This window comes from Mycolicibacterium parafortuitum (assembly GCF_002086815.1).
GTDB lineage: Bacteria > Actinomycetota > Actinomycetes > Mycobacteriales > Mycobacteriaceae > Mycobacterium > Mycobacterium parafortuitum.
Map to the genome: position 1 here is coordinate 1 of NZ_MVID01000002.1, position 114,290 is coordinate 114,290.

Consider the following 114,290-nt stretch of genomic DNA (forward strand, 5'->3'; position numbering starts at 1 on the left):
GCCCCCGAGGCCCCCGCCCCCGCGCCCGAAGCGGTGCCCTTCGACGCACTGTCCGCGCCTGCTCCGGTCGAGCCGGTGTCCGTGCCGGTGCCGGTCGAAGGTCGCCAGAGCGCGGTGATCGCCGCGGCCAACTGGGACGTCGCCCCCGCACCCGCCCCGGGTGAACCGCAGATGTGGTCGCTGGGGTTGGATGCGGCTCCGCTGCAGCCGGCGCCGGTTGCGCCGCCGCTGCCCCCGGTCGCCCCGGAACCGGTGCCTGCCCCGGCCCCGGCTGCGGTCGCCGCGCCTGCGGCCGATCCGCTGGCGGCTCCGGCTCCGGCCGAGGTGCCTCACCTGGCCAGCCCGGACAACCTGCCTCCCGGTACCGCACCGCTGCCGCAGGGACCCAAGCAGGGCCCGAACGTCACGTATCTGAAGGAGATCTGGCACGCGATCCAGACCCAGGAGATCTCGGGTTCGGATGCGCTGCTGGCCCTGACCCAGCGTCCGCTGACCGCAAACGACACCCGGACGCCGATCCCGGTCGGCGCGATGCCTCCGGCCGGCGCACCGGTGCCTGACGCGGCTGTCCCCGGTGCTCCTGCACCGCTGGCCGCGCCGCCCGCTCCGGCGGACGCCGCTGCTGCGCCGCTGCCGGCTCCGGGTGCCCCGGCCCCCGCCCCGGTGTTGCCTCCGGCCTGAGCCGGCCGCTGACCGCTACGCGCTGCCTGACCGCTGCGCTCCGCTACGCGCTGCCTGACCGCTGCGCTCCGCTACGCGCTGTTCACCCATTCGTCGGTGCCGTCGGCGAAGAACTGGTGCTTCCAGACCGGTAGCCGCTCCTTGACGCGGTCGACCAGGCGGGCGCAGGTCTCGAACGCCGCCCCGCGGTGATCCGCCGCGACGGCGGCGACCAGCGCGGCGTCTCCGATGTGCAGGATTCCGACGCGGTGGCTGACCGCGATGGCGCGCACCCCGTGGCTCTCGGCCGCGATCTCGGCGGCGACGTCGGCCAGCGTCTGCTCGGCGCTCGGATGGGCCGAGTACTCCAGCCGCGTCACACCGCGGCCGCCGTCGTGGTCACGCACCACACCCGCGAACGTGACCACCGCGCCCGCGGACTCGTGGGCGACCAGCGTCTCGTGTTCCGCGGTGTCGATCGGAGTCTCGGTCAGCGCGGCGCGCAGGACGGCGGTCATCGCGGGTGATCCTTGCCTTGCAGTTGGTCCAGCGCGTGGTCGAGCACGTCGGCCAGCACGCCGAGGCCGTCTTTGACGCCGCCGACCGAGCCGGGCAGGTTGACGATCAGTGTGCGCCCGGCGACGCCGCAGACGCCGCGGGACAGCACCGAGGTCGGCACGTGGGGCAGCCCGGACCGCCGGATCGCGTCGGCCAGGCCGGGGATCTGGTAGTCGAGGAGCTCCGCGGTGTACTGCGGGGTGGAGTCGGTCGGTGAGATGCCGGTGCCGCCGGAGGTCAGGATGACGTCGGGGCGCCCGGCGAGGGCGGTGCGCAGCGCCTGCGCGACGGGTTCGCCGTCGGCGACCACGACCGCCGCCGGGGTGCCGATGCCGCGGGCGTTGAGCCAGTCGACCAGGATCGGGCCGCAGCGGTCCTCGTAGACGCCCCCGGAGGCCCGGGTAGAGGCGATGACGACGACGCCGTAGCGCGTTGTCACCGGGTCCACGTCCCGGTCTTGCCGCCTTCCTTGTGCACCACCTGGATCCCGTCGATGCGGGCTGCCCGGTCCACCGCCTTGATCATGTCGTAGACCGTCAGCGCCGCGACGCTGACCGCGGTCAGGGCCTCCATCTCGACGCCGGTGCGGTCGGTGGTGCGCACCGTGGCGGTGATGCCGACGGCTCCGGGCGTGTCGTGGCCGCCGACGGTGAAATCGATGTCGACGCCGGTGATCGCCAGCGGATGACACAGCGGCACGAGATCGCTGGTGCGCTTGGCGGCCAGGATGCCCGCCACCCGTGCGGTCGCCAGCGCGTCACCCTTGGGCAGCCCGTTGGCAGAGATCATCGCGACGACGTCGGGCGTGGTGTGCACCGTGCCCTCGGCGACGGCGACACGCTTGGTCACGGCCTTGGCCGAGACGTCGACCATGTGGGCGGCGCCGGTCTCGTCGAGATGCGAGAGGCGGTCGGACACCGCTACTTGTTGACGACGGTGACAGCTTGGATGAAGGGGAGCTCTTCCGCCGGCAACGGGAATGTCACCTCACCGAACGGCGACAGAGCGCCGGTGCGGTCGGTGGCAAGCTCGCTGACCGCGTGGTCATCGGGATCGGTCGTCGGCCAGCCCGGATCGACGTAACGGTTCTTCTTGTCATCAGCCACGCTGACATTGTGGCAGGCCGATCGCCGACTGGCGACGTCGGGCGGCTCCTTTACGCTGGTCAGCGATGAGTGTTAAGAGTCCGGGCGTGCCCCTGGCCGCCTGGTTGGCCGAATCCGACGACGAACAGCTGATCACGCTGTTGCGTCTGCGGCCCGACCTCACCCAACCGCCGCCGGGCAGCATCGCGGCGTTGGCGGCCCGCGCGGCCGCCCGCCAGTCGGTCAAAGCGGCCACCGACGACCTGGACTTCCTGCATCTGGCGGTGCTCGACGCGCTGCTCACACTGCATGCCGACACCGGCACCGTGACGTTCACCGACCTGACCGCCCTGCTGGGCGAACGGGCCGACGGCGCCGACCTGCGGGCCGCGGTCGAGGACCTGTGCGTGCGGGCGCTGGTGTGGGGCGACCTGACCGGCGACGGTGCGCTGCGGGTCGCCGCCGAGGTGGCGTCGAGCCTGCCCTGGTACCCGGGCCAGGTCACCGTCGAGAGCACGTCGCTGTCGGCGGCCGAGATCACCGAAGCCCTCGCGTCGCTCGACGACCCCGCGCGCGACCTGCTGGACAAGCTGGTGGACGGCTCGCCGATCGGCCGCACCCGCGACGCGATGCCCGGTACCCCGCCGGACCGGCCGGTGCCGAGGCTGCTGGCCGCCGGGCTGCTGCGCCGCCTCGACGACGACACCGTGATCCTGCCGCGCGTGGTCGGCCAGGTGCTGCGCGGCGAGACCCCGGGCCCGGTCAGCCTGTCCCGTCCGGACCCGACGGTGACGAGGACCAAGGCCGCCGACGTCGACGCCGTCGCCGCAGGAGCGGCACTGGACTTCCTCCGCGAGACCGAGGTGGTTCTCGAAACCCTCAGTGAGGCACCGGTTCCCGAACTGCGCAGTGGCGGCCTGGGGATCCGTGAGGTCAAACGGCTGACCAAGGTCACCGGTATCGACGAACGCCGGCTGGGCCTGATCCTGGAGGTCGCGGCGGGGGCGGGTCTGATCGCACCCGGCATCCCGGAGCCGGATCCGAACGACACCGCCGCGTCGGCGTGGGCGCCGACGGTGGCCGCCGACCGGTTCATCGAGTCGACGCCTGCCGCCAAATGGCATCAGATGGCGACGGCATGGCTGGAACTGCCGGGCCGGCCGAGCTTGATCGGCAGCCGTGGCGCTGACGGAAAACCCTTTGCCGCACTGTCGGATTCGCTGTTCTCAACCGCCGCACCGCTGGACCGCCGGCTGTTACTGGAGACGCTGGCCGAGCTTGCCTCCGGCGCGGGTGTGGACGCCGACTCCGCGTCGCAGGCGATGATCTGGAAGCGCCCCCGATGGGCGGCCAGGCTGCAGCGCGAGCCCGTCGCCGATCTGCTCACCGAGGCGCACGCCGTCGGCGCGGTCGGGCGCGGCGCGCTCTGCACCCCGCTGCGGCGTCTGCTCGCCGGCGGTGACGACGACGTCGTGATCGCGGCGATGGACAAGGTGCTGCCCGCCCCGATCGACCACTTCCTGCTGCAGGCGGATCTGACGGTCATCGTTCCGGGCCCGTTGCAGCGTGACCTGGCCGAACAGTTGGCCGCCGTCGCAACCGTGGAATCCGCGGGCGCGGCGATGGTCTATCGCATCGACGAGTCGTCGGTGCGGCGCGCGCTGGACACCGGCAAGACCGCGGGCGGGCTACACGCACTGTTCGAACGGCATTCGAAAACGCCTGTCCCGCAGGCCCTGACGTATCTGATCGACGATGTCGCGCGCCGGCACGGGCAGTTGCGCGTGGGTATGGCGTCGTCGTTCGTGCGCTGCGAGGACGCCGCGCTGCTGGCCCAGGCCGTCGCCGCGCCCGCCACCGAGCAGGTGGAGTTGCGGCTGCTGGCCCCGACGGTCGCGGTGTCGCAGGCACCGATCTCGGAGGTGCTCAACGCGTTACGGGTCGCGGGCTTCGCCCCGGCCGCCGAGGACACCACCGGCGCCATCGTCGATCTGCGCAGCCGCGGCGCACGGGTGCCCGCACCGGGCCGTCGCCGCGGCTACCGGCACTCCACGGCGCCGACCGACCAGACCCTCGCCGCGATCGTCGCCGTGCTGCGCAAGGTCGCGTCGGCGCCGCCGACGGGTCTGCGGCTGGATCCCGCCGTCGCGATCTCGGAGCTGCAACAGGCCGCGCATCTGCAGGAGTCCGTCGTGATCGGCTATGTCGATCCCGCCGGGGTGGCGACCCAGCGGGTGGTGTCCCCGATCAACGTGCGTGGCGGGCAGCTGACCGCCTACGACCCGGCGTCGGGGCGGGTGCGGGAGTTCGCGATCCACCGCGTCACGTCGGTGGTGTCGGCGAACGCCAGCTGAGTCCGGCTACCGGAAGACGGTCACCGGCACCACCCCGGGCAGGGTGTTGCTGACACCGGAGTCGTCGGTGACGAACACCGACAGCACCCGGGTGACGCCGAGCACGTCGAGCAGCCCGCCGCCGTACTGGGTGGCCCGGAAGGTGACGGACTCCAGTGCCTGCTTGTACTGCGCGATGGTCGCCGTCCCGGTGAGGGTCAGCTCGCCGGTCGCGGTGTTGTACGACGCGGCGATCGGCACGCCGGAGATCGGTGTGTAGCCGAGGGTGTCGCCGGCGGTGAAGCGCTCGGCGATCCTGACCGACGCGCCGGTCAGCGTGGTCGAGTCGGTATCGGCGATGGTGGCCAGCGTGATCGGCTTGACCGTCGCTCCGACCTTCGGGAATGACAGGTCGGGCAGTCCGACGGTGACGACCGTCGGCCGGTCCGGGTTCTTGACCAGGGCCGCCGCGGCACCGGGCACGAGTGCGCTGAGCCCGGAATCGTCGATCACGTTGATGGTGACCGTCCGCGGCACACCCGCCCCGCCGGTGGCGGCGAACCGCACTGCTTCCAGCGCGGCCTCGTACTGGGCGACGGTCGCCGCACCCGACAGCGTGAGGGTGTCGGTGCCGTTCCAGATCGCGGTGATGGTTCCGCCGGGCGGGGTGGTGTAGCTCAGTGTGTCCCCGGCCTGGCGACCGGCGCCGAGCGCGACGGTGGCGCCGGCCAGCACCGGCGAGTCCAGATCCTCGATGGTCACCACCGGGGCGAGCACCACCGCGGGCTTGCCGATGGTGTGGGTGGGCGGCACGGCGGTGACCACGATCGTCGGCGGCAGCGGCACAAGCGAACTCGCGAACACGATGCCCGGGGCGGGGCTGGTGTCGCCGTCGGCTTCGGTGACGTCGATGGTCACGGTGCGGGGCAGCCCCATCTGGGTGGCGCTGAACGTGATGTTCTGCAGAACCTGCTGGTACTGCTCGACGGTCGCCTCCCCCGACAACGTCAGGGTCCAGTCGTTGGTCGCCACCACTCCGACCGGGTTTCCCGGCACCGCGGTGTATCCGAGCTTGTCACCGGCCACCCGGTTCAGCCCGATGGCGACCACCGCGCCGGTCAGCTTGCCGTCGTCGGCGTTCGCGATGGCGACCGAGGTCAGCAGCTTCACCGGCGGCTTGCCCAAGGTGTGGACGGGCAGCCCGACCGGAGTGACGAGAAGCGGCAGCTCGACTCCGAGGCCCGGCAGCACCGTCATCGCGACCGGGGTGGGAAGCAGGCTGTCGACGCCGTCGGCGTCGGTCAAGGTGATCTCGACCGTGCGGGCCACCAGTCCCAGCGAGGTGGCACTGAAAGTGATGGCCTTCAAAGCGGTTTCGTAGTCCTGCAGGGAGTGCGCACCTGTCAGTTCGATGGTGCGGTCGTCGATCTGGTTCACGCCCACGCTGATCCCCGCAGGCGCCACATACCCGAGCTTGTCGCCGGCGACCGCGGTCAGCGGGGTCATCTTGACCAGAACCCGCTGCAGCGACGCCGAGTCCAGGTCGGTGATCTCGGCGACCGACAGCAGTTTGACCGGCGCGCCACCCAGGAAGTACGGCAACCCGCCGGCGGCCAGCAGGGTCGGCGGGGCGGCCAGCGGCAGCCCGAGCACGGTCACCAGGGCCAGCGCGGGCACCAGGTTCGGCACCCCGTGTTCGTCGGTGATGGTGAACTCGACGGTCCGCGCGACCAACCCCAGATCGGTGGTGCTGAACGTGACCGCCTGCAGCGCGGCCTGGTAATCCGCCTGGCTGGCAAGGCCGCTCAGTTTCAACGTGTAGTCGTTGACCTGCTCGACGCCGATCTGGATCCCGTCGGGGGCGACGTAACCCAGCTTGTCGCCGGGTTGCCTGCCGAGGCCGATGGTGACCGTCGCCTCGTTCATCCGCGGCGAGTCGAGGTCGACGATGGTCGCCAGGGTCAGCAGGTTCACCGGGTCTCCGCCGAGCACGTAGGGCAGCAGCCGTCCGACGACGGCCAGTGTGGGTGGTGCCTGCACAATCGGTTCGGCGTCGAATTCGACGGTGACGGTGCGGTTGTCGGGTTGCGCGAGGCGGAAGAACCGCGCCACCGAGTGCAGCAGCTTCTGGATGCTGCCGAGCACGCCGGTCAGGTGTTCGGAGTCGTCGCGCACGACGATGTCGAACTTCACCGGCATGGGGTCGCCGAGGACCGGCAGTGTCGGGGTGAACAGGAACGTGTTGGTGGCGGGTACGCGGACCACCAGCCCGTTGGCCGGTTGCACGATGTCGAAGGTCAGCGGGTCGCCGTTGGGGTCTTCGACGTCGAGGGTGATCAGCACCTGGCCGGTGATGATCTGCTCGGTTTCCACCGGCTTGAGCAGCACCGGGGTCTTGTTGAAGAACGTGTGCGTGATCAGGCGTCGCACCCACGCCAGCACCGCGTCACCGACCGGGGACGGCGCGGGAAGCGCGGGATCCACCAACGGTGCAACGACATTCGACACCACGGCGTTGAGCACCGGCACGGTCGCGGTGGCCTGCGTCGCCGCGGCGTCCTCGGTGGCGGCCGTTGCCGGCTCCGATACCGCGGCCGGGGCGCTTCGCACCGGCGCGGCGGGCTTCTGTGGCGCGCCGCCGATCGGGGCGGACGGGGTTTCCTCGTCGCCGACCGGCACCTCAGGTTCGTCGGCGGTCTCGACCTCGGTGAGCACCTCGGGGTCCGCCGCGGCCTCGGCCTCGTCGTCTTCGGCGGCCGAGAAGCGGGCCGACCTGTCGGATGCGTCGTCGTCGCCGGCGGTATCGGCTGTTTCATCGGAGTCGTCGGCGTCGCGGGCGGCGTCCTTGGTGGAACCGCCGGTCGACGCCGAGGACCTGGTGGAGGCGGGCTTGGCGGGGCCGGCGTCAGCGGTCGATGTCGCCGACGAGGTCGACCCGGATGACGTCGCTCCGGATGAAGAGGAGTCGCCGTCGGAGTCGGCGTACGCGGTGGCCGAGTTCGCGACGGCGATCCCGATTCCGAGCGCCACCGCCAGCGCACCGACGCGGCCGACGTAGAGGGCGTACCGGGCCTGCGCCGGCTGCGGGACGGGACGGGACGCGCGCATCGATCGACCTCCGCTCTGTGCACAGTGTCCGGGGTCGGCCCGTCGGGCCGGTGGGTTCTCCCTCAGCGAAGGACACTAAGAGCAAAATAGTGACCCTCATCACAGATGCGCAAGGGCGGAAAGCGGCGCCGGCGGCGTTGCAATCTGACGAGGACTTCTGAACAGCGGCGATGCCGGCCCAGCGAATTAGAGCCTCCGACAATATGTCGGGCCTGACTGCCCGCGATCGGACCGCCGACGGTGTTCCCGCAATCTCGACGTCCTCAGCCCGGATCGCGGGCGCGGCGACCATGTCGGCCGACCCGGAATAATGGACAAACGTGACTTCATCCAGGCATCACCGCGGGAGCGCGCGTGACTGACGGCCCGCTCATCGTGCAATCCGACAAGACCGTGCTGCTCGAGGTCGACCACGAGCAGGCGGGGGCGGCGCGTGCCGCGATCGCCCCGTTCGCCGAGTTGGAGCGCGCGCCCGAGCACGTCCACACCTACCGCATCACCCCGCTCGCGCTGTGGAACGCGCGGGCAGCCGGACACGATGCCGAGCAGGTCGTCGACGCGTTGGTGTCGTTCTCCCGGTACGCCGTGCCGCAGCCGTTGCTCGTCGACATCGTCGACACGATGGCCCGCTACGGCCGGCTGCAGTTGGTCAAGCATCCCGCGCACGGTCTGACCCTGGTCAGCTTCGACCGCGCGGTGCTCGAAGAGGTGCTGCGGAACAAGAAGATCGCCCCGATGCTGGGCGCGCGGCTCGACGACGACACGGTGATCGTGCACAACAGCGAACGCGGCCGGGTCAAGCAGATGCTGCTCAAGATCGGTTGGCCTGCTGAGGATCTCGCGGGCTACGTCGACGGTGAAGCGCACCCGATCGACCTGCAGCAGGATGGGTGGGAGCTGCGCGATTACCAGCAGATGGCCGCCGACTCGTTCTGGGACGGCGGCTCAGGCGTCGTGGTGCTGCCGTGCGGTGCGGGCAAGACGCTCGTCGGCGCGGCGGCGATGGCCAAGGCCGGCGCGACGACGCTGATCCTGGTCACGAACACCGTCGCGGGGCGGCAGTGGAAGCGCGAGCTGATCGCGCGCACGTCGCTGACCGAAGAAGAGATCGGCGAGTACTCCGGTGAGCGCAAGGAGATTCGGCCCGTCACGATCGCGACGTATCAGGTGATCACCCGGCGCACCAAGGGTGAGTACAAGCACCTCGAGCTGTTCGACAGCCGCGACTGGGGCCTGATCATCTATGACGAGGTGCACCTGCTTCCCGCACCGGTGTTCCGGATGACCGCCGACCTGCAGTCGCGGCGCCGTCTCGGCCTGACCGCGACGCTGATCCGCGAGGACGGCCGTGAAGGCGATGTGTTCTCGCTGATCGGGCCGAAGCGGTATGACGCCCCGTGGAAGGACATCGAGGCCCAGGGCTGGATCGCGCCGGCGGAGTGCATCGAGGTGCGGGTCACGATGACCGACAACGAACGGATGCTCTACGCGACGGCCGAGCCGGAGGAGCGGTACAAGCTGTGCGCGACGGCGCACACCAAGATCGCCGTGGTGAAGTCGATCCTGGATCGGCACCCGAACGAGCCGACGCTGGTGATCGGCGCCTACCTCGACCAGCTCGACGAGCTCGGGGCCGAACTCGGCGCGCCGGTGATCCAGGGCTCGACCAAGACCGCCGAACGCGAGGAGCTGTTCGACGGTTTCCGGCGCGGCGAGATACGCACCCTGGTGGTCTCCAAGGTCGCGAACTTCTCCATCGACCTCCCGGAAGCCAGTGTCGCGGTGCAGGTTTCAGGGACCTTCGGATCACGCCAGGAGGAGGCCCAGCGCCTGGGCCGGCTGCTGCGGCCCAAGGCCGACGGCGGTGGCGCGGTGTTCTACTCGGTGGTGTCGCGTGACAGCCTCGACGCCGAGTACGCGGCGCACCGGCAGCGCTTCCTCGCCGAGCAGGGCTACGGCTATGTCATCAAGGATGCCGACGACCTGCTCGGGCCGGCGATCTGATCTGGTTGCTGGTTCTTCACCAGCCTGCCGATCCGGGCCGCGGCGGCAGTCCGGGAGCGACATCGCGGCGGAGGCGGAGGCCTCGACGCCCGCGGCGAGAAGTTTGGTTTGCTGGACGCACGCCACGCTTCAAGCGCGCGTCCAGCACGCAGAAGCTTAAACCAATATCGTGACCACGATAGCGAAATGTGACGAAGATCCTTCCCACCGAAAAAGTAAGGCTAACTTCACAGCCCGTCGCGCCGCAGCTTCCACCCTGTTCAGAGCGATATTTGCGGCTACAATCAGCAAATTTTCGCCTGCATCAATTCAGTTGCGGAGGGTGGCCCCGCCCGTTCCAGTCACCGGAAACCTGAGCCCGGGAGGCGCTCCCGAGCGCCGCGGAGGCCGTCGCGGGCCCGGCGTGTCGGCGCGCGCAAATCGCTATCTGGAGGTTGCCACGACCCCGCCGACGGCGGCTTCCGTCGGGCACAACCGGCGGACGGCACATGCCGTCCGGCAGCAGCGGGTCCGGCGTCGGCCTGACGTCAGAGTCAGTATTTGCCTTCTGTGACGCGGCGCATCACGACAGGGCCGGGATGACCTCGCGCTCGAACAGTTCGATGCCGGATCTGTCGTAGGCGGCTTCGGGGAAATAGCAGATCACGTACTCGCAGCCCAGACCCTGCAATCGCTGCAGCGTCTCGACCAGTTGCTCCGGGGTGCCGCTGCCGGCCTGCGGGGTGCTCATCGAATCGAGCATCGCGTCCGCGGCCGCGTCGCCGGTGAGCGAACTGATCCGCGAGCGCACGCGGGCCAGCCGATCCTTGACGTCGGACTCGGAGCTTCCGACCACGGCGTTGATGTTGGCCGAGCGCACGATCGCGTCGAAATCGGTGCCGACGTCCTTACAGTGCCCGGCCAGCACGTCCGACTTGTGCTTGAAACCTTCGGGATCGGAGGTGAAGTTGGTGTACTGCGCGTATTTGGCGGCGATCTTCAGGGTGACTTTCTCACCGCCACCGGCGATCCAGAGCGGGATCCCGTCCTCCTGCAGCGGCCGCGGCTCCACGATCGCTCCACTGACCTGGTAGTGCTTACCGTCGAACGACACCGTGCCGTCGCGCCAGGCGTCCCGCATGATCTGGACGCCTTCGTCGAGGCGGCCCAGCCGAACCCCCGCCGACGGGAACCCGTAGCCGTAGGCCCGCCACTCGTGTTCGTACCAGCCACCGCCGATACCCATCTGGATCCGCCCGCCCGAGATGATGTCGGCAGTCGCGGCCACCTTGGCGAGATAGGCCGGGTTGCGGTAGCTCATCGCGGTGCACATCTGCCCCAGCTTGATCCGCGAGGTCGTCGCGGCGTAGGCGGACATCAACGACCAGGCTTCGTGGGTGGCCTCGGCGGTCGGCACCGGCACGGTGTGGAAGTGGTCGTAGACCCACAGAGAATCCCATGCGTCGCCGGAGTCGACATAGCCTGCGAGTTCGCTCATCACTCGCCACTGGTCACGCGGTTCGATTCCGACGAGGTCGAGACGCCAGCCTTGCGGGATGAACAATCCGAAGCGCATGCCCCCGACTCTATGTCGCCGTTCGCATCTGCGAAACGTCGCCGAACGTGTCGCCCGCCGTGAGTAGCGTGCGATATATGCCACTTTCCAAAGAAGAACGCCGACAGTTCCTCGCCGAACCGCATATCGCAGCGCTGTCCGTCGCCAACGGTCCCGATCGTGGACCGTTGACCGTCCCGATCTGGTACCAGTACACGCCGGGCGGTGAGCTGTGGTTCTCCACCGGCGCCGGCTCACGTAAGCATCAGCTGATCGAGGCCGCCGGCTTCGTCTCGCTGATGGTCGAGCGGCTCGAGCCCTCCGTGCGCTACGTCGCGGTGGACGGGCCGGTACTGCGTATCGAGCCCGGCACCGACGACCAACTCGTCGAGATGACCAAGCGCTACCTGCCGCCCGACAAGGTCGAGGGCTACCTGGAATTCGCCCGCCGCGAGCACGGGGATAGCGTGGCCGTGTTCGTCGAGCCCAAGCACTGGTTGTCCTCGGACCTCGGATCGCTGTAGGGCTTCATCCGCCGGGGTAGAGCGCCGCGACGGCGGGCAGGCTGACCTTCAACGCCGGATTGCGCGGCAGCTCGTCGACGGCGGCGAACGCCACCGGGACGGTGTAGACGGGCAGTTCCTGCCGCACAAGGTCTTTGAGCTCCTCATCGGGCGGGGTGTCGCGTCCCGGCTCGACCTCGATCGCGGCGAACGGTACCTGACCCAGGCGGGCGTCGGGCACACCGACCACGCATGCGTCGCGGACCGCGGGGTGCGATATCAGCACGCGCCGGACCTCCTCGGGCTGCACCTTGAACCCGCCCCGGTTGATCGCGCCGTCGGCGCGCCCGTGCAGGGTGACGAACCCGTCGGTGTCGATGCTGGCGATGTCGGTGGTCCGGATCCAGTCCGGACCGATCGGCGCGACCCGTGCCTCCAGCAGTCCCGGCTGCCCGGCGGGCAGTTCGGCGCCGGTATCCGCGTCGACGATCCGCAGGGCGGTGTCGGGAAGGGCGCGTCCGACGCTGTTGCGCTTGCTGTGGCCGAACTCGGCGATCATGTCGTCGGTCCACGCGCACAGCGATCCGGCGAACTCGGTTGCGCCGTAAGCTAATCGGATCGGGACCCCGTACTTCGCCTCGAACTCGTCGCGGGTCTCGGGGTCGAGTGGGCCCGATGCGCTGATCAGGAACTCCAGCGATGCGAGGTCCTCCTTCGGCACATCGGCGTCGAGCAGCATCCGGATCACGGCGGGCTGCACACCGGCGCGCGCCACCCGGTGCCGTCGGACCGCGTCCACCCAGCCCTCGACGGAGAACCGCTCCAGCATCGCGATCCGGCGACCGTTGTAGATACCGGCGATCAGCTGGCACACCCCGATGCCGCCGAACTGCCAGTACGCGAACTCCGGCGGCGCGCCCTCGGAAGCCCTCTCCCCCGCCGTCACGCTGAACACCGTGCGGCTGAGCACATGGGTCGGGATCGACTGCCGCTTCGGCGGCCCGGTAGTGCCGCTGGTCAGGATCTTCAGCGCGATGCCGGGTTCGGCGGGGGCATGGCGCCGGGAGGTGTCGCGGCGTTCCAGACGTCCGACGGCCGACACGATCGGGGCGTGCAGCGAGATCGCCAGGCCCGCACTGCCGATGCGCTGTGCGGCGTGCACCACCGGTTCGGCCCAGTCCTCGGCGTCGGCCACCACCGCGGCCAGGTTGAGCTTCTCGACGTCACCGGCGACCGCCTCGGCGGACTGAAACGAGTAGATCATCGCGACGGTCCGACCGGCAGCCAGAAAACCGGCGATGGCCGCCGCGTGTGGGAGTCGGTTGCGCACGATCAGGCCGACGGGGGCGTCGTCGGGAACGCCCGCCGCACGCAGGCCCGAGGTGATCGCGGTGCCGTACGCCGCCACCTCGTGGCCGGAGTACCAGCGTCCGTCGAACTCGATGCACGGCCGGTCCCCGTAGCCGTCCAGCGCTGCCGCGATGCTTTCGGTAAGCCCTTCGGTCACTCATTCATTCTGCGGTATCGCCTCCGTACGACGTCACGAACCGGTGAACGCGCTGCGATAGTCGCTGGGGGTGGTGTGGATCTGACGGACGAAGTGGTGCCGGTAGGTCACCGCGGACTCGAACCCGACCCGGTCGGCGATCTGCTCGATCGACAGGTCCGAGGACTCCAGTAGTTCCAGGCTGGCCTGCACGCGCTGGCCGATCAGCCATTTGATCGGTGTCGTGCCGGTGGCTTTCGCGAACTGACGCAGATAGCTGCGCCGCGACAGCGCGGACCGCTCGGCGAGCTCGTCGAGGGTGATCGGCTGATCGAGATGTTCGAGGGCCCAGGCCATTCCGGCGGCGATGCGCCCGTCGGTCGCCGGCTCGGGCACCGGCGTCTCGATGTACTGGGCCTGTCCCCCGGCTCGGTGCGGGGAGATCACCAGCCGTCGCGCGACGTCGTTGGCGACCCGCACGCCGTGGTCGCAGCGCACGATGTGCAGGCACAGATCCAGGCCTGCCGCGCAGCCCGCGCTGGTGAGCACGCGGCCGTTGTCGACGTAGAGCGGCGCCGGATCGATCTCGATGCCGGGGTAGGTCTGCCGCAGCTGTTCGGCGTAGATCCAGTGCGTGGTCGCCTTGCGGCCGTCGAGCACGCCGGCCGCGGCGAGCGCGAACGCTCCCGAGCAGATCGACACCAGACGCGCCCCGCGTGCGTCGGCGGTCTTGATCGCATCGACGAGCTCGGCCGACACAGGGTCGTCGACGTCGCGCACGCTCGGGATCACCAGGGTGTCGGCGTCGGCGAGGTCGGACAGGCCGTACGCGGTGCGCACCGTCGCGCCGCCGAGCAACCGCAGTTCGTCGGCTTCGGCGCACAGCTTCACCGAGTACCACGGCCGTTTCAGGCCCGCCGAGAATCTCGCGGACAGCTCGGTCATCCCGAAGATCTCGGCCGCCAGGCCGGACTCGAATCCGGACATCCCGTCGTAGGCGAGGATCGCCACGGTGTGCATGTCACTATCTTAACGAATATCGGCACTAGGGCCACTGTCGGCGACGGCGTCTTCCGCGCATGCTGGATCGCATGTTGTACAGAAAGCCCTCGTCCCGGGCCCGTCTCTGGACGAAGCTGTTGTCCCACAGCATGTTCGGCCCTATCGTGCGGATCGCCGCCGGCATCCACACCGGAAACGGCCTCGCCCACGGGATTCCCGCATCACCAGACTCCCCGTCGCGCCGAACGCACGCATTTTGAGCGAATCCGGCCGGCGGTTTCCGCGCAGAAACCGTGCACCCGGCGCACCTGGACAACGCAAAAGCCCCCGCGACACCAGGTCGCGGGGGCTTTCGCGTGGAGAAACTACGACGTCAGCGACGCCGGGGGGTTGAACCGGTCGCCGTAGCGCTCGGCCAGCTGCTTGGCCCGTGCGACGAACGCGTCCTTGCCGATACCGAGTTCACCCTCGTAGCCGACGATGAACTGCGCGGAACCGCCGGTGTAAGGCGGGTAGCCGATGCCCATGATCGAGCCGATGTTCGCATCGGCGGTCGAGGTCAGCACGCCCTCGTCGAGGCACTTCTGGGTCTCCAGCGCCTCGGCGAACAGCATGCGGTCGATCATGTCCTGCAGCGGGATATCGACCGCGCCGGAGCCGAAGGTGTCGGCCAGGCCCGGCCACAGACCCACGCGCTTGCCGTCGACGTACTCGTAGAAGCCCGCGCCCTTGAGCCGCGACGGACGACCGATCTCGATCATCTTGTTCACGACGGCCTCGGCCGGATGCGGCTCGTAGGCCGCACCGCTGGCCTCGGCGGCCTTGCGGGTCTCGGTCGCGATCTTCTGCATCAGCTCCAGGTTGAGCTCGTCGGAGAGCTGCAGCGGCGCTGCCGGGTAGCCGGCCTGCGCACCCGCCTGCTCGATGCTGGCCGCGGGCACACCCTCACCCAGCATCGCGAGCGCCTCGTTGACGAAGGTGCCGATGACGCGGCTGGTGAAGAAGCCGCGGCTGTCGTTGACCACGATCGGGGTCTTACCGATGGCCAGCGTGTAGTCGAACACCCGGGCCAGCGCCTCGTCGGAGGTCTTCTCGCCCTTGATGATCTCCACCAGCGGCATCTTGTCGACCGGGCTGAAGAAGTGGATGCCGATGAAGTCCTCCTGGCGCTTCACCCCGGTCGCGAGACCGGTGATCGGCAGCGTGGAGGTGTTGGAGCCCAGCAGCGCGTTCGGCTCGACGATGTCCTCGATCTCCTGGAACACCTTGTGCTTGAGTTCCTGGTTCTCGAAGACGGCCTCGATCACGAAGTCGACGCCCTTGAGGTCGGCGGCGTCCGCGGTCGGAGTGATCTTGGCGAGCAGCGCGTCGGAGCGCTCCTTGGTGGTGCGTCCGCGCTCGAGCGCCTTGGCCTCGATCTTCTCCGAGTACGCCTTGCCCTTGTCGGCTGCTTCCTGCGAAACATCCTTGAGCACGACGTCGTAACCGGCCTTGGCCGACACGTAGGCGATACCGGCGCCCATCATGCCTGCGCCGAGCACGCCGATCTTCTTGATCTCCTGCTTGGCGATGCCGTCGGGCCGGGATGCGCCGCCGTTGATCGCCTGCAGATCCAGGAAGAACGCCTGGATCATGTTCTTGGCGACCTGGCCGGTGACCAGGCTGACGAAGTAGCGGCTCTCGATGCGGGTCGCGGTGTCGAAGTCCACCAGCGCACCTTCGACCACGGCGTCGAGGATGGCGCGCGGTGCCGGCATCGGCGCACCCTTGAGCTGCTTCTTCAGCAGCGCGGGGAACGACGGCAGGATCGCGGCCAGCGCCGGGCTGGTCGGGGTACCGCCGGGCATCTTGTAGCCCTTGGCGTCCCACGGCTGGGTGTGCGCCTCCGGGTTGGCCTTGATCCAGGCTTTCGCGGCGGGGATCAATTCCTCGACGCTGCCGACCAATTCGTCGACCAGACCGATCTCCTTGGCCTTACCCGGCTTGAACCGGGTGCCCTGGGACAGGATCTCCATGAACGCCTTCTGGATGCCGAACATGCGTACGGTGCGCGCGACACCGCCGCCACCGGGCAGCAGGCCCAGGGTCACCTCGGGCAGCCCGATCACCACGCCGCGCACATCGGCGACGATGCGGTGATGGGTGGCCAGCGCGATCTCCAGGCCGCCACCGAGGGCGGCACCGTTGATGGCCGAAACAACCGGAACGCCAAGGGTTTCCAGCTTGCGCAGGTCGGCCTTGATGGCCTCGACCTCGGCGAACATCTCGGCGGCGTCCTCGGGACCCACCTTGATCATGCCCTTGAGGTCACCGCCTGCGAAGAAGGTCTTCTTCGCGCTGGCGATCACCACACCGGTGATCGAATCCTTTTCCGCAGCAAGCTTTTCCACCGCGTTGTGCATCGACTCGCGGTAGTGCTCGTTCATCACGTTGGCCGAACCCGTGGGGTCGTCCAGCGTCAGGGTGACGATGCCGTCGGCATCCTTGTCCCACTTGATCGTGTTCTCTGCCATGTCTTTCAGGCTCCTCAGACTCGCTCGATGATGGTCGCAACACCCATGCCGCCGCCCACGCACAGCGTGATCAGCGCACGGCGAGCGCCGCGGCGCTCGAGCTCGTCGACCATGGTTCCGGTGATCATGGCGCCGGTGGCGCCCAGCGGGTGGCCCATCGCGATGGCGCCACCGTTGACGTTGAGCTTCTCGTCCGGGATGCCCAGGTCCTTCTGGAACTTCAGCACCACCGACGCGAACGCCTCGTTGAGCTCGAACAGGTCGATGTCGTCGACGGTCAGGCCGGCACGGTCGAGCACCTTCTTGGTGGCCGGGGTCGGGCCGGTCAGCATGATGACCGGGTCGGCGCCGGAGGTGGCGGTCGCGACGATGCGCGCCCGCGGGGTCAGGTTTTGCGCGGCCCCCGCCTTCTCGGAGCCGATCAGCACCAGCGCGGCGCCGTCGACGATGCCCGAGCTGTTGCCGCCGGTGTGGACGTGGTTGATCTTCTCCACGAAGTGGTACTTCTGCAGCGCCACGTCGTCGAAGCCGCCCATCGCGCCGACGCCCTCGAACGCGGACTTCAGCTTGCCCAGGCTTTCCACCGTGGTGCCGGGGCGGATGTGCTCGTCATGGTCGAGAACGACCAGGCCGTTCTGATCCTTGACCGGGACGACGGACTTGGCGAAGTAGCCGCCCGACCACGCTGCGGCCGCGCGCTCCTGCGAGCGCGCCGCGTAGGCGTCGACGTCCTCGCGGGAGAAGCCCTCGATGGTGGCGATCAGGTCGGCGCCGATGCCCTGCGGGACGAAGCCGATGCGGTAGTTGGTCTCCGGGTCGGCCGCCCAGGCGCCGCCGTCGGATCCCATCGGCACGCGGCTCATGGATTCGACGCCGCCGGCCAGCACCAGGTCGTCCCAGCCGGAGCGGACCTTCTGCGCGGCCATGTTCACGGCCTCCAGGCCGGAGGCGCAGAAGCGGTTGAGCTGGACGCCGCCGGTGGTTTCGGGGAGCTTCGCGACCAGGCCCGCGGTGCGGGCGATGTCGCCACCCTGGTCACCGACCGGCGAGACGACGCCGAGGATCAGGTCGCTGATCAGGTTCTCGTCCAGGTCGGGGAAGCGGGTGCGGAGCTCGTCGATCAGGCCGACGACCAGGTTGACCGGCTTGATCTCGTTGAGCGCGCCGCCGCGCTGCTTGCCGCGTGGGGTGCGGATGGCTTCATAGATGAAGGCTTCTTCGGACATGTGTTCTCCAGGTCCTGTTCAGGGGTTTCGCGGACAGTCATCCGCGGGGAGGCTGCTCCTCTGTGCGCGATGCTAGCAGCCTCGCCCAACCGCTTGGTTGGGCCACCTGGAGGGGAGCATTTTCGCTCAGCAGACGCAAACTCGCACGGTTCCGGCGGGAACCGTGCGAGTTTGTGTCTGGTCGCGGGAGCCGAGGGTCAGTCCGAGGCGCCCTCCGTGTCATCGAAGAACGACCACTCGCCGTCGTGCTCGACTTCCATGCGCCAGCCGAGCTCGGAGTTGTCGGCCTTCTGGTCGACGAACCAGGCGTGCGCGTCCTCCGCGCTCTCGATGTCCTTCGTGTCGACGACCTCGCCCTTGGGATTCAGAACACGGTATGTAGCCATGCCCGACGTTCTTCCCGCGCTCCGGCGCGTTCACACCTACGCCGAGCGGGCCGTCACCAATTCGTCAAGCGTCGGGTAGTCGATATAGCCGACCGGCCCCGGCGCGTAGAACGTCGTCGGATCGGGTTCGTTGAGCGCGGCACCGGACTTCAGCCGCTCGATCAGATCCGGGTTGGCCAGAAACGCCCTGCCGACGGCCGCCGCACTGATCACGCCCCAGTCGGCGAGGCTTTCCAGCAGGGCGAAGTCGGCGCCCGACGGGCGGCGCGTGTTGAGCACCAGCGAGCCCTGCCACTGCGTGCGCAGCGGCGCGAACGCGGGATGCGACGGATCGAGCACCATGTGCAGGTAGGCGATGCCGAGGGAGTCGATGCGGCACAGCAGCGCCTCATAGGTGCTGACCGGGTCGTCCTCGTGCATGTCGCCTGCCTGATTGGCCGGCGAGATGCGCAGGCCGACGCGGTCGGGGCCGATCTCGGCGGCGACCGCCTCGACGACCTCGGCAGTCAGCCGGGCCCGATTGCGCGGCGACCCGCCGTAGCCGTCGGTGCGCTGATTGACGACATCGGACAGGAACTCGTGCAATAGATAGCCGTTGGCCGAGTGGATCTCGACACCGTCCATCCCGGCGTCGACGGCGCGGCGCGCCGCGGTGCGGAACTGGCCGACGATCTCGGCGATCTCACCGGTCGTCAGCGCGCGCGGCACCGGCAGCGGCTTCTTGCCGGTGGGTGTGTGCGCCTGCACCTCCGCGGCGACCGGGGACGGGCCGACGTTCTCGAAGCCGCTGATCTCCGGGTGCGCCATCCGCCCGACATGCCAGAGCTGGACGAACATCTTGCCGCCGGCCCGGTGCACGGCCGACGCGATCTCGGACCACTTGTCCTGCTGGCGGTCGGTGTAGAGGCCGGGGGTGTTGAGATACGCGCCATTGGCCTGCTCGCACACCGCGGTGGCCTCGCTGATGATCAGACCCGCGCCGGCGCGCTGCGAGTAGTACTCGGCGGCCAGCGACGACGGCGTGCCGTCGGCATCGGCGCGCGACCGGGTCAACGGCGCCATGAAGATTCGGTTGTCGAGTTCGACGCCGCCGACGGTGACGGGCGTGAGCAGCGCGGACTGTTCGCCGAGGGAGAAGGTCATGCTGTACTGAGCGCACACCGCGCCGCAATCATTCCCGTCACTCGCCGACGATCGCGGTCACCCGGATCTCGACGCGCATTTTCGGGGCGCCGAGCGCGGCCACGCCGGTCTGCGTCCAGATCGGCGCGCGGTCGGGCATCCACTTGCGCAATTGCCGGGCCATCGCCTGGGTGGGCTCGTCGCCGATCCAGTCCGGCGCGCTCGGCACGTGGTAGGAGTTCACGTGGACCACGTCGGCCCAACTCGCGCCCGCGGTGGCCAACGTGCGCTGCACGTTCTCGAAGGTCCGCTCGATCTCGTCCTCGAGGGACTCCGGGAAGTTGATCTCGTCGTCCCAGCCGCCCTGGCCGGAGATTTCGACGCGGTTCCCGATCCGCACGGCCTGGCTGTACGGCAGTGCGTCGCGCAGCGCCTCACCGAAGCCCGGGGTGACGAAGAACGAGACGCCGGACTCACTTTTTACTTCATGCATGAAGTGAACGTACCACCGCTGACTTCACATGTGAAGTGATGCTGCTCCGATAAAGTGCAGAGATGGCGCGTTCGCAGGAGACCCGATGGCTGACGCCGGAAGAGAAAGAAGCGTGGACGGGGCTGGTCTCGCTGATGATGCTGCTACCGGGCAAGCTGGAATCGCCGTTGCGCCAGGTTGATCTGACGCTGTTCGAGTACCTGGTGCTGAGTCACATCTCCGAGGCGCCGGAGCGCCGTATCCGGATGAGCGAGTTGGCCTTTCTGGCCAACGGCTCACTGTCGCGGCTCTCCAATGTCGTCAAGCGGTTCGAGCAGAGGGGCTGGGTCGTCCGCTCCCCCGATGCGACCGACGGCCGCTACACCCTGGCCATGCTCACCGACCGCGGTTACGCGCTGGTCGTCGAGGCCGCACCCATCCACATGCGCTCTGTGCGCGAGTTCGTCCTCGACCCGCTCACCACCACCGACAAGCAGGCCCTGGCCCGCATCGCGGCCAAACTGCGGGTACGCCCGCAGGACGTCACCTGAGCCGGCGATCCCGGCCGCACCTCAGACGGCCACCGGCTCCCGGCCGCCCAGCGTCGACAGCACATCCGCCGACAGCAGCCCGAGCGCGACCGCCTGCGACGCGCACGCGGCACGGTTGGGTGCACCGAGTTTCGCCGACGCACTCTCCAGGTGGTGCCCGGCGGTACGCACGCTGATGAACAACTGCGCCGCGATCTGCGCGTTGGTCAGACCGCACACCGCAAGCGTCAGCGCGTCGAGTTCGCGCGGGGTGATCCCCATCGGCAGCGGCGTCCGGCTCGCCAGCAGCACGGCCCGCAGGCTGTCGCCGCGGTACCGCGACGAGGTCGCGATCCGCCGCACGTACAGCCAGGACACACCGTCGTGGTAGCGCAGCACCTCCGGTCGCACGACAGGGCCGGCCGCGCGGAACGCGGCCGCTATCTCGTTGACCGCCAACGGATCCAGCGGTTCGCAGAACGTGTCGCCGAGGCGTAGCAGGTGGGCGCGACCGAAGTCGTCGACCGCCCATGACTGCGCATCCGGGGCCACCAACTCGGAGACCATCCGAGGCCGTACCGAGAAGTCCAGGTGCTCGGCCATCTGGACGCGCAGCGCGTTGATCTCGGCGACGTCGTCGTCACGGGGATAGCGCGGGTCGTCGCAGTTGACGTGGATCGTGCCGACATAGGTGCCGTCCGTGGTGACCAGGCGCGCCGACAGGCCTTCGTCGAACCCGGCGGGCCGGAACACGTTGTTGACCGAGTAACCGTTGCGGTAGTCGGGGAAATCGCGCCACCGCAGTGGGCCGAGACCGTGCACCCTCATCGCGTCGAACAGCGGGTCGTTGTCGACGAACCACGAGTTGAAGTGTTCCATCACCTGGTCGGGATACGCACGGTTGGCGACGCCGACGTGGCAGCGCTGGATCGGGTCCCACAGGCAGATCGCCGAGGCCGACGAATCGGCCCGCGCCGCCAGCATGTCCAGCAGATCGTGGGCGCGGGTCTCGATGCTGGCCGTACTGCCCAGCACATCACCATAGTTCCCGGCCATCGCCCGTCCTCCGCCATCACCCCTCGTTCGTGGGGTCATCATCGGCACAACATGTTTCGAGGATGTTTCTTCAGTGAGGCCTCACGGAAAACGGTCCGGCGAAATGGGAGATTCCTCCCATAGCCGTCGCGGCGGCCGGTTCATACGCTGAGCGCCACCACGGATACGTCGCACGATGCGGTGCGGCCCTCACGCGACATCTCACCCGATATCTCCCTAAGGCGGCTGACATGAAACGATTGCGTCCCACCCTTGCGTTGCTGGCGGCGACGGCGGTACTCGCCTCGGCATGCGGCAGCCGCGCCGGCGACGAGGGTGCTGCCGCGGCCCAGGAAAGCTGCGTCGACACCTCGGGCGACACCATCAAGGTCGGCGCCATCAACTCGCTCTCCGGCGGGCTGGCGGTCAGCGAATCGGTGATCCGCGATGCGATCACGCTGGCCGTGGAGCAGGTCAACGCGTCTGGCGGAGTCCTCGGCAAGCAGTTGCGGCTGATCGGCGAGGACGGCGCCTCGGAACCGACGATCTTCGCCGAGAAGGCACAGAAGCTGGTCCATTCCGACTGTGTCGCCGCGGTTTTCGGCGGTTACACCTCGGCCAGCCGCAAGGCCATGCTGCCGGTGTTCGAGGATGCCAACGCGCTGCTGTACTACGGCCAGCAGTACGAAGGCCTGGAGAGCTCGCCGAACATCTTCTACACCGGCGCCACCACCAACCAGCAGATCATCCCGGCGCTCGACTACCTCAAGGAGCAGGGGGTGAAGTCGCTGTATCTGGTCGGCAGCGATTACGTCTTCCCGCGCACCTCGAACGCGATCGTGAAGGCCTACGCTCAGGCCAACGGCATCGAGATCCGGGGTGAGGACTACACCCCGCTGGGGAGCACCGACTTCTCCACGATCGTCAACAAGATCCGCACCGCCGACGCCGATGCGGTGTTCAACGTCGTGGTCGGTGATTCGCTCAACGCGTTCTTCCGGGAGTACCGCAGTGCCGGCCTGACCGCGGAGAAGATGCCGGTGATGTCGATGTGCGTCGGCGAGGAAGAGGTGCGCAGCATCGGTGCGCCGACACTGATCGACCAGCTGTCGTCGTGGAACTACTACCAGACGCTCGACACGCCGGCGAACAACACCTTCGTCGCGGACTTCAAGGCCCGCTTCGGCGCCGACCGGGTGACCTCGGATCCGATGGAATCGGCCTACGCCGCGGTGATGTTGTGGAAAGCCATGGTGGAGAAGGCCAATTCGTTCGCGGTGCCCGACATCCAGGCCGCGGCCGACGGGGTCACCGTCGACGTTCCGGAAGGCACCATCACCGTCGACGGCGAGAACCACCACGTCACCAAGACCGCACGGATCGGCCGCGTCGCCGAGGACGGCCTGATCTACCAGGTATGGGCCTCCCCGGCACCGATCGAGCCAGACCCGTACCTGAAGGGCTACCCCTGGGCCGCCGGGATCACGGGCTGACGCAATGCATCTGACACCCAAGGACGAGGACCGGCTGCTGCTCTTCCTGGCCGCCGAGCTGGCCCGCAAGCACCGCGCCGCCGGGCTGCGACTCAGCTACGCCGAGGCCAGGGCCCTGATCGCCGACGAGGTCGTCGAAGCGGCCAGGGCGGGTGCCACCGTCGCCGAGGCCGCCGCGCACGGCGCCACGGTACTGACCGACGACGACGTGATGGCCGGGGTGCCGACACTGTTGGGGTCGGTGCAGGTGGAGGCGTTCTTCGCCGACGGGCAGAAGCTGGTCACGGTGCACGACGCGATCGGGCCCGGCACGAATCCGGCCGCGGAACCACCCACCGAACCCGCCGTCGTGCCCGGCGAGATCCTGCCCGCCGACGGCGAGCTGGAGCTCAACGCGGGCCGGGCCACGACGACGGTCACCGTCGACAACACCGGGGACCGGCCCATCCAGGTCGGCTCCCACTTCCACTTCTTCGAGGTGAACCGCGCGCTGCGGTTCGACCGGGCCGCGGCCTTCGGCATGCGTCTGGACATCCCGTCCGGCACCGCCGTGCGTTTCGAACCCGGTGAACAACAGGAGGTTTCGTTGACCAGCTACGGTGGTGAGCGCACCGTCGTCGGGCAGAACGACCTGACGAATGCGGCGGCGTCCTCGGCGCCGGGCGACGAGCTGATGGCGCGCATGCGTGGCCTCGGTTTCCTCGATGCGCCCGGGCGGTCCTGAGATGGCGCACCGGATCTCGCGGCGGCACTACGCCGAGTTGTACGGACCCACCACCGGCGACCGGGTCCGGCTCGCCGACACCGAACTACTGGCCAAGGTCGAGCACGACGCCACGGTCTACGGTGACGAGTCGGTGTTCGGCGGAGGCAAGACCATGCGCGAAGGCATGGGTGTGCACGGCGACATCACCAACGGCGCGGGCGCACTGGACTTCGTGATCACCAATGTGCTGATCATCGACGCGGTGCTGGGAATCCGCAAGGCCGACATCGGGATCCGCAACGGACGCATCGCCGGCATCGGCAAGTCGGGCAACCCGCGCACCATGGACGGCGTCGATCCGGAGCTGGTGATCGGCGCCGGCACCGACATCCGCTCCGGCGAGGGCATGATCGCGACCGCGGGGGCGATCGACGTGCACGTGCACTTCGACAGCGCCGGGCTGGTCGAGGAGGCCATCTCCAGCGGGATCACCACGATGATCGGCGGCGGACTCGGACCCGTCACGGTCGGCATCACCTCGTCCGGCCCCACCAATCTGGCCCGGATGCTGCGCGCCGCCGAGGGTTTCCCGATGAACTTCGGGTTCATCGCCAACGGCAGCGCGTCGAGCACCGCACCGCTGATCGAACAGGGACTGGCCGGGGCCATCGGGTACAAGATCCACGAGGACTGGGGCGCCACCCCGGCGGCGATCCGGGCGTCGCTCGACGCCGGCGACGAACTCGGCCTGCAGGTGCAGATCCATACCGACACCCTCAACGAGTCCGGCTTCTTCGAGGACACGATGGCCGCGATCGGCGGGCGGCCCATCCACACCTATCACGCGGAGGGCGCTGGCGGCGGGCACGCCCCCGACATCATGCGCGTCGTCGGCGAACCGTATTGCCTTCCGTCGTCGACCAATCCGACCAACCCGTACACGCTGAACACCTTCGACGAGCATCTCGACATGGTGATGGTGTGCCATCACCTCAACCCGCGGATCCCCGAGGACGTCGCGTTCGCCGAGTCGAGGATCCGGCGCGAGACGATCGCGGCCGAGGATGTGCTGCACGACCTCGGCGCGATCTCGGCGATGGGCTCGGACTCTCAGGGCATGGGCCGTATCGGCGAGACCATCGCGCGGACATGGCAACTCGCCTCCCACATGCGCGCCACCCGGGGCGCGCTGCCCGGCGACGAGGGTACCGGCGCCGACAACGCCCGCATCCTGCGCTACGTCGCGAAGCTGACCATCAACCCCGCGCGGCTGTTCGGCATCGACCACGAGGTCGGGTCGCTGGAACCGGGCAAGCTCGCCGACATCGTGCTGTGGGAACCGAAGTTCTTCGGTATCCGGCCCGAGGTCGTGTTCAAGGGCGGCTTTCCGGCCTGGTCGGTGATGGGTGAGGCGAACGCATCGCTGATGACGTGCGAGCCGCTGCGGTACCGGCCGCAGTGGGCGGCGTTCGGCCGCACCCCGGCCGACGTGTCGGTCAACTTCGTCGCCGGCGCCGCGATCGACGCCGGCCTGGGTCAGACGCTGGGTCTGGACACCCGCCTGGTGGCCTGCCGTGGCGCCAGGACGCTGACGAAAGCCGATCTGCTGCACAACGACTACCTGCCCGAGATCACCATCGAACCGGACACCTACCGGGTCACCGTCGACGGTCAGCCGTGCGTGAGCACCCCGATGCCCCAGGTCCCGCTCGGCCGCCGGTACACGCTCAAATAGCGAGGAGGACACCATGGCAGACCCCGTGCGCATCGGCATCGGTGGGCCGGTCGGTTCCGGTAAGACGCGACTGGTCGAGACGCTGGTGCCGCGACTGTCCGCCGCCGGGTTCAGCGTCGGCGTCATCACCAACGATCTGGTGACCGACGAGGACGCCCAGCGGGTCCGGCGCAGCGGGGTCATCGACCCCGCGCGGGTGCTCGCGGTGGAGACCGGCGCGTGCCCGCACACCGCGATCCGGGAGGACCCGTCGGCCAACCTGGCCGCCGCCGACCGGCTGAGCCGTCAGTTCCCCGATCTCGACGTCATTCTCATCGAGTCCGGCGGGGACAACCTGGCCGCGACGTTCACCTCGGATCTGGTGGACTTCTGGGTCTTCGTGATCGACACCGCCGCGGGCGATGACATCCCACGCAAGAAGGGCATCGGCCTGTTGCAGGCAGACCTGTTGGTGGTCAACAAGATCGACCTGGCCCCGCTGGTCGGTGCCGACCTCGACGGGATGCGTCGCGACTGCGCGGTCGCGCGGCCGGCGAAGCCGACGGTGTTCACCGACCTGCGGTCCGGGCACGGCCTCGACGAGTTGACCGAGCGTGTTGTCGACGGCGCGATGCTCGGTGCGGGCGTGCCGTGACAGCACCGGCGATCGCCCCCGGTGAGCTCGGCGTCGAGGTGGTCGCCGACGCGACCGGGCGCACCAGGACCACGTCGCTGCGTCAGCGCTATCCGCAGCGCGTCACGATGCCGTTGCACTGCGACCCGCTTTACCCCGGCGCCGCGACGCTGTGCGTGCAGAGCCCCAGCGGCGGCGCGTTCTCCGACGACGCGCTGCACACCGTCGTGCGCTGCCACCCGGGCAGCCACCTGTGCCTGACCACGCAGGCCGCGACGCAGGTGTTCGCCGGTGACGGTGCGGGTGCCCGGCACCGGGCCGATTTCACCGTGCATGCGGGCGCGGTGCTGGAGTACTTCCCGGGAACCGTGATCCCGCACGCGGATTCGACGTACACCCAGACGATCGGCATCGACGTCGAGCCCGGCGGGGTCTACCTCGGCTGGGAGGCCGTCGCGGCGGGGCGCGTCGCGCACGGCGAACGGTTCGGGTACCGCAGCTACGACAGCGCGTTCGTGGCCCGGGTGGGCGGCTGTGCCGTCGCACGGGACCGCCAGGTGATCCGGCCCGGCTCCGACGATCTGTGCCTGGTCGACGGCGACTATCTGGCCACGTTCTTGGCGGTGGCGCCGGGCCGCGACGCCGAGGCGGTGCTGGCGCGGGTGCGACACGTACTCGACACCGCCGACGGATGCGACGGCGGCGCAGGCGAACTGCCCGCCGCAGCAGGGGTGTTCGCGCGACTTATTGCCGGGCGCGCCCCGGATCTACACCGTGCCCGGCAACGGCTATTCGACGCGGCCCGGGCCGAACTGCTGAAGGTGGGTGAACAGTGAACGCGCACAGCGTACTCGGCGAGATCTCCGAGCCCAGATTCACCGGGCATACCCGACACCATGTCGACATCGGCTGGGGTGACGCCACCAAGCACCGGCAGGTCGTGACCGCCGACACCGGTCTGGTCGTTCACATCACCCTGCCGCGCGGCACGTTTCTGCGCGACGGCGCGGTGATCGCCGCCGACGACACCGCGGTGGTGGTCGTCCGCCGCCCCGCCGAGGATGCGATCACGGTCCGCTTCGCCGACAACGACGGGGCCGCGGGGGCGCGCAGGATGCTGCTGCTCGGCTATCTGCTCGGCAACCAGCACGCCCCGATCGACGTCGAATCCGGTTCCGTGGCGGCGCCGCTGTTCACCAGCGCCCACGCGGCGAAGGAACTCCTCGACGAACTCGGCGTCCTCGGTGACGTCACACAGCAGCCGCTGGCGCGCAACGGCTGGTCGCGGACCTCCTCGGACAGCCATGCCGGCCACCATCACTGACCCCGACGCCACCGGCCCCGACGTCGCACTCGCACTATGGATGCAGTTGCACGACAGCGCTTTCCCGTCGGGACGCATGGTGCACAGTCAGGGCCTCGAACAGTGGCTCGCCGACCGCCCCGGCGCGAACGCCGACGACATCGGCGCCGCGGTGCTCGCCTACGTCACCAACAGTTACGCGCCGCTGGACGCCACGGTGTGCGCGGCGGCCTGGCGGGCCGGCGCCGACCGCGCTGCGGTGCCCGACGCGCTGGCCGACCTCGACGCGCTGCTCGCGTCCTACAAGCTGTTCGGCAACGCCCGGGTCGCGTCGGAATCGGCGGGCCGCCAGCTGGCCACCGCGGCACGGCAGGCCGGCCTGGACCGGGGTTGCGCGTACCTGGACCGGGTCATCGACGGGAATGCGCCGGGTCACGGCGCGGTGGTGGAAGGGGCCCTGCAGGCGCGCCTCGGGGTGCCCGTGCACATCGCGGTACTCGGCTCGATGCGCTCGGTGATGGCGTCGATGCTCAGCGCCGCGATCCGGCTCGGGCGGCTCGGCCCGCTGCACAGCCAGCGGATCCAGACCGGCGCCGCCCCGGCGCTGGTGGCGCTCGCGCGTGCGGCGGTCGTCCGCCCGCTCGACGACCTGTCCAGCGCAGCCCCGGCGCTGGAGATCGGCGGTATGCGGCACGAGACGCGCACTGCCAGGCTGTTCACCACCTGACCGTCGCCCGCCGGGTGCCGGGCGGTCCCACGTAGGCTCGAAACCGTGACGGTGCAACGCCTGCAGCCCTACGCGGTGACGATCTTCGCCGAGATGTCGGCGCTGGCCACCCGGGTCGGCGCGGTCAACCTGGGGCAGGGCTTTCCTGACGAGGACGGTCCCCCGGCGATGCTGAAGGCCGCCGAGAACGCGATCGCCGACGGCGTCAACCAGTACCCACCCGGGCTCGGGGACGCATCGCTGCGCGAGGCCATCGCAGCCCAGCGCAGGCGCCGCTACGGCAGCGAGTACAACCCCGACACCGAGGTGCTGGTCACCGTCGGCGCCACCGAGGCGATCGCCGCATCGATCCTCGGGCTCGTCGAACCCGGCTCCGAGGTGTTGTTGATCGAGCCGTTCTACGACTCGTACTCCCCCGTCATCGCGATGGCCGGGTGCCACCGCCGGGCGGTGCCGCTGCGCCAGGACGGCAGGCACTTCGCGATCGACATCGACGCGCTGCGCGCCGCGGTGACGCCGAGGACACGGGCGCTGATCGTCAACACCCCGCACAACCCGACCGGCATGATCGCCTCCGACGAGGAATTGCGCGGGATCGCCGAGCTCGCGGTGGCCGCCGACCTGCTGGTCATCACCGACGAGGTCTACGAGCATCTGGTCTTTGACGGCAGGCGCCACCGCCCGCTGGCCGACTATCCCGGTATGGCCGAGCGCACGGTCACGATCAGCAGCGCGGGCAAGATGTTCAACGTCACCGGCTGGAAGATCGGGTGGGCCTGTGGGCCAAGCGATCTCATCGCCGGTGTGCGCGCGGCCAAGCAGTACCTGAGCTATGTCGGCGGTGCGCCGTTCCAGCCCGCGGTCGCCCACGCGCTCAACACCGAGGACGCCTGGGTCGATGCGCTGTGCGAGTCGTTCCAGGCCCGCCGCGACCGGCTCGCGTCGGCGTTGACCGACATCGGATTCGACGTATTCGACAGCTTCGGCACCTACTTCCTCACCGTCGACCCGCGCCCGCTCGGTTACCACGACAGCACGACGTTCTGCGCCGAGCTGCCCGAGAAGGTCGGGGTGGCCGCCATCCCGATGTCGGCGTTCTGCGATCCGGCCGCAGCACACGCCGACGAGTGGAAACACTTGGTGCGCTTCGCGTTCTGCAAGCGTGAGCAGACCCTCGACGAGGCGATCCGCCGGCTGCGCGGGTTACAGCGTGCCGGCTGACTCCCACAGCCGCTCGTCCGGCCGGGTCCGCTCGATCGCGCTGAGCACGATGTCGGTGGCGCCTGCGTCGCGGTAGCGCTGCACGACGCGGCGAACCGCGTCCGGGTTGCCGATGGCCGTCAGGTCGGTCAGGTCGGTGATGCCCTCGCGCGCGATCACCTTCTGATACGACGGGATGGTCGCGTAGAACGCGAGTTGCTCGGCGGCCGCGGTGCGCGCCGCCTCGACGTCGTCGGTGACCTGGGCGGGCACGAACGCGATGATCCGCGGCGCGGGCCGGCCGGCGTCGGCGGCCGCTTCGGTGATGGTCGGCACGATGAACTCTTCGAGGGTCCGGGGCCCCGCGAGATATGGGAGCGTGCCGTCGGCGAGTTCACCGGCCACCCGCAGCGCCTTGGGGCCCATCGCCGCGACGTAGACGGGCACCGGGGTGCCGCCGGCCAGTCGCACCGGCCAGTTCGGTGCGGCGGTGTAGTGCTCGCCGTGGAAATCGACCGCGCCCGTGTCGAACACCGACCGCAGGACGGTCAGGTGTTCGCGCAACCGGTCGACGGTGCCCGGCCAGGACTGGCCGTAGGACACCCGTTCGGGTTCGTGGGCACCCAAACCCAGTCCGAGGCTGAAGTTCCCGTGCGTGGCGGCTTGGACGGTCTGCGCCTGCGAGGCCACGGTCAGCGGGTGTCGCGGGTTGAACGGCACCACCGCCGTGCCGACCCCGAGCCCGGGCACCGCGGCGCCGATCAAGCCGGCCAGCGTGATGGCGTCGTGGTCGAACTGCTGGGCCACCCACACGTGTGGCACTCCGAGGTCGTGGGCGCGGCGCGCCTGGGAGACGTAGTCGTCGACGGCGTTGTCCGCATCGGCATTGGCGAACAGCATGATTCCAGCGGTCATATGCGCAGCAACTTGACCGTCGCGGCGGGGTATTCCCGCTCGGGCACATCAACTCGGCGTGCGCGAAACCCTCACACCCACGCCGCGAGGACGCGCTCGCGCAGATTCTGCAGCGCGACGTCGAGGACCATCTGTCTGGCCCGGCGCACCAGGAAGGTCGGATACGGCGCCGCCAGGTCGAGGATGAGGTCGAACCGCACCTTTGTCCGCTGTTCGCCGACGGGTGTCAGGTTGTACTCGCCGTGCTGTCCGCGCTGTCGCGAGGTCTGCTCGGCGTCCCACACCACCCAGTCGTCACCCCAGTGGTACTCCAGCATCTCCTTGTCGGCGATGCCCATGATCTTCACCGTCGTCCTGACGTGGTGGGGTCTGCCGTCGGGATGCCGGTCGATCACTTCTGCGCCCTTGTGCAGCGACGACCACGCGGCCACCGACTCCACGTCCGCCAAGGCGTCCATGATCGCCTCCGGCGGGGCTTCGATCACGATTTCACTGGACGCCCGAACCGCCATACCGGCAAATCGTAGTCAGCGCCGCGGTCCCGCGCAGCGTATTCGGCAGCAAACTTTCGGCCACCGGGCGCGGGCAAGCGGCTCACCCCTTGAGGACTTTGTGGACCTGCTTCTTGAGGCCTTCGGTCGCCGTTTCGACGCCGCCCTTCATCGTGCGCTTGAGGATGAACCCGGGCAGCGGCACGGACAGGTCGATCGCGATGTCGAACCGCACGCGCGTCTTGTCGCCGTCGGGGGTCAGCGTGTAGCCGGCGTCCTGGGCCTTCAGCTGCGACGCCGACACCAGCGTCCAGGTGACTTCGTTGTCGCCCCAGGTGTATTCGATGACCTGCTCGTCGGTCAGGCCGGCGGCCTTGACCGTCATCTTCACCTGCTTGGGCCGGCCGTTGTCGAAGCGCTCGAGCACCTCGGCCTTCTGGTATTGCGGCGACCAGGTCGGGGTCGCTTCGACGTCGGCGATGACGTCGAGGATCTGCTCGGGTGTTGCATCGATCACGACCTCGCGGGAATCCTTGGTTGCCATGGCAGGAGACCCTAGACCACGGCGATCTGCGTTCGGATCGAGATCAGCGGACTGAGGTCGTAGGGTTGCTCAGATGAGTGACGCCGCGGACGGCTTCGTCGATCCGGAGGTCCCACCGAGCGGGACGGGCTGCGCCGAGTGCGAGGCCGCGCACGGCTGGTGGGTGCACCTGCGACGGTGCGCGGCGTGCGGCCACATCGGCTGTTGCGACGACTCGCTGGAAAAGCACGCGTCGGCGCATTGGCGCGCCAGCGGGCACCCGATCATCAGGTCCTTCGAGCCGGGCGAGGACTGGTTCTGGAACTACGCCACCGGCCAGTACTACGAGGGTCCCGAACTCGCGCCACCGCAGAGTCGGCCCACCGGCGAGACGGCGCCCGGGCCGCGGGGCCGGGTGCCCGTCGACTGGATGGCGCAACTGCGCCGGCGTGGGTGAATGAACCCGCGCTCACCCGGGTAATCGTGCGCCGTGACCAAAGACAAGCCAGAGACGACCAAGACCGACACCGCCCCGGCGAACACCGACGACGACGTGGTCACCGACCCGTCGAAGGGTGACGACGACGGCAACGACTGGTCCGACGAGGGCGGCGCGACCCCGAGCGGCCCCGCGACGAAGTGACGACGCGTCAGCCCCGGTCGGCCAGCACCTGCTGCGCCGCGTTGTAGCCGGGGATGAACGTGATTCCCGGCCCGCCGTGGCAGCCGGCACTGGCCAGGTACAGCCCGTCGACCGGGATCGGTTGATCGACATAGCCTTTCGGGCCAGGACGGTTGCGGCCCATCTGTTCGGGGTGGATCAGGCCGTGGCAGTAGTCCCCGCCGGGTGCGTTGAACATCGTGCCCATGTGCTTCGGCGTGAACGTGGTGTGCCGCAGGATCAGCTTCTCGAAATCCGGTGCCAGCCGGGTGATCTTGTCGATCACCCGCTGCCCCATCTCGGCCTTCATCTGCCCGTATCCCGCCTGCTCCTCTGACAGCGGGAACCACAGCGAGAACGCCGACACCGCGTGCTTACCGGGCGGAGCCAGGCTCGGGTCGTTGGCCGACGGGATCTGCAGGGCGATGGCCGGATCGGCGGGCACCACTCCCCTGGCCGACTCCTCCCACTGCCGTTGCAGTTCCTCAGGAGTGGTGAAAATGCCGATCGCGGACTGATACTCGGGGTCGTTGAGGACCTCGTACGGTGCGGCGAACGTCGGCGGACCGTCGAGTGCGAAATGCATCTGCAGATAGCTGCCGCGATGGTCGATGCGGGAGAACCGTTCCCGCAGTTCGGCCGGGATCGCGCCGCCGTCGACAAGAGAGTTGACGGTCAGATCGGGGGCGAGATTCGACACGACGACCGGGGCGGTCAGCATCGACCCGTCCTCCAGGCGCACCCCGGTGACCCTGCCGTCCTCGACCAGGATCTCGGTGACCTTGCTGCGTAACCGGAGTTCGCCGCCCGCGCCGGTGAACAGTTGCAGCAGGTGCTCGGTGACCGCGCCCATGCCGCCACGGAACTTCTTGATCAGCGTCGCGTTCTCGTCGGGTACCGCAAGCCCGAACGCCAGCGCGGCGGCGCTGCCGGGGGTCTCCGGTCCACGGTAGGTGGTGTTGACCGCCAGGAACGCCAGCATCCCGCGCAGCGCTCCGTGCTTCTCCCGGTCGGGCAGGTGGCGGTCGAGCACGTCGGACACCGAACCGAACAAGATGTCGCTGATCGCCTGACGCTCGAATTCGTTGGTGGCGCAGGCGAACATCTCGTCGAGCGTCTTCGGCGGCTGGGCCGCGTCGAAGCGACCCAGTGCGCGGGTCGGCGCCTGACACCACGCCATCAGACCGGCCATGCCGTTGACCGCTTCGGCGCCGTGCACCTCGTTGAGGTGGGTCAGCAGTTTCATCGGGTCGGTGTAGTAGATCAGCGGGTCGTCGCCGACACCCCGCAGCTGCACCGACATCACGTCGAGGTCGACGGTGGGCAGGTCCCCGAGCCCGAGCGCGTCGCTGACCGCCGCCGACGTCGGCACCTGCACAGAGCCGGCGATCTCGAACCGGAAACCGTCGAACAGCTCGACCGTCGAGGCCATCCCGCCGGCGTAGAGCTTGAAATCCAGGCACAGGGTGCGCAGCCCCGCCTGCTGCAGCAGCGCCGCCGCCGTCAGCCCGTTGTGGCCCGCCCCGACGACGATCGCATCGAAGTCCGTCATCGGCTGAGGCTGACACGCCCGCGATGTTTTGTCAATAATGACAAAACATCGCGGGCGAAATTGCATTCCGGCAGAAGATGTCCGAGTGGAGGGCTGCGTACCTGCAGTCTCGGCGAATTAGCGCGGGTCCTCGATCCCGGTGCGCAGCAGCTCCAGCGCGTGCCGGCACAACCGGTCCAGTTCCGGCAGGGAGCGATCCTCGCCGAGCATCCAGACCTCCATCGCGCCGAACACCGCCGCGGCGATGCAGCGCGCCGTAACGGTCACGCGCATGCGTTCGTCGGTGCCGCGCGACGCGTTGTTGCTCTTGGTCATGTGCTCCTCGATCGCCTCGGCGAATTCGGCTTCCACCTGGCGGATGTGGCGCACGATGCGGCCGTCGTCGAGTTCCTGGGAGCGCATCGACGCGATGTTGGTGACGGCCCAGTCGTCGTAGGGTGCGGCCATGATCGCCGCCTGGACCGACTCGACGATCGGGTCCTCGGGTGAGCACACCGCCAGGGCCGCCCTGAACCAGTGCAGGCCGGCGTCGTAATCGGCGAACAGCAGGTCATGCTTGGACGCGAAATGCCGGTAGAACGTGCGCAGCGACACCCCGGCGTCGGAAGCGATCTGCTCGGCGGTGGTGTCCTCGACCCCCTGCGCGAGGAACCGCACGACGGCGGCCTGCCGCAGCGCTTCCCGTGTGCGCTCACTGCGCGCCGTCTGAGCGGGCCGGACCATGAGCGTAAATTACCCGACCGCACCGATGCGTTGCGCCGCCGCCGCCGAGTCTGTTGACTACAGGTCAGCACACGACGCCGGGGGAACGCTGATGAAGGTGCATCACCTCAACTGCGGCACCATGCGGCCGCTCGGGGTGCCCGACCCGCTGGTCTGCCATGTGCTGCTGATCGAGACGGACGGCGGGCTGGTGCTCGTCGACAGTGGTTTCGGCACCAACGACTGCGCCCGGCCCGACGGGCTGGGCCGCATCCGGCGCCGGCTCATCAGACCTGCCTTCGATCCGGCCGAGACGCTGGTGTCGCAGCTGCCGCTGCTGGGATTCCGCAGTTCCGATGTGCGCCACATCATCGTCACCCACTTCGATGCCGACCACATCGGTGGGCTCGCGGACTTCCCCCACGCCACCGTCCATGTGACGGCGAGGGAAGCGTTCTCGGCCATGCGATCTCGTTCCATCCAGAGCCGGATCCGGTTCCAGCCGTCACAGTGGGCGCACGACCCGAAACTCGTCGAGCACGAGGCCGAAGGCGAGTCGTGGCGCGGATTCGCTGCGGCGAAACAACTTTCCGAGATCGGCCCTGGCTTCGCGCTGGTGCCGCTGCCCGGCCACACCGACGGCCACACCTGCGTGGCCGTCGACGCCGGAGACCGGTGGCTGCTGCACGCCGGCGATGCGTTCTTCCATCTCAGCGAGGTCGGTGACGGACCGCCGATGCCGAAGTCGTTGGCGGCCTTCGAGATGGCCGTCGCGGCGGACCGTAAGAAGGTGCGGGACAACCACGCCCGGCTCACCGAGCTGTACCAGCGCCGGGAACCGGACCTGATGATCCTGTGCAGCCACGACCCGACGCTGTATCAGCGTGCGAAGGCCGCCGGATAACCGTTGCGTGGCAATGTGCCGGTTCAGTGCGGACTCAGCAGCGCGATGGACGCATCGACGGCTTCTTCGGTGACGTCGCTCATCGTGCCGCCTTCCTCGACGGTGATCGCGGTCAGTTCACGCAGGCCACCGAGCAGCATGATGATGCGCTGCCGCGACACCGGGCCCACCCCGGCGGCGCGGAACTCGTCGGTGGCGCCCAGCGTGCCGACCATGTCGATGAAGCTCTCCAGCGACTCGCGCTGCAGCCCTCGGGCGACCGCGCCGAGCGACGGGACGTCGCGAATCCAGCTGAGCATCAGCGCCGGACGGGCCTCTGCCGACGAGATCCACGTCTCGATGGCCTGGCGGACCTGCTTCTGCCATGGCGCGCTCGGGTCGACGGCCTCGGAGATCTGCCGGACCTGGTCGGCATTGGCGTCGGTCAGCAGCGCGACGAAGCACGACTCCCTGCTGTCGAAGTGCTCGTAGAAAGTGCGCCGGGAGGTTCGCGCCCGCCGGACGATGTCGGCGACGGTGCTCTTGGCGTAACCGTGCTCGGCGATGGAGGCCTCCAGCGCGTCGAGCAGCCGCCCGCGGAAATCGGTGGGCTCACGGGACATGGTCGGCTCAGCGGCAGTAGTTGCGGGTCGCGAAGTCGATGCCCTGCACGTAGAGCGGGTCCAGACGGCGCTCCTTCACCACGGTCGCTTTGGCGCGGTCGAGTTCGGCCGGGCAGGCCGGCGAATGCAGCTTGGCCCACTCGTCGGCCATCCGGGTGACCATCTCGCGGTTCAGCGCATCGATGACCCCGCGGGAGGACGCCAGGTCCGGCGCCTCCGCCGGGGCGGCGGCCGGGTCGAACGTCCACTGCGCGAGCCGGCTGTACTCGATCGCGACGGTCGCGTCGATCTGGTCCCGGAACGCCGTCGTGACGTAGTTCGGATCCAGGTTCAGCGATACCGCCTCGGCCGAGACCGCGTCGAGGACCTGCTGCTCCCGGACCGGGTCCTGGATCGGGCCACCGGTGTGGAACTTGTTCGCCGCGATCGGGTCGGCCACCTGCAGGCGGCGCGCTGCGGCGTCGACGAGATCCACCAGGGTGGTGTCGGGTTGTGCGGCGGCCGCGGGCGCGAGCAATGCCGCAAGGGCGGACAGTGCGGCTGCGGAGGCGAGGAGACGAATCATCGGGTACATCATGTCACCGATGTGATGGTGGCCAGGGCCGGGATCGAACCGGCGACCTTCCGCTTTTCAGGCGGACGCTCGTACCAACTGAGCTACCTGGCCGGACGGCACCGATCACTTGCATGGCAAGTGCCTCGCCGTAATGGCGACCCTGACGGGACTCGAACCCGCGACCTCCGCCGTGACAGGGCGGCGCGCTAACCAACTGCGCCACAGGGCCTTACTGTGTTGCTGCTCCCACCGTAGTGGTCGTAGCGAGTACCCCCAACGGGATTCGAACCCGTGCTACCGCCGTGAAAGGGCGGCGTCCTAGGCCACTAGACGATGGGGGCCTATTCCGAATTCCTCCGGGGCACTCACAACGCTCTGTCCGTTGGGAGCTTCGATAGCTTAGGGTACGGACACCCAAATCCTCAAACTGGCTGTGTACCGTATCCTTTTGGCGTCACAGAGACGCCTAGCCCCTATAGCTCAGTCGGTAGAGCTACGGACTTTTAATCCGCAGGTCCCAGGTTCGAGCCCTGGTGGGGGCACCACGTCCGTCAGACGGCGGCATCGGCGCGAAGACGGACACAAACCGCGCGCTCGGCGGCGACGAGCGTGCGGGAAATTACGGGCTGGGAGGCGCGTCGGTGTGCAGACGCGCACGCTCGCGGCGCCGAGGCGCCAGAGCGACTAGCGGTAGTAGACCTCGTCGCCATCGGGGTAGCCCCCACCGGTGGTCGTAACGTGCACATGGTCGTAGTGGCCGTAGCCGCCGGCGCGGGCTCCGCCGGGCGTGTAGTACACACCCCGCCAGATCGCGTCCTGGATGCCGAAGCGCTTCGCGTTGCCCAGCACGTAGGCCACGATCTGGTTGCCGAGCGCGATGCCGGCCTGCGACGACGGGTTCGGGATCATCACGTCCAGCGCGAGACCGTTGGGATGCCAGCGCAGGTAGTCCGAACGCACCCCGCCGATGTTGTTGATCTCCGGGAACTCCGCGCTGATGCTGCGGGCGGTCAGGATCGTACGGACCTGCAGGCCGCGCTCGGGGGCCACTCCGGCGGGCAGTGTCGGGTCCACCACACGCCAGCGCGACGCGGAGACCAGCGATGCCGATGCGATCTCCGCGCTGCCGGGATCGGTCAGTAGCGCGGGCTGCGCGCCGGTGGCCGGTGCCGCGACGACCTCGACACAGCACGGCACGGCCTGCTCCTCCACGACGGGCGCGGGTGCCGGGGCGGCGACGGGTTCTTCGTCGACGATGGTCGCGACCGGACCGGCGTCGCCCTTGACGGCCAGGAACACCGCCGCGGGCGCGAGTGCCGATACCAGATAGACCGACGGATTTCGCCGCTGCTTCGGTAAAGAGTGCCGACCCACGTCCAGCAAGATAACGAAAAATTCCGCAAAATACACTATCCAAGATCAAATCTGAATACGGCGCGCTGATCGTTACCCGACCGCGACCCACCGGTTAGCAACCGTATATGCGCAGGTCAGAATGGCAATTCCGCTACGCGACGACCACTAATGCCGCGAGTGCGAAAAGAATCAGGACCGCGGTCGCGGCAAGCACTCCCCCGGCGCGTCCCGGCCGTCGAGTCGGCGCGTCCAGGCTGGCGAGCATCTGCTCGGCGGTGGCGAACCGGAACCGTGGATCACGGGCCATCGCGCGTTCGATCGTCATCGCCAGCGCCGGGTCCACGTCGGGTCGGAGTGACGACAGCGGAGCGAGCTGCGCCGCGGCGATCGCGTCGGCGAGCGCGGTCAGATTCTCCTGCGGGTACGCACGCCGGCCCGTGAGCGCCTCGTAGGCCACCACGCCGAGCGCGTACAGGTCGTCGCTGGGGGTGGCGGGCCTTCCGGCGATCCGGTCCGACGGCAGGTAGGCCATCGTGCCGAAGACCCGGTTCGTCAGTGTCTGCGGCGTGTCGGGGCTCTTCGCGACCCCGAAGTCGGCGATCTTCACCCCGCCGAATTCGGTGAACAGGATGTTGGCCGGTTTGATGTCGCGGTGCAGCACGCCACTGCGGTGCGCGGCGCCCAGCGCGGACAGCACGTCACGCATGATCGCGCGGACCTGCTCGGCCGGCAGCGGACCGTGGTGGGCCAGCACATCGGCCAGATTCTGACCGGGCAGCCGCTCCAGCACGATGTAGTGACGCCCCTCGTGCACACCGGAGTCGTGGACCGCGACGACGTGCGGGTGGTTCAGCGCTGCCGCGGCACGCGCCTCGGTGGTGAACCGGCGCCGGGTATCGGGCTGGGTGCATACCGACGGATACAACAGCTTGACCGCGACGGGGCGCCCCAATCGCTTGTCCCACGCCTCGCGCACCTCAGCCATCCCGCCGCGGCCGAGGACGCGCCCCAACTCGTAGCGACCGCCAAGGATCTCCGGCGCCTGCATGCCTTCCAAGCTAGCCCGAAAGCCGTGATCACAAACGTGACGCGCGGGCCCGCGGGCATCGACCGTGTCCCGAGGTGACTCGGTTGGCGAGCGGAAACCGCACACCTGTGATCAGATATCTGCGAAATGTGATCACAAACTGTCCAGAAGTGATCACATTAACGATCCCTGCATCCCGGAAGGTTGCGCGCATGACCGAAACTCCCACGAGGCCGGCAGCTTCACCCGTCGACGACAGGTCCGCCCGGCATGTCGTCGCAGGCGCCGGCGTGGGCACATTCGTCGAATACTTCGGTGACGCGGTCTACGCGTTCATGGCGGTCACCCTGTCGGCGGTCTTCTTCCCGACCGACAACCCGTCGCTGGCGATCCTGCAGACGTTCGCGATCTTCGGGGTGTCCTTCCTGATGTATCCGCTGGGCGGTACGTTCTGGGGCCACTACGGCGACAGGCTCGGCCGCAAGAAGGTACTTGCCATCACGATCCTCGGCATGGGCGGCATCACGTCGCTGATCGGTCTGCTGCCGACCTACGAGACGATCGGATGGACCGCCGCGCTGCTGCTGTTGGTCGCCCGTCTGTTGCAGGGGTTCTGCGCTTCGGGCGAGTACTCCGGCGCCGCGGTGTTCATCGGCGAGTTCGCGCCGCCGCACAAGCGGGCCCGCTACATCAGCGTCGTGCCGATCGGGGCGGCGTCCGGCTTCCTGGTCGCGTCGCTGCTCATCACCGCGATGTTCTCGGTGATCGGCGAGGCGGCGATGCAGGAGTGGGGCTGGCGCGTGCCGTTCCTGATCGCCGGACCGCTGTGCCTGATCGGCTGGTACATCCGTTCCAAGCTCGACGAGTCGCCCGCGTTCCTGGCCCTGCAGTCCCAGGACAAGTTGGCCGAATCCCCGGTGGCACAGGTCTTCCGGCACCACTGGCGTGCCGTCGTGCGGATGCTGTGCATCATGGCCGTCAACGCGGGCGGGTACTACCTGGTGCTGTCGTACATGGTGACCTACTTCCAGGAGGAGGTCGCGCTGTCGGCGACGCAGTCGAACCTGATCGCCACCATCGCGCTGGTGCTGTACCTGCCGCTGTTGTTCGGCGCGGCCGCGCTGTCCGACCGGATCGGCCGCAAGCCTGTCCTGATCGCGAATGCGGTGCTGTTCATCCTCATCAGCTATCCGGCGTTCCTGCTGCTGGGCGCTGCCGGATTCGGTGCGGCGCTCGCGGTCCAGTTGCTGTTCGTCGCGATGTTCAGCCTCAACGACGGCACCTTCGCCACCGCGTTCGTCGAGGGCGTGCCCACCGAAGTCCGGTTCAGCGGCTTCGCGATCCCGTTCACGCTCGGAATCGGGTTGTTCGCGGGCGGAACACCTTTCCTGGCGACATGGCTGATCGAGCGCACCGGCAGCGCCGCCGCACCGAGCTTCGTCCTGATCGCCGTCTGTGTGGTCGCGTTGTTCGGTCTGGTCACGATGCGCGAGACCGCACCGGCTAAGGCGCCGGCCGAATCGTCGGCGCACGCATAGGGCCGCTGTGGATCTGACCGAATACGCGTCCCTCGACGCCACCGCGCTGACCGATCTCGTCGCCGGCGGAGCAGTCACCGCCGCCGAGCTCACCGATTTGGCGCGCCGGGCCTGCCGTCAGGTCGACGACGAGATCAATGCGGTCGCCGAGCTGTACGACGACCCGCGGATCCCGCGCCGGATCGACGCGGCGGCGCCCTTCGCCGGGGTCCCGTTCCTGATGAAGGATTTCGGTGCCCACGAGATCGGCCGGCACCAGTGGATGGGAAGCCGCGTCGTCGACGACGGCGTCGCCGCGGACGAGGCGCCGCTGGCCAGGCGCTTCCGCGAATCCGGCCTGATCTCGGTAGGACGCTCGGCCACATGCGAATTCGCGGTGACGGCGACGACCGAGTCGGCCCGGTACGGTCCGACCCGCAACCCGTGGGACCCGCGCCGCAGCGCCGGCGGGTCCAGCGGAGGCGCGGCCGCGGCCGTGGCCGCCGGTGTCGTGCCGATGGCGCACGGCACCGACAGCGGAGGGTCGATCCGGATCCCTGCCGCCTGCTGCGGAGTCGTCGGGCTGAAACCGACGCGGGGTGCCATGCCCGCCGACCCCGCGGCGTCCTCCCCCGGCGACTTCAACACCGAGTTCGTCGTCACGCGCACGGTCCGCGATGCGGCGCGGGCGTTCTCCGCGTTCCGGCCGTCGTCCTGTGGTGTCCTCCGCCCCTTTGAAGGCCGCCGCAGGATCGCGGTCGCGACCCGTGCGTCCTGGCTGCCGGCCGTCGATCCGGCGGTCGGTGCGGCGACGCTGCGCACGGCGAAGCGCTGTGAACAGTTGGGCCACAATGTCGACGCGGCGGCACCGGAACTCGACTGGGTGTCGCTGTTCGAGGCGATGAAGGACCTGTGGGCGGCCGGGACGCTGGACACCGTAAGTGCCTGGTGCGACGTCTCCGCGCCGATCCGGCCCGCCGGCATCGAGGGTCTGACGTGGGAGCTCGTGACCCGCGCCAAGCGCCTCACCGGCGCCGACATCTGCTCTGCGTTGTCGGCGATCGACAGCGCCACAAAGGCTTTCACCGCGTTCTTCACCGACTACGACATGCTGTTGACACCGACCCTGCCGTCGCCGCCCCCTGCGCTCGGCGGATTCCACCCCGACATGGATCTGGAGTCCTATTACGAGGGCCCGGTGGGCCGGATGGAGCCCGCGGTCGCGGTGTTCAACGCGACCGGGCAGCCGGCCATCTCCATCCCCGCCGGTCTCGCCGACGGCCTCCCGGTGGGCGTCCACCTGGCCGCCGCCCCGCATCAGGAGCCCGCGCTGCTGGCTCTGGCCGCGGAGCTGGAGTCCGAGATCAATTGGGCGGCTTGGACACCGGCCATCCACGTCGGACAATCCCGGACAGAGAACACCTCCACATCCGAACCCGAGGGGCAACTCGTATGACCGACCCGTCCCGACTCACCCCGCCACTTGCCGCGTTCGAACGGCTCCGTGCCTGGATCCTGGCCGGGTCCCTGCCGCCCGGGCAGCGGCTCCAGGTCCGTGACGTCGCGCGCGGAATGGGCTTGAGCACCATGCCTGTCCGGGAGGCGCTGATCCGTCTGGAGGAGGCGGGCCTGGTCACCCAAGAGCCTCGCAAGGGCGCGGTGGTGGCGCGCCTGTCCGTCGAGGACCTTCACGACTACTACGACCTGCGCCAGATCATCGAGCCACCCTCGCTGCAGCAGGGTGTGGAAAGAATGACGCCCGAACGCCTCACCCGGCTGCACTCGACCATGACCGCCCTGCGCGAGGCGGTCGACGACGGCGATCTGATCACCACGCTCGATCTCGACGAGCAGTTGCTGTTGTTGATTCACGGCGCCGTCGCCAACAGGCAACTCACCCGGGTGATCAAGTCAACCTGGGCCCGCGTGCGCCCCTACAAGCTGTTGTTCACCACCACCGCGCAGACGGACGCCGGGACCTACATCGCCAACGAGGACACCCGCTTCGTCGAACTCGCCGAGACACGCGACGGCGCAGGCGCACACGAACTGATGACCCAGAGCCTGGCCAACGCGAAGCTGCGGCTGGCGGACCTGCTGCGCAGCCATGACGGCGGGACGCCGTCGCAGCGCGCCAAGGGGGATTCCCTCGTCGATGTGATCGCGCGCCTCGCGGCCGCAGACGGAGCCGACGTTGCCGGTTGACCGACCATCCCGGCACGTCGTCGTGATCGGCAGCGGGATCATCGGCCTCAGTAGCGCTTTCCATCTGTTGCGGGCCGGCAACAGGGTCACGCTGATCGAGCGTGGAGCCTGCGGACGCGAGGCCTCCTGGGGCAATGCGGGCTGGATCGTGCCGTCGCTGATCCACCCGTTCAACGCACCCGGCGCCGTCCCCCAGGCGCTGTGGGGCATGCTGAACCCGAACAGCCCCATCGCATTACGTCAGTTTCCGAGCTGGTCGCTGGCCCGGTGGGGCCTCGCGTTCCTCCGGCACAGCAGTTCCTCCCGCAGCAGGGAGTCGCTCGACGCGCTGGCCGCGATGGCCTCCGGTGCCACGACCGACGTCGTCGCGCTCGCCGAGCACCTGGGTTTCGAAGTACACCGCACCGGGCTGCTGATCCCGTTCCGCTCGAAGACCGCGCTGGCGGCCCACCGCGTGGCACACGCCGAGGTCGTCGCGGCGGGATACCGCGGCCGTGTCGAGGAATTGAGCGCCGCCCAGATCGCGGCGCGGGAACCGGCGCTGGCCGACGACATCGTCGGCGGCGTGTACCTGCCCGACGAGGTCAGTGTCCGGCCGGACACCATGACCCGAGCGCTGGCGCGGGCCGTCGAGAACCTTTGGGGCGAACTCGCCGAACACGAGACCGTCACCGCGGTCCACCACGGCGACCGCGGCTGGCGCGTCAGGACCGACCGTCGGGTGGTACCCGCGGACGCGGTGGTGATCGCCGCGGGCGGACAGAGCGCCGCGCTGGCCCGGACCTGCGGGGTGCGCCTGCCGCTGCAGTCGGGACGCGGGTGCAGCGTCACCGTGCCGCCGGGGCTCGGGCTCCGCGGCGCGCTGAAGATCGCCGAGGACCGCATCGCGTGCACCCCCTTCGACGGCGGCGAGGTTCGCATCTCCGGCACCTTCGATCTGGTCCGGCCCGGTGCGGGCACCTCCCGCGCCAGGATGCGGTCCGTGCTGGCCGCCGCGGCACGCACGTTGCCCGGCTTGCGTGACCTCGACCTCTCGGCAATCGAGGTGTGGAGCGGGGCCCGGCCCTGCACCCCCGACAGCGTGCCGCTCGTGGGCCCGGTCGGACCGACACCGGGACTCTTCGCCGCGACCGGCCACGGCACGTTGGGGATGACCCTCGCCGTCGCGACCGGACGCGACATCGCCGCGAGGGTGACCGCCATGAACTCCGCGACACTTCCCAACATCCCGAAAGGACACCCGATCCCGTGAGCCTCATCCCGCAGCAGCTGCACTTCTCCGTCGAGGAGTACCGCGCGCGCCTGCTCCGCACCCAGGCCGAGATGCAGCGATCCGGGCTCGACGCCCTGTTGTTGCACCAACCGGAGAACATCGCCTGGCTCGGGGGCTTCTGGCACGACGGTTTCTTCGCCTACCACTCGCTGATCATCCCCGCCGACGGTGAGCCGATCCTCATCGAGCGGGCGCTGGAAGATCCTGTGGCCCAGGAGCTTTCCTGGGTTGACGACCGGCGGGGGTACTTCGACGGCGAGGACGCCGAAGCGCTGGCCGCCGCCGCTGTCAGCGAGGTGACCGCCGTGGGCGGCCGGATCGGAGTGGAGCTCGATTCGGCATTCCTGCCGGTGACCCGCTACCGCAGGTTGGCCGAGCTGTTGCCGGGCCGGGAGCTGCTCGGTCATGGCGACATCGTCGAGGAGCTGCGCCAGATCAAGTCGGCGCAGGAGATCGCCTACATCCGTACCGCCGGACAGATCGCCTCCGCGGCGGTCGCCGCCGGTCTGCAGACGGCACAGCCCGGCGCCACCGAGCTCGACGTGGCCGCGGCCGTCGCGCAGGCACAGGCCGACCACGGCCACGACTCGTTCTTCGGCGGGCTCGGTGGCACCATCTGCAGCGGCTGGCGCACGATCCAGTTGCACGGCCAGCAGACCGGCCGCACACTGGCCCCCGGCGACCGGATCCGCCTCGAGCTGCCCGGCATCCACCGGCAGTACTGGGCCAAGCAGATGCGCTCGACCATGCTGGGCCGTCCCGACGACGGCCTGCTGCGGGCTCACGAGATCCTGCGCATCGCACAGGATTCGGCGATCGCCGCGATGGCCCCCGGTGTTCCGGCGGCGCACATCGCCGAGCTGTGCCGGCGCCCCGTGCTCGACGCGGGGCTGACCGACCGCTACGAGAACCGCGTGGGCTACGGGCTGGGTCTGCAGTTCCATCCGACGTCGGGTGACTTCGCCCTCGACATCGACCATCGCACGAACCGCAAACTCGAGGCCGGGATGGTGTTCCACATGCTGCTGTTCGCCGCCGGCGCCGCGATCAGCGAGACCGTCGTCGTCACCGACAACGGCTGCGAAGTGCTCACCATCGGTGACCGGTCCCTCCCCCGGATCGGCTGATGCGCACACCGACCGTCGCCGTCATCTCCTTGGGCGGCACCATCTCTTGCGGCCCGGGCGACGACGGGTCAGCGCTGGTGCCGCGCACGGATGCCGCCGACGTGCTGTCCACCGACACCGCCCGGGTCCGGTCGGTGCGGTGGAGTCTGGCCGATTCGTCGGAGATCACGTTCGACGAACTCGTACGCCTCGCCCGCGAGATCCGCCGGCAGGTTGTGGACGGGGCCGACGCGGTCGTCGTCACCCAGGGCACCGACACCCTCGAGGAGACCGCGTACGCGCTGAGTCTGCTTCGGCCACTGGATCGCCCGGTGGTGTGCACCGCGGCGATGCGGGCGCCGACGGCTCCCGGCTCGGACGCCGCCGCGAACCTGGGCGCGGCGATCGCCGCGGCGCTCGAACCCGACCTCGCGGAGGCCACGGCCGGCGCCGTCGTGGTGATGAACGACGAGATCCACTCCGCGAAATGGGTGCAGAAGGTCCACACCCAACGCGTCGACGCGTTCGCCTCGGTCGGTCCGGGGCGGCTCGGCGTGCTGTACGAGGGCAGTCCGCGGGTGCTGCGCCGGGACCCGGCGCCCCGGCTGCCCGCCCTCGTGGACCGCGACACGGGCAGGAACGTCCGGGTCGCGGTGTTGCCCGCACTGCTCGATCAGGACACCGCGCTGATCGATGCGGTCGCGCGGGCGGGCTATGACGGCCTGATCCTCGAAGGTCTCGGCGGCGGGCACGTCAGCGGCGCGGTCGCGCACGCCCTCGGCGACCTCGCCCGGGAGATCCCGGTGGTCTACGCCTCCCGGACCCGCGCCGGCGCTGTCCTGGAGCGCACGTACGGTTCCCCCGGCGCCGAGCTCGACCTGATCGGCCGCGGGTGCGTCGCCTCGGGCGAGCTTCCCGCACTGAAGGCCCGGGTGCTGCTGACCATGCTGCTGCGCTCCGGCTACGGCCGCGGCGACGCCGAGACGCTGCTGCGGCACGAGGCCGACGCCCGCGTCGTGGTGCGCTGACGACGCCCGCGTCGTGGTCCGCTGACTCAGACCTTCGGGCTGTAGTAGTGCGGGTTGTCCCGGTACTCGACCGGGGGCAGGTTGCGCGCCGGAGTTTCGACCAGCGGTGAATCGGCCGGACGGCGCCCGAACTCGCGGTCCAGCGCCGAGCGCTTCCGCGGATGCATCAGCCACCGGTCCGGCAGCAGCTTGGTGGCCAGGTGCAGCATGTTCCCGATCCGCCGGTGCACGAATTCCTGACGCGGTGACCAGGTGAAGCCCATCAACTCGCGCACCGGCGGGTCGTACAGGCCGACGGTCATGAACACCAGGAAGCCCTGCATCACCTTCAAGTTCTGCTTCCACAACCAGTCCGGAACCCATTCCAGCGACGGGTGTTTCGGCATCGTCGACAGGTCCAGCACCTCCCGGGCCGCCCAGGTGTTCTCCAACACGTTGCGGCACATGTGATCCCAGTACTCCTGGAATTCCTCCCAGGTCTTGGGGACCGGGCGCATGCTCATGCCGTACATCCGGTACCAGGTGACGTGCTCCTCGAACAGCTGCCTGCGCTGGTCGTCGGTGAGCCCGCCGTGGAATCGCTCGGCGGCCAGCAGCGTGGACTTGAAGAACGTCGCGTGTGCCCAGTAGAAGACGTCGGGGTTCAGCGCGCTGTAGCGGCGCCCCTGGTCGTCCACGCCGTTGAGACCGATGTGGTAGTCGCGCACCTGGGCGCCGGTCCTCGGGGCGCGGTCGCCGTCGAACACCACCCCGCCGATGGGGTAGATCGACCGCAGCAGCCGGGGCATGCGCTCCAGGAAGAAGATCGAGTGGTCCTTGACCGCTGCGCCCAGCTGCGGGTGCATGTTCTGCATCGACCCGGCCCACGGACCCTGGAACAGGCCGGTCCACTGCCCGAAGTACTTCCAGGTCAGCGAGTCCGGGCCGAGGGGCTGCGGAGGTGCGTCGTAGCCGCCGTGACTGACCGGGCACCCCGCCGCCACCACCTCCGACTCCGGTGTGGAGTCGCTGGTCACCGGTCCCGCCGCGGACGTATCTTGAGTCACTGTGCTCTTTCCGTTCGACGCATCACGCTATTTTGACTACGTACGTTGTCACTAATGGAGCTTAGGAGGGCCGTGCCGTCCGGTCAACGACGCGGGAGATGGTCGGGTGTTCCGCTGCCGGATCGTCAGGCGCTTCGCCGCGACGAGCTGATCGCCGCCGGCATCGCGCTGCTCGGCAGCCCCGGCGGCCCCAACCTCACCGTGCGCGCGGTGTGCAAGGCCGCGGGCCTGACGGAACGCTACTTCTACGAGAGTTTCTCCGACCGTGACGAATACGTCGCCGCGGTCTACGACGAGGTGTGCGCGGCTGCGATGTCGACGCTGGCCGAATCGGAGAGCATGCGCGACGCCGTCGAGCGATTCGTCGCGTTGATGGTCGACGACCCGGCACGCGGGAGGGTGCTTCTTCTGGCCCCGGAGGTCGAACCGGTGCTGGCCCGCTCCGGAGCGCGCTGGATGCCCAACTTCATCGAGTTGCTCCAGCAGAACCTCACCCGGATCACCGATCCGACCACCCAGGCGATGGTTGCCACGGGCCTGATCGGGGCACTCACCGCACTGTTCACCGCCTACCTCGACAACCGGTTGGCGGCCACCCGAGAGCAGTTCATCGACCATTGCGCTGAGCTACTGCTCAGCAGGGCCGTTACCTAAAAGAGGCCTCCGACCTCGGGGTGCGCCCGGCGCGGCGACTTGAATGTCACCGACGTACACAGATATATTGAGTGCAACCATCAGGTACAGATAACTGGGAGGTGTCGTGTCGAAAGACCTGACCGACCTGCAACTGCTGAGGGAACTCGAGCCCGTCGTCGAGCCTTTGGTCAACCGGCACATGCGGATGAAGAAGGACTGGAATCCGCACGACTACATCCCGTGGTCCGACGGCAAGAACTACTACGCCCTCGGCGGCCAGGACTGGGATCCGGAGCAGGCGCAGCTGTCCGAGACGGCCCGGGTCGCGATGCTGGTGAACCTCCTCACGGAGGACAACCTCCCGTCCTATCACCGCGAGATCGCGATGAACTTCACCATGGACGGCCCGTGGGGCTTCTGGGTCAACCGGTGGACCGCCGAGGAGAACCGGCACGGCATCGCGCTGCGTGACTACCTGATCGTCACCCGCAACGTCGACCCGGTCGAACTCGAGATGCTGCGCGTCGAGCAGATGACCCGCGGCTTCTCCCCCGGCCAGAACCAGCAGGTCGAGGCCGACCTGTTCGCGGAGAGCCTGTTCGACTCGGTCATCTACGTGACGTTCCAGGAGCTCGCCACCCGCGTCTCGCACCGCAACACCGGCAAGGCCTGCGAAGAGCCGATCGCCGACCAGCTACTGCAGCGCGTCTCGGCCGACGAGAACCTGCACATGATCTTCTACCGCGACGTGTCGGAGGCCGGTTTCGAGATCGCCCCCGACCAGGCGATGAAGTCGCTGCACAAGGTGCTGCGCAACTTCAAGATGCCCGGATACACGATCCCGGACTTCCGCCGCCGCGCCGTGACCATCGCCTCCGGCGGGGTCTACGACCCGAGGATCCATCTCGAGGACATCGTGATGCCGGTGCTGAAGAAGTGGCGCATCTTCGAGCGCGACGACTTCAACGGCGAGAGCGCACGGATGCGGGACGACCTCGGTCTGCTCGTCGAGGAGTTGCAGGACGCCGTCGACAAGTTCGAGGTCGCCAAGCAGCGCCGCGAGGAGCGGCTCCGCCAGATGGCGGAGAAGAAGGCCGCCAAGAATCTGCTGGTGGGATCATCAGCGTCCTGACCGATACCACTCGACCGGCCCGATCCCTGCGGATCGGGCCGTTCGACCTTCGCAGCCCGGTCGTCCTCGCGCCGATGGCCGGGGTGACCAACGTCGCGTTCCGCACCCTGTGCCGCGAACTCGAGTTGGCCCGCGCCGGCACGGTCAGCGGCCTGTACGTGTGCGAGATGGTCACCGCGCGCGCCCTCGTCGAGCGGCATCCGGTGACGATGCACATGACGACGTTCGCCCCGGAGGAGTCGCCGCGCTCGCTGCAGCTCTACACCGTCGATCCGGTCAACACGTACGCGGCCGCGAAGATGATCGTCGACGAGAACCTGGCCGACCACATCGACATGAACTTCGGCTGTCCCGTGCCGAAGGTGACCCGTCGCGGCGGTGGCGCGGCACTGCCGTACAAGCGGAGGCTGTTCGGCCAGATCGTGGCGGCCGCGGTCAAGGCCACCGAGGGCACCGATATCCCGGTCACCGTGAAGTTCCGGATCGGGATCGACGACGCGCATCACACCCATCTCGATGCCGGGCGCATCGCGGCCGAGGAGGGGGCCGCGGCGGTCGCACTGCACGCCCGCACCGCGGCGCAACGCTATTCGGGCAGTGCGGACTGGGAGCAGATCGCCGCACTGAAGGCCCACGTCACGAATGTTCCGGTGCTCGGAAACGGTGATATCTTCGACGCTCGTGACGCGCTGGCCATGATGGCCGCGACGGGCTGCGACGGGGTCGTGATCGGCCGCGGCTGCCTGGGCCGGCCCTGGCTGTTCGCCGAGTTGTCCGCGGCGTTCACCGGCGCGACGCCGCCCGTCCCGCCCACCCTCGGCGAGGTCGCGCGGATCATCCGCAGACACGGCGAGTTGCTCGCCGCGCATTTCGGGGAGGACAAGGGCATGCGGGACATCCGCAAGCACGTCGCGTGGTACATGCACGGTTTCCCGGCAGGAGCCGATCTCCGCCGGTCCCTGGCACTGGTCAAGACCATTTCCGAGCTCGACGACCTGCTCGGCCAGCTCGACCCCGACGTCCCGTTCCCCGACGCCGCCAACGGCCCGCGCGGCCGCCAGGGCTCCGCGGCATCGGTGACGCTCCCCGAAGGCTGGCTCGACGACCCCGACGACTGCACCGTGCCCGCCGGGGCCGACGTGATGCATTCCGGCGGCTGAGCTGCGACGAAACCGTCCACGACGGATTCGAGGCGGCCCCGAGAGGGTATCGACACCGATCTGAGAGATATCTGACACCTAGGTTCGGCTGGAGGTATCTCAGGATGTCTCAGTACGATGAGGGATCAAACCGTCCCGCTCGGCGCACCGAGCGCGGACCAGCGATCCACGACAGATAGCAGGCACCCGGCAATCTGCGTGCCACAGCGCAACGACGCGCGTGCACCGCGATACGCCGCCCGGGCTGGAAGGCCGGTAGGAACATGAGTGACGGCGATGGCGCCACTCCTGGCCGCCCGCACTCCGGAGACGGCGGCTCGGCCCTCCCCGGCGACGGTGCCACCCCGGACGCCACGGCGAGCACCGACAATGACGGGCTTACCCGATCCCGCAGGGCGAAGCCACTCGCCGCGCCGTGGGAACGCGAAATCGATACCTCGGCACGCGACGACTCTGCACGCGACGACTCGACACGCGATTACGAGCAGTCGGGACCGGTCACCGTCGCCGACCTGATCGCGAAGATCAACGGCGAAGCGCCGCCCGCCGAGCCGAAGCGCCACCGCGCTGCCGACGACGACACCCACGACAGCGCCACCCGGTACAGCGACACCCACTACAGCGACACCCACCACAGCGGGCCCGCGCCGGAACCCGTATCCGAACCAGAGCCCGAGCCGTATCCGGACACCGGCGACTTCGACACCACGATCCTTCCGGTGATCGACCCGCGGACCTCCGAGATCCCCGACCTCACCGCCCTGCGCCCGGCCCGGCGCACCCCGGCACCGCGACTGCTGACCCATCACCGCGCCGTCGTCATCGGCCGGGTCGCCGCGGCCCTGGCCGCCGTGCTCGCGCTGGTCCTGACCGGCGGGGCGTGGCAATGGCAGTCCGCGAAGAACAACCTGCTCAACCGGGTGTCGGCGCTGGATCCGGACTCCCGTGACATCGTAGACCCAAACGCGCAGTTCGGTGACGAGAACTTCCTGATCGTCGGCACCGACAGCCGGCTCGGCGACAACGCCGAGATCGGCGCGGGCACCACCGAGGACGCCGCGGGCGCCCGGTCGGACACCGTGATGCTGGTGAACATCCCGGCCAACCGCAAACGTGTTGTGGCCGTGTCGTTTCCGCGTGATCTCGAGATCGAGCCGATGAAATGCGAGCCGTGGGACCCCGAAACCCGCGAGTACGGCCCGATTCAGGACCCCGAGTCGCCGATGTACGGCAAAGAACAGGTCTACACCGAGTACAAACTGAACTCGGCTTTTGCCGTCGGCGGCCCCAAGTGCCTGGTGAAGGTCATCCAGAAGCTGTCCGGTCTGCACGTGAACCGGTTCATGGCAGTCGATTTCGTCGGGTTCTCGAAGATGGTCGACGCCCTCGGCGGCGTCGAGGTGTGCAGCACCGCGCCGATCGAGGACTACGAACTCGGCACCGTGCTGGCGACGGCGGGGCGGCAGATCGTCGACGGCCCCACCGCCCTGAACTACGTGCGGGCCCGCCAGGTGACCACCGAGACGAACGGCGACTACGGCCGGATCAAGCGCCAGCAGCTGTTCCTGTCGTCGCTGCTGCGCTCGCTGATCTCCAAGGAGACGTTCTTCTCGCTGTCCAAGCTCAACAACGTGGTGAACCTGTTCATCAACGACAGCTACGTCGACAACGTCAACACCAAGGACCTCGTCGACCTCGGCCAGTCCGTGCAGGGCGTCAACGCAGGCCGCATCACGTTCGTCACCGTGCCGACGGTCGGGTACGCCGACGAATGGGGCAACGAGATCCCCCGCCTCGACGACATGCGGGCACTGTTCTCGGCGATCATCAACGACGATCCGCTGCCCGAGGAGCGCAACGCCGACAACACCCCGGTGCCGGGCACCCCGGAGTCGCTGGCCAACGCGACCACCGGTGAGGGCGGACCGTCCGACGAGATCGTCGACGCCGTGACCACCGACCCGGAGAACGTCACGGTGCAGGTGTCGAATTCGACGACGACGAGCGGACTCGGCGCCACCGCCGCGGCCGCGCTCCAGACCCACGGCTTCAACGTCACGACACCCGACGACTACCCTGGCCCGCTGCCGCGCACGACGGTGTTCTTCTCGCCCGGCAACGAGGAGGCCGCGGCCACGGTCGCATCGTCATTCGCCGACGCCACCATCGAGCGCACCACCGGCCTCGGCGACGTCGTGCAGGTGGTCCTCGGCAGCGACTTCGACGCCGTCACCGCGCCGTCCCCGAGCGGGTCCGCTGTGCAGGTGCACATCATCCGCGGTACCAGGACGCCGACCACCGAGCTGCCCGAGGACCTGACCGTCACCAACGCCGCGGACACCAGCTGCGAGTAAACCCAGCGTTTGAGCAGGTTGGATTCACCTTCCGTTCACCGGTCGGTTCGTGACGCCGGCGTCGACGCACCGTAGGGTTGGTGCATGCGTACCGCTTACCACGAGCAACTGGATGCCCTGACCAACCTGCTCGGCGAGATGTGCGGGCTGGCCGGCGTTGCCATGGAGCGAGCCACGCAAGCCCTGCTGCAGGCCGACCTCCCGCTCGCCGAGCAGGTGATCACCGACCACAACCAGATCTCGGCACTCAGCGTGCGCGCCGAAGAGGAAGCGTTCGTGATCCTCGCGTTGCAGGCGCCGGTCGCCGGGGATCTGCGCGCCATCGTCAGCGCGATCCAGATCGTCGCCGACGTCGACCGGATGGGCGCGCTGGCGCTGCACGTCGCCAAGATCGCCCGCCGCCGCCATCCTCAGCACGCGCTGCCCGAGGAGGTCAACGGCTATTTCGCCGAGATGGGGCGCGTCGCTGTCGAACTCGGCCACAGCGCGCAGGAGGTGCTGCTGACCCGCGACCCGGAGAAGGCCGCGCGGATCCGCGAGGAAGACGATGCGATGGACGATCTGCACCGTCACCTGTTCACCGTGCTGATGGACAAGGAATGGAAGCACGGCGTCGCGGCGGCGGTCGACGTGACACTGCTGGGCCGGTTCTACGAACGCTTCGCCGACCATGCCGTCGAGGTGGCCCGGCGGGTCATCTTCCAGGTCACCGGCCGTAACCCCGACAGCGACGAACTCCCCGCCTCCCGCTGACCCGGGAAACACAAATCGCACCATCTCGCGGGAAATGGTGCGATTTGTCTGCGTGCCGGCCGAACCGCGGCAGGGACCGTCAGCCGAAGCGGCCCGAGATGTAGTCCTCGGTGGCCTTCTGGGTCGGGTTGGAGAAGATCTTCTCGGTGTCGTCGATCTCGATCAGCTTGCCCGGCTTGCCGGTGGCCTCGAGGTTGAAGAACGCGGTCTGATCGCTGACCCGGGCGGCCTGCTGCATGTTGTGCGTGACGATCACGATCGTGAAGTCCTGCTTGAGCTGTGAGATCAGGTCCTCGATCGCCAGCGTCGAGATCGGGTCCAGCGCCGAGCACGGCTCGTCCATCAGCAGCACGTCGGGTTGCACCGCGATGGCCCGCGCGATGCACAACCGCTGCTGCTGACCGCCGGACAGTCCGCCGCCGGGCTTGTCGAGCCGGTCCTTGACCTCGTTCCACAGGTTCGCGCCCCGCAGCGAGCGCTCGGCGACCTCGTCGAGCGTCTTCTTGTTGCGCACCCCCTGCAGCCTCAGCCCGGCCACCACATTGTCGCGAATCGACATGGTGGGGAACGGATTCGGCCGCTGGAACACCATGCCGATGGTTTTGCGCACACCCACCGGGTCGACACCGGCGCCGTAGATGTCCTCACCGTCGAGCAGCACCGAACCCTCCACGCGGGCACCGGGGATGACCTCGTGCATGCGGTTGAGCGTGCGCAGCACCGTGGACTTGCCGCAGCCGGACGGGCCGATGAACGCGGTGACACTGCGCGGCTCCACCGACAGCGAGACACCCGCCACCGCGTGGAAGCTCCCGTAGTAGATGTTGACGTCTTTGAGATCCAGCCGCTTGGCCATGACTACTCCTAAACCTTCTTGGGCGCAAAGAATTTGGCGATGAAGCGGGCACCGACGTTGAGGACGGCGATAAGGACGACGAGCGTCAGCGCAGCACCCCAGAGACGATCCGTGGGAATCGGGTTGGCCCCGGCGCCTGCCGAGGTCTGGTCGTACATCATGCCGGGCAGCGAGCCCATGAAACCGCCGAACACGTCGAAGTTGATGGCCTGCGAGTAGCCCACCAGGATCAACAGCGGCGCGGTCTCGCCCATCACGCGGGCCAGCGACAGCAGGATGCCGGTGACGATGCCCGACAACGCGGTCGGCACCACGATCGCCGCGATCGTCTTCCACTTCGGCACACCGAGCGCGTAGCTGGCCTCGCGCAGATCCATCGGCACGATCCGCAGCATCTCCTCGGTGGAGCGCACGATCACCGGGATCATCAACAGCACCAGGGCCAGCGACACGGCGAAGCCCGACCGCTGGAAGCCGAACGTGGCGACCCACAGCGCGTAGATGAACAGCGCGGCGACGATCGACGGAACCCCGGTGAGGATGTCGACCATGAACGTCGTGACCTTGCCCAGCCGGGTGCCGCCGCCGTACTCGACGAGGTAGATCCCGACGAACACGCCGACCGGTATCGAGATGATCGCGCAGATCGCGGCCTGCAACAGCGATCCGACGATCGCGTGGTAGGCGCCGCCGCCCGCGGCGAACGCGGTCATGCCGGCCTGCGAGTTCAGCCACCACGTGCTCGACAGCACGATGCCGAGACCCTTGGCCACGACCGTGTACAGCACCCAGATCAGCGGGACCACCGCGATCACCACGCAGGAGGTGACCAGCACGGTCGCGACGGTGTTGGTGATCCGCCGCCGCGTGCTGACCCCTTGGAAGGTGGGTACCTTGACCGGCTGGTCCAACGTCGGCGAGGTCATGATGCGGACCGGTCCTTTCCGGCGACCGCGGCGCGGGCCAGCGAGTTCACCACGAAGGTCAGGATGAACAACACCAGGCCGGCTGCGATGTAGGCGCCGGCCTTGTACTGGTCGTTGAATTCCGACGCCGCGGAAGCGATCTTGCTGGCGAAGGTGAAGCCGGCGTCGAACAGCGACCACCCGAACGCGGTCTGGGTGCCGCGCAGGATGATCAGCAGCGCGATCGTCTCGCCGAGCGCACGGCCCAGACCCAGCATCGCGCCGCTGATGTAGCCGGACATCCCGAACGGGAGCACCGTCGTGCGCACCACTTCCCAGCGGGTGGCACCCAGCGCCAGCGCGGCCTCGATCTGGCCGCGGGGCGTTTGGATGAACACCTCCCGCGTCACCGCGGTGATGATCGGCAGGATCATCACCGCCAGCACGATGCCCGCGGTGAAGATGGTGCCGCCGCCGGCCACCGATGCGTTGCCCGTGGAGAACAGGAACAGCCAGCCCAGGTTCTCGTTGAGCCACAACGCCGCCGGCTTGATGGCCGGCGCGAGCACGTACAGGCCCCAGACGCCGTAGATGATCGACGGCACCGCAGCCAGCAGATCCACCATGGAGGCCAGGGGGCCGGCCACCCGCTTGTGGGCGTAGTTCGTCAGGTAGATCGCGATGCCCAGTGCCACCGGCATCGCCAGGATCAACGCGAACACGGACACGAACACGGTCACCTGGAGCAAATCGAGGATGCCGAAGTGCATCGCCGAGGTGTCGGTGGTGATCCAGTTACCGCCGTAGAGGAAGAAGTTCTCCTCGTTGCGCGCCAGGGCGGGGATGGCGCGCCACATCAGGAAAATCCCGATCGCGGCGATGATCGCCACGATCAGGATTCCCGAGCCCTCTGCCAACCCGCGGAAGATGCGGTCACCCGCGCGAACTTTGGCGTGCTTGGAAGGATCAGTCGAGATCGGGGACGGCTCGGGGAAGGGAGCGGCCTCGGACATCCGGCCGGCCTCCCCTGCCCCCGATCCCAACGGATTCGGTGTCGTCAATGCTGTTCCATCAAGCTTGTCGGACATTCGGTCAAGCACCCATCCTTGCCGCGGGACGGCAGTTGCGCCAGTGAGCTAGGACGTCGAACCGATGGCGTCGATCGACGTCAGCAGACGCTCCTTGAACTTCTCGGGCAGCGGAACGTAGCCGGCGGAGGACAGTCCGCTCTGGCCGTCGTTGGCCGCGACCGTCAGGAACGACTTGACCGCCGTCGCGGTGTCGGCGTCGTACCCGTTCGAGCACACGATCTCGTAGGTGGCCAGCACCAGCGGATAGGCGCCGGGCTCCTGCGTGCCGTACAGCGAACCGAGATCCAGCGTCAGGTCGTTGCCCTCGGCCGCGAACTTCGCCGCGTCGATGGCCTTGCCCGCCGACTCGTCGGTGAGCTCGACCGAGCCGCTGCCGTTGTCGATCAGCGCGTACGGGATGCCGGCCTGGTCGGCGAAGCCCTTCTCGACGTAGCCGATGGCACCCGGGGTGGACTGCACGGCCTGCGCGACACCGGCCGACTTCTGCGCGCCTTCACCGGCACCGCCCTGGAACTCGCTGCCGTCGCCCTTGGTCCACGCGCCGCCGGAGGCCGCCTCGAGGTACTTCTGGAAGTTGTCGGTGGTGCCCGACGAGTCGGAGCGGAAGATCGGCGTGATCGCCGAGTCGGGCAGCGACTTGCCCTCGTTGAGCGCGGCGATCGCCGGGTCGTTCCACGTGGTGATCTGGCCCTGGAAGATCTTGGCGAGGGTGTCGCCGTTGAGCACCAGACCGTCGACGCCTTCGACGTTGTAGGCCATCGCGATCGGACCGAAGACCAGTGGCAGGTTCCACGCCGGGTTTCCACCGCAGCGCTGCGCGGCCTGCTCGGCCTGGTCGCCCTTGATGGCGGAGTCCGATCCGGCGAAGTCCACGTTGCCCGCGACGAACTGCTCACGTCCGGCGCCGGACCCGGTCGGGTTGTAGGACAGGTTCTTGCCCTGGCACTTCTGCCCCCACACCTGGTTGAACAGCGCGACGGCGTTCTGCTGAGCGGTCGAGCCCTCGGCGGTGACGGACGCCTTACCGCCGCAGTCGGCGGCCGACGCCGACGACGTGCCGGACTCCGGGGAGCCCGCGGGAGCGTTGTTGTCGCTGCCGCACCCGGCGAGCGTCAGCGCGGCGATCGCTGCGACCGAGACCGTCGTACCGAACGACCTGCCGATGATGTTGAGCTTCACTGATCCCCTTTTCCGTTAACGGGTTCGACTCACGGCAACGTATGCGTCCGTGGTGGACGTTTCGGGGATGGTGGGTGAACGGCGAGTGAACAGGTTCAGCGAGTTCACAGGTGCGCGGACGCCGCGGCCGCGTAGGCCACATCGGCGTTCACGACGTCGAAGCCCAGCCGCCGGTAGGTCTTCACCGCGGCGGTGTTGTCGGCTTCGACGTAGAGCATCACGTCGGCCCCGCGGCCCCCGCCGGCGAGGCGGTCGGCCAGGTGGTGCAGCCCGAGCAAAGTCAGTGCCCCACCCAGCCCTCGTCCCTGCGCGGCCGGGTCGACACCGACCACGTACACCTCGCCCAGGGACGCGGAATGCACCTTCGTCCAATGGAATCCGAGCAGCCGGCCGGTGTCCTCGTCGAAGGCCAGGAAGAAGCCCTGCGGGTCGAACCACGGCTCGCCGCGGCGTTCGGCGATGTCGGCGTCGGTCCAGCCGCCCTGCTCGGGATGCCAGGAGAACGCCGCGTTGTTGACCCGCAGCACCTCGGCGTCGTCGGCCGGGCCCGAGTACGTGGCGAACCGGACCCCGGCGGGGTGGGTCTGCGGCGGCAGGTCGGCCAGCGGGCGCCGCATCTGGAGGAGTTCGCGGACCGCCACGAGGTCCAGCGCCGCGGCGGTGGCCTGCGCGGCGGGCAGGTTGCCGTGCGCCCAGACCCTGCCACCCGGGCCGGCCTCGGCCAGCGCGGTGCGGATCAGGACCGATCCCGTGCCGCGGCAACGGGCGCTCGGGGCGACCACGGCTTCGGCCATCGGCGCAGTGTCGTCGTCGCCGGGCGCCAGGTTCAGGTAGCCGACGATCGCGTCGTCATCGACGGCGATCAGGTGCCGGGTGCGGTCGTGGGCCAGTGCGCGCAGTACCTGGTCGCCGACCGGGGCGACCCCGTCCTCGGCGGTCGCGGCCGAGACGAGCTCGCGGATGCGCTGCTGATCGGTCTCCGACAGATGCTGCTGCCAGCTGATGGACTGAGCCGGGGTCACTGACTGCGCAGCGCGTCGCCCAGCGCCTCGGGGATGTCGTCGCCGAGCCCGTCGTCGGCGTACGGGTCGTCGTCAAGGTCGTCGGGCTCGGCGTCCGCGGCGGGCGGGCGCCCGCGGGCGGGCCGGACCGCCTTGTACCCGACGTTGCGGACCGTACCGATCAGCGACTCGTATTCCGGGCCGAGTTTCGCGCGCAGCCGTCGCACGTGCACGTCGACAGTGCGGGTGCCGCCGAAGAAGTCGTAACCCCACACCTCCTGCAGCAGCTGGGCGCGGGTGAACACCCGGCCGGCGTGCTGGGCGAGGTATTTCAGCAGCTCGAATTCCTTGTAGGTCAGGTCGAGCGGACGCCCCCGCAGCCGGGCGGTGTAGGTGCCCTCGTCGATGACCAGCTCACCGAGGCTGATCTTGCCGAGGTTCTCCTGATTCGCCATCCCGCCGCGGCGGCCGACCAGCAGCCGAAGCCGGGCGTCGATCTCGGCAGGCCCGGTGCTGGGCAGCAGGATCTCGTCGAGACCCCATTCGACGTTGACCGCGACCAGCCCGCCCTCGTTGACGACGGCGACCACCGGCACCGAGGTTCCGGTGGTGCCCAGCAGCCGGCACAGACCGCGCGCGGCGGCCAGGTCGGTACGGGCGTCGACGATCGCGACGTCGGCGGTTCCCGCTTCCAGCAACGAGGACACCTCGGTCGGCGCGGTGCGCACGTTGTGGGCGAGAAGTGACAGGGACGGCAGGACCGATTCAGGGTGCGGGTCAACCGTCAGTAACAGCAGATCCAACTGACCCTCCAGCAGCCGTGGAGTTTTCGCCCGGACGACTCTGTCTCGTTTGATTTCCCAGATTCATGCCTGACATACGGCCGTTACCGGCGCGATGGTCAACTAACGATAGCGTGCCACCTGCTATTAAGCCGCGCGGAACCGATGTTCTGGACGGCGTCGGCCACAATGTCGTGGTGCGCAAGCTCGTAATCGGTGCGGTCTCGACCCTGCTCGCGGTGGTCCTCGGCGGTGTCGGCACCGACTTCGGTGCCGCGATCTACGCCGAATATCGCCTGGCCAGAAGCGTTCGCGCCGCCGCGAACCTGAACTGGGACCCGTCGGTGGCGATCCTCGGATTCCCGTTCATCACGCAGGCGCGGCGCCATCACTACGACGAGGTCGAGATCAAGGCCAGTGGTGTGGATCACGCCGTCGTCGGCAAGGCGTCGCTGGAGGCGACGATGCATTCGGTCGGTTTGGGCGACTCCTGGCTCGTCGCGCCGGACGCGACGCTGACCGTCGGGAAACTGGAGAGCCGGATCATCATCGACTCGACCCACGTGGGCCGGTTCATGGGCATCCCGGACCTGCTGATCGAGGCGCCGACGGCCGAGACCGAGGACTCGACGGGCGGCACCACCGAATCCGGCATTTCCAGCAACCGGGGGCTGGTGTTCACCGGCACCCCGGACAAGGCGGGCTTCGACGAGCGGGTCAGCATCGCGGTCGACGTGTCGATCTCCGGACCGGATGCCACGACGCTGGTGCTCACCGCGACCGGGGTGCTGACCGAACCGGGCACCGCGGACCAGGCGGTGCCCGACGACAAGCTGGACGCGGTACTGGCGGCGTTCTCCACCGAGCTGCCCGGCCAGAAGCTCCCGTTCGGTATCGCGCCGACCAGCGAGGGCGCCCGCGGCTCGGATCTCATCATCGAGGGCATCGCTGAGGGAGTAACCATCGACCTCGACGAGTTCCGACTGTCATGAGTTCGTCGTGGATCGCGGTCATCGCCGTGCTGATCGGGGTCTTCGGGGTCGCGTTCGTGATCGGCAGGCTGATGACGCTGCGTTCCGGGTTGCTCAAGGGGGCCGCCGAGTGGCCGGCCCTCGACGACGGCGACGTCGAAGATCTGGGCCTGTCGCGGACCGGCCCGACGGTGCTGCACTTCAGCGCCACCTGGTGCGGCCCGTGTGTGGGACTGCGCCGGATCGTCGACCAGGTGTGTGCCGAGCTGCCGGGGGTGGCGCACGTGGAGATCGACATGGACGCCAATCCCGAGGCGGCGCGCAAGCTTTCGGTGCTCTCCTTGCCGACGACGTTCATCTTCGACACCGAGGGCAGGCAGCGCTACCGGGCGTCGGGAGTGCCGACCGCCGCTGACCTGCGTGCGGCGGTGGAACCGCTGTTGGCCTGATCACCCTGTTGTTGGGTAAGCTGTCTGCCGTGTCAGCCCGCCTTGAGCTCACGCTCACCAAGCGTCGCGCAGTGGACCTGTGCCGCGTTGCGGGTTGTTGCTGTTGTTGTCGTAGCTGCTGAGTAGCCGCGCTCTTCTTCGCGCGCACTCTGCGTTCTGGCCGTGACCGGCCGCCGCATTCAGCCGTATCAAGCAACAGGAGCACATCTATGTCGAACCTCACAGCCACCGGCGCCCCGGCGCTCGTGGATGTGCGCGGCCCCCGATTCGTCGCGTGGGTGACGACCGCCGTGCTGGTGGTCGCGCTGTTGGTGTCGGCGCAGAACCCGGCCGCCGCCGCGGTGATCCTCGGCGTACAGGCGCTGGTCTTCGCGGTCGGCGCGGCGCTCGGACCCCGCCGCCATCCGTACGGCCTGGTGTTCGCCGCGGTCGTCGCGCCGCGATTGGGGCCGGTCACCGACCGTGAACCGGTGCCGCCGCTGAAGTTCGCACAGCTGGTCGGGCTCGTCTTCGCCGTCGTCGGCGCCCTCGGTTTTGCCAGCGGCCTGGTGCCGCTCGGTCTGGCCGCGACCGGCCTCGCGCTCATCGCGGCGTTGCTCAACGCAGCCTTCGGGATCTGTCTTGGCTGTCAGCTCTACCCGCTCATCGCCCGCTTCACGCCCACGCAGTAGCAATCGAAAGGATCCACCACATGGCACGCTCCGACGTCCTGGTCACCACCGACTGGGCCGAGAGCAATCTCGACGCACCGAACACGGTCTTCGTCGAGGTCGACGAGGACACCAGCGCCTACGACACCGGTCACATCCCGGGCGCCATCCGGCTCGACTGGAAGAAGGATCTGCAGGATCCGGTGAGGCGCGACTTCGTCGACGCCGCGCAGTTCTCGAAGCTGCTCTCCGAACGCGGCGTCTCCAACGACGACACCGTGATCCTCTACGGCGGCAACAACAACTGGTTCGCCGCGTACGCGTACTGGTACTTCAAGCTGTACGGCCACGAGAACGTCAAGCTGATCGACGGCGGCCGCAAGAAGTGGGAGCTCGACGCCCGCCCGCTGTCCAAGGATCCGGTGAGCCGTCCGCAGACCAGCTACTCCGCCAAGGAGCCCGACCTCAGCATCCGCGCATTCCGCGACGAGGTGATCGCCGCGATCGGCACCAAGAACCTGGTCGACGTGCGGTCCCCCGACGAGTTCTCGGGCAAGATCCTGGCCCCGGCCCACCTCCCGCAGGAGCAGAGCCAGCGTCCCGGCCACGTCCCCACGGCGATCAACGTGCCGTGGAGCAAGGCGGCGAACGAGGACGGCACCTTCAAGTCCGACGAGGAACTGGCCAAGCTGTACGCCGACGCCGGCCTGGACGGCGAGAAGGAGGTCATCGCGTACTGCCGGATCGGTGAGCGCTCGTCGCACACCTGGTTCGTGCTGCGGGAGCTGCTGGGCCACAAGAACGTCAAGAACTATGACGGTAGTTGGTGCGAATACGGTTCCCTCGTGGGAGCCCCGATCGAGTTGGGAAGTTGATATGTGCTCTGCCCCTAAGCAAGGACTGACGTTGCCGGCCAGCGTCGACCTGGAGAAGGAAACGGTCATCACCGGCCGCGTCGTCGACGGTTCGGGCCAGGCTGTGGGTGGCGCCTTCGTGCGTCTGCTGGACAGCTCGGACGAGTTCACCGCCGAGGTCGTCGCGTCGGCCACCGGTGACTTCCGCTTCTTCGCGGCGCCGGGTAGCTGGACGCTGCGTGCGCTGTCGCCGGCGGGCAATGGCGATGCCGCCGTCGCGCCGTCGGGTGCGGGGATCCACGAGGTCGACGTCAAGGTCGCGTGACGGAGTCACGCAAATCGGCCGGAGCGTGACGGAGTCACGCAGTTCGGATTGAGCGTGACGAAGTCACGCAATTCGGATTGAGCGTGACGCGGGTGCTGCGCCCCTTCGCCGGGGCGTAGCACCGGTCTTCCTGCGAAAACGCTGCAAAATTTGCTGACGTCGGTGAAACTGTCGGGGAACCCATGCTGCTGGGCGTGGGTTCGACCCCGACAATTCGCGGGTGTCACGGAGACGGACCGCGCGCCCCTGGCAGGCCCGGACTCGCGGCTCGCCGCGGTAACCCTTGAGGACCGACTATGAAGATCACGATCGCGTGCGCCGCCTCGGCGGCCTTCGCCGCAGTTGCCCTGTTCAGTGCTCCCGCGGCGTTCGCCGCGCCTGAGGACGAATTCCTCACTGTGATCAGCGACGGCGGCATCACCTGGCCGTCGGAGAAGACGCCTGAGGTCATCGCGACCGGCCATGCCGTCTGCCAGGACTGGGACAACGGCGCCACCTTCGAACAGGAAGTCGCCGACCTGACCAGCGTCACCTCCTGGTCGGACTACCAGGCCGGCTACTTCATCGGCGCCGCCACCGGCGCGTTCTGCCCCGAATACGAGTGGAAAGTCAGCTGAGACCAGCGCTTTCACTGAACTCGAGAGCCGCCGGGAGACTTGTTCTCCCGGCGGCTAAACTTTTCTCCCGTGGTGCTGTTTTTCGAACTTCTGCTCGTCGCCGCGGTCGTGGTGATCACGTGGTTTGCGCTGTACGCGCTGTACCGCCTCGTCACTGACGAGTCGTGACCCTGCGGACGCGAGGCGCAAGGTGACGTCCGGCGACGAGGCGGTCGCCGCAGCTGCCGCGCGAGCCCGGGAGACCGCCGCGCGCAACATCCCGGTGTTCGACGATCTGCCGTTGCCGTCGGACACCGCGAATCTGCGCCTGGGCGCCGACCTCGACGACGCGCTGCTGGCTCTGCTGCCGCTGGTCGGTGTGTGGCGCGGTGAGGGCGAAGGGCGCGATGCGCACGGCGACTACCGCTTCGGCCAGCAGATCGTGGTGTCTCACGACGGTGGCGACTATCTGAACTGGGAAGCCCGCTCCTGGCGGCTGGACGACGACGGCGAATACGACCGTCCCGGCCTGCGCGAGACGGGCTTCTGGCGTTTCGTGAACGACCCGGCCGACCCGGGCGAATCGCAGGCGATCGAGCTTCTGCTGTCGCATTCGGCCGGATACATCGAGCTGTTCTACGGGCACCCGCTGAATCAGGCGTCCTGGGAACTCGTCACCGACGCGCTGGCACGCAGCAAGTCCGGCGTGCTCGTCGGCGGCGCGAAGCGCCTCTACGGCATCGTCGAGGGTGGCGACCTGGCCTACGTCGAGGAGCGTGTCGACGCCGACGGGGGTCTGGTCCCCCACCTGTCCGCCCGGCTGTCCAGGTTCGTCGGCTGATGCGCGGGATAACAGTCGCCGCGGCGATCGCCGCGACCGGAGTCATCGCCGCCTGTTCGGCGCCCGCGCAGCCCGTCGAGGAGACCACCACGCCGCCGTCGGCGGTGCCGAGCGTCGGACACGGCTCGTTCGCGTACTGCCTGGGCGAGCACGGTGTCCCCGCGCCTCCGGGGCCGGCCGCCGAGCCGCCGCCCGGCGTCGACCCCGAAACCTGGAACGCCGCGATGGCCGAGTGCTCGTCGCTGGCGCCCGGTCCCACGGAGTAATTCCAGGACCGACACGTTTCACCGCGTGTGGTAGAACTGTAATTCACAACCGGTTGTCGCCGGTGAGCCCACCGAATTTGCCTTGCCCATCTGCGCAGGCTTCGGGCGCGAATTGCGGCCATACAGAGGGAGTACCGTTGACTGAGAGTTCATACGCCGTGGTCATCGGTGGCGCGTCGGGTATCGGCGCGGAGATTTGTCGCGAAATGGCCGATAACGGTTACGCCGTGGTGGTGGGCGACCGGAACATCGACGCGGCGCAGGCACTGATCGGCGAACTCGCCGGCACCGGGCACGCCGCCGCACAGGTCGACGTCGCCGACGAAGCCAGTGTCGCAACGTTCTTCGACTCACTCTCCCAGCGGCCGGGCCGGTTCGACGTCGCGGTCAACTGCGCCGGCATCACGGTACTGGGGCTCGTCACCGAGTTGCCGGTGGCCAAGTTCCGGCGCGTGGTCGACGTCTGTCTCACCGGTGCATTCCTGGTCGTTCAGCACGCGGCCCGGCACATCGCCGATGGCGGCGCCATCATCTCCCTGAGCTCCCTGAACGCGCGGCAGCCCGCCGTCGGCATGAGCGCGTACTGCTCCGCGAAGGCCGGGCTGTCCATGCTGACGCAGGTCGCCGCGCTGGAGCTGGGCGCCCGCGGTGTTCGCGTCAATGCGATCGCTCCCGGCCTGGTGCGCACCCCGCTCACCTCCGGTGCGCTGGGCGTTCCCGGGGTGGAGAGCGAATACGTCGAGAACGTCCCGCTGGGCCGGCCGGGCACACCCGGCGAGATCGCCGATGCCGTGCTCTATCTCGCTCGCGCACAATGGATCACCGGTGAGGTACTCGACATCAACGGTGGCGCGCACATGATGCGCTACCCGAACGTGCACGCCCATTTCGAGCGGTCCGTGCAGGCGGGCTCCCCCGCCTGACGACGCGGAGTCCGTCACGCTTCTCGAACCCGCCGCCCGGCGGTGCCGCCGTGGTCTCGTCATGGTGCCATCATGTCGCCAGCACACCCGGTGTTATTCACTGTGCCAGCACGAATGGCCGTCATCTAGTTGCATGTATTGGACTTCCCTTCATATAGTTAGTCTCTATTCTAGTTAAATCGAGAACTGAGGGTGGAGATGCAGCGCACCGTATGCGTGGCGGGGGTCGGCATGACCCCATTCGCCAAACCGAGCAAGAGCCGGAACTACCAGGAGATGGGTGCAGACGCCGCGCGCGCCGCACTCACCGATGCGGGCGTGGACTACGCCACCGTGGAGCAGGCCTACGTGGGCTACGTCTACGGGGACTCGACATCAGGGCAGGCCACGCTCTATCACCTGGGCCTCTCTGGCATTCCGGTGGTCAACGTGAACAACAACTGCTCGACCGGCTCGTCGGCGCTCTGGCTGGCCCGTCAGGCAGTGGCCTCCGGAGCCGCCGAATGCGTTCTGGCCCTTGGCTTCGAGCAGATGCGCCCGGGTGCACTGGCCGCGGTGTGGGACGATAGGCCCAGCTCGACCGGGAAGTTCGAAGAGGTGGCGATGGGTCGGCCCGGAGCCGATCCGCAGGCGCCGATGGCCGCACAACTGTTCGGCGGCGCCGGCGTGGCACACATGGAGCGCTTCGGCACCAAACCTGAGACCTTCGGCCGCATTTCGGTCAAGGCCCGCCAGCACGCCGCGCGCAATCCCTTCGCTGTCTTCCGCGATCCGGTGACCCTCGACGAGGTGATGGCCTCGCCCACGATCTGGGGTCCGCTGACCCGGCTGCAGTGCTGCCCTCCGACGTGTGGCGCCGCCGCGGCGGTGGTGTGCAGCGAGGAGTTCGCCGCCAAGCACGGGATCGACGGCGCCGTCGTGATCCGCGCACAGTCTCTCGTCACCGACCTGCCCGGCGCCTACAACGGCGATGACATGCGCCGCGTCGTCGGCTACGACATGTCGGCGAAGGCGGCCGCCGACGTCTACGAGTCCGCAGGCGTTGGCCCCGAGGATATTCCGGTCGTCGAACTGCACGACTGCTTCACCACCAACGAACTGATCACCTACGAGGCACTCGGGCTGACCCCCGAGGGCACCGCCGAGAAGTTCATTCTCGACGGCGACAACACCTATGGCGGACGCGTCGTCACCAACCCGTCGGGCGGCCTGCTGTCCAAGGGCCACCCGCTCGGCGCGACCGGTCTGGCTCAGTGCGCCGAACTCGTGTGGCAGCTGCGTGGTACGGCCGGGGAACGGCAGGTCGACGGCGCGCGCCTGGCTCTGCAGCACAACCTCGGTCTCGGTGGGGCCTGCGTGGTCACCCTGTACGAAAGGAAATCCCAATGAGCGCTGAAACCCTGAAGGGCTACCAGTGGCCGGAGAGCAGTGTCGACGTCGAACGCGGTCGTGTCGCGATGTTCGCCAAGGCGATCGGCGAAACCGACCCGGTCTACTTCGACGTCGAAGCCGCCCGCGCTGCGGGCCACCCGGACCTGCTGGCGCCGCCGACGTTCGTCTTCGGACTCGACCTTGAACACTCCGACACCCTCGGGGTGCTCGAAGCCAACGGCGTCGACGTGTCGTCGGTCCTGCACGGAGAGCAACGCTTCACCTACCACCGTCCCGTGCACGCCGGGGACACTCTCTCCCTGCAGGCCGAGTTCACCGACTACTTCTCGAAGAAGAACGGCGCGCTGGAGTTTCTGGTACGCCGATCCCAGCTGACCGCAGGCGGCGAACTCGTCGCGGAGATGGAAAGCGTGTCCGTCATCCGGAATGGAGCACCCTCGTGAGCACCGCTGCCGCCGACATCCAGGTCGGAACCGAACTGCCACCCCTGGTGGTAGCACCGATCTCGCGGACGACACTGGCGCTGTTCGCCGGCGCCTCCGGTGATCACAATCCGATCCACGTCGACATCGACGCGGCCCGGGCGGCCGGTTTCGACGACGTGTTCGCCCACGGCATGCTGTCGATGGCGTACCTGGGTCGGCTCGTCACGTCGTGGGTTCCGCAATCGCAGCTGCGGGCGCTGAGCACCCGGTTCACCTCGATCACCCCGGTCCTGGCGCAGCCCACGTGCACGGGAACGGTGACCGGTATCGACGACGTGGACGGCGAGAAGCGTGCCACCGTCGAGGTGAAGATCAGCCTTGCCGACGGGACCGTCACGCTCAGCGGCGAAGCAGTCGTCGCGCTCGCCTGATCATGGGCGTCCTCTGAATCCAGGCAGCACCCGGAAGGGTGAACTATAATCATGGTTCACTCTTCCGGGGCCTTGAGGCTCGCCGGAGAGCATCAGAGGGAGGAACGCCGACGTGCCGCAATCCGTCCGCCAGCATGCGCGGAGCTCGGTACGCAAGCTCCAACTGTCCCAGGCAGCCGCGCGCCTGTTCACAGACCGCGGATACCACAACGTCAGCATGGACGATGTCGCCTCGGCCGTCGGTCTGACCGGGCCGGCGCTCTACCGCCACTTTCGCAAGAAGCACGACATTCTGGCACAAGCGATCTCCGAACAGCTCGCCGCGGTGGAAGCGGTTGCGGTCCATGCGGTCGAGTCCGGGCTGGAGCCCGACGAGCGTGCCGAGATGTTTCTGTCCGAGCTCGCCGATCTGGTGCTCGAACGCGAAGAGGTGCTGCTCTGGAAGCGTGAACGCCGGCAGCTCTCCGAAGACGAGCAGAACGATTTCCGGTTGCGGCTCAACGCCGTCCTGCGACTGACGGTGCAGGCACTCGGCCTCGGCGACGGGGGAAAGCCCTCCGGCGACGCCGAGTTGCGGGCCTGGAGTGTGCTGGGCATCTACTCCAGCATCGCCCCTGCGCGGAAACGGCTGGAGAACGCCGCAGCCAAGCGGCTCCTGCAGTCGATGGCGCAGAACGTCCTCAAATGCGAACTCGATGGTGCGACCACGCATTCGGCGACCCCGGTGCCGAAACAGCGCCGCCCACCCGGCAGACGCGAACGCATCCTGAGCACCGCCACCCGGCTGTTCCACGCACAGAGCTACCACGCCGTCGGCATCGAGGAGATCGCCGCCGAGTCGGACACCGCCATCGCGACCTTCTACCAGTACTTCAACGGCAAAGCCGAACTCCTGCAGGCGGTGTTGAACCGGGGCGCCGAGGGGTTGCACTACGTCACCAACCATCGCCTCCCCTCGGCCACGACGCCGCAGGAAGCGCTCGACGTCATCGTGTGCACGCTCATCGAGCTGGCCCTGGGTCCGCACCAGCCGATCCTGGCGATCCTGGCCGCCGACCTGATCTACCTTCCCGAGAAGGCTCAGGAACTGATCCGGACGAGCGAGCGCGAGTACGTCGACGAGTGGGTCGCCGCGATCCTCGGGGTACGTCCGGAGTTGACCCCGGCGCACGCCCGGCTGCTCGCACAGGCCTCGATCGGTCTGGTCACCGACATCACCCAGACCCCGAGCATGCGAAGCCGGCCGGGGATCGCCGCGGAGCTGCACCAGCTCGTGGCGGCCGTGATCGCCGCCTGAGCACCCCGAGTCGTGCGCCGTGGCCCATACCGTGGGCCCGTTTCCTCAGCTCGTGATGTGGTGGGTGCCGAAAGTCCTGGCGTGGTAGGTCAACGGCGCTGCCACGGTGCTGTCCACCGCGCGCACCCGGCCGATGACCACGATGTGGTCGGCGGCCTCCACCGCCTGCATCACCTCGCACGCGAACCATCCCGGCGCGCCCGCCAGGCGTGGTACGCCCTCGGCGAGGACCCAGTCGACGTCGGCGAACTTGTCGCGCCCCTTGCGGGCGAAACAGGCTGCCAGAGCGGACTGATCGTACCCAAGGACGTTGACCCCGAACTCCCCTGCGGCCTGGATCAGCGCCAGCAGCTCAGAACCCCGATCGAGGCTGACGAGCAGCGACGGCGGCGACATGGACAGGGACGCAAACGCACTCACCGTGGTGCCGTGCGGACGTTCGCCGTCCATCGCCGTGATCACCGCGACCGGCGTGCACACCGACGCCATCGCGTCCCGGAATGCTTCTCCGAGCGACTCCACTTCTGCCACCGCCATCAACCGACCTCCTCGCTCGTCCTCACCAGGCAGTCAGGACCACATAATGGAAATTAATTTTTGAAACATCTGTCAGCATGCGGTCGCGGTGTGCGGCGCCCGCAATCCACATTCGACGGTCACACCGGGCTGCGGTCGGCCAGCACTTGGCCCACGAAGTCACCGATCTCGGCGACCGCGCGCCGGGCACGCGGCATCGTGGAGGCGAACATCGTCCACGCGTGACACACGCCGGCGTACACGGCCAGCGAGGAGGGGGAACCGTCCCGCTGCATCCCGTGGTGCAGCGCCTTCGCGTCGTCGAGAAGAACTTCGCGATCGCTGGCCAGGATGAAGGTCGGCGGCAATCGGTCCAGCGTCCCGAACACCGGGGACGCCAGCGGATCCCGCGGATCATGGCCGCCGAGATAGGCCGCGGCCAGCGATCTGACCGACCGCCGCGATATCGCCACGTCCGTCTCGTCGTGCACGTCGAAGCTGTCGCCCGACGCGGTGAAGTCGGCCAGCGGAGACACCAGGACCGCCCCCGCGGGCAGCTGCGCACCCTCGTCGCGGGCACTGATCATGGCGGCTATCGTCAGGCCGCCGCCCGCAGAGTCGCCTGCCAGCACCCAGCGGTCCCCGAAAGTCTCTGCAGCCCAGCTCATCACTGTGCGCGCATCGAGCAGCGCCGCCGGGAACGGATTCTCGGGAGCGCGCCGGTAGTCCGGCACCACGACGGGGTGCCCGGCCGCCGCCGACACCGCCGCGGCCACTCCGCGATATCCGTGGGCCGACCCCATCACGTATCCGCCACCGTGGAACCAGATGACCGTGGCGGTGTCGTCGACGACGCCGGCGCTGACCCGCAGCGCCGGAATTCCCCCGACAGTCAGTTCCGCGATGGCGATGTCGTCGGGCAGGCCCTGAGAGATCATCATGTCGTCGAGGGCCTGCCGCATCGCCGCCAGCGGACGTCGACCGTCCCCGAAGACGCGCTCGAGCTCGCGCTCCGCATGCTCCAAGGCGTCGGCATCCGCGTCGGACCACTGCTCGTCGGCCAAGGACAAGGCCACCTCTGTACCCACCAATCGTGTTCTGTGACGAACTTCGAGAGAAGCTTCCAGGGGAAACCCCGGGAGGACCCGAGTGATAACCCGAGAGTCGCTCTAAAGAATCGCCAATAACTATCTCCGCATAGTAACTCGTCAAAGCATCATTGACGAGGCCCATTGATGAAGTTAACCTTCACACAGGCGTGCTCAGCACGCCAGGACCGACGGAAGAGGAACACATGCCACGACTGTCCGACAAGATCGCCCTGGTGACCGGCGCCACGACGGTGGAACCCGGTGGGCTGAACATCGGCGGTGCGGCGGCCACGGAACTGGTCGCCGAGGGCGCCCGCGTGGTGCTCGCCGACATCAACATCGACGGGGCGTCCGCGCTGGCCCGCCGGCTCAACGACAAATACGGCCCCGACGTGGCGATCGCCGTCCACACCGACCTGCGTGACGAGGCCGCGATCGCGGAACTGGTGGCAACGGCAGTGTCCACTTTCGGCGGATTCAACGTGCTGTTCAACATCGCCGGGGTGTTCCCCGCCGGTGACGGCGACGTCGCCACCATGCCGATCGAGGTGTGGGACGACGTGATGGCTGTCAACGTGCGCAGCGCCATGCTCACCACCAAACACTCGCTGCCGCATCTGCGCTCCGGTGGCGGCTCGATCGTGAACACCGCCTCGACGCACGCGTTCGCCGGCGACACCAGCCTCACCGGTTACGGCGCCACCAAGGCGGCGCTGTTGGCGCTGACCAAGTACACGGCGACCCAGTACGGCCGCGAAGGCGTGCGATGCAACGCGGTCTGCCCGGGGACCACGACCACTCCGCCGGCTCAACAACTTCCGGAGACGATCAAGGACATCTACCGCAGCCATACCCTCGCACCGGACCTCAACGGTCCGGACGACCTGGCCAAGGTGTATGCGTTCCTCGCCTCCGACGATTCACGTGGCATCAACGGCGAATCGATCCGGGTCGACGGCGGCCTGCTGGCGCATCAGCCGTTCGTGCCCGACATGAACGCGCTGGGCGCGGCGACCGCCACCTCGCAGTGACGTAGGCCGGGTACGGCCGACTGTCAGTCGGGTCGGCCGTACACGGCGACGACTACCGTTCGATCCAGGCTGTTCTCCGACCAGACCCCGATCTTGGTGTGCGTGCAGTCGGCCATGATCGCGTGGTAGGCGGGGTTGTAGTACCAGAGGTTGATCAGCTCGATTCCGCTGATCGCCAGCGCCGGGTGGATCGCCACCGTTTGGGCCACAGTGCCGCGGAAGCCCGCGGCTTCGGCACGTTGCTGCGGGGTGGACCCGTCAGATCCGTTGTCACCGAACAGACCTCGGTTGCCCATCAGATCGCGGGCATGCCACTCGGCGGCCTGCAGCAGCTGCGGGCTGACGTTGAGCTCGTTCTCGCAGTCGGCTTGCCGCTGAATGGCATAGACGTTCTCGACCACGCTGCTGTTGAATCGTCGGTTGTCCGCGTGTGCGGTGGGCGCGACGGCACCCGCGGCCAAAGGTAGGCAGGCCGAGGCGGCCAGGGCAGCCGCACGCCGGCGGTTCACTCGAATCACGGTTTCCTCATTCGCCGTTCGCAGGGGCAGGGGCCGGCGGGCGGTAACCGCCGGCCGAGGTACGCAGCGCGTTGATGGATACCGGGCACAGGTTGTCGGCCGCCTGCCCGATCAGATACGAGGCGTGGAACTCGTCGGACGTCCGGAAGTCGGACTTCACGTCGGCCATCAACTCGCCGTAGGTGCGGCCCTGGGCGAGTTTGTGGCAGATACCGTTTCCGTACGCGAGCGCGTCATCGGGCCCGGCGAAGCCGTAGCCCGGCCACACAGTCACGTTCACCAGGTAGGCGACGGTGTCGGCGTGGGCCTGCGGCGGGGCCACGGTCGCGAACATCGCCGACGGTACCGCCAGGAGGGCGGCCGCCGGCCGGATCAGATGGGTTCGAATCCCGCGATGAGCCATCTGTCTCCGACCTTCTGCATATCGACGTGGGCACTGGACTGCGTATCGGTGGGTGCTTCGGTACCCACCGTCGTCGTCTGGTTGATGTACACCAGAACCCGAGCCCGGTCACCGTCCGCGGAGATCACTGCTGCCGCGGGCACCGCGGCCTCCGCCGAGATCCGTTGCTCCTCGGCTCCGGGTGCGACGACGTCGTTGATCAGCGTGGTGTACTCCGTGCGGAAGTCACCGGTCATACGTTCGGCGGCGGCGGTCAGATCCTCCCGCACGCGGTCGGGCCGGTAGGACAGCATCGCCACGACCCCTTCCGTGGCGGCCGCCACCGGTGCCGCGGCGACGCCGCCCGACGGCGCCGCCTCCGAATCGAGCTGCCATTTCAGGAATCCCACGCCGAGTGCGGTCGCCACCACGAGCAGCGGCAAAACCAGGTAGACGACCCACCGGAGCACTGCGGGACCCCGGGCAGGCGCAGCGGGCGGGGCCCCGTCGTCGGGGGCTGTTGCCGGGGGGCTGTCGGCGAGCGCCAGATCGCTCACGGTGTCGTCTCCGATCTCATCGATACGTGGCGTCATGAGACGAACTGCACGTCGGACACCCGTGCGCTGTCGCCGCTCTGTTGCACGCCGATGCGCATCCGCCACACCGTCGGGACCTGTTCCGGCGCTTCGTCACTTGACATCTGCACCGACATGACGACCAGCACCTTTGCGGTGTCACCCTCGTGCGATTCCAGGGCCGCCGAGGTCACGGAGCCGTGAGATGCGGACCGGGCCTGCCGGACGACCTCGGCGAACGACTCCGCCCGCTTCTGGAAGTCGTCGTGGAACGCCCCGGTCGAGGTATCCAGGATCCGCTTGATGTCCTCGTCGACGGTCGCGTGACGAATGGTGGTCAGGTTGATCGCGCCTTGGCGTGCGGTCTCGACGAAGCGGCTCTGCTGAGCCGATTCCCTGCGCTCGTCGACCAACCGATACCCCATCCAGCCGCCGAGACCGGCCAGTGCCACGAACGCCACCGCGCACAGCGCCGCAACCCAGTGCAGCCCCGAAAAGCGTCGCGGCACAACCGGAGTCATCTTCCCTGCGGGGGGATCATCATGCTCTGCCATGTCCTGCCTTCTGCCTGGGGCGCCAGATCCGCCTGGGTGTAGATGTTGCCGTCCGGCGCCACGTACTCACCGGTCGCGGGGTCGTACTCAGCCACCGCGATCGGTCCGGGGTGCGGTGCCGCCGCAGGTGGCGGCGGCAGCTGCGGGATGTCCTGGCCCGACAGCGTCGCGTTCGGATCGCCCTTCCAGTTGAACCCGTCGTTGAGCGGCACGTACTCCTCGTCGCTCTCGCACATCTTCACCGTCGGAGCCCGCTTGCCCGGCCGGGTGATGCACGGGTAGTTCCGGTTGCCGCGCACCACATTCCACGAGTCCTGCGGTATCCGGCAGTACAGGTCACCCGGCGGCAGGTCCGCCGACGTCTCGACGCTCGGAGCCAGCTGCTGATCCACCGGCAGGAAGCCCGTCGTGCATGGTGGCGGCAGGTTCAGGTTCAGGTTGAAGCTCACGTACAGCCCGGGTGATTTGCGCTTGGAATCCTTGTTGGCCAGCAGCGCGCCCTGCAGTCCGGCGACGAGTTGCGGTTCCAGGACCAGTATCTGCTCGATGGCCGGCTGATAGACCACCGCAACTTCGCCGACGCTGACCAGGTTGGCCAGCAGCACGGGCAGGGTCGGCTTGAGTCGATCGAAGAGCTGACGGCCTTCCTCGGCCGCGTCACCGCCGCGTTCGATCAGTCCCGCCACGGCGGGGTCGGCATCGCGGACCTGACTGGTCAGGTCGGCGAGGTGGGAGGCCCACGCATTGATCGAATCCGCCGTCTGCGCTTGCGAATCCATCAACGGCTTGGCGTCGTCGATCAACGTCAACACCGAGTCCAGGTTGGCGCGCGCGTCCGAGGCGAGCTGCGTGGAACCACGCACGATCCGGGACAGCTCCGGGCCCAGACCGCCCACCGCGGCGTAGCTTTCGTCGACCACGGTCTTGACGTTGTCGCCGGGGATCGCCTGGATACCGCGGTTCGCCGCGTCGAGAAGCGCGTTGATCGGCGGCGGCGTCGTCGCACGATCGACAGGGATGACGTCGCCGTTCTTCAGTGGTGGCGCGTCGGCGGTCCGGGGAACCAGCGCCACGTACTGCTCGCCGATCGCCGATGTGCTGTGCACCTCTGCGGTCAGGTCCGACGGGATGTCGGTGCCCGACTGCAGCGACATCACCGCCTGCACTCCGCCGTCGTCGGTCAGCCGCACCTCCGTGACACGGCCGACCCTGGTGCCGCGATAGCTGACGTTGGCCGTCGCGTACAGGCCGGCGGCCTGCGGAAGATCGACGATCACGGTGTACTGCCCGATCCCCAACATCGCCGGCACCTTGATGTACCCGAACGCCATGATGCTGCCCGCGACGAGTGCCACCGCCGCGAAGACCACCAGCTGCAGTTTGATCCGCTTGGTCAGCATGTCAGCGCCCCTGGTCGAATCGGTACGGCGCGATCAGTGGATTGCCTGCGGTGTACGGACTGGGTACCTGACCGATCGTTCTGCCCCACTGCATCTCCAATTCGGTGAGGTCGCCTTCGAACCGTGTGCCGTTGAGCAGACCGTCGCCGAGCCGGCTCAGCGTCAGGTCGAAGATCACGTCGGTGTTCAGATAGTCGCCGCGGACCACCTTGTCGACGCTCTCGATGGGCCACGGGAAGGTGGTCAACAGGCTCAGCGAGCGCGTCATGGCCGGTCCCGCGTCGGCGAGTGATCCGAGCACCGGTCCGAGGGCTTTGATCTCGGAGACGAGGTTCTGCTTGGTCTGGTTGACCGCATCGGCGGTCAACGCGCTGAACTTGCCGAACCCGTCCACCGCCTCGACGAGGTTCTCCCGCTGATCGCTGAGCACCTTCACCGCGTCGGGAAGCGTCCGGAGCGCGTTGTCGAGTACCGGTTGCTGGTCCGCCAGCTGCCCCACCAGGCTGTTGAAACTCTCCGAAGCGTCGATGATGTCACCGGTCTGGGCGTTGAGCCGGCCGACGAACTGGTCCGTCTGCTCGATCAGGCTGCGCAGGTCGCTCTCCCGGCCGGCGAACGCGGTGGCCAATGCTGCCGTGATGTCCTGCAGCTGGCCGACCCCACCACCGTTGAGCAACAACGACAACGCCGCCAGCGTCTGGTCGGTGCTCGGGTAGGACGAGCCGGAGTCCAGCGGGATCAGCGATCCGTCGACCAGCTTGCCGCTCGGCGCGACATCCGTCGGTTCGGCCAGCTCCACATGCAGCGAGCCGAGCAGGCTGGTCTGACCGACGACCGCGGTCGCATTGGCAGGCAGTTCGACATCGCCGTTGAGCCGGATCGTGACCAGCGCGTGCCACCCCTGGCGCTCGATCTTGGTGATCGTCCCCACGTTGACGTCGCCCACCCGCACGCGCGAGTTGGGCTCGATGGTCCCGACGTCGGGCAGTTGGGCCTGCACCACGTAGGAACCGTCCCCGCCGCCTTCGGTGCCGGGCATCGGCAGCGAGTTGAGGCCCCGCCACTGACATCCGGTCAGCACGGTCATCGCGACGATCGCGGTGGCGCCGATCTTCCTGCCACGACCGGCCTTACGCAGTGAAGCCATCGTCACCCTCCCGATCCGGGCAGCAGGAGTCCGGGAAGACCCGCGGCGGGATCTGCGACGAGCGCCGGTGCGGGCGCGGCGGGCGCGGCGGGCGCGGCGGGCGCGGCGGGCGCGGCGGGCGCCGGCTGCGGTGGGATGTAGTCGGGTCGCAGTCTGTCCTCGCTGTAGGTCAACTCGTTGGGTCGCGCCGACTGACCGACGAACAGGTTCTCGCCCAGCGGCGGGAAGTTGATCTGACGGTTCTTGACGATCGGTGCCAGGTACTGCGCGCACAACTTCGACGAGAACTCCCCGTTGAGCCGCGACGCCGCTTCCACCGAGCCGCACAGGAACTGAATCGGGTCGGCCAGGTTGTTGACCGCGAGCATGCCCGTCAGGGCGGCCTGTGACGGCTGGTAGACGTTGGCGAAGTTCTGCGCGGCGTTCGGGAACGCGTGCAACGCCTGCTTGATGCCGTCGAGGTTGCTGTTGACCGCCGACGAGATCGCAGCCAGTTTGTCGGTCGCGATTCCGGCCGCCTCCCGGTTGTCCCTCACGAATTGAGTGGCCTCGCCGACGACGAGATTGAGGTCGTCGATCGCGTCCCCGACCGCACCGGGATCATCGGCGAGAAGCCCCGTGACCGCGGACATGTTGCGGTTGAGCGCAGCGAGAAGATCGGAACTGTCCTCCAGTGCGGAGACCACGACGGCCAGGTTGCGCAGCGTCGCGAACGTGTCGTCACTGTGATCGCCCAGCGCCGACAGTGCCCTCGACATCGACGTGACGGTCTCGCGGATATCCGCGCCCTGCCCACGCAGGTTGTCGGCGGCGGTGTTGACGAACTCACCGAGCGTGCTCACCCCTCCCGGCTGGGTGGGTTGAAGCGCATTCGTCAGCTTCTCCAATTGGGTTCGCAGATCGTCCCATTCCAGCGGCACCGCGGTGCGCGCCTGCGGGATCACCGCTCCGGTGTCCAGCGCCGGGCCGGTCTCGTATACCGGCGTGAGCTGAATGGCCCGCGCCGTCACCAGCTGTGGCGACACGATCACGGCCTTCGCGTCCGCGGGCACCTTGTGCTTGCCGTCGACCCAGAACGTCACCTTGACGCGCTGGGGCTCCGGCTCGATGGTCTCGACGGCGCCCACCGGAACACCGAGGATGCGCACCTCGTCTCCGGTGAAGAGACCGTTGCTGTTGTCGAAGTACGCGGTGAGCTGCGTGCGGCCGACGTGGTTGACCGCGCGCATCACCAGCACACCGCCGATCACGACCACCACGATGAGCGCGACCACCAGACCGGTGCGGAGCGGGAACTTTCGCATCACTGACCTCCGCCTGCGGGTGCGGTCACCGGGTCAGAGACCGGTGGCGGGGTGGGCAGCTTCGACGGCTGCTGTCCCTCCGGCCACAGCGCCGGCGGTCCCGGGGCCGGGCCGCCCGGGGCGGGCGCCTGTTCGGGCTCACGGTAGGGGTACCGCGGATCTGCGGGATTGCCGGTGATCGCGTCGGGCAGCGTCACGTGCGGCGGTCCCCCCTGGCCGGTCCGCGGGAACGGAACCGGCAGCGCCGGCGTGGCGGGCTGGCCGGTCTGGGGATCGGAAAGTTGCGACGGGGCAAGCACATTGGGATCCAGGCCGAGGTCGGAGAACGCGGAATCGATGAACGGCTGCACCAACTGGCCGGGCAGGTTGGCCAGATATGCCTTGAAGAACGGTCCCGAGCCGACCGCGTCACCGAGGGACATCGTGTACTGGTTCAGATACTTGATGGCGAGCATGACCCGGTCCTTGCGGTTGTCGACGATCGTCAACACCCCGTTGAGCTTGTCCAGAGCAGGGCGCATCTGAGCACGGTTGGTCTCGATGAACGCGGACAGCTGCTGGGCGAAGACCGACAGGTTTCGCGAGATCTGTTCCAGCGCCGCACTTTGGTTGCGCAGCTCACGCAGCAGGGCATTGCTGTTGGCGACCAGCTCGGCGACCTCGTCGGCACGGTCCGACAACACCTCGGTGGCCTTGCTGGCGTTGCTCAACAGGTTTCGCAGCTGTGTGTCGCGCTCCCCCAGCGTCTGGGAGAACCGGCCCACACCCTCGACGGCGGCCTTCAACTCGGGTGGGGTGTCCTGGAAGGTCTGGGCCAGCGTGGACAGCGCGTCGGACACGGTGTCGGTGTTCAGTCCACTGATGGTCGCGGACAGATCTCCGAGTGCATCCGGCAGCTGGTAGGGCGACCTGGTCCGCTCGATCGGGATGGCCGAGTTCAGGTCGCCCTCCCCGCGCGGCGTCACCTCAAGGACTTTCGATCCGAGCAGGCTCTTCGTCCGGATGTGGGCCTCGGTGAGATCGCCGAGACGGACATCGTCGCTGACGTCGAAGTCCACCCTCACCTGGGTGCCGTCCAGTTCGATGGCGGACACCTGGCCGACCCGAAAGCCTGCCACCTGAACCGGCGCGCCCGCGCGCAGGCCGCCGGCCTCGGCGAAGTAGGCCGAGTGCTCGTCGGCGGAGCTCACGAACGGCAGCTTGTCGTACTGCAGCGCGATGACAGCCACACCCGCGGTGAGCGCCATTCCCGCTACCCCGATGACGAACGGGTTGCGTTCGGCGAAAGGTTTCATTTCGGCGCACACCGCCCTGTCGTCTGCTCGGCGAGTTTGACGTAAACCGGTTGTCCGCCCTTGCCGTTGAGCTTCAACGACATGGCACAGAGGTACTCGGGGATGAAGTCGCCACGACTTCCCAGTCGTGACAGCTTCTTGTACGCGTCGGGCAGCATGTTCAGCAGCCCGTCGAAGTACTCGTGGTCAGCCAGGACCAACGAGGTGGCCCGGTCCGATTGCACCACGGCCTCTTTCATCGGTTCGCGTGCCTGCATCAGGAGGTCGGCGACTGTCGCCGAGGCGGCGTTGGTGTACGCCACCGCGTTGGCGACGTCACCCTTGCGCTCCTCGAGTCCCTTCACCAGCAGCGTGAGCGAGTCCACGGACTTGGCGAATTGTTCGGTCTGCCCGCCGAAGGATCCGAGCACGGTGTTGAGGTTGCCGATCACCTCACCGATCAGGATGTCGCGATCGGCCAGGGTGTTGGTCAGCGCCGCCGCCTGGTTCAGAAAGGAGCCGATGGTCGCGCCTTCGCCCTGGAACGCCTGGATCAGCGCCGTCGACAGGGTGTTCACCTGATCGGGATCCAGCGCCCTGAAGAGCGGACGGAAGCCGCCCAGCAGTGTGTCCAGATCCAGCGCCGGTTCCGTGCGGTCGACCGGAATGGTCATGCCGGGGGCGAGTCGCTCGGCCTTTCCGGCTCCCTCCAAAAGCGCCATGTACCGGTCGCCGATCGGGTTCTCCCAACGGATCTGGGCTTTGGACGTGCCGGTCAGATCGACTGACGGATCGGCGGAGAACTCCACGATCGCGTGTGCATCCGGATTGATCGAGATCTTCTTGACCTGACCGACTTCCACGCCGGCGATCCGCACGAAGTCGTCCACCTCGAGTCCGCTCACATCGGTGAACTCCGCCCGGTACAGCTCCTCGGAGGAGAAGCGGAGGTTGGCGAAGATCGCCAACAACCCGAACGCGGAGACGGCACAGACGACGACGAACACGGTCAGGTTGACGACGACCCGTCGCAAACTGCTTCTCACTGCTGATCCTCGATGCTCATGGTCTAAGGAGCCGTTACCGTCGGCCCTGGAACGCTCTGGGCGACAGGCGCTTCGGCGGGCAACGGAGCCGCCGGAGCTGCCGGTGCGGCCGGTGGCGGGGGCGGGACCCCCGGCCACAGCGGTGTTCCGTCGGGCCCGTAGAGCGCGGCGCCGTACGGGGCGCCCCCCGGAACCGCTGGGGCCGGCCCCGGTGCAGGTCCGCCGAAGTGGCGCACCCGCGGGGGTTCCGGTACCGCCTTGGTGACCGGGTAGTAGTTCGCCCAGCCCGGGAACCCGATACCGGGATTGGGCCGGATGTCCAGACCGGTGCCGAATCCGGTGTCGGTCACCAGATGACGGACCGGGAAGTTCTTGCTCACGTCGGGCAGCGAGCCGCAACCCGGCTGGCCGCCGGGTCCGCCCTTGGCGGCGACCTTCGGCAGGTGCTGCGGATACCGGTACGGATCGTCGCCCATCAGCAGCCCGACGTCCTGAACCACCGAACGTCCGTTGCCGCCGATGTTCTCGTATGCACCATTGTCGAGTGCATACTTGGCGCCCTGAAGCAGGCAGGTGTAGATGGGGTCGTACTTCAGCAGCAGACTGGTCGTCGGCTCCAGCACATTGATGCCGTTGATCAGGTTGTCCCGGTTCGGGGCGATGAGATCCGTTCCGCTGGTGGAGAACCCGATCGCGCTCAGCAGCAGCGCGTCAAGGTCCTGCTCGTGCCCGATGATCGTCTCGCCGGTCACGGTCGCCGCGGCGAGGGTGGCCAAGATGTCGCTCGCCGCTGAGCTGTAGGCCTCGCTGACGCCCCGCAGCGATCTCCAGTTCTCACCGACCCGGTCCATCCTCGGGTTGACCGCCAGCAGCACCTCGTTGGCGTCCGTGGTGGCCTGGCCGATGCGCTCTCCTTGACCGCGCACTCCGTCGGCGACCGCGGTCAGCACTCCGCTCAGCTTCGCCACGTCGATCTGATTCAACAGCCCGACCAGGTTGTCGAACACCGTGTTCACCTCGGTGGCGACGTTGCGGGACTTGAGCACCGCACCCGCTGCGAGTCGCTGCGCGCTGGGCTGATCCGGGTAGATCAAGTCGACGTATTTGGCGCCGAACGCTGTGGTGGTGGCAATCTCGGCTTCGACGTTGGCCGGGATGTAACCCACCTTGTCGGGGTCGAGCTCAAGCTTCAGCGCCGCCGCGCCCTTCCCGCCGGCGATCCCTGCGACGCGGCCGACCACGACGCCGCTCATCTTCACTTTCGCGCCCGACTCCATCACCAGACCGGATCGGTCAGAGGTCAAGGTGACCGGCACATAGCGGCGGAAGGTACCTGCGAAGATCAGCGAACAGGTGACGACCAACCCGATGACCGTGACGAACAACGCCGCGGTCCACCACAACGGATGAATTCCCACTCGATTGTTGCTGCGCGCCATCGCGTCACCCGGCCAGGTTGAAGTTGCCGGACTGGCCGTAGATGGCCAGCGAGAGGAACAGCACGACCAGGACCGCGGCGATCAGCGAGGTGCGCACCGCGCGCCCCACGGCCTCCCCGACCCCGGCGGGTCCGCCGGACGCGGTGAAGCCGTAGTAGGTGTGCACCAGCATGATGACGACAGCCATCATGACGGCCTGGAAGAAGGACCAGATGATGTCGGTTCCGCTCAGGAAGGTCGTGAAGTAGTGGTCGTACACGCCTGAGGACTGTCCATAGATCACGATCGTGCCGAATCGTGCTGCCCAGAAAGCCGACAGCACGGCGACGCAGTAGAGCGGGATCACCACGATCACGCCCGCCAACACCCGACTGGCCGCCAGGTACGCGATCGAACGGACGCCCATGACCTCCAGCGCGTCGATCTCCTCGTTGATCCGCATCGCACCGAGTTGTGCGGTGGCACCGGCGCCGATCGTGGCGGCCAGCCCGATTCCGGCGATCACCGGTCCGATCAGTCGCACGTTGAAATAGGCCGAAGCGAATCCGGTGAGCGCCTCGACACCGACCTCGGCGAACTGGTTGTAACCCTGCACCGCGACCAGCGCACCGGTGGACAAGGTGAGGAAGCCGACGATCACCACGGTGCCGCCGACGACGGCCAAAGCGCCGACGCCCAAACTCATCTGCGCGATCAGCCGCAGCAGTTCCTTCTTGTAATGGATGAGCACGTCTTTGATGGCGCCGAGGGTCTGGAAGTAGAACTGCGCCTGGGTGCCGATTCGGCTCAGTCCGGACACCCACCCGGCCACGGTGCGTTGAATCCGCGGATGGAGCCTGCTCGGAGAACCCGCGGTCATAGCGTGGCCTTGATTCCGACGGCGGACGCGATGATGTTGATCGCGAAGAGCGCGACGAATGTGAACACGACGGTCTCGTTGACGGCGTTGCCCACGCCGGCCGGCCCGCCGCCGACGGAAATGCCTTTGTAGCAGGCGATCAATCCGGCGGACAGCCCGAACAGCGCGGCCTTGACCAAAGAGATGATGACGTCGTCGGCACCGGTGATGACGGTGAGGCCGCTGACGAACGCGCCCGGTGTCACATGCTGGATGAAGACGGAGAAGATGAACCCGCCGACGAGACCGACGAGGATCACCACCGAGGACAGCAGCGTCGCGACGAAGGTCGCGGCCAGCACGCGGGGAACAACCAGTGTCTGGATGGGATCCACCCCCATCACACGCAGTGCGTCGAGTTCGTCACGGATCGTGCGCGCACCGAGATCGGCGCACATCGCCGTCGCACCTGCACCCGCGACCACGAGCACGGTGACCACGGGACCGATCTGGGTCACGGTGCCGTATGCCGCACCGGTGCCTGCGAAGTCAGCGGCGCCGAACTCCAGCAACAGGATGTTGAACGTGAAGATGAGCAGCACGGTGAACGGGATCGCCAGCATCAGGGTAGGCACCAGTGACACCCGGGCGACGAACCAGGACTGCTCCAGGAACTCGCGCCACGCGAAGGGCCTGCGCGGTATGCACACCAGCGTGTCCATCGCCATCGCGAAGAAATCCCCAAGAGCACGAACAGGTTTCGCCGCTTTACCTGAGGAGACAGCGGTGAAGCCGGCACGCACGCGCGAGGACGCGGGTGCGGGCTGCTCGGCTGTGGTCATGCGGTCCCCGATTCGACCCGGGACCAAGGAGTGGGGTCATTGCCTGGTTGTGAAGAGCAATTCTGTATTTCCTCGTTCAACCTGACGCCTTTCGAACTCGAACCTTCACACCGTGAAGCAGGAGTGGCTTCAATCACAGGTGTGATCCGCGATAGCATCGCACACGCTCATTCGGCGGTCAAGCAGCTCCTTGGCCGAGGCCGGACAAACACCGGGAGCATGTGGTGACGACGCGTCAAATATGAAGCTGAACAGCGCTTATCTGTCAAGAACGCGGCAGACAACCGCTATTGCCGTGATACCGAGAGTGCGACATAGATGGCCATTTTGTGAGTCAAGATTCTATGATCTGAGGAACTCGCCGGGCGGGTGCGACCGTCGACCCGCGCGGGCGCGGCGCAGCACGGCACCGCGGCGATACGTTAGTTTTTCTTCTGATATGGCCGGTGGTACGCCGTGACTCCGCCCCACGACGCCAACCACCTCCAGGGGCGTCTGCGCGCCTACGGCACCAGAACCGCGCGCCCGCGTACCCCTCCGGCTTCGAGCCGGTCAAAGGCCTCCAGCGCGTCGGCGAGGGCGAAACGCTCGCAGTCGACGCGCAGATGCCCGTCCCGCGCCAACGCGACGCAGGCGACGAGGTCGGTCCGGGTTCCTCCGTAGGACATGCGGAGGGAGGCACCCCAGGGCCAGCCGACCCCATCGCGGGGGGCGGCCGCAATGGGCACCCGCCCGCCGGCCAGGCCGGCGACCTGGACGACCCCGTTGGGCGCCACGCCGGCCGCCGCGGTACGCAAGGTGGCGTCGTTGCCCACGAAATCGAAGACCGCCTGTGCGCCGATCCCGTCGGTGAGATCCAGGATCGCGGCGACGGTATCCGAGGCCGCGGAGACGGTTTCGTGTGCACCGTGGTTCACCGCATCCGCGAGTTTGCCCGCGTCCACGTCGACGGCGATGATCCGCGTGGCCGTCGTGGCACGCAGGATCTGGAGCGCGCAGTGCCCGAGACCACCGACCCCGATCACGACCGCGGTGTTGCCGGGCGCCAAGGCGTGACCGCTGTTGCGGATCGCGTGATAGGCCGTCATCGCGGCATCCGCCAGCGGTGCCGACACGACCGGGTCGAGCCCGTCGATGCCGACCAGGAAACGGGCGGGCACCCGCATGTACTCGGCCATCCCCCCGTCGGGGCCGAGGCCGGGTGCAGGCGGTTGTGCCCGGCGACCGCCACGAAGGCACACGTTGTCGGCACCGGCGAGGCAGTTCCGGCATTGCCCGCAGGACCAGCACAAGTGCACGATGGCCGAATCGCCCACCGCCCAACCACGTACACCGGAGCCGACGTCGGCGACGCTACCGGTGACCTCGTGGCCCAGGGTGACCGGACGGGCGAAGATGCGGTCGGGGTTGTGCATCACATGCAGATCGGAATGGCACACTCCGGCTGCGGCCACCCGTAGCAGGACGTCGTCGGGCCCGATCTCGGGCACCGGGATGTCGACGAGACGGACCACGGTCGGCTCGACCAGTTGAACCGCGCGCATCAGAAGTACTGGGCCCCGCCGTCGACGCTGATGTGCTCAGCGGTGATGTACGACGACGCATCCGAGGCCAGGAACACCACCGCTTGTGAGATCGCCTCGGGTTCGGTGGAGAAGTCGGGCAGGAACGGCGTGCCCATACCCATCAGCGGCGGGTTGGTCTCACCGGCGGCGGTGAGTTCGGCGATCATGTCCCCCGAGCCCATCGGCGTGTTGACCGCACCGGGGTGAATGCTGTTGACCCGCACCCGATGCCGACCCAGTTCGGCGGCGAACGCTCTGGTCATGCCCACCACGGCGTGCTTGCTGGTGGTGTAGGGCACCATGAACGGCTGCACCTTCTTACCGGCATACGAGCTGATCAGGATCACCGAGCCGGCTCCGCGCGCGACGAGGTGCGGGGCAGAGACCATCACGGTGTTCCAGACGCCGGTGACATTGATGTCCAGGGTGTCGCGGAACACCTCGGGCTTGGTCTGATCCCAGGCCGCGGGGACACAGATCGCGGCGTTGGCCACCACTACGTCCAGTCCGCCGAGGTCGGCGACACCCCGCTCGACCGTCGCCCGCATGCCCTCCAGATCCCGCACGTCGACCCGTTCGGCGACGATCCGGCGGCCCTCGCCCTCGACCAGGCGCGCCGTCTCGTCCAGGTCCGCAGGCGTCGGAGAGTCGTACGGGACGCCGGGCAGCGGCCCGGCCAGGTCGACCGCGATGATGTCGGCGCCGGCCTGCGCGAGCGCGACCGCGTGGGTGCGGCCCTGTCCTCGTGCCGCACCGGTGATGAAGGCAACCTTGCCTTCGAGGTTTCCTGACATGTGCTCTGCTCCTGGCTGATTCGTCGGGGTCGTGGATCGGGCTCTAGGAGAAGTCGAACGCGGCGTACTCGTCCGCCACGATCTCGGCGTGCTTGGCGGTCAACCCGACCAGGCCACCGTCGTAGTGCCGGAAGGTGACCGTCTTGCCCGGGGTGTTCACGCCGTAGGTGTAGTCGAGTGCCGCCTGAGCGCCCAGGGTGCCCTGGTTCAGTTCATAGACGTGGGCCGTCCAGGCGGCCTCGGCCTCGCGGCCGGCTTCGATGCGGGTGGCACCGCGGCGCAGTCCCTCGGCGATGACGTCATTGACGAAGTCGCACTGGCGCTCCGAGATGCGGGGCACGTTGCCGCCGGAACTGTGTGGGCCGACCAGGAAGAACAGATTGGGGAAGCCGGGGCTCGCCGCACCGGCCACGGTGTGCGGGCCCTCTGCCCAGTAGTCCTTCAGGGTGCCGTCGGTACCGGTGATGTCGATCCGGTCGAACGCCCCGGTGATCGCGTCGAATCCGGACGCGTAGACGATGATGTCGAATTCACGTTCACCTTCGGAGGTGACGATGCCGCGGGCCGTGATCCGCTCGATGGGGGTCTCGCGCATGTCCACCAGTGAGACGTGCGGCAGGTTGTACACCTCGTAGTAGCCGGTCTCGAACGGGGGCCGCTTGACCCCGTACCCGTGATCGGGCACCAGTTTGTCGGCGACCGACTGATCCTTGACCCGGGCTCGGATCTTGGTTTCCAGGAAGGCACTGAACTCGGCGTTGAAGTCCTTGTCGGTCATGACTTCCATGTAGTTGCCCAGGAACTTGGCGAAACCCGGTGCGGCGAGCAGCGATTCCCAGTACTCCCGACGCTGTTCGGGAGTCAGGGTGGTCGGGTCCTCGGGACTGAAGCTGTGCACGAACCCTGCGAAGGAGCTCATCAGCTGGGTGTGCATGTCCTCGAACGAGGCGGCGAGCTGCTGCTGCTCCTCGTCGGTGATCGGGCTGTTGTTCAGCGGTGTGCACCAGTTGGGCGTGCGCTGGTAGACCGTCAGCGACGCGACCTGCTCGGCGATCGCCGAGATGACCTGCACACCACTGGAACCGGTGCCGATCACCGCGACCCGCTTGCCCGTGAAATCCACCTCGTGTTTGGGCCACAGTCCGGTGTGGTATGCCTCGCCCTCGAACTCGTCGAGCCCGGGCACGTTCGGGAATTGCGGGGCGGACAGGATTCCGATCGCAGTCACGAGGAAGCGCGAGCGGATGGTGCTGCCGTCCGAGAGCACGGCGGTCCAGGCCCGGTCGGATTCACTCCAGGTCGCCGAGACGACGCGCACCTCGAAGGTGATGTGACGGCGCAGGTCGAATCTGTCGACCACGGTGTTGAGGTAGCGCTCGATCTCCGGTTGCCCGGCGAAGTGCTCGGTCCACGTCCACTCCTGCGCCAACTCCTTGGAGAAGAAGTAGGCGTAGGTGTAGCTCTCGGAGTCGAAGCGCGCGCCCGGGTACCGGTTCCAGTACCAGGTACCGCCCACGCCGTCGCCGGCCTCCACTGCCCGGAAGAACAGGTCGGTCTGCGCCAGCTTGTAGAGCTGGTAGATACCCGAGATGCCGGCGCCGATGACCAGGACATCGATCATGTGCGTGTCGTTGTCGCCCTCAGTTGCCATGTGCTGTCGTCCTTTACCCCGTGGTGATGGCGAGATCATTGATGAACTGTCCGATGTGGGAGATCGCGGTGCCCGCCTCGGGCAGTCTCCACAGCAGGATCTGGTGTACGTGTGGCATTCCGTCCTGCAGATCGACGCGGACCTGGCCGCCGCCCGCCCGGATCGCGTCCGCGAGCCGGAGGGTGTCGTCGTGCAGGATCTCTGCGGTGCCGACCTGGAGGTACACCGGTGGCAGTCCGGACAGGTCCCCATACAGCGGCGAAACCAACGGATCCAGCCGATCATGATCACCCAGGTAGCCGGTGGCATTTGCCTCCAGTTGCTCCCGCGTCATCAGTGGATCGACATCGGCGCGTTCGGTCACCGACGGGCTGTTCAGCGCGAGGTCGGCCCACGGTGACAGCGCGACCGCGGCCCGCGGCAACGTGTGCCCGCGCTCGCGGGCGGCCAGCAGCGTCGCCAGCGCGAGCCCTCCGCCGGCCGAATCGCCTGCTATCACCACGTTCTCGGCGCCCTCGCGTGCGATCAGCTCGCGCAGCACCGCAACGGCGTCGTCCAGGGCGGCCGGGAACGGGTGCTCGGGCGCCAACCGGTAATCGGCGACGAAGACCGGCGCCGACGCCGCCGCAGCCAGGTGCCCCGCCAGCGGGCCGTGGCTGCGACTGGAGCCGAACAGGTATCCCCCGCCGTGCAGGAACAGGATGGTCGGGCCCAGGGGCGTGTCGGCCGCCGGCGTGGGCCGCAGCCAGGTGCCGGGGACACCGGCGACCTCTCCGGGGGCGGCCGCGATCCCGGCGGGCAGCCCGCCCCTGGCCATGCTCCGGTCGTAGCCGTCGCGCACCTGATCGATCGTCGCGTCGGCCGTCGCGAACGAGTAGGCATCGGTGACGGCCTCGATCACGCGCGGTTGCGCAGGCCCGGTCACGGTGCCGGCACCTGCGCCGGGTCGTCGGCCGCGGTGAGTTCGTAGTCGGCCAGATCGGGGTGCCGCGTCATGGTCCAGTACTGCAGTACCGTCCACGGGGAGTTGGTCACCACCCGGCCGGTGGAGTTCCGGTAATAGCTCTCGACCCCGTCCTGAGCGAAAACCATTGTGCTGTTGGCCTCGTCGAGGCGACGGTTGTAGTCCTCGAATACCTCGCGGCGGCAGTCCACCGCGGTGAGTCCCTCCGACACCATCGTGGTCAGCATCTCGACGATGTAGCGGGCCTGCGCCTCGGCCAGGTTGATGAAGCTTCCGCCGGGCGGATTCGTGTTCGGCCCGAACAGGTAGAACAGGTTCGGGTAGCCCGGGGTGGTCAGACCGAGGTAGGCGCGCGCGTCGTCGTCGTGCCACTCCTCACGCAGACTGCGGCCGTCACGCCCGAGGACCTCCAGGGGGTAGAGAAACCGCTGTTGCTGGAATCCGGTGCACAGCACGATGGTGTCGACTTCGCAGCACACCCCGTCGGCGGTCACGATGCCGCGCTCGTCGATGCGTTCGATCTTCTCGGTGACCAGGTCGACATCGTCGCGCAGCAGCGCGTCGAACCAGCCGTTGTCGAGCAGGATGCGCCGTCCGAACGGCGGGAAGGACGGTGTGGTGCGTTCGATCAGGTCGGGGCGATCGGCGAGTTTCTGGTGCAGATAGGAGGTGTAGAAGCGCCGGATCGCGTCGTTGTAGGCGTTGACCGAGTTCTTGCTGCGGTCCCACTCCGGGTCCACCACCAGCGCCGGGAACATGCCCTCGGTGTAGATCCAGTACAACCGGAACCGGTTCCACTCCCAGTACAGCGGGACGTTCTCCAGCAGCCAGTTGATGCTCTCCGATACAGGCTGGAAGTACATCTCGTTGGGCACGATCCAGTGCGGTGAGCGCTGGAAGATGGTGACGCGGTCGACGATGTCCACCGTCGCCGTCACCACCTGCATGGCGCTGGCGCTCGCCCCGATCACTCCGACGCGACGGCCGGTCATATCGAGATCCTCCGGCCAGGCAGCCGAATGCACCGTCTCACCGGCGAACTGATCCAGACCGGGGATGTCGGGATATTTCGGCCGGTTGTGCAGACCGACGGCGGTGATCACCGCGCGAGCGGTCACCTCCTGTGTGCGACCGTCGGCGACGACGGTCAGGTGCCACAGCTGCGAGGCCTCGTCCCAGCGCGCCGACCGCACGTCGTGGCCGAAGCGGATCGCGTCGCGAATTCCGAGTTCCTCGGACGTGGCGATCATGTAGTCGGCGATCTCGTCGCGCCGACTGAAGTGTTCGGACCAGGCCTTGGTGTTGAACGAGAAGGAGTACAGATTGCTCGGCACGTCCACCCGCGCGCCCGGATAGCGGTTCTCCCACCAGGTTCCGCCGACTTCGTCGTTCTTCTCGTAGACGGTGTACGGGATGCCGGCGGATTTGAGTGCGCGGGCCACTACGATGCCGGACACGCCGGCGCCGATCACCGCGACGTCGAGGACATCGGTGCCGGCTCTGCCGCTCACCTTCTCCGGCACGAACGGACGCAAACCGATCTGCTCGGCGATCATCGGCGAGTACGCCTCGGACACCCGCTGCCCCATGGCCGCGGTCATCAAGCGGGAAAGCATGGCCGGGTCCGGATCCGGCATCTGCACCGGCGCACCTGCGGCCCAGGCCAGCACTGCCTCGGCGGCGGCTTCACGAACCTCGCTCTGTTGCCCCTCGGACAATCCGCCCGTGGGGTCGTCGACGAACCCGACCGGCCGCGCAACCCGGAACTCGTCCGAGATCCAGCGCTCGTCACCGGTCAACTGGGTGAGTACGGGCAGCAAGGTGGCAATGCTGGCTTCCTGCAGCGCATTTCGCAACACCCCGGGGTCCGGGGAGAAACTGGCCCGACTGACCTTCACGTTCCCTACTTCCTGACTGGACGGCGACACCCACTGCACACGGTCGCGAACCTAACTAGAATTCAACCTAACATCAGAGTCGATTGCCGCCAAGAGTTCTCGCTCTTTCAGCGAGAGTTAGCGTCTAATTCGTCGTCCGAGAGGCCCTATAAATCGAAACGTCGATTCACAGGTTGGTCATCCGCGGACGATGGCCGAAAGGATCGCGGTCAGCGCGGCGGGGGTGGACGGCTGCTCCCGCAGATGCGCGGTCTGCGCGATATCGGACGCGACACCCGTGGCGGTCCGGGCCCGGGCACGCGCTTCGAACACGGTCAAACCCGGGCGCACGCGTTGCAACGCGCCCACCCACTCGTCGATGTGTCCGCGATGCGCCAGCAGCAGCGCCGCCCGCTGCTGTTCGGGCAGCGCCATCAGTTCCTCGTCGAAGATCCCGAACATCCGCCGGTGCGGCCCCATCGCGAGGTCGATGTAGTTACCGATCAACGCGTCGATCACCACATCATCGGATTCCACACCGGCCAGCAGGTGGGTGGTGGCGTAGTTGACGCCCTCGATACCCCGGTTGAGAATCGTGTACAGCAGGCTGGCCTTGTTCTCGAAGTACTGGTAGATGGTCGCGATCGCCGTATCGGACTCCGCGGCGATGTCCTCGATGCTGACTTCGACGAATCCACGATCGTCGAACAGCCTCGTCGTCGTCTCGAGAATGCGTTCGCGCCGGCCCAGGGGTACGTAATCGCGGGCGGCCGAGCCTTTCCCGCGCGAGCGCGTGGCGGACAGATCGCAGAACGCGACCGCCGTGGCCATCTGCACCAGGACTCCCCAGCCTCGTTGCCGGCCGCCCGCGGAGTCGGCGGCCCGGCGAAAGCCCTGAGTGTGCGCGAACGTCGACAGCAGCGCCCAACTGACCAGTTTGACCTCCGAGTCGTCGAGATCCGTGCGCACGTCCCGCAGTACCGCAGACGCGCATGCCTCCAACCTGCGTGCCCGCAGGCGGAACTCGATCTGCGCCGTCTCGTCGAGTCGCCTGCGTTCCCGGCGCCAGAGCATGATCTCGTCACGATCGAGGGCAAGCCTGGCCAGATCCCCGATGAAGCGCTCCAGCCGTTGTCGCGGGGAGCCACCGCTGCCGGCGGCGGCCTCGGCGACATCCAGGCATATCGTGATCTGTTCCAGCACAACCCGCGCCAGGAGTTCGTGCTTGCTGCGGAAGTGCCGGTACAGGGCCGGCCCGCGCAACCCCACCGCCTGAGCGATGTCGTCCATGCTGACCTGATGAAAGCCGCGATGTTGAAACAGGCTGCCCGCCTGCTCCACGATCTGGAGCTTGCGCGGCGAATCCTTACGCGCCACCACGCTCGACTGGGTCACCCGGCCCCTACCCTCGCTCCACTGCCGCCCCGGCGGGCCACGCACTGGATAGCAGGTTACCGCGACGGTCACAGATTTAGAAGCCTGCATAACATTGGATCGGGGTTAGTGGCCTTCGATATCACGTAATACACTGCTAGATAGGTATTGACTGCCTGCCAGGTGGTTGACTGGCCGCACTGTCGACGTACCATCTACCTGAAACCATGAGTCGCATTCCATCGGATTGCCGTTGCGCGGACCGGTCGCTGCGACATGGAGGCGCTTCGCGGCCCGAAAGGAATGTGCGACATGCACGATGACAACCCCGGGGACAACCCGACCGAACAACACTGGGGGATCGACCTGCGATCCCTGGACGCGGTCGTCTCCGAACGCCTCGGCGCCGACGGACTGCGCCGGGAGTTGATGGGTGGCGGCCTGTCCCAGACCACTCTGCGCTATGTCGGCGACATCCCGGCGTGGGGCGATTCGGTGATCGTCCGGATCCCGCCCCTGCACGGGCCGCTGGAGCCCTACAACGCCTCAGGTGAGGCGGCTCTCGGCAACTGGCTGGCGGCACAGGGCATCCCGGTGCCACGGGTCATCGCGTCTGCTGCACACGAACCCCGGATCGGCCGCGGATACCTGATCTCCGAAACCGTCGACGGGTACGTGGTGCGCGACGGCGCCCCCGGTCTCGACGACGCCGCGAAGCAGGCCATGGCCCACGCGTACGTAGACCAGCTCGTCGCCCTGCATCGGTTGGCGGATGCCGCGCGGCCCGCCGAGACGCTGGACTGGGCACCGCCCAAGACCGCGTCAGGCGTCGTGGAGCGCTGGACCCGTTCACTGCGGGAAACCTCCCTGGTACTCCCGGATTTCCACGTGTTCCTGAGCGACTGGCTGACCCGGCGGATGCCGGACGAGGACAGCACGCCGACGGTCGTGCACGGCGACTACCGCCTCGGCAACGTCATGTGGTCGGACGCGCAGACCATCGCCGCGGTGCTGGATTGGGAGGAGGCCGGCGCCGGTGATCCCTACTTCGACCTGGGTTGGACATTGATGGGCACCGTCGGCCCGGACGACCTGATGATGGGAATCCTGCCGCGCCACGAGTTCCTGCGGATGTACGCCGAGAAAACCGGGCGCCCGATCGACGAGGACCGTCTCATCTGGTGGGAGGTGGCCGCCGGCTGGTCGCGGATCTGTATGGAGGCCAAGGCGATCGCGTTGCTGGCCAGCGGTCACTACAGCGATGTGCGACCGCTGCTGTCGAGCTACATCAACCGACGGCTGTCCATCGTCCTGCTGGAGAAGATCCGCGCCTTCGAAGGCTCGGCCGTCTCCCTGCCCGCCGCGATCTCCTGAGGAAGAACAACATCATGGACTACATCGACATGTCGGTCGCGCTGGACACGATCGTGCGCACCTTGGAATCTGAGGTCATGAGCCGGGTCGAGGACCCCTACGCCCGCGGTCAACTATGGGCCTCGACCGGCATTCTGGCCAACATCGCGGTCGACCTGCGTCGCGGCGCCGGCAACGCACCGGCGTCCGCGACGCCGTCGCCGACCGACGCGGAGTCAGCCGCAGCGCTTCTCGACAGTGTCCGGGCCGCAGTGGCCCAGCAGGCGTCCCTGCACTACAAGAAGGCTGCCTCCGGGGCCTGAACTACGCGCTCAGCGCGCCGGCTGAACTGCGCGCTGAGCCGCCCGGACGCCCTGCATCCGCGTGATGTAGTCGTGCCACTGCACCTCGCCGTATCCGGTTCGGCCGTCCCATTCACAGTCGAAGAGTCCCATCACCAGGTAGATGTTCTGCCCGCCGTCGATCTCGGCTGAGCCGCGGGCCCGTCCGGTGATGTGGTATTCCACGTCCCGCTCGTCGACGACCCGGTAGTCGAACCCCACGATGCGCAACCCCTCGCGGCGGTAGCTGACCTGAGCCGCCTTCAACGCACGGAACTCCTTGTCCCGCAGCACGTATCCGTGCGACACCCTGGGCTCCCCATCGGCTGATTCACCGGTGTGGGTCAGCAGTGTGAGCTCGTTTCCGATGTGCACCAGGTCGAAGGTGCCGATGGTGTGACCGACCTCGGCGCGCGGGCTCCACGAGTGGTCACGGTTGGCCACACAGTCCACTTCGTGCGCGATGCCGTCGATCGTGACGCTGCCCCGCACCGCCATGGTCTGGTCGATGTGGCCGGAAGGTTCGGTACCGGTCCGGTTGGCCGGCGCATCACGGCGCGGACCACGATGGAAGGCCACGAAACCCTCAGGGCCGTCCGGGATCTTGGTGGCCGACAGATCCGCCGGTTCCATCAGCGCCTCGAAGGTGAGCTCGGCGGTCATCCGCCCGCAGGCCGAACGGTAGGTCAGGTCGTAGACCCGCGGCGCGGGCCGGCCCTTCACCGAGACGCCCGAGTCCAACGAGAAGTCCGACAGCCGCGCCGCCCCGATCGGACTGTTGTACTGCATGTCGCACATCTCCATGTCGAGCACGGAGTCGCAGAATTGCGAGAAGGCGTACACCTTGGTGGTCGCGACACCGGTGTTCAACCGGAAGCCCATCCAGAAGTGCAGACGGATGCCGTCGGTGGTCAGGGCCGAGAACCAGTGCGTCTCCAGCCAGCGCGGATCGCGGTAGGACGGTCGGGCGAACTCGGCGTAGCTACGGCTCACGCTCTCCTCGTTTCTGCTGTGAAAGGGTCGGTCAGGCCGGCTGCGTGGCGCGGTAGCGCTTCACGAGCTCGGTCTTCATGAGCTTGCCGTTGGTGTTCCGGGGCATCGCGTCGATCACGTCGACCGAACGCGGACATTTGAACTTCGCCAGCCGCGACCGGCAGAACTCGATGATCTCGGCCTCGATCCCGTCGGTCGGCACGCCCGGGCGCAGCTCCACCACGGCTTTGACCGCCTCGCCCATGTCCTCGTCCGGGACACCGATCACCGCGACGTCGGCGACCGCGGGATGCGCGGCCAGCACATCCTCGACCTCACGCGGGTAGATGTTCACGCCTCCGGAGACGATGGTGAAGCCGACCCGGTCGGTGAGGTACAGGTATCCGTCCTCGTCGAGGTAGCCGATGTCCCCGTTGGTGCTCATCGAGCCGTCCGCGCTCTGGGCCGCCTTGGTCTTCTCCGGATCGTTGAGGTACTGAAAGTTGGTGGCGCCCTTGATCCATACCACTCCGGGCTGGCCGGCAGGCAGCTGCTCCCCGTCGGGGCCGAGGATGAACAACTCCCCCACCAGCGGCTTGCCCACCGTCCCGGGATGGGCCAGCCACTCGTGCGAGTCGCAGATGACGCTGCCGTTGGCCTCGGTCGAGCCGTAGTACTCGAACAGGATCGGGCCCAGCCAGTCGATCATCGCGCGCTTCACCGACGGCGGGCACGGCGCGGCGCCGTGCGCGATGGCCTCCAGGCTCGACACGTCGTACTTCTCCCGCACCTCGGCCGGCAGTTGCAGGATGCGCGACAGCATCGTCGGCACCACAAGCGAATTGGTGACTCCGTACTGCTCCACCAGTTGCAGGAAGCGCTCAGCGTCGAACTTCGGCATGATCACGCAGGTTCCGCCGCAGCGCAGCGATTCGGCCGTGGCGCTCTGCGGGCCGGAGTGATACAGCGGCGCCGGCTGCAGGAACACCATGTCCGCGCGGGTGTGGTAGACCTTCGGCACCAACTGGAAGATCGGCAACGGATCAGCGGGATCCAGGTCCAGACGTGGCCGCAGAACACCTTTCGGCTTGCCGGTCGTCCCCGACGAGTAGAGCAGGGCAAGACCGAGCCGTTCGTCGGCGACCGGCGAGGTCGGGTACTGCGCCACCACCTCGTCGAGGTCCTCGAAGCCGTCGAGTCCCTCCGGCCTGTCCACCATCAGCCACCGCTCCACGTGCGGACAGCGGGCCGGCAACTCGCGGGCCACGTCGAGAACGGCGCGGGTGGTGACAACGACCCGGGCCGCACTGTCGTTGACGATGTAGGCCGCCTCGTCCGCGGTGAGGTGGAAGTTGATCAGCGTGTAGTACAGCCCGGTGCGTTCGCCCGCGCCCTGCGCCACCACGTTCGCGAGACAGTTCTCCATCATGTAGGCCACCCGGTCTCCCGGCTGGATCCCGATGTCCCGGTAGAAGTGCGCAAGCTGGTTCGCCGCGGCTTCGAACTGGGCGTAGGTGAGGCTCGCGCCGGAGTCCGCCATCACCAGCGCGATGCGGTCCGGGTACTGCAGAGCTCGCTTGCCGGGGTACATCGGGGTGGTGCCTCCTTGGACTTTCGGCGTGACCCACCACATCGTCATGGTGGGCCCGCACTCGATTGCGGAAATCCTACTTGCACCTTCGCGTGATCAACAAGAGGGCGTTTAGCTGGGATTACCGCATCTGATGTGATTTTGCGTTATAGCTCGATGGTTCGCGGAGATCAGTCCGGCGCGGCCATCAGCCAACTGATCCCACCCGGGGCGATGAACCGGGCCTCGTCATCGAGCACCTGCTGCAGCACGCCGGCGGTAAGCATCCGATCGACCATCGCCTCGACCTCGTCGTACCGCTCGAAGGTCAGCTCGGTGACCGCTGCGACATCGGCCACCACCTGGTCGCCCCGCGCGACGGCGAGCCGGCGCACGAGCGCGTCGTCGCCGATCGCATAGTGCCGCCGGTACACCTTCGGCCGCCCACCCACGAGACGGCCGATCAGCTGGATGTGCCTGGTCTCGTAGTACTCGATGAATGCTTCCCTGGACAGCTCCGGGCGCTTGCGGATGAACATGATGAGCGTCACCACAAAATCAGAATAACGACTCACCGATGGCGCGCGGGCTCCGTGCCGAGAACATCCCCGTCCGCGTCCGAAAATGCCCTTATTTTCCTAATATTTCGGATACTCCAGCGGCCCGCCGACACGGGCAATAGCCCCAACCATTGGCCAGCGTAGGCGTAACTCTGAATCACGTCGCGACCATAAGCCCAGGTCAGAGCCGGATCGCCAGCCGGCCGCGCATGCCGGGGCGGCGGCCGGATCCGGCCGCGGGATGAATCACCCCCGACGATGCCCGCCCCCTGGGCAATACAGCAGAACTGGAATTAACTACAACAGGCCGCAGGTTGGCGGATCAAAGGGCCCCCAACGAACAGAGAGCTACTTTGACTATCGGAATACACACTGTTCACAGTGCATTTATCACACCTCTAGCAACCCATTCCGCTGCCAAGAGAGATGCCTGCCCGGCCTGCACCTTGACGCCCCGAGAGCTTGTATGTGATGCTATCGCCAATCACTGTTGTGACAGAGATCATCAATTTTCCAGCGGAGTGATCCCAACTTTCCAGGAGGGCCTCAAGTGACCACCAGCGAACAGGCATCGGCCACCGAAGCCGTTGCAACGACAGCCACTTCCGAAGAGCTGCCGCTGTTCCCGTTCAAGCGGACGTGCCCCTTCGCGCCCGCGGATGATTACGCCGACGGCGGTGCGATCCGCAAGGTCTCGTTCAAGAACATCGTGCCGGCCTGGATGGTCACCGACTACAGCGATGTCAAAGCGGTGCTCGCCGACCGGCGGTCCAGTGTCCGGAACATCCCGGACCCCTCCCGCGGCGACGAGGGCGGCGAGCCACTGCCCGGATTCTTCATCGCGATGGATCCGCCGGACCAGACTCGGCTGCGCAAGATGCTCTCCCGCGAATTCACGCCTCGGCGCATGGAAGCCATGCGGCCCGCGGTGGAGCGGATCGCGAACAAACTGATCGATCAGATGCTCGAGCAGGACGGGCCGGCCGACCTGGTCCAGGCCTTGGCGCTCCCGCTGCCGTCACTGGTGATCTGCGAACTGTTGGGCATCCCCTACGACCGGCACGATTGGTTCCAGGAAGAGACAGTGAAGTTCCTGCGCCTTGACACCACACCGGAAGAGGCGGCCAAGACGGTCGCTTCGGTGATGGGGTATCTCGGAGAACTCACCGTCGCCAAGATGGACGATCCCGGCGACGATCTGATCAGCCTGCTGCTCAACCACGTTCGCAGCGGCGACCTGACGATCACCGAGGTGGCCGGCATGGCCGCCTTCCTGCTGATGGCCGGGCATGAGACGACGGGCAACATGATCTCGCTGAGCGTGTATGCCCTGCTGGAGCATCCCGATCAACTCGAACTGCTGCGCGAGGACCCCTCACGCATCCCGGCCGCGGTGGAGGAACTGCTGCGCTTCCTCGACATCATCGGCAATCTGCCCCGCTATCTGACCGAGGACATGGAACTCGCGGGTCAGACGATCCCGGCCGGCGACATCGTCATGGTGGCCATGGACAAGGCCAACCGCGACCCCAAACAGTTCGAGGATCCGGACACGCTGAACATCCAGCGCACGGATGCGAAGGGTCACGTCGCCTTCGGGCACGGCATCCACGTCTGCCTCGGCGCCCCGCTCGCCCGGGTGGAACTGCAGTCGGTGATCGCCGCGCTGTTCACCCGCATCCCGACACTCAAGGTCGCGGTTCCCACCGAAGAGATCCAGGTGAAGACTGAAGCCAAGATCTTCGGGCTTAAGTCCCTGCCCGTTACGTGGTAGACGCGATGCCAGAAGCCGACTGCCTGGAACGTCCGAGCACCGTACGCCTGGTGATGCGGGAGTACGAGGCCGACGTCGTCATCGCAGGCAAGGACGTCGTCGCCGAGGGCATCATCGCGCTGCATCTGAAAGAGGTCGGGGGCCATCCGCTGCCCGAATGGACTCCCGGATCGCACATCGATCTCATCATGTCCTCTGGCCTGGTGCGCCAGTACTCGCTGTGCGGTGATCCCGAAGACCGGCACACGTGGCGCATCGCGGTACTCCGCGAGCCCGATGAGCGCTCCCGAGGCGGATCGATCTACGTACACGACACCCTCGAGCAGGGTGCCGAGATCCGCATTCGCGGTCCGCGCAACCATTTTCAACTTGCACCGTCGCCGAACTACCTGTTCATCGCCGGCGGCATCGGTATCACGCCGATCCGGGCGATGCTGGCAGAAGCCGAGGCGTCCGGGGCGAACTGGAAACTGGCCTATGGCGGCCGCAGTACCGAATCGATGGCATTCCTCGACGAACTCGCGGCCTACGGCGACCGGGTCCAGATCTGGCCGCAGGATCAGCGTGGCCTACTCGACCTGGAACGACTTCTCGGCACCCCGCAAGCCGACACCCTGGTGTACTGCTGCGGCCCGCAGGGTCTGCTCACGGCGGTCGAAGAACGTTGCGCGGCCTGGCCGGCCGGTGCACTGCGGCTGGAACGCTTCAGCGCCAGCACACCCAACGAAGAGGATTGGGTCAACACCCCCATCGAGGTCGAACTGGCCCAACACGGTGTGACACTCACCGTCCCGGCAGATCAGAGCGTGCTCGAAGCCATCGAAAGTCACGGCGTCGACATCATGTCGTCCTGCAGGGCCGGGATGTGCGGCACCTGCGAAACCCCGGTGCTCAGCGGCATACCCGAACATCGCGATGACGTCCTCACCTACGAGGAACGTGAACGCAACGACTGCATGATGATCTGCGTGTCACGAAGCCGCAGTGACAGGCTTGTCCTCGACATCTGACACCCACCGTTCACGCCAGAACGCCGGCGGGCCCATTGACGGGCCCGCCGGCGTTTTCGTTTTCACGCACCAAACCATCACTGCCATGATTGACAGAATCTGGACTAACAATTTCGTCATATATGGCTGTATATTGCTATCGGAAAGGTGCAGCAGCCTGAAGTTTGCACTCACCACACGACCCGCGGCCGCGACCCCTGTGGAGCGGCCGTGTTCATCCCGGAAAGGCACCGGCAATGCGTATTGGAACCGTCCTGGACTTCGGCAGGCCGATGGCCGCCGTCGGAGACGAAATCGCCGCGTGGGAGGAGGCCGGACTGTCCTCGGTAACCCTGGGCGAGGCCTATTCTCTCGACGCCCCAACGCAACTCGCCTATCTTGCGGCGCGCACACACTCCGTCGAGCTGGCGACCGGCGTGCTGCCTCTCGACACCCGCACCCCGTCACTCATCGCGATGACCGCGGCCGGGCTGGACTACGTCTCAGCCGGCCGCGCCCGCCTCGGCCTCGGCCCGTCCGGCCCGCAGGTGGTCGAGGGATTTCACGGTCTGGCCTTCGGAGGCGTCCTCGGCAAGACCCGCGAGACCATCGAGATCTGCCGGTCGGTATGGCGGCGTGAGGCATTGCAGCACCAGGGCCGGCACTACCAGATTCCGCTGCCGCCAGGGCGGGGAACAGGCCTCGGTAAGCCGCTCAAGCTCATCAATCGTCCGGTGCGCAACCAGATTCCGATCTCCATCGCATCACTGGGACCGCGGATGGTGGAACTGACCGCCGAGATCGCCGACGGGTGGGAACCGATCTTCTTCTACCCCGAGAAGATCCACGATGTCTGGGGCGAGGCGCTGCGCAACGGCGCCGCCAAACGGTCCACCGACCTGGCGCCCCTGGAGATCATCGCGCGGGCACCGGTCGCCGTCACCGACGGTGATCCCTCCCCCTGGGTGCAGGCCGCCAAACCCCAACTGGCGCTGTACGTGGGCGGAATGGGCTCCCGCGAGAAGAACTTCTACAACGAATTGGTGTCCGCGTACGGATTCGCCACGGAGGCCGCCACCATCCAGGATCACTTCCTGGCCGGCCGTCTCGCCGAAGCCGCCGCGGCGGTGCCCGACGAACTGGTGCACGCCACCGCGCTGATCGGGAACACCGACCACATCCGCCAACGGCTCACCGCACTGCAGCAAGCAGGCGTGACCCTGGTCAACATCACCCCCATGGCAACCGACCCCGACGAACGCCTCGACGCGGTCAAAACCGTTGCTGCCCTTGGTAAGGAGATCTGATGAGTGAAACCCTCGACGCCAACGAGCTCCGCGACGCTCTGGCAGAAGCCAATGTGCCCTGCCTGATCGGCGTGCTCTATCAACTGACCGGCGATGGCCGCTGGTTGGAGGAGCCATACCGGATCGCGCCCACCATGGGGTTCGAAAGCCATGACGACGGCGGGCTGCCCGCCGAGCGTGTCGACGAGATTCGAGCGGCCGCCTTCACCGCGATCACGGCCTGGAGCACCGGAACCCCGGCCGCTTCCCCGGCGCCGAACGGCGCGGAACTGATCACGCTGATGTCCGCGGTGATGGGCGAACCGGTCGGCGAGCGCTACGTTTCGTTGGCCGCCGAGCAGCTCGGGTTCGCGCCGTACGTCCCCGACGATGTCACGGATCGCTGCACGGACACTGGATTTTCGGCCATCGTCGTCGGCGCCGGCTTCTCCGGGCTTGCGGCGGCGGTTCACCTCAAGCAGGCCGGCATCCCGTTCCGGGTGCTCGAGCGCAACGACCACGTCGGCGGTACATGGTATGAGGCGAACTATCCCGGCGCCCGCGTCGACGTCCCGAACGACCTCTACTCCTACTCGTTCTTCCACCGGGAATGGAGCCAGAACTTCGCCCAACCCGACGAGATCCGGCAGTACATCGACGACGTCGTCGCGCATTTCGGCCTCGCAACCCATATCGAGACGGGTGTCACCGTCGAGGGGGCCCAGTGGGATGCGGACACGCAGGAATGGGTGGTCCAGACCAGCCATGCCGGGGGTGCCGAGACCATCCGCGCCAAGGCACTGATCACCGCTGCCGGGCTGCACAACACCCCCAACATCCCGCAGTTCCAGGGACTTTCGGACTTCGCCGGCGAGGTGGTGCATTCGGCACGCTGGACCCCGGAGGCCGAGTACCGCGGGAAGAAGGTCGCCGTGGTCGGTGCGGGCGCCAGCGCCATGCAGGTGGTGTGCAAGATCGCCGAGGACGTCGAGCACATGGTCGTCGTCCAGCCCGAGCCGCACTGGATCACCCCCAACGAGCAGTACTTCCGCAAACAACCGGCCAGCCGCCACTGGCTGTACCGCCACGTGCCGTACTACCGGGCGTGGTCACGGTTCCGGCTCTACTGGATCTACACCGAGCGCAACTACCCCGCGCTGCGGGTGGACCCGAAGGCGCCGGAGAAGGGCAAGCTGGTCAGCTCGCTCAACGACGCCTACCGGCGGAACTTCATCGCGTACCTGAGCGAGCAGCTCGAGGGCCGCGAGGATCTCATCGAGAAGTGCACCCCGGCGTACCCCCCGTTCGGCAAGCGCCTGCTGATGGACAACGGCTGGTTCGCCACCCTGCGCCGCCCCAACGTGACCCTGGTCGCCGAGGGCATCGATCACCTGACCGAACGCACCCTGGTGTCCGCGTCCGGTGAGGAGCACGAGGTCGACATGCTGATCCTGTGCACCGGGTTCCAGCAGCAGCGCTACCTGTACCCGATGGAACTGCGCGGGCGCGACGGCGTCGAACTCCGGGAGTCCTGGAGCGACGACAACGCCCGGGCATACCTCGGCATCACCGCGCCGGGATACCCGAACCTGTTCTTCCTCTACGGTCCGAACACCAATCCCCCGGGTGGGAGCTGGCTGACCATCGCCGAGGCACAGGTGCGCTACGTCGTGGAGATGCTGACCCAGATGGTGCGCGACGGCGTCGCGGCCGTCGAATGCCGGCCTGAACCGTTCGAGGACTACAACCGCGACCTCGACGACCTCAACGACGCCATGGTCTACGCCATGGACGGCGTACAGAACTACTACCGCAACAGCAAGGGCCGCGTCGTCACCAATTCGCCGTGGGCGGTTCCCGATTACTTTGCCCGCACGTCCCAGCCGAACCTGGCGGACTACACCATCACCCGAGGAAGCACACATGTCTGAAGAAGCGTTCATCTACGAGGCGATCCGTACCCCGCGCGGTAAGCAGCGCGGCGGCGCCCTCAACGAGGTCAAGCCGATCAGCTTGGTCGTCGGTCTGGTCAATGAGATGCGAATCCGGTTCCCTGATCTGGACGAGACCATGATCTCCGATCTGATCCTGGGCGTGGTGTCCCCGCTGGGCGATCAGGGTGCCGTTCTGGCCCGCACCGCCGTGCTGGCCGCCAAGCTGCCCGACACCACCGGCGGTGTGCAGATGAACCGGTTCTGCGGATCCGGCCTGGAAGCCGTCAACACCGCCGCGCAGAAGGTGCGGTCGGGCTGGGACGACCTGGTGCTCGCCGGTGGCGTGGAGTCGATGAGCCGGGTCCCGATGGGCTCCGACGGCGGCGCCTGGGCCAACGACCCGGAGACCAATTACGCGGTTTCCTTTGTGCCGCAGGGCATCGGCGCGGATCTGATCGCCACCATGGAGGGCTTCTCCCGCGAGGACGTCGACGCCTACGCGGTGCGTAGCCAGCAGCGTGCGGCCGCAGCCTGGTCGGGCGGCTACTTCGCCAAATCGATTGTGCCGGTCAAGGATCAGAACGGTCTGGTGATCCTCGATCGCGACGAGCACATGCGCCCGAACACGACCCTGGAGAGCCTGGCCAAGATCAAGCCCGCCTTCACCGATATCGGCGCGATGGGTGGCTTCAACGAGGTTGCCCTGCAGAAGTACCACACGGTCGAGAAGATCAACCACGTCCACCACGGCGGCAACAGCTCGGGCATCGTCGACGGCGCCGCCCTGCTGCTGATCGGTAGCGAAAAGGCCGGGCAGGTTCAGAATCTCACCCCGCGGGCCCGCATCGTGGCCACCGCCACCAGCGGCGCCGACGGCACCATCATGCTGACCGGCCCCACCCCGGCGACCCGCAAGGTGCTCGACCGCGCCGGGCTGACCGTCGATGACATCGACCTGTTCGAACTGAACGAGGCGTTCGCGTCGGTGGTGCTGAAGTTCCAGAAGGACCTGAACATCCCCGACGAGAAACTGAACGTCAACGGTGGCGCCATCGCGATGGGCCACCCGCTGGGCGCCACCGGCGCCATGATCACCGGAACCATGGTCGACGAGCTCGAGCGCCGCGGTGCCAAGCGTGCCCTGATCACGCTGTGCATCGGCGGCGGCATGGGCGTGGCCACCATCATCGAGCGCGTCTAGAAACAGCAGAAGGTCGAAAAGAAAATGACAGTAGAGAACACCATCATGTGGGACAAGGATGCCGACGGCATCGTCACGCTGACGCTGGACGACCCGACCGGGTCGGCCAACGTGATGAACGGCCACTACCGCGAGTCGATGCACAATGCGGTGAATCGCCTGGAGGCCGAGAAGGATTCGGTCACCGGCGTGGTACTCACCAGCGCGAAGAAGACCTTCTTCGCCGGCGGTGACCTCAAGGGTCTGATCAAGCTCGGCCCCGAGGATGCCGCCGCGGCGTTCGAGTTGGCCGAGTCCACCAAGCGTGATCTGCGCCGGCTGGAAACCCTCGGCGTGCCGGTGGTGGCGGCCATCAACGGTGCCGCCCTCGGTGGCGGCTTGGAGATCGCGCTGGCCACCCATCACCGCATCGCCGCCGACGTGCGCGGCGTGGTGATCGGCCTGCCCGAGGTGACCCTGGGCCTGCTGCCCGGCGGTGGCGGCGTGGCTCGCACCGTGCGCATGTTCGGTGTGCAGAAGGCCTTCACCGAGATCCTGTCGACCGGCGCCCGGTTCAGCCCGGCCAAGGCCAAGGCCATCGGTCTGGTCGACGAATTGGTCGGCAGCGTGGAGGATTTGGAGCCCGCCGCCAAGGCGTGGATAAAAGAAGAGCTCAAGGCCAATCCGGAGACCGCTGCGGTGCAGCCGTGGGACGCCAAGGGCTACAAGATGCCCGGCGGCACGCCGAGCAGCCCCGGCCTGGCGGCCATCCTGCCGTCCTTCCCCGCGCTGCTGAAGAAGCAGCTCAAGGGTGCGCCGGTGCCCGCGCCGCGCGCCATCCTGGATGCCGCGGTCGAAGGTGCGCAGGTCGACTTCGACACCGCGTCGCGCATCGAGAGCCGCTACTTCACCCAGCTGGTGACCGGTCAGACCGCGAAGAACATGATCCAGGCGTTCTTCCTCGATCAGCAGTCCATCAGCGGTGGTGCCTCGCGCCCCGACGGCATCGGCACAACCCCGATCACCAAGATCGGAGTGCTGGGCGCGGGCATGATGGGCGCGGGCATCGCCTACGTGTCGGCCAAGGCCGGTTATGACGTCGTGCTCAAGGACGTCACCATCGAAGCCGCCGAGAAGGGCAAGGCCTACTCGGAGAAGATCGAGGCCAAGGCGGTCAGCCGCGGGCAGACGACCGAAGAGAAGTCTGCCGCGTTGCTCGCCAAGATCACCCCGACCGCCGATCCCGCCGACCTCAAGGGCGTCGACTTCGTGATCGAGGCCGTCTTCGAGGACGAAGCCCTCAAGCACAAGGTGTTCGGCGAGATCGAGGACATCGTCGAGCCGAACGCGCTGCTGGGCAGCAACACCTCCACCCTGCCGATCACCGGTCTGGCCACCGGGGTGAAGCGCCAGGAGGACTTCATCGGGATCCACTTCTTCTCTCCGGTCGACAAGATGCCGCTGGTGGAGATCATCAAGGGCGAGAAGACCTCCGACGAGGCGCTGGCCCGGGTGTTCGACTACACCCTGGCTATCAAGAAGACCCCGATCGTGGTCAACGACAGCCGCGGCTTCTTCACCTCCCGGGTGATCCGGACCTTCGTCAACGAGGCCATGGCGCTGCTGGGCGAGGGCATCGCTCCCACCAGCATCGAGCAGGCAGGCGGTCAGGCCGGCTACCCGGCACCTCCGCTGCAGCTCCTCGATGAACTGAATTTGGAGCTGCTGCAGAAGATCTCGATCGCATCGGCGGCCGCAGCGGCGGCCGAGGGCACGACCTACGTCCAGCATCCGGGTGAACTCGTCGTCGAGAAGATGATCGAGCTCGGTCGCCCGTCGCGCCTCAAGGGCGCCGGGTTCTACGAGTACGTCGACGGCAAGCGGGCCGGTCTATGGCCGGGTCTGAAGGAGACGTTCAACTCGGGCTCGACCGAGATCCCGCTGCAGGACATGATCGACCGCCTGCTGTTCTCCGAAGCCCTGGAAACCCAGAAGTGCTTCGACGAGGGCGTGCTGAAGACCAGCGCCGACGCCAACGTCGGGTCGATTCTGGGCATCGGGTACCCGGCCTGGACCGGCGGCTCGGCGCAGTACATCGTCGGCTACGAGGGCCCGCTGGGCGTCGGTAAGGCCGCGTTCGTGGCCCGCGCCAAGGAACTGGCCGCCCGCTACGGCGACCGCTTCACCCCGCCGGCCTCGCTGGAGAGCTAGCTGCACAACGACAAAAGCCCCCGCCACACGGCGGGGGCTTTTGCGTTGCGCACGCTGATCAGTTCACCGAGCGCGACTCGCTGTCCCAGTAGCGCGCACGCAGCGCACGCTTGTCGATCTTGACGGCTGGGGTCAGCGGCAGGGCGTCGACGAATTCCACGCTGCGCGGAGCCTTGTAGCGCGCGATCAGGGCACCGCAGTGCTCCCGCAGTTCCTCGGCGGTGGCGGATGCGCCGTCCTGCAACACGACGACGGCGTGCACCCGCTCGCCCCAGTCCGCGTCCGGCACCCCGATCACCGCGCAGGTCGCCACGCTGGGGTGCTGCGCCAGCGCGTTCTCGACCTCGGCCGAGTACACGTTCTCGCCACCGGAGACGATCATGTCCTTGAGCCGGTCGACGATGAACAGATAGCCGTGCTCGTCGAGGTAGCCGCCGTCTCCAGTGTGCATCCAGCCGCCACGCAGTGCCTGCGCGGTCTCCTCGGGCCGGTTCCAGTAGCCGAGCATCACATGTGGTCCGCGCGCCGCGACCTCACCGACGGTGCCCGGCGGCACCTCGTTGTCGTCCTCGCCGACCACCTTGACCTCCGCGATCGGCACGGCCCGGCCCGCCGATCTCAGCAGCTCCGGATCGAGATGGTCCTCGGCGGTCAATACCGTTGTGGTCGGCGACAACTCCGTCATGCCGTAGGCCTGCAGCAGTTTCGCCTGCGGCAGCAGTCGCATCGCCCGCTCCAGCACCGCCTGCGAGATCGGTGAGGCCCCGTAAATCAGGTGCTTGAGGCTGGACAGGTCCCGCTGGGCCGCCGCCGGAGAATCGACCAGCATCTGAATCATGGTCGGGGCCAGAAACATATCGGTGATCTGGTAGCGCTCCACGGCGTCCGCGACGGATTCCGGAGTGAAGCCCGGCAGGATGACGTGGCTGCCGCCGACCACATTGCGGGCCAGCCAGCCGGAACCGTCGGCCAGGTGGAACATCGGCGCACTGTGCAGCAGCCGTCCACGCGGCGCCAGGAACTGCCCCGTCGCCAGTGCGCCCAGCGCCGCCGCCATGAGGTTGGCGTGACTGAGCATCACGCCCTTCGGGGTGCCGGTCGTCCCGCCGGTGTAGTAGATGGCGGCCAGCGAATCCCCGCCGCGGCGCGCGTCCTCGACAGGCGCGTGCGTCGCGATGAGGTCCTCGAAACCGTGGACGTCGGCGGGCCGCTGTCGCTGTCCCGTATGGATGTAAGCCCGCACGCCGGGGGCCAGCTCCTTGAGATCGTCGACCATGTGCAGGAAGGCGTCGTCGATGACCAGCACCACGGCTCCGCAGTCCTGCAGGGAGAAGGCGATCTCCTGCGCGCTCCAGCGGGTGTTGACCGGTACCGCGACCGCATCCGCCCACGGCGCCGCGAACAGGAAATCGTGGTAGTCGTCGCAGTTCTGGGCGAGGATCGCGACCCGGTCGCCGCCCCGCACGCCGAGGCCGTGGAACGCGGCAGCCAGACGGGCGGCCCGGTCCGCGCTCTGCGCCCATGTGCGGACACGTTCACCGAACACGGTGGCGGCCAGGTCGGGTGTCTGCTGCACCGCCCGGTGCAGTGCCTGCGTCAGGTACATCGTTAGTTCTCATTTCAGTCTAGTTGAGCTGGTAATACGCTTCTGGCCTGCTAGCTTTAGACTTGACATTAGCATTAATTTCGTTACCTTAGTCACATAGCCTCAGGTTTGAGGATGGACGTGAGTAGTGGTCGAACCCCTGTAGAAAGGCCTGGACATGACGGAAATGCTGACCCGCGAGCCCGATACCGGCACCCGGTTGAGCGACTACCTGCAACGGGTTCGCGCCATCACCCCGTTGATCCGGGCCGAGGCCGAGGGCATGGAGCGGGCACAGACGCTCAGCGACGCCGTCCGCGATGCGCTCACCGAGCAGGATCTGCACCGCATGCTGGTGCCGACCGAACTGGGTGGCGGCGGCCTGCTGCCCAGCGAGGGCCTGCGGGTCTACGAGGAGATGGCCAAGGCCGACGCGTCGACCGCATGGGCGTTCATGGCGACCTCCTGGTCGACCGCCGAGGTACTCGGGTACCTCAAGCCCGAGGTGGCCAAGGACCTCATGAGCCGGGACGAGGACTTCCGCGTCGCCGGCCAGCTGCTCCCCCGCTACCCGGCCACACAGGTCGACGGCGGGCTGATCGTCGAGGGCAACTTCAACTTCGCCAGCGGATCCGACCACGCCACCTGGATCGGTGCCGGAGTGTTCGTCGCCGACGAGGACGGCAACGCGATCCTCGGCGAGGACGGGCAGCCGCAGCCCCGGGTGGCCATGTTCCCCAAGTCCGAGGTCGATCTGAAGCAGAACTGGGATGTCTGGGGCCTCGGCGCCACCGGCAGCCACGACTACCGGGTCGACAAGAAGTTCGCGCCCGACGAGCACACCATCGTCACCTTCGGCGGCACGCCGTACCGCTCGGAGACGATCTACAAGCTGTCCAACGAGTTCGTCGGCCCGCTGCCGCACGTCCCGGTGGTCCTCGGTATCGCCACCCGCGCGCTGGAACTCCTTGCTGCGGTGGCCGTCAAGAAGTTCCGGCCCAACTACGGTGGCCCGATCGGCGAGGCCGACATCTTCAAACTCGAGTTCGCCCGGATGGAAGCCCTGCTGCACGCCGTCCGGCTGTCGTTCTACGACCTGGTCGAATCCGCCGAAGCCACCGTGAACGAGGGCCACACCCGGACCCCCGAGCAGATGGCCCGGATGCGCCAGCAGCTGGCCTGGAGCCATGAGGCCATGGACACCATCGTCGGCTTCGCTCACCGGTGGAGTGGCAGTCAGAGCATCGGCCGCACAGCAACATTGGGCCGGTACGTGCGCGACATGCAGGTGGCCACCCAGCATCTCCTGGTGGATCCGAAGTTCCTGGCCGACGCCGCGACCGACCTGCTCCCGATCTACGCCGCAGCCGGAGCCTGATCCCGGTTCCTGACGACTGAAAGGCGCCCAATCACCGAGGTGATTGGGCGCCTTCGTCATTCAGCCGCGGTTACGGCTCAGCTGTCGCTGGAGACCGTGTCCCGGTCGGAGTCCGCAGCCGACTCTGCGGAATCCGACTTCTCGTCCGACTCGGCATCCGACTTCTCGTCCGACTCGGTACCGGACTTCTCGTTCGACTCGGTACCGGACTCTTCGGCTGAGATGTCGCTCTCGGCTTCAGCTTCGGCGGCCTCGTCGGCTTCGCGCGACGACTCGTCGCGGTCATCGGCAGCGCTGTCCACGGCATCCTCGACCTCGGACGACGAATCGTCTGAGATCGTCGGCCGGCGCTGGTCGTCCCTGGCCGACGAATCGCGCTTGCGCGACACCTTGTCGGCGACGGGTTCCTCGTTGTCGGTGACCGGGGCCGCCGCTGTCGCACCGGCGGTCTGAACTCCGGCCGTCGACGTCGTCGCGGTGACCGCAGTCTGGGACGTGGCCGTCGAGCGGGCCTTGCCGATGCGCTCGATGAGTTCCGCACGCACGGCGCGCTGGTACTTGATCATCGAGAACTTCGCCTCACTGATGCCCTGGTTCAGCGCGGTGGCAATGGTCGCTGGATCCTTCGAGGCGAACGCGGTACGGATCGACTGCGACACCGCTTTGAGCTGCTGCCGCAACGTCCGCTGGTGCAGTTTGATCTCCGCGCCGAAGGTGCGTTGCTGACTGAATTCGCGGCCATCCCAACTGATCAGCGTCCAGCCATCCTCGGCATTTCCCTCGATCACGACGTCCGCGGTGTTACGCAGCGACGCCCTCAGCAGCTCCATCTTCTGGGCTGAGGTCAGGTTATCGACGTTCATGAACGTCCAGAACATCATGGCGGCGCCATGGGAGAACACGACGGCATTGCGGTCTCCGCTGTCGTAGATCTCCTTCAACGCCCCCTTCATCCTGGCGTCGAACTCGTGGCCGTCGATCGAGCCCGGGATGCGCGCGTCGAGGTTGCCCTGCAGCCCCCACGCGAGCGGCGCCAGCATGTACCCGCTGGACGCCTCGCTCTCAGGCGTCCCCTCGTAGATGCCGGCCTCGATCTCTTGCAGGCCCGGCAGCACGACGATCGGCAGACCCAGATACCGCGACATCGGCGCCGCCGTCAGCTGGGTCCGGACCATCGACGACGCATAGACGCCGTCGAAATTCTTGTCACCGAGCCGGCCGGCGACGGCCTCGGCCTGCTGATAGCCGAGCTCGCTGAGCACGGGGCCCGGTGTCGACGAATCGATACTGCCCGAGGCGTTTCCGAGCGACTGACCATGACGCACGAACGTCACCCGCATCAGCTCGGCCGCCGCCGCGGGAACCGCCGTTCCTGCCAGCAGCGCACAGGCCGTCAGCATGGAGGCCAGATAGCGCCACAGCCGGGATCTGTGTCCCGGTCTCCGATCCGACAGTGTTGCTCTCATTCCATCTTTTCCTTTCGTCGTTGAACAGGAGGGGGTTCGGGGGCATCCGTATTCGGGCAGCACGAATCGACCCGGTGGCTGCCCGCAGGCAACCCGGACGAGGTCAGGCCGCCGCTGACATCTGACAGCGCTGCCCGGACGGTGGTGGCTTAGAAGCCGAGATGCTTACGGACGAACAGGCCGATCTCGTCCGCGGCCTGAAGCCCTTCGGGCAGGATCGACGAGAACAGCGGCCACACGTGCACCATGTCGTCGTACAGAGAGACCGCCGCGGCGCCGCCGGCGGCCGACATCGACTGTGCCGCACGGCGGGAGTCGTCGAGCAGCACCTCGGCGGATCCGACGAGGAACAACGACGGCGGAAGACCGCCGAGATCGGCAAAGATCGGTGACGCGAGGGGGTCACGCGGATCATTGCCCTGCAGGTACGCCTCTTTGAGATTGGCGATGGAACCGCGGGACACCGCCACATCCTTGCCGTCGTAGAGGTCGACGCTTGCGCCGCTGGCGGTGAAATCCAGCAGGGGCGAGATGAAGACCGCCGACGTCGGAAGCGGCGCACCTTTGTCGCGCAGGACCGTCAGCGCCGCCAGGGTCAGGCCGCCGCCCGCGGAGTCACCTCCGACCGCGACGTTGGCGGCACCGTAGGTCGACACCAGGTCCTCGAGTGCCGCGACACCGTCGTCGACGGCGGCGGGGAACATGTTCTCCGGTGCGCGCCGGTAATCCGGCAGCACGACCGTCACACCGGACGTGCGGGAGAGTGCGTGACCGAGTTCCTGGAACCCCCGGGCGCTGCCGAGCACGTATCCCCCGCCGTGGAACCAGACGAGCACCTTGTCCCGGGTCGCCCCGGCAGCCGTCACGAACAGAACGGGTACCCCACCGGCCACCCCCTCGACGGGTTCGACGCCGGCGGGAAGCGCGAACTGGAGCAGCAGGTCGTCGTAGGCCGCCCGCAGTTGCTCCACGGTCGCCGTCGCCGGGTCGGGGAACCCGTTGACGTACATGTCCTCGACCTTCGCCAACGCCTCGGTTCTCGCCATTGATCCTCCGAAGTTGCTCGCCGTCCGGCACCCGATCTTGCCGGTTCAAAGGATGCTACATAGTCGCTGCTAACTTTAAATAGCTTTTGCTGGTTATTCCGCTAGTTTCACCGATGAACTAACATAATCAGTGTTCACAGATCGCAATTGAAGGACAGATCCATGACCCTCGCCGCCAGCGCGCTCGACCGGCTCCTGAATCCCAAGACGATCGCTGTCGTGGGGTTGAGCGACAAGTCGCCGGTGGCCGAGTTCATCGCTCCGACGCTGCACAGTGACGCCGAAGTGCACTTCGTCCACCCCACCGCCGAGACGGTCCTGGGGGTCACGCCCCACCGGTCGATCGGCGACATCGCGGGCCCGATCGACGCGGTGCTCTCGGTGATGTCGGCGGAGCGGACGGTGGCACTGGCCGAGGAGTGCGCGGACCTCGATTGCGGCGGGCTGGTCGTCTACGCGGCGGGCTTCTCCGAACTCGGCGCCGAGGGTGCCGAGTACCAGCGGCGCCTGGTCGATGCGGCGGCGCGCGGCGGTATGGCGGTCATCGGCCCCAACAGCCTGGGCTACATCAGCATGCCCCGCAGTCTGCACCTGACCGCGTCGGCCGACTACCACCCCGCACCCGGTGGCATTTCCATTGTGTCCCACAGCGGCGCGATGATCGGCGGCATCGCGATCGCCGCCCGTCAGCGCACCGGGGTCGGGATCTCGCGGCTCATCTCGGCAGGCAACGAGGCCACCACCGACATCGCCGATTTTTTGGATTTCCTTGCCACGGATCCGGATACCTCCGCGATCGGACTCGTCGTCGAGGGCATCCGGCGTCCGAAGGAGTTCTTCGAGGCCGCCCGCCGCTGCCTCGACGCGGGCAAGCCGATCGTCGCGGTGAAACTGGCCCGGAATGCCCGCACCCAGCAGATGGCGGCTTCACACACCGGCGCCCTGGCCGGGAGCGCGTGGGCCTACGACGTCTCCTTCGAGCACGCCGGCATTCAGCTTGCCTACGACCTGGAGGAACTGGTCGACCGGCTCGCATTGGTGAGCCAGCTCGACCCCGAGCTGTGGAATCCGCTGCAGCGCATCGGTGTGGTGGCAGGCACCGGCGGCTTCGCGTCCCTGGCGTTCGACGTCGCAGAAGCCGAGGGTCTGACGTTGCCCCCGCTGGACAGCCTCACCGATTGGGTCACCGCCACCATTCCCGGCATCACGGTGCCGAATCCGTTGGACACCACCGGTTTCGGGGCGACATTCTGGACCGAGATCGTCGACCGGTATGTCGGATCCGACGAGCTCGACGCTGTGGTGTTCGTGAACATGTGGAGCGACTCTGCGCTGTACCGGCGGCTGATCGACGATGTCGCGGCAGCGGGACGGCGGTACCGGAAACCGGTCGCGATCGCCGCCGGCGCAGGCGCGGTGGGAGACTTCGCCACCGAGGTGATCGGAGACGACGGGGTCGCCGCGCTCGGCTATGGGATCCGCGGCACCCTGCGTGGCCTGCACACGCTGGGGACGTTCGTCCGGGCCCGTCAGGCAGCTCGTGACGCGGTCGAAGCACCGGCCCCGGTGGCGTGCCCGGCGACTCCGATCACCGACACGGGCAACGGCAGCAGGTTCCTGCCGTTCGGCGACATCATGGCGCTGCTGCAGGACTTCGGTATTCCCATTGCTCCCTATGCCATCATCGGCGGGGACGACGCCGTCGACGCTCCGTCCTTCGCCGCGCCGTATGCGGTCAAGCTCGCCGATGTCGCGCACCGAACCGAATTGGGCGCGGTGGCACTGAACGTCAGCGCCTCCGAGCTGACCGGCGCGGTGGCCCGGATGCGCGTCATCGCCTCCGAGCACGGCGTCTCCGCCACCGTGGCGGTGCAACCGATGACCGCATCCCGCGGCGAGCTGCTGATCGGCATCGATGGTCGCAGCGAGCTCGGCCCGATGGTGATGCTCGGGCTCGGCGGAATCTTCGTCGAGGTCCTGCAGCGCATCGGCGGTCGGCCCGCACCGCTGAGCAAGGCCGACGCCGAGTCCCTCATCGAGGAGTTCCGCGACCTGCACCTGCTGCACGGATTCCGCGGGTCGGAGCCGTGGCATCTCGAGCAACTCGCCGAGACGCTGGTGGGCTTCGGTAATCTCGCAGCCGCGGGCCATGATTGGATCGAGTCGCTGGACGTCAATCCGCTGCTGGTCACCGCACAGGGGCTGGTGGCGGTGGACGCGCTGTGTATCGCCAGGGACGGCGCCTAGTCCCCCGAACATCATCGAAACGAGAACGCCGCGGCCGGTATCACCGGCCGCGGCGTTCTCGTCGTGTGGCGCGTTCAGCTCAAAACGCGCCTTCGTCGAGGTCCATGACGAAGTTGTCCACCGTCAGCGCCGCCGCACGCTGGGCAGCGACACCCGGCAGCACCTCACGGGCGAAGAACCTTGCCGCGGTGATCTTTCCACGATAGAACGCGACATCGGCAGCGCTCGGATTCTCCGCCAACGCGGTTTCGGCGATTCGGGCGCTGCGCAACAGCAGCCAAGCCACCACCGCGTCCCCGAGGACGTAGAGCAGCCGTGTCGCATTCAGACCCACCCGGTACACCGCGGCCGGATCATCCTTGACGGCTGCGAGATCGCCGGTCATCTTCGCGACGATCTGTTCGACGTCGGAGACGGCGCCGGCGAGCAGCGCACGTTCGGCGGCGATGTCCCCGGCCGGGTCCGGCGAGTCGGCGAAGGCCGTGATCTCGCCGAGCACATGGGCGAGGGCCCGGCCCCTGTCCCGAATCACCTTACGGAAGAACAGGTCCTGGGCCTGGATGGCGGTCGTGCCCTCGTAGACGGTGTCGATCTTGGCGTCGCGGACGTACTGCTCGATGGGATAGTCACGCAGATAGCCCGAGCCACCCAGCGTCTGCAGCGATTCGGTCCCCAGGATCACCCAGGACCGTTCCGACCCGTAGCCCTTCACGATCGGGAGGAGCAGATCGTTCACCGATTCGGCCAGGCTCGCGCCCTGTCCGGCCGCCGTCGCGATCGCGATCTCGTCCTGCCATGCCGCGGTGTAGAGGATCAGCGACCGCATCCCCTCGGCGTACGCCTTCTGCGTGAGCAGCGACCGGCGGACGTCCGGGTGGTGGGTGATCGTCACGCGCGGCGCCGACTTGTCCGCCGAACGTGCCAGGTCTGCACCCTGTACGCGCTGCTTGGCGTACTCCAGCGCGTTGAGGTAACCGCTCGACAGTGTCGCGATGGCCTTGGAGCCCACCATCATCCGGGCATCCTCGATGACATCGAACATCTGGGCGATACCATCGTGCACCTCGCCCAGCAGCCAGCCGCGCGCGGGGGTGTCCTCGCCGAGAGTCATCTCGCACGTGGTCGAGACGTTCATGCCCATCTTCTTCTCGATGTTGGTGGCATATACGCCGTTTCGCTCGCCGGTGAGCGCACCGGTCTCGAGGTCGAAGTGGTTCTTCGGCACCAGGAAGAGGCTCAATCCCTTGGTGCCGGGCCCGCCGACGCCGTCCACGCCCACCGGGCGGGCCAGCACGAGATGCAGGATGTTGTCGGCCAGGTCGTGTTCGCCCGCGGTGATGAACCGCTTGACGCCGTGGATGTTCCAGGTGCCGTCGGGATTGGCCACGGCGCGCGTCCGTCCCGCACCGACATCCGAACCCGCATCCGGTTCCGTCAGGAGCATCGTGGCACCCCAGCGGTTGTCGACGGCGATCTGGGCGATCCGCTTGTCACGGTCGGTGCCGTGCCGGTAGATCACCCGGGCCGCCGTCGGGATGCCGACATAGGTCCACAACGCGGGATTGGCGCCCTGGACGAACTCCGCCAGCGCCCAGTTCAGGGAACTCGGCGTGCTGCTTCCCCCCAGTTCCGGAAGAACCCGCAGCCGCCACCACTCGGCGTCCATCCAGGTCTTGTACGCCGCGGCGAACGCCGGCGTCACTGTGACGGTCTTCGCCGACGCGTCGTACACCGGAGGGTTGCGATCCGCCTCCTCGAAGGACTCCGCAAGGTCCTCGCGGGACAACCGCTCCACCTCGCGCAGAATGAACTTCGCGGTGTCGAGATCCAGTTCGGTGTACGGCGCTTCCCCGAGAACCCGGTCGCGTCCGAGGAGCTCGAACAGGTTGAACTCGATGTCACGAAGATTGCTCTTGTAATGGCTCATGGCGACGTCCCTCACGCGTGTGGTCGACCCGGTTGAGGCCGGAAACGATCGCTGAACGATCCCCCGACTCGGGCCGGGGGACGCTGAACAGCGGGATCAGTGAACCATAACTCCAGCATGCGTTACCGGTCAACACGCCATAAGCTGCATCGATGCTAGCTATAGTGAATATGTAATATGCGCATCGCGCACGGAGGAGCGCGGCCGTCCGCCGTTGTGTCG

108 protein-coding genes, 4 tRNA genes and 1 pseudogene are annotated in these 114,290 nt (G+C 67.7%); 53 read left to right on the forward strand and 60 right to left on the reverse strand.

The window, feature by feature from the left end; genetic code table 11:
• Positions 1-681 (forward strand): annotated as a pseudogene (locus tag BST38_RS02610) (transglycosylase family protein); the annotation flags it as partial.
• Positions 682-752: 71 nt separating this feature from the next.
• Here BST38_RS02610 and BST38_RS02615 read toward each other — a convergent pair.
• The 4 genes from BST38_RS02615 to BST38_RS02630 are packed head-to-tail and all read right to left on the reverse strand — an operon-like array spanning position 753 to position 2,324.
• A complete protein-coding gene (locus tag BST38_RS02615) occupies positions 753-1,178 on the reverse strand; it encodes a molybdenum cofactor biosynthesis protein MoaE (RefSeq protein ID WP_083141703.1) in 426 nt (141 codons plus the stop codon).
• A complete protein-coding gene (locus BST38_RS02620; protein WP_083142078.1) occupies positions 1,175-1,657 on the reverse strand; it encodes a MogA/MoaB family molybdenum cofactor biosynthesis protein in 483 nt (160 codons plus the stop codon). Before BST38_RS02620 ends, BST38_RS02615 begins: the two co-directional genes overlap by 4 nt.
• Positions 1,654-2,136, reverse strand: a complete 483-nt coding sequence (gene moaC, locus BST38_RS02625) for a cyclic pyranopterin monophosphate synthase MoaC (RefSeq protein ID WP_083141704.1) — start codon at positions 2,134-2,136, stop codon at positions 1,654-1,656. The genes BST38_RS02620 and moaC overlap by 4 nt, the downstream gene beginning before the upstream one ends.
• 2 nt (positions 2,137-2,138) lie before the next feature.
• Positions 2,139-2,324, reverse strand: a complete 186-nt coding sequence (locus tag BST38_RS02630; protein ID WP_083141705.1) for a hypothetical protein — start codon at positions 2,322-2,324, stop codon at positions 2,139-2,141.
• 65 nt (positions 2,325-2,389) lie between these two features.
• On the opposite strand from BST38_RS02630, the gene BST38_RS02635 reads away from it, so the two are divergent.
• A complete protein-coding gene (locus tag BST38_RS02635) occupies positions 2,390-4,657 on the forward strand; it encodes a helicase-associated domain-containing protein (RefSeq protein ID WP_083141706.1) in 2,268 nt (755 codons plus the stop codon).
• 6 nt (positions 4,658-4,663) lie between these two features.
• Here the strand turns inward: BST38_RS02635 and BST38_RS02640 are convergent, their stop codons facing one another.
• Positions 4,664-7,744 carry a hypothetical protein gene (locus BST38_RS02640; RefSeq protein WP_083141707.1) on the reverse strand — a complete coding sequence of 1,027 codons (3,081 nt, stop codon included), beginning with the start codon at positions 7,742-7,744 and terminating at the stop codon, positions 4,664-4,666.
• Between the two features lie 354 nt (positions 7,745-8,098).
• Between BST38_RS02640 and BST38_RS02645 the strand changes: the two genes are divergently transcribed.
• Positions 8,099-9,748, forward strand: coding sequence for a DNA repair helicase XPB (locus BST38_RS02645; protein WP_083141708.1), 1,650 nt, complete (start codon positions 8,099-8,101; stop codon positions 9,746-9,748).
• Positions 9,749-10,310: 562 nt separating this feature from the next.
• Here the strand turns inward: BST38_RS02645 and BST38_RS02650 are convergent.
• Positions 10,311-11,303: an LLM class F420-dependent oxidoreductase gene (locus BST38_RS02650; RefSeq protein WP_083141709.1), complete on the reverse strand. Its 993-nt coding sequence runs from the start codon at positions 11,301-11,303 to the stop codon at positions 10,311-10,313.
• 77 nt (positions 11,304-11,380) lie between these two features.
• Here BST38_RS02650 and BST38_RS02655 point away from each other — a divergent pair, with 77 nt between their 5' ends.
• Positions 11,381-11,806: a pyridoxamine 5'-phosphate oxidase family protein gene (locus tag BST38_RS02655; protein WP_083141710.1), complete on the forward strand. Its 426-nt coding sequence runs from the start codon at positions 11,381-11,383 to the stop codon at positions 11,804-11,806.
• Positions 11,807-11,810: 4 nt separating this feature from the next.
• On the opposite strand, the gene BST38_RS02660 is transcribed toward BST38_RS02655, so the two are convergent.
• The 7 genes from BST38_RS02660 to BST38_RS02690 all read right to left on the reverse strand — a co-directional run bounded on the left by BST38_RS02660 (position 11,811) and on the right by BST38_RS02690 (position 20,013).
• Positions 11,811-13,292: a class I adenylate-forming enzyme family protein gene (locus BST38_RS02660; protein WP_083141711.1), complete on the reverse strand. Its 1,482-nt coding sequence runs from the start codon at positions 13,290-13,292 to the stop codon at positions 11,811-11,813.
• A gap of 33 nt (positions 13,293-13,325) precedes the next feature.
• Complete coding sequence (locus BST38_RS02665) at positions 13,326-14,291, reverse strand: helix-turn-helix domain-containing protein (protein WP_083141712.1); 966 nt, start codon at positions 14,289-14,291, stop codon at positions 13,326-13,328.
• A gap of 347 nt (positions 14,292-14,638) precedes the next feature.
• Complete coding sequence (locus BST38_RS02670; protein WP_083141713.1) at positions 14,639-16,786, reverse strand: 3-hydroxyacyl-CoA dehydrogenase NAD-binding domain-containing protein; 2,148 nt, start codon at positions 16,784-16,786, stop codon at positions 14,639-14,641.
• A 14-nt stretch (positions 16,787-16,800) separates the two neighbouring features.
• Positions 16,801-18,012 carry an acetyl-CoA C-acetyltransferase gene (locus tag BST38_RS02675; RefSeq protein WP_083141714.1) on the reverse strand — a complete coding sequence of 404 codons (1,212 nt, stop codon included), beginning with the start codon at positions 18,010-18,012 and terminating at the stop codon, positions 16,801-16,803.
• A 197-nt stretch (positions 18,013-18,209) separates the two neighbouring features.
• The gene (locus BST38_RS02680; RefSeq protein WP_083141715.1) at positions 18,210-18,398 is read right to left on the reverse strand and encodes a hypothetical protein; all 189 of its coding nucleotides are present in this window, start codon (positions 18,396-18,398) and stop codon (positions 18,210-18,212) included.
• 36 nt (positions 18,399-18,434) lie between these two features.
• Positions 18,435-19,541 (reverse strand): alkene reductase, encoded by a 1,107-nt coding sequence (locus BST38_RS02685; RefSeq protein ID WP_083141716.1) that lies wholly within the window; start codon positions 19,539-19,541, stop codon positions 18,435-18,437.
• A 37-nt stretch (positions 19,542-19,578) separates the two neighbouring features.
• Positions 19,579-20,013, reverse strand: a complete 435-nt coding sequence (locus BST38_RS02690; RefSeq protein ID WP_083141717.1) for a RidA family protein — start codon at positions 20,011-20,013, stop codon at positions 19,579-19,581.
• A 62-nt stretch (positions 20,014-20,075) separates the two neighbouring features.
• Between BST38_RS02690 and BST38_RS02695 the strand changes: the two genes are divergently transcribed.
• Positions 20,076-20,543, forward strand: a complete 468-nt coding sequence (locus BST38_RS02695) for a MarR family winged helix-turn-helix transcriptional regulator (RefSeq protein WP_083141718.1) — start codon at positions 20,076-20,078, stop codon at positions 20,541-20,543.
• Between the two features lie 21 nt (positions 20,544-20,564).
• Here the strand turns inward: BST38_RS02695 and BST38_RS02700 are convergent, their stop codons facing one another.
• On the reverse strand, positions 20,565-21,578 hold the full coding sequence (locus BST38_RS02700) for a helix-turn-helix transcriptional regulator (protein WP_083141719.1): 1,014 nt from the start codon (positions 21,576-21,578) through the stop codon (positions 20,565-20,567).
• A 230-nt stretch (positions 21,579-21,808) separates the two neighbouring features.
• Between BST38_RS02700 and urtA the strand changes: the two genes are divergently transcribed.
• The 8 genes from urtA to BST38_RS02740 are packed head-to-tail and all read left to right on the forward strand — an operon-like array spanning position 21,809 to position 29,355.
• Complete coding sequence (gene urtA / locus BST38_RS02705) at positions 21,809-23,050, forward strand: urea ABC transporter substrate-binding protein (protein WP_083141720.1); 1,242 nt, start codon at positions 21,809-21,811, stop codon at positions 23,048-23,050.
• Between the two features lie 4 nt (positions 23,051-23,054).
• Positions 23,055-23,774 (forward strand): urease subunit beta, encoded by a 720-nt coding sequence (locus tag BST38_RS02710; protein ID WP_083141721.1) that lies wholly within the window; start codon positions 23,055-23,057, stop codon positions 23,772-23,774.
• Between the two features lies 1 nt (position 23,775).
• Positions 23,776-25,491 carry an urease subunit alpha gene (ureC, locus tag BST38_RS02715; protein ID WP_083141722.1) on the forward strand — a complete coding sequence of 572 codons (1,716 nt, stop codon included), beginning with the start codon at positions 23,776-23,778 and terminating at the stop codon, positions 25,489-25,491.
• Between the two features lie 13 nt (positions 25,492-25,504).
• Positions 25,505-26,125, forward strand: a complete 621-nt coding sequence (gene ureG / locus BST38_RS02720) for an urease accessory protein UreG (protein ID WP_083141723.1) — start codon at positions 25,505-25,507, stop codon at positions 26,123-26,125.
• Positions 26,122-26,940, forward strand: coding sequence for an urease accessory protein UreD (locus BST38_RS02725; protein ID WP_083141724.1), 819 nt, complete (start codon positions 26,122-26,124; stop codon positions 26,938-26,940). The genes ureG and BST38_RS02725 overlap by 4 nt, the downstream gene beginning before the upstream one ends.
• Entirely contained in the window at positions 26,937-27,428 is a 492-nt protein-coding gene (locus tag BST38_RS02730; RefSeq protein ID WP_083141725.1) for an urease accessory protein UreE, read from the forward strand. Before BST38_RS02725 ends, BST38_RS02730 begins: the two co-directional genes overlap by 4 nt.
• Positions 27,409-28,134, forward strand: coding sequence for an urease accessory protein UreF (locus tag BST38_RS02735; protein WP_083141726.1), 726 nt, complete (start codon positions 27,409-27,411; stop codon positions 28,132-28,134). The genes BST38_RS02730 and BST38_RS02735 overlap by 20 nt, the downstream gene beginning before the upstream one ends.
• Positions 28,135-28,179: 45 nt before the next feature.
• Positions 28,180-29,355, forward strand: a complete 1,176-nt coding sequence (locus tag BST38_RS02740) for a pyridoxal phosphate-dependent aminotransferase (RefSeq protein WP_083141727.1) — start codon at positions 28,180-28,182, stop codon at positions 29,353-29,355.
• Here BST38_RS02740 and BST38_RS02745 read toward each other — a convergent pair.
• From BST38_RS02745 to BST38_RS02755, 3 genes are all read right to left on the reverse strand, one after another.
• On the reverse strand, positions 29,338-30,249 hold the full coding sequence (locus tag BST38_RS02745) for an LLM class F420-dependent oxidoreductase (RefSeq protein WP_083141728.1): 912 nt from the start codon (positions 30,247-30,249) through the stop codon (positions 29,338-29,340). The genes BST38_RS02740 and BST38_RS02745 overlap by 18 nt on opposite strands.
• A 71-nt stretch (positions 30,250-30,320) precedes the next feature.
• A complete protein-coding gene (locus BST38_RS02750; protein ID WP_083141729.1) occupies positions 30,321-30,761 on the reverse strand; it encodes an SRPBCC family protein in 441 nt (146 codons plus the stop codon).
• Positions 30,762-30,843: 82 nt separating this feature from the next.
• On the reverse strand, positions 30,844-31,284 hold the full coding sequence (locus BST38_RS02755) for an SRPBCC family protein (RefSeq protein ID WP_083141730.1): 441 nt from the start codon (positions 31,282-31,284) through the stop codon (positions 30,844-30,846).
• A gap of 73 nt (positions 31,285-31,357) precedes the next feature.
• On the opposite strand from BST38_RS02755, the gene BST38_RS02760 reads away from it, so the two are divergent.
• Together BST38_RS02760 and BST38_RS29315 are read left to right on the forward strand one after the other, a co-directional pair.
• Entirely contained in the window at positions 31,358-31,720 is a 363-nt protein-coding gene (locus tag BST38_RS02760) for a UBP-type zinc finger domain-containing protein (RefSeq protein ID WP_083141731.1), read from the forward strand.
• A gap of 33 nt (positions 31,721-31,753) precedes the next feature.
• Positions 31,754-31,906, forward strand: coding sequence for a hypothetical protein (locus BST38_RS29315; protein ID WP_165761548.1), 153 nt, complete (start codon positions 31,754-31,756; stop codon positions 31,904-31,906).
• 7 nt (positions 31,907-31,913) lie between these two features.
• Here the strand turns inward: BST38_RS29315 and BST38_RS02765 are convergent, their stop codons facing one another.
• Both BST38_RS02765 and BST38_RS02770 read right to left on the reverse strand, forming a co-directional pair.
• Positions 31,914-33,476, reverse strand: a complete 1,563-nt coding sequence (locus BST38_RS02765; RefSeq protein WP_083141732.1) for a phytoene desaturase family protein — start codon at positions 33,474-33,476, stop codon at positions 31,914-31,916.
• A gap of 117 nt (positions 33,477-33,593) precedes the next feature.
• Positions 33,594-34,199 (reverse strand): TetR/AcrR family transcriptional regulator, encoded by a 606-nt coding sequence (locus BST38_RS02770; RefSeq protein WP_083141733.1) that lies wholly within the window; start codon positions 34,197-34,199, stop codon positions 33,594-33,596.
• 91 nt (positions 34,200-34,290) lie between these two features.
• Between BST38_RS02770 and BST38_RS02775 the strand changes: the two genes are divergently transcribed.
• On the forward strand, positions 34,291-35,082 hold the full coding sequence (locus BST38_RS02775) for an MBL fold metallo-hydrolase (protein WP_083141734.1): 792 nt from the start codon (positions 34,291-34,293) through the stop codon (positions 35,080-35,082).
• Between the two features lie 23 nt (positions 35,083-35,105).
• Here the strand turns inward: BST38_RS02775 and BST38_RS02780 are convergent, their stop codons facing one another.
• The 5 genes from BST38_RS02780 to BST38_RS02800 form a co-directional block, all read right to left on the reverse strand.
• Positions 35,106-35,684: a TetR/AcrR family transcriptional regulator gene (locus BST38_RS02780; RefSeq protein WP_083141735.1), complete on the reverse strand. Its 579-nt coding sequence runs from the start codon at positions 35,682-35,684 to the stop codon at positions 35,106-35,108.
• Between the two features lie 7 nt (positions 35,685-35,691).
• Positions 35,692-36,261 carry a chorismate mutase gene (locus tag BST38_RS02785; protein WP_083141736.1) on the reverse strand — a complete coding sequence of 190 codons (570 nt, stop codon included), beginning with the start codon at positions 36,259-36,261 and terminating at the stop codon, positions 35,692-35,694.
• 13 nt (positions 36,262-36,274) lie between these two features.
• Positions 36,275-36,351: transfer RNA gene (locus BST38_RS02790), tRNA-Phe, on the reverse strand.
• Between the two features lie 41 nt (positions 36,352-36,392).
• Positions 36,393-36,469: transfer RNA gene (locus BST38_RS02795), tRNA-Asp, on the reverse strand.
• Positions 36,470-36,508: 39 nt separating this feature from the next.
• Positions 36,509-36,581: transfer RNA gene (locus BST38_RS02800), tRNA-Glu, on the reverse strand.
• A 128-nt stretch (positions 36,582-36,709) separates the two neighbouring features.
• On the opposite strand from BST38_RS02800, the gene BST38_RS02805 reads away from it, so the two are divergent.
• Positions 36,710-36,785 (forward strand) — tRNA-Lys (locus tag BST38_RS02805).
• 139 nt (positions 36,786-36,924) lie between these two features.
• Here the strand turns inward: BST38_RS02805 and BST38_RS02810 are convergent.
• Both BST38_RS02810 and BST38_RS02815 read right to left on the reverse strand, forming a co-directional pair.
• Entirely contained in the window at positions 36,925-37,614 is a 690-nt protein-coding gene (locus tag BST38_RS02810) for a VldE C-terminal domain-containing protein (RefSeq protein ID WP_237160647.1), read from the reverse strand.
• A 133-nt stretch (positions 37,615-37,747) separates the two neighbouring features.
• Positions 37,748-38,644 (reverse strand): serine/threonine-protein kinase, encoded by an 897-nt coding sequence (locus BST38_RS02815; RefSeq protein WP_083141737.1) that lies wholly within the window; start codon positions 38,642-38,644, stop codon positions 37,748-37,750.
• A gap of 191 nt (positions 38,645-38,835) precedes the next feature.
• On the opposite strand from BST38_RS02815, the gene BST38_RS02820 reads away from it, so the two are divergent.
• Genes BST38_RS02820 through BST38_RS02845 form a run of 6 tightly spaced genes read left to right on the forward strand, consistent with a single transcriptional unit; the run spans position 38,836 to position 45,752 of the window.
• A complete protein-coding gene (locus BST38_RS02820; protein WP_083141738.1) occupies positions 38,836-40,161 on the forward strand; it encodes an MFS transporter in 1,326 nt (441 codons plus the stop codon).
• A 7-nt stretch (positions 40,162-40,168) separates the two neighbouring features.
• Positions 40,169-41,596, forward strand: coding sequence for an amidase (locus BST38_RS02825; RefSeq protein WP_083141739.1), 1,428 nt, complete (start codon positions 40,169-40,171; stop codon positions 41,594-41,596).
• Positions 41,593-42,345: a GntR family transcriptional regulator gene (locus BST38_RS02830; RefSeq protein ID WP_083141740.1), complete on the forward strand. Its 753-nt coding sequence runs from the start codon at positions 41,593-41,595 to the stop codon at positions 42,343-42,345. Before BST38_RS02825 ends, BST38_RS02830 begins: the two co-directional genes overlap by 4 nt.
• Positions 42,335-43,597, forward strand: coding sequence for an NAD(P)/FAD-dependent oxidoreductase (locus BST38_RS02835; RefSeq protein ID WP_083141741.1), 1,263 nt, complete (start codon positions 42,335-42,337; stop codon positions 43,595-43,597). Before BST38_RS02830 ends, BST38_RS02835 begins: the two co-directional genes overlap by 11 nt.
• Positions 43,594-44,745 carry a M24 family metallopeptidase gene (locus BST38_RS02840; RefSeq protein WP_083141742.1) on the forward strand — a complete coding sequence of 384 codons (1,152 nt, stop codon included), beginning with the start codon at positions 43,594-43,596 and terminating at the stop codon, positions 44,743-44,745. Before BST38_RS02835 ends, BST38_RS02840 begins: the two co-directional genes overlap by 4 nt.
• On the forward strand, positions 44,745-45,752 hold the full coding sequence (locus BST38_RS02845; RefSeq protein ID WP_083141743.1) for an asparaginase domain-containing protein: 1,008 nt from the start codon (positions 44,745-44,747) through the stop codon (positions 45,750-45,752). Before BST38_RS02840 ends, BST38_RS02845 begins: the two co-directional genes overlap by 1 nt.
• Positions 45,753-45,778: 26 nt before the next feature.
• Here the strand turns inward: BST38_RS02845 and BST38_RS02850 are convergent, their stop codons facing one another.
• Positions 45,779-46,798 carry an oxygenase MpaB family protein gene (locus BST38_RS02850; protein WP_083141744.1) on the reverse strand — a complete coding sequence of 340 codons (1,020 nt, stop codon included), beginning with the start codon at positions 46,796-46,798 and terminating at the stop codon, positions 45,779-45,781.
• Positions 46,799-46,870: 72 nt separating this feature from the next.
• Here BST38_RS02850 and BST38_RS02855 point away from each other — a divergent pair, with 72 nt between their 5' ends.
• From BST38_RS02855 to phoU, 5 genes are all read left to right on the forward strand, one after another.
• Positions 46,871-47,452: a TetR/AcrR family transcriptional regulator gene (locus BST38_RS02855; protein WP_083141745.1), complete on the forward strand. Its 582-nt coding sequence runs from the start codon at positions 46,871-46,873 to the stop codon at positions 47,450-47,452.
• A 106-nt stretch (positions 47,453-47,558) separates the two neighbouring features.
• Positions 47,559-48,566, forward strand: coding sequence for an acyl-ACP desaturase (locus tag BST38_RS02860; protein WP_083141746.1), 1,008 nt, complete (start codon positions 47,559-47,561; stop codon positions 48,564-48,566).
• 26 nt (positions 48,567-48,592) lie between these two features.
• Positions 48,593-49,726: a tRNA dihydrouridine synthase DusB gene (gene dusB / locus BST38_RS02865; protein WP_083142080.1), complete on the forward strand. Its 1,134-nt coding sequence runs from the start codon at positions 48,593-48,595 to the stop codon at positions 49,724-49,726.
• A 263-nt stretch (positions 49,727-49,989) separates the two neighbouring features.
• On the forward strand, positions 49,990-52,080 hold the full coding sequence (locus BST38_RS02870) for an LCP family protein (RefSeq protein WP_083141747.1): 2,091 nt from the start codon (positions 49,990-49,992) through the stop codon (positions 52,078-52,080).
• 84 nt (positions 52,081-52,164) lie between these two features.
• Positions 52,165-52,833, forward strand: a complete 669-nt coding sequence (gene phoU / locus BST38_RS02875; protein ID WP_083141748.1) for a phosphate signaling complex protein PhoU — start codon at positions 52,165-52,167, stop codon at positions 52,831-52,833.
• A gap of 79 nt (positions 52,834-52,912) precedes the next feature.
• On the opposite strand, the gene pstB is transcribed toward phoU, so the two are convergent.
• The 6 genes from pstB to BST38_RS02905 all read right to left on the reverse strand — a co-directional run bounded on the left by pstB (position 52,913) and on the right by BST38_RS02905 (position 58,668).
• The gene (pstB, locus tag BST38_RS02880) at positions 52,913-53,689 is read right to left on the reverse strand and encodes a phosphate ABC transporter ATP-binding protein PstB (RefSeq protein ID WP_083141749.1); all 777 of its coding nucleotides are present in this window, start codon (positions 53,687-53,689) and stop codon (positions 52,913-52,915) included.
• Positions 53,690-53,697: 8 nt separating this feature from the next.
• Positions 53,698-54,615 carry a phosphate ABC transporter permease PstA gene (gene pstA, locus BST38_RS02885; protein ID WP_083141750.1) on the reverse strand — a complete coding sequence of 306 codons (918 nt, stop codon included), beginning with the start codon at positions 54,613-54,615 and terminating at the stop codon, positions 53,698-53,700.
• A complete protein-coding gene (gene pstC, locus BST38_RS02890) occupies positions 54,612-55,682 on the reverse strand; it encodes a phosphate ABC transporter permease subunit PstC (RefSeq protein ID WP_083141751.1) in 1,071 nt (356 codons plus the stop codon). Before pstC ends, pstA begins: the two co-directional genes overlap by 4 nt.
• 48 nt (positions 55,683-55,730) lie before the next feature.
• A complete protein-coding gene (gene pstS / locus BST38_RS02895; RefSeq protein ID WP_083141752.1) occupies positions 55,731-56,864 on the reverse strand; it encodes a phosphate ABC transporter substrate-binding protein PstS in 1,134 nt (377 codons plus the stop codon).
• A 104-nt stretch (positions 56,865-56,968) separates the two neighbouring features.
• Positions 56,969-57,886: a mycothiol synthase gene (mshD, locus tag BST38_RS02900; RefSeq protein ID WP_237160648.1), complete on the reverse strand. Its 918-nt coding sequence runs from the start codon at positions 57,884-57,886 to the stop codon at positions 56,969-56,971.
• A complete protein-coding gene (locus tag BST38_RS02905; protein WP_083141753.1) occupies positions 57,883-58,668 on the reverse strand; it encodes a winged helix-turn-helix transcriptional regulator in 786 nt (261 codons plus the stop codon). The genes mshD and BST38_RS02905 overlap by 4 nt, the downstream gene beginning before the upstream one ends.
• A gap of 173 nt (positions 58,669-58,841) precedes the next feature.
• Between BST38_RS02905 and lmeA the strand changes: the two genes are divergently transcribed.
• The 14 genes from lmeA (at position 58,842) to BST38_RS02970 (ending at position 68,067) form a co-directional block, all read left to right on the forward strand.
• Positions 58,842-59,639 (forward strand): mannan chain length control protein LmeA, encoded by a 798-nt coding sequence (gene lmeA / locus BST38_RS02910; RefSeq protein ID WP_083141754.1) that lies wholly within the window; start codon positions 58,842-58,844, stop codon positions 59,637-59,639.
• Entirely contained in the window at positions 59,636-60,067 is a 432-nt protein-coding gene (locus tag BST38_RS02915; RefSeq protein WP_083141755.1) for a TlpA family protein disulfide reductase, read from the forward strand. Before lmeA ends, BST38_RS02915 begins: the two co-directional genes overlap by 4 nt.
• A 29-nt stretch (positions 60,068-60,096) precedes the next feature.
• Positions 60,097-60,189 carry an Ms5788A family Cys-rich leader peptide gene (locus BST38_RS29855; protein ID WP_353961526.1) on the forward strand — a complete coding sequence of 31 codons (93 nt, stop codon included), beginning with the start codon at positions 60,097-60,099 and terminating at the stop codon, positions 60,187-60,189.
• 87 nt (positions 60,190-60,276) lie between these two features.
• On the forward strand, positions 60,277-60,738 hold the full coding sequence (locus tag BST38_RS02920; protein WP_083141756.1) for a DUF4395 domain-containing protein: 462 nt from the start codon (positions 60,277-60,279) through the stop codon (positions 60,736-60,738).
• Positions 60,739-60,758: 20 nt separating this feature from the next.
• Positions 60,759-61,592: a sulfurtransferase gene (locus tag BST38_RS02925; protein ID WP_083141757.1), complete on the forward strand. Its 834-nt coding sequence runs from the start codon at positions 60,759-60,761 to the stop codon at positions 61,590-61,592.
• Between the two features lies 1 nt (position 61,593).
• The gene (locus BST38_RS02930; RefSeq protein WP_083141758.1) at positions 61,594-61,896 is read left to right on the forward strand and encodes a DUF1416 domain-containing protein; all 303 of its coding nucleotides are present in this window, start codon (positions 61,594-61,596) and stop codon (positions 61,894-61,896) included.
• A 296-nt stretch (positions 61,897-62,192) separates the two neighbouring features.
• Positions 62,193-62,513, forward strand: coding sequence for a DUF732 domain-containing protein (locus BST38_RS02935; RefSeq protein WP_083141759.1), 321 nt, complete (start codon positions 62,193-62,195; stop codon positions 62,511-62,513).
• 190 nt (positions 62,514-62,703) lie between these two features.
• Positions 62,704-63,333, forward strand: coding sequence for a heme-binding beta-barrel domain-containing protein (locus BST38_RS02940; protein WP_083141760.1), 630 nt, complete (start codon positions 62,704-62,706; stop codon positions 63,331-63,333).
• The gene (locus BST38_RS02945) at positions 63,333-63,599 is read left to right on the forward strand and encodes a hypothetical protein (RefSeq protein ID WP_083141761.1); all 267 of its coding nucleotides are present in this window, start codon (positions 63,333-63,335) and stop codon (positions 63,597-63,599) included. The genes BST38_RS02940 and BST38_RS02945 overlap by 1 nt, the downstream gene beginning before the upstream one ends.
• Positions 63,600-63,736: 137 nt before the next feature.
• Entirely contained in the window at positions 63,737-64,522 is a 786-nt protein-coding gene (locus BST38_RS02950; RefSeq protein WP_083141762.1) for an SDR family NAD(P)-dependent oxidoreductase, read from the forward strand.
• Between the two features lie 198 nt (positions 64,523-64,720).
• Entirely contained in the window at positions 64,721-65,911 is a 1,191-nt protein-coding gene (locus tag BST38_RS02955) for a lipid-transfer protein (RefSeq protein WP_083141763.1), read from the forward strand.
• Positions 65,908-66,357, forward strand: coding sequence for a MaoC family dehydratase N-terminal domain-containing protein (locus BST38_RS02960; RefSeq protein ID WP_083141764.1), 450 nt, complete (start codon positions 65,908-65,910; stop codon positions 66,355-66,357). The genes BST38_RS02955 and BST38_RS02960 overlap by 4 nt, the downstream gene beginning before the upstream one ends.
• On the forward strand, positions 66,354-66,770 hold the full coding sequence (locus BST38_RS02965; RefSeq protein WP_083141765.1) for a MaoC/PaaZ C-terminal domain-containing protein: 417 nt from the start codon (positions 66,354-66,356) through the stop codon (positions 66,768-66,770). Before BST38_RS02960 ends, BST38_RS02965 begins: the two co-directional genes overlap by 4 nt.
• 112 nt (positions 66,771-66,882) lie before the next feature.
• The gene (locus tag BST38_RS02970) at positions 66,883-68,067 is read left to right on the forward strand and encodes a TetR/AcrR family transcriptional regulator (protein WP_083141766.1); all 1,185 of its coding nucleotides are present in this window, start codon (positions 66,883-66,885) and stop codon (positions 68,065-68,067) included.
• Positions 68,068-68,112: 45 nt separating this feature from the next.
• Here the strand turns inward: BST38_RS02970 and BST38_RS02975 are convergent, their stop codons facing one another.
• Positions 68,113-68,604, reverse strand: coding sequence for a flavin reductase family protein (locus BST38_RS02975; protein WP_083141767.1), 492 nt, complete (start codon positions 68,602-68,604; stop codon positions 68,113-68,115).
• 119 nt (positions 68,605-68,723) lie between these two features.
• The gene (locus BST38_RS02980; protein WP_083141768.1) at positions 68,724-69,659 is read right to left on the reverse strand and encodes an alpha/beta hydrolase; all 936 of its coding nucleotides are present in this window, start codon (positions 69,657-69,659) and stop codon (positions 68,724-68,726) included.
• Positions 69,660-69,877: 218 nt separating this feature from the next.
• Here BST38_RS02980 and BST38_RS02985 point away from each other — a divergent pair, with 218 nt between their 5' ends.
• The gene (locus BST38_RS02985) at positions 69,878-70,705 is read left to right on the forward strand and encodes an SDR family NAD(P)-dependent oxidoreductase (RefSeq protein ID WP_083141769.1); all 828 of its coding nucleotides are present in this window, start codon (positions 69,878-69,880) and stop codon (positions 70,703-70,705) included.
• A 23-nt stretch (positions 70,706-70,728) separates the two neighbouring features.
• On the opposite strand, the gene BST38_RS02990 is transcribed toward BST38_RS02985, so the two are convergent.
• The 18 genes from BST38_RS02990 to BST38_RS03075 all read right to left on the reverse strand — a co-directional run bounded on the left by BST38_RS02990 (position 70,729) and on the right by BST38_RS03075 (position 90,270).
• A complete protein-coding gene (locus BST38_RS02990) occupies positions 70,729-71,214 on the reverse strand; it encodes a CAP domain-containing protein (protein ID WP_420872511.1) in 486 nt (161 codons plus the stop codon).
• A 16-nt stretch (positions 71,215-71,230) separates the two neighbouring features.
• Entirely contained in the window at positions 71,231-71,626 is a 396-nt protein-coding gene (locus BST38_RS02995; protein WP_083141771.1) for a DUF732 domain-containing protein, read from the reverse strand.
• Positions 71,596-72,198, reverse strand: a complete 603-nt coding sequence (locus tag BST38_RS03000) for an Rv1363c family protein (protein WP_083141772.1) — start codon at positions 72,196-72,198, stop codon at positions 71,596-71,598. The genes BST38_RS02995 and BST38_RS03000 overlap by 31 nt, the downstream gene beginning before the upstream one ends.
• Entirely contained in the window at positions 72,195-72,701 is a 507-nt protein-coding gene (locus tag BST38_RS03005; protein ID WP_181791952.1) for an Rv1363c family protein, read from the reverse strand. The genes BST38_RS03000 and BST38_RS03005 overlap by 4 nt, the downstream gene beginning before the upstream one ends.
• A complete protein-coding gene (locus BST38_RS03010; protein WP_083141774.1) occupies positions 72,698-74,134 on the reverse strand; it encodes an MCE family protein in 1,437 nt (478 codons plus the stop codon). The genes BST38_RS03005 and BST38_RS03010 overlap by 4 nt, the downstream gene beginning before the upstream one ends.
• Position 74,135: 1 nt before the next feature.
• Positions 74,136-75,281, reverse strand: coding sequence for a virulence factor Mce family protein (locus tag BST38_RS03015; RefSeq protein ID WP_083141775.1), 1,146 nt, complete (start codon positions 75,279-75,281; stop codon positions 74,136-74,138).
• Positions 75,282-75,283: 2 nt separating this feature from the next.
• Positions 75,284-76,585 (reverse strand): MCE family protein, encoded by a 1,302-nt coding sequence (locus BST38_RS03020; protein WP_083141776.1) that lies wholly within the window; start codon positions 76,583-76,585, stop codon positions 75,284-75,286.
• Positions 76,585-77,880 carry an MCE family protein gene (locus tag BST38_RS03025; RefSeq protein ID WP_083141777.1) on the reverse strand — a complete coding sequence of 432 codons (1,296 nt, stop codon included), beginning with the start codon at positions 77,878-77,880 and terminating at the stop codon, positions 76,585-76,587. Before BST38_RS03025 ends, BST38_RS03020 begins: the two co-directional genes overlap by 1 nt.
• Positions 77,877-78,905, reverse strand: a complete 1,029-nt coding sequence (locus tag BST38_RS03030) for an MCE family protein (protein ID WP_083141778.1) — start codon at positions 78,903-78,905, stop codon at positions 77,877-77,879. The genes BST38_RS03025 and BST38_RS03030 overlap by 4 nt, the downstream gene beginning before the upstream one ends.
• 23 nt (positions 78,906-78,928) lie before the next feature.
• Positions 78,929-80,344, reverse strand: a complete 1,416-nt coding sequence (locus tag BST38_RS03035; RefSeq protein WP_083141779.1) for an MCE family protein — start codon at positions 80,342-80,344, stop codon at positions 78,929-78,931.
• A 4-nt stretch (positions 80,345-80,348) separates the two neighbouring features.
• On the reverse strand, positions 80,349-81,203 hold the full coding sequence (locus tag BST38_RS03040; RefSeq protein ID WP_083141780.1) for an ABC transporter permease: 855 nt from the start codon (positions 81,201-81,203) through the stop codon (positions 80,349-80,351).
• Positions 81,200-81,910 (reverse strand): MlaE family ABC transporter permease, encoded by a 711-nt coding sequence (locus BST38_RS03045; RefSeq protein ID WP_165761557.1) that lies wholly within the window; start codon positions 81,908-81,910, stop codon positions 81,200-81,202. Before BST38_RS03045 ends, BST38_RS03040 begins: the two co-directional genes overlap by 4 nt.
• Before the next feature lie 617 nt (positions 81,911-82,527).
• Entirely contained in the window at positions 82,528-83,568 is a 1,041-nt protein-coding gene (locus BST38_RS03050) for an NAD(P)-dependent alcohol dehydrogenase (protein WP_083141782.1), read from the reverse strand.
• The gene (locus tag BST38_RS03055; RefSeq protein ID WP_083141783.1) at positions 83,568-84,383 is read right to left on the reverse strand and encodes a mycofactocin-coupled SDR family oxidoreductase; all 816 of its coding nucleotides are present in this window, start codon (positions 84,381-84,383) and stop codon (positions 83,568-83,570) included. Before BST38_RS03055 ends, BST38_RS03050 begins: the two co-directional genes overlap by 1 nt.
• A gap of 43 nt (positions 84,384-84,426) precedes the next feature.
• Positions 84,427-86,034 (reverse strand): flavin-containing monooxygenase, encoded by a 1,608-nt coding sequence (locus BST38_RS03060; protein WP_083141784.1) that lies wholly within the window; start codon positions 86,032-86,034, stop codon positions 84,427-84,429.
• Between the two features lie 13 nt (positions 86,035-86,047).
• Positions 86,048-86,959: an alpha/beta hydrolase gene (locus BST38_RS03065; RefSeq protein WP_083141785.1), complete on the reverse strand. Its 912-nt coding sequence runs from the start codon at positions 86,957-86,959 to the stop codon at positions 86,048-86,050.
• Positions 86,956-88,896 (reverse strand): flavin-containing monooxygenase, encoded by a 1,941-nt coding sequence (locus BST38_RS03070; RefSeq protein WP_083141786.1) that lies wholly within the window; start codon positions 88,894-88,896, stop codon positions 86,956-86,958. Before BST38_RS03070 ends, BST38_RS03065 begins: the two co-directional genes overlap by 4 nt.
• Positions 88,897-89,073: 177 nt before the next feature.
• Positions 89,074-90,270: a TetR/AcrR family transcriptional regulator gene (locus BST38_RS03075; protein ID WP_165761549.1), complete on the reverse strand. Its 1,197-nt coding sequence runs from the start codon at positions 90,268-90,270 to the stop codon at positions 89,074-89,076.
• A gap of 291 nt (positions 90,271-90,561) precedes the next feature.
• Between BST38_RS03075 and BST38_RS03080 the strand changes: the two genes are divergently transcribed.
• Positions 90,562-91,623, forward strand: a complete 1,062-nt coding sequence (locus BST38_RS03080) for a phosphotransferase family protein (protein ID WP_165761550.1) — start codon at positions 90,562-90,564, stop codon at positions 91,621-91,623.
• Between the two features lie 14 nt (positions 91,624-91,637).
• Positions 91,638-91,925: a hypothetical protein gene (locus tag BST38_RS03085; protein WP_083141789.1), complete on the forward strand. Its 288-nt coding sequence runs from the start codon at positions 91,638-91,640 to the stop codon at positions 91,923-91,925.
• A 9-nt stretch (positions 91,926-91,934) separates the two neighbouring features.
• Here the strand turns inward: BST38_RS03085 and BST38_RS03090 are convergent, their stop codons facing one another.
• The 3 genes from BST38_RS03090 to BST38_RS03100 form a co-directional block, all read right to left on the reverse strand.
• The gene (locus tag BST38_RS03090; RefSeq protein ID WP_083141790.1) at positions 91,935-92,936 is read right to left on the reverse strand and encodes a DUF7064 domain-containing protein; all 1,002 of its coding nucleotides are present in this window, start codon (positions 92,934-92,936) and stop codon (positions 91,935-91,937) included.
• Positions 92,937-92,967: 31 nt separating this feature from the next.
• A complete protein-coding gene (locus BST38_RS03095) occupies positions 92,968-94,554 on the reverse strand; it encodes an AMP-binding protein (protein ID WP_237160649.1) in 1,587 nt (528 codons plus the stop codon).
• Positions 94,555-94,676: 122 nt separating this feature from the next.
• Entirely contained in the window at positions 94,677-95,039 is a 363-nt protein-coding gene (locus BST38_RS03100) for an EthD domain-containing protein (protein WP_083141791.1), read from the reverse strand.
• A 556-nt stretch (positions 95,040-95,595) separates the two neighbouring features.
• On the opposite strand from BST38_RS03100, the gene BST38_RS03105 reads away from it, so the two are divergent.
• The 6 genes from BST38_RS03105 to BST38_RS03130 all read left to right on the forward strand — a co-directional run bounded on the left by BST38_RS03105 (position 95,596) and on the right by BST38_RS03130 (position 104,419).
• On the forward strand, positions 95,596-96,819 hold the full coding sequence (locus BST38_RS03105) for a cytochrome P450 (protein ID WP_083141792.1): 1,224 nt from the start codon (positions 95,596-95,598) through the stop codon (positions 96,817-96,819).
• 5 nt (positions 96,820-96,824) lie between these two features.
• A complete protein-coding gene (locus BST38_RS03110) occupies positions 96,825-97,829 on the forward strand; it encodes a PDR/VanB family oxidoreductase (RefSeq protein ID WP_083141793.1) in 1,005 nt (334 codons plus the stop codon).
• Positions 97,830-98,065: 236 nt separating this feature from the next.
• On the forward strand, positions 98,066-99,115 hold the full coding sequence (locus tag BST38_RS03115) for an LLM class F420-dependent oxidoreductase (RefSeq protein ID WP_083141794.1): 1,050 nt from the start codon (positions 98,066-98,068) through the stop codon (positions 99,113-99,115).
• On the forward strand, positions 99,115-101,025 hold the full coding sequence (locus tag BST38_RS03120; protein ID WP_083141795.1) for a flavin-containing monooxygenase: 1,911 nt from the start codon (positions 99,115-99,117) through the stop codon (positions 101,023-101,025). The genes BST38_RS03115 and BST38_RS03120 overlap by 1 nt, the downstream gene beginning before the upstream one ends.
• Entirely contained in the window at positions 101,018-102,229 is a 1,212-nt protein-coding gene (locus BST38_RS03125; RefSeq protein ID WP_083141796.1) for an acetyl-CoA C-acetyltransferase, read from the forward strand. The genes BST38_RS03120 and BST38_RS03125 overlap by 8 nt, the downstream gene beginning before the upstream one ends.
• A gap of 24 nt (positions 102,230-102,253) precedes the next feature.
• Complete coding sequence (locus tag BST38_RS03130; RefSeq protein WP_083141797.1) at positions 102,254-104,419, forward strand: 3-hydroxyacyl-CoA dehydrogenase NAD-binding domain-containing protein; 2,166 nt, start codon at positions 102,254-102,256, stop codon at positions 104,417-104,419.
• Between the two features lie 58 nt (positions 104,420-104,477).
• Here the strand turns inward: BST38_RS03130 and BST38_RS03135 are convergent, their stop codons facing one another.
• Positions 104,478-106,025 carry an acyl-CoA synthetase gene (locus tag BST38_RS03135; RefSeq protein ID WP_083141798.1) on the reverse strand — a complete coding sequence of 516 codons (1,548 nt, stop codon included), beginning with the start codon at positions 106,023-106,025 and terminating at the stop codon, positions 104,478-104,480.
• A gap of 157 nt (positions 106,026-106,182) precedes the next feature.
• On the opposite strand from BST38_RS03135, the gene BST38_RS03140 reads away from it, so the two are divergent.
• Positions 106,183-107,382 carry an acyl-CoA dehydrogenase family protein gene (locus BST38_RS03140; protein WP_083141799.1) on the forward strand — a complete coding sequence of 400 codons (1,200 nt, stop codon included), beginning with the start codon at positions 106,183-106,185 and terminating at the stop codon, positions 107,380-107,382.
• Positions 107,383-107,459: 77 nt separating this feature from the next.
• Here the strand turns inward: BST38_RS03140 and BST38_RS03145 are convergent, their stop codons facing one another.
• Both BST38_RS03145 and BST38_RS03150 read right to left on the reverse strand, forming a co-directional pair.
• Positions 107,460-108,848 carry a histidine phosphatase family protein gene (locus tag BST38_RS03145; RefSeq protein ID WP_083141800.1) on the reverse strand — a complete coding sequence of 463 codons (1,389 nt, stop codon included), beginning with the start codon at positions 108,846-108,848 and terminating at the stop codon, positions 107,460-107,462.
• A gap of 149 nt (positions 108,849-108,997) precedes the next feature.
• Complete coding sequence (locus BST38_RS03150; RefSeq protein WP_083141801.1) at positions 108,998-109,894, reverse strand: alpha/beta hydrolase; 897 nt, start codon at positions 109,892-109,894, stop codon at positions 108,998-109,000.
• 162 nt (positions 109,895-110,056) lie between these two features.
• Between BST38_RS03150 and BST38_RS03155 the strand changes: the two genes are divergently transcribed.
• Positions 110,057-112,141, forward strand: a complete 2,085-nt coding sequence (locus tag BST38_RS03155; protein ID WP_083141802.1) for an acetate--CoA ligase family protein — start codon at positions 110,057-110,059, stop codon at positions 112,139-112,141.
• Positions 112,142-112,220: 79 nt separating this feature from the next.
• Here BST38_RS03155 and BST38_RS03160 read toward each other — a convergent pair whose 3' ends face one another.
• A complete protein-coding gene (locus BST38_RS03160; protein WP_083141803.1) occupies positions 112,221-114,068 on the reverse strand; it encodes an acyl-CoA dehydrogenase in 1,848 nt (615 codons plus the stop codon).
• Positions 114,069-114,290 lie beyond the last annotated feature (222 nt).

What these genes read in the sequence shown, in the direction of transcription:
- BST38_RS02615 (WP_083141703.1), bottom strand. Translation starts at nt 1,178, where the DNA reads ATGACCGCCGTCCTGCGCGCCGCGCTGACCGAGACTCCGATCGACACC.
- BST38_RS02635 (WP_083141706.1), top strand. Translation starts at nt 2,390, where the DNA reads ATGAGTGTTAAGAGTCCGGGCGTGCCCCTGGCCGCCTGGTTGGCCGAA.
- BST38_RS02640 (WP_083141707.1), bottom strand. Translation starts at nt 7,744, where the DNA reads ATGCGCGCGTCCCGTCCCGTCCCGCAGCCGGCGCAGGCCCGGTACGCC.
- BST38_RS02650 (WP_083141709.1), bottom strand. Translation starts at nt 11,303, where the DNA reads ATGCGCTTCGGATTGTTCATCCCGCAAGGCTGGCGTCTCGACCTCGTC.
- BST38_RS02655 (WP_083141710.1), top strand. Translation starts at nt 11,381, where the DNA reads ATGCCACTTTCCAAAGAAGAACGCCGACAGTTCCTCGCCGAACCGCAT.
- BST38_RS02665 (WP_083141712.1), bottom strand. Translation starts at nt 14,291, where the DNA reads ATGCACACCGTGGCGATCCTCGCCTACGACGGGATGTCCGGATTCGAG.
- BST38_RS02670 (WP_083141713.1), bottom strand. Translation starts at nt 16,786, where the DNA reads ATGGCAGAGAACACGATCAAGTGGGACAAGGATGCCGACGGCATCGTC.
- BST38_RS02675 (WP_083141714.1), bottom strand. Translation starts at nt 18,012, where the DNA reads ATGTCCGAAGAAGCCTTCATCTATGAAGCCATCCGCACCCCACGCGGC.
- BST38_RS02680 (WP_083141715.1), bottom strand. Translation starts at nt 18,398, where the DNA reads ATGGCTACATACCGTGTTCTGAATCCCAAGGGCGAGGTCGTCGACACG.
- BST38_RS02685 (WP_083141716.1), bottom strand. Translation starts at nt 19,541, where the DNA reads ATGACCTTCTCCCTCGGCGAACAGTCCGCGCTGCTCACGCCCGTCACC.
- BST38_RS02690 (WP_083141717.1), bottom strand. Translation starts at nt 20,013, where the DNA reads ATGCATGAAGTAAAAAGTGAGTCCGGCGTCTCGTTCTTCGTCACCCCG.
- BST38_RS02695 (WP_083141718.1), top strand. Translation starts at nt 20,076, where the DNA reads ATGGCGCGTTCGCAGGAGACCCGATGGCTGACGCCGGAAGAGAAAGAA.
- BST38_RS02700 (WP_083141719.1), bottom strand. Translation starts at nt 21,578, where the DNA reads ATGGCCGGGAACTATGGTGATGTGCTGGGCAGTACGGCCAGCATCGAG.
- urtA (WP_083141720.1), top strand. Translation starts at nt 21,809, where the DNA reads ATGAAACGATTGCGTCCCACCCTTGCGTTGCTGGCGGCGACGGCGGTA.
- BST38_RS02710 (WP_083141721.1), top strand. Translation starts at nt 23,055, where the DNA reads ATGCATCTGACACCCAAGGACGAGGACCGGCTGCTGCTCTTCCTGGCC.
- ureC (WP_083141722.1), top strand. Translation starts at nt 23,776, where the DNA reads ATGGCGCACCGGATCTCGCGGCGGCACTACGCCGAGTTGTACGGACCC.
- ureG (WP_083141723.1), top strand. Translation starts at nt 25,505, where the DNA reads ATGGCAGACCCCGTGCGCATCGGCATCGGTGGGCCGGTCGGTTCCGGT.
- BST38_RS02735 (WP_083141726.1), top strand. Translation starts at nt 27,409, where the DNA reads ATGCCGGCCACCATCACTGACCCCGACGCCACCGGCCCCGACGTCGCA.
- BST38_RS02745 (WP_083141728.1), bottom strand. Translation starts at nt 30,249, where the DNA reads ATGACCGCTGGAATCATGCTGTTCGCCAATGCCGATGCGGACAACGCC.
- BST38_RS02750 (WP_083141729.1), bottom strand. Translation starts at nt 30,761, where the DNA reads ATGGCGGTTCGGGCGTCCAGTGAAATCGTGATCGAAGCCCCGCCGGAG.
- BST38_RS02755 (WP_083141730.1), bottom strand. Translation starts at nt 31,284, where the DNA reads ATGGCAACCAAGGATTCCCGCGAGGTCGTGATCGATGCAACACCCGAG.
- BST38_RS02760 (WP_083141731.1), top strand. Translation starts at nt 31,358, where the DNA reads ATGAGTGACGCCGCGGACGGCTTCGTCGATCCGGAGGTCCCACCGAGC.
- BST38_RS02765 (WP_083141732.1), bottom strand. Translation starts at nt 33,476, where the DNA reads ATGACGGACTTCGATGCGATCGTCGTCGGGGCGGGCCACAACGGGCTG.
- BST38_RS02770 (WP_083141733.1), bottom strand. Translation starts at nt 34,199, where the DNA reads ATGGTCCGGCCCGCTCAGACGGCGCGCAGTGAGCGCACACGGGAAGCG.
- BST38_RS02775 (WP_083141734.1), top strand. Translation starts at nt 34,291, where the DNA reads ATGAAGGTGCATCACCTCAACTGCGGCACCATGCGGCCGCTCGGGGTG.
- BST38_RS02780 (WP_083141735.1), bottom strand. Translation starts at nt 35,684, where the DNA reads ATGTCCCGTGAGCCCACCGATTTCCGCGGGCGGCTGCTCGACGCGCTG.
- BST38_RS02785 (WP_083141736.1), bottom strand. Translation starts at nt 36,261, where the DNA reads ATGATGTACCCGATGATTCGTCTCCTCGCCTCCGCAGCCGCACTGTCC.
- BST38_RS02815 (WP_083141737.1), bottom strand. Translation starts at nt 38,644, where the DNA reads ATGCAGGCGCCGGAGATCCTTGGCGGTCGCTACGAGTTGGGGCGCGTC.
- BST38_RS02820 (WP_083141738.1), top strand. Translation starts at nt 38,836, where the DNA reads ATGACCGAAACTCCCACGAGGCCGGCAGCTTCACCCGTCGACGACAGG.
- BST38_RS02830 (WP_083141740.1), top strand. Translation starts at nt 41,593, where the DNA reads ATGACCGACCCGTCCCGACTCACCCCGCCACTTGCCGCGTTCGAACGG.
- BST38_RS02845 (WP_083141743.1), top strand. Translation starts at nt 44,745, where the DNA reads ATGCGCACACCGACCGTCGCCGTCATCTCCTTGGGCGGCACCATCTCT.
- BST38_RS02870 (WP_083141747.1), top strand. Translation starts at nt 49,990, where the DNA reads ATGAGTGACGGCGATGGCGCCACTCCTGGCCGCCCGCACTCCGGAGAC.
- phoU (WP_083141748.1), top strand. Translation starts at nt 52,165, where the DNA reads ATGCGTACCGCTTACCACGAGCAACTGGATGCCCTGACCAACCTGCTC.
- pstB (WP_083141749.1), bottom strand. Translation starts at nt 53,689, where the DNA reads ATGGCCAAGCGGCTGGATCTCAAAGACGTCAACATCTACTACGGGAGC.
- pstA (WP_083141750.1), bottom strand. Translation starts at nt 54,615, where the DNA reads ATGACCTCGCCGACGTTGGACCAGCCGGTCAAGGTACCCACCTTCCAA.
- pstC (WP_083141751.1), bottom strand. Translation starts at nt 55,682, where the DNA reads ATGTCCGACAAGCTTGATGGAACAGCATTGACGACACCGAATCCGTTG.
- BST38_RS02915 (WP_083141755.1), top strand. Translation starts at nt 59,636, where the DNA reads ATGAGTTCGTCGTGGATCGCGGTCATCGCCGTGCTGATCGGGGTCTTC.
- BST38_RS02920 (WP_083141756.1), top strand. Translation starts at nt 60,277, where the DNA reads ATGTCGAACCTCACAGCCACCGGCGCCCCGGCGCTCGTGGATGTGCGC.
- BST38_RS02925 (WP_083141757.1), top strand. Translation starts at nt 60,759, where the DNA reads ATGGCACGCTCCGACGTCCTGGTCACCACCGACTGGGCCGAGAGCAAT.
- BST38_RS02930 (WP_083141758.1), top strand. Translation starts at nt 61,594, where the DNA reads ATGTGCTCTGCCCCTAAGCAAGGACTGACGTTGCCGGCCAGCGTCGAC.
- BST38_RS02935 (WP_083141759.1), top strand. Translation starts at nt 62,193, where the DNA reads ATGAAGATCACGATCGCGTGCGCCGCCTCGGCGGCCTTCGCCGCAGTT.
- BST38_RS02945 (WP_083141761.1), top strand. Translation starts at nt 63,333, where the DNA reads ATGCGCGGGATAACAGTCGCCGCGGCGATCGCCGCGACCGGAGTCATC.
- BST38_RS02955 (WP_083141763.1), top strand. Translation starts at nt 64,721, where the DNA reads ATGCAGCGCACCGTATGCGTGGCGGGGGTCGGCATGACCCCATTCGCC.
- BST38_RS02960 (WP_083141764.1), top strand. Translation starts at nt 65,908, where the DNA reads ATGAGCGCTGAAACCCTGAAGGGCTACCAGTGGCCGGAGAGCAGTGTC.
- BST38_RS02975 (WP_083141767.1), bottom strand. Translation starts at nt 68,604, where the DNA reads ATGGCGGTGGCAGAAGTGGAGTCGCTCGGAGAAGCATTCCGGGACGCG.
- BST38_RS02985 (WP_083141769.1), top strand. Translation starts at nt 69,878, where the DNA reads ATGCCACGACTGTCCGACAAGATCGCCCTGGTGACCGGCGCCACGACG.
- BST38_RS02995 (WP_083141771.1), bottom strand. Translation starts at nt 71,626, where the DNA reads ATGGCTCATCGCGGGATTCGAACCCATCTGATCCGGCCGGCGGCCGCC.
- BST38_RS03000 (WP_083141772.1), bottom strand. Translation starts at nt 72,198, where the DNA reads ATGACGCCACGTATCGATGAGATCGGAGACGACACCGTGAGCGATCTG.
- BST38_RS03005 (WP_181791952.1), bottom strand. Translation starts at nt 72,701, where the DNA reads ATGACTCCGGTTGTGCCGCGACGCTTTTCGGGGCTGCACTGGGTTGCG.
- BST38_RS03010 (WP_083141774.1), bottom strand. Translation starts at nt 74,134, where the DNA reads ATGCTGACCAAGCGGATCAAACTGCAGCTGGTGGTCTTCGCGGCGGTG.
- BST38_RS03015 (WP_083141775.1), bottom strand. Translation starts at nt 75,281, where the DNA reads ATGGCTTCACTGCGTAAGGCCGGTCGTGGCAGGAAGATCGGCGCCACC.
- BST38_RS03020 (WP_083141776.1), bottom strand. Translation starts at nt 76,585, where the DNA reads ATGCGAAAGTTCCCGCTCCGCACCGGTCTGGTGGTCGCGCTCATCGTG.
- BST38_RS03025 (WP_083141777.1), bottom strand. Translation starts at nt 77,880, where the DNA reads ATGAAACCTTTCGCCGAACGCAACCCGTTCGTCATCGGGGTAGCGGGA.
- BST38_RS03035 (WP_083141779.1), bottom strand. Translation starts at nt 80,344, where the DNA reads ATGGCGCGCAGCAACAATCGAGTGGGAATTCATCCGTTGTGGTGGACC.
- BST38_RS03040 (WP_083141780.1), bottom strand. Translation starts at nt 81,203, where the DNA reads ATGACCGCGGGTTCTCCGAGCAGGCTCCATCCGCGGATTCAACGCACC.
- BST38_RS03045 (WP_165761557.1), bottom strand. Translation starts at nt 81,910, where the DNA reads ATGGCGATGGACACGCTGGTGTGCATACCGCGCAGGCCCTTCGCGTGG.
- BST38_RS03050 (WP_083141782.1), bottom strand. Translation starts at nt 83,568, where the DNA reads ATGCGCGCGGTTCAACTGGTCGAGCCGACCGTGGTCCGTCTCGTCGAC.
- BST38_RS03055 (WP_083141783.1), bottom strand. Translation starts at nt 84,383, where the DNA reads ATGTCAGGAAACCTCGAAGGCAAGGTTGCCTTCATCACCGGTGCGGCA.
- BST38_RS03060 (WP_083141784.1), bottom strand. Translation starts at nt 86,034, where the DNA reads ATGGCAACTGAGGGCGACAACGACACGCACATGATCGATGTCCTGGTC.
- BST38_RS03080 (WP_165761550.1), top strand. Translation starts at nt 90,562, where the DNA reads ATGCACGATGACAACCCCGGGGACAACCCGACCGAACAACACTGGGGG.
- BST38_RS03085 (WP_083141789.1), top strand. Translation starts at nt 91,638, where the DNA reads ATGGACTACATCGACATGTCGGTCGCGCTGGACACGATCGTGCGCACC.
- BST38_RS03095 (WP_237160649.1), bottom strand. Translation starts at nt 94,554, where the DNA reads ATGACGATGTGGTGGGTCACGCCGAAAGTCCAAGGAGGCACCACCCCG.
- BST38_RS03110 (WP_083141793.1), top strand. Translation starts at nt 96,825, where the DNA reads ATGCCAGAAGCCGACTGCCTGGAACGTCCGAGCACCGTACGCCTGGTG.
- BST38_RS03115 (WP_083141794.1), top strand. Translation starts at nt 98,066, where the DNA reads ATGCGTATTGGAACCGTCCTGGACTTCGGCAGGCCGATGGCCGCCGTC.
- BST38_RS03120 (WP_083141795.1), top strand. Translation starts at nt 99,115, where the DNA reads ATGAGTGAAACCCTCGACGCCAACGAGCTCCGCGACGCTCTGGCAGAA.
- BST38_RS03125 (WP_083141796.1), top strand. Translation starts at nt 101,018, where the DNA reads ATGTCTGAAGAAGCGTTCATCTACGAGGCGATCCGTACCCCGCGCGGT.
- BST38_RS03130 (WP_083141797.1), top strand. Translation starts at nt 102,254, where the DNA reads ATGACAGTAGAGAACACCATCATGTGGGACAAGGATGCCGACGGCATC.
- BST38_RS03135 (WP_083141798.1), bottom strand. Translation starts at nt 106,025, where the DNA reads ATGTACCTGACGCAGGCACTGCACCGGGCGGTGCAGCAGACACCCGAC.
- BST38_RS03140 (WP_083141799.1), top strand. Translation starts at nt 106,183, where the DNA reads ATGACGGAAATGCTGACCCGCGAGCCCGATACCGGCACCCGGTTGAGC.
- BST38_RS03145 (WP_083141800.1), bottom strand. Translation starts at nt 108,848, where the DNA reads ATGAGAGCAACACTGTCGGATCGGAGACCGGGACACAGATCCCGGCTG.
- BST38_RS03150 (WP_083141801.1), bottom strand. Translation starts at nt 109,894, where the DNA reads ATGGCGAGAACCGAGGCGTTGGCGAAGGTCGAGGACATGTACGTCAAC.
- BST38_RS03155 (WP_083141802.1), top strand. Translation starts at nt 110,057, where the DNA reads ATGACCCTCGCCGCCAGCGCGCTCGACCGGCTCCTGAATCCCAAGACG.
- BST38_RS03160 (WP_083141803.1), bottom strand. Translation starts at nt 114,068, where the DNA reads ATGAGCCATTACAAGAGCAATCTTCGTGACATCGAGTTCAACCTGTTC.